Origin of the sequence: Rhizobium mesosinicum (genome assembly GCF_019511345.1) — a bacterium.
GTDB classification, from domain to species: Bacteria; Pseudomonadota; Alphaproteobacteria; order Rhizobiales; family Rhizobiaceae; genus Rhizobium; species Rhizobium mesosinicum.
On record NZ_JAEUAK010000005.1, the window covers coordinates 337,671 to 452,615 of the forward strand.

Here is a 114,945-nt window from a genome sequence, read left to right on the forward strand (position 1 = left end):
CTGGTCCAACGACAGTCTCGTCGCCAACGAGGGCCGCAACTATCAGGTCACGGAGGACGATGCCGGCCGCCTGCTGACGGCAATCGCCGGCGAGCTCGATCTGGCGCCTGATTATGTGACCCCTGCTTTCGAAGATCCCGCCGAATGGCTGGTCAAGGAAGCAAGACTTCCCGAAAATGTCGACCCATCGAATTCCAAACTCAAAGATGGCGAGGAGCGCAGCCGCATCGCCCGCGTCTTCGACCGCGGATTGACGCGGCCGACCGGCTATGTGCTGCCCGTTCAGGCGTGGAATGCACGAGCCAGCGGCCGCAGCTGGACGAGCGAGAAATGGTCGACGCGGCGCGGCCGAATCTTCCTCACACCAGGCGACAGTCCGGTTGGCTATCGCCTGCCGCTCAATTCGCTGGCCTATATCCCACCCTCGCAATATCCCTACATCAACCCGCTCGATCCCTTCGTGCAGCGGCCCGAACTGCCGGATTTCGGACAGGATAGGGGACGGGAGCTGCAGGCCGCACACTTCCAGCCCTTCACCGGCCAGCAGCCGACCACGCCGCAGTCCGTCAACGAGATCGGGGGTTACGTCCGCACGGCAATTTCCGTCGAGCCGCGTGACGGCCGTCTCTGTGTCTTTATGCCGCCGACCGAGACGCTCGAAGATTATCTCGATCTGATCGCCTCGACCGAACGCGCGGCTGCCGCTCTCGGCCTTGCCGTCCATATCGAGGGATATGCGCCACCGCAGGACGAGCGCATCAACGTCATCCGTGTCGCGCCGGACCCCGGCGTCATCGAGGTCAATATCCATCCTTCCTCGACATGGAAGGAAACCGTCGACATCACAACGGCCATCTATGAGGAGGCGCGAGAAAGCCGCCTCGGCGCCGACAAGTTCATGATCGATGGCCGCCATACGGGCACGGGCGGCGGCAACCACGTCGTCGTCGGCGGCAGCAATCCGAACAACAGCCCCTTCCTGCGCCGTCCGGATCTTCTGAAGAGCCTGGTGCTGCACTGGCAGCGTCATCCGTCTCTTTCTTACCTCTTCTCGGGCCTCTTCATCGGCCCGACCAGCCAGGCGCCGCGCATCGACGAAGCCCGCCACGACAGCCTCTATGAGCTGGAAATCGCGCTGGCGCAGATCCCGGCGCCCGGTCGCGGACTGCAGCCCCTGCCCTGGCTGGTCGACCGCCTGTTCCGCAACCTCTTGATCGATGTGACCGGCAATACGCACCGGGCCGAAATCTGCATCGACAAGCTCTTCTCGCCAGACGGGCCAACCGGTCGCCTCGGCCTCGTCGAGTTCCGCGGCTTCGAAATGCCCCCGAATGCCCGCATGTCGCTGGCCCAGCAATTGCTGGTGCGTGCGCTGATCGCCCGCTTCTGGAGAAACCCGGCCGAGGGCAAGTTCGTGCGCTGGGGCACCGCGCTGCACGACCGCTTCATGCTGCCGCACTACGTCTGGCAGGATTTCCTCGACGTGCTGGCAGACCTCAGCGAAAACGGTTTCGATCTCAGCCCCGAATGGTTCAAGGCACAGCTCGAATTCCGCTTCCCCTTCTGCGGGGAAGTCGAATATGAAGGCTCGAAACTGGAACTGCGCCAGGCGCTGGAACCTTGGCACGTCATGGGCGAGCAGGGCGCGATCGGCGGCACGGTGCGTTATGTCGATTCGTCGGTCGAGCGCCTGCAGGTCCGCCTCGAAACCGGCAATGCCTCGCGCTATACCGTCACCTGCAACGGCCGGATCGTGCCTTTGACGCCAACAGGCACATCCGGCGTTTCCATCGCCGGCGTACGCTTCAAGGCCTGGCAGCCAGCTTCCGGTTTACATCCGGTACTGCCGGTGAATACGCCTTTGACTTTTGATATTTATGATACATGGTCGAAACGTTCGATCGGTGGCTGCATCTACCACGTTGCCCATCCGGGCGGGCGGAACTATGACACCTTCCCGGTCAACGGCAACGAGGCGGAAGCGCGCCGGCTTGCCCGTTTCGAACCGTGGGGACACACGGCGGGCGGTTATATTCCGCGCGCCGAGGCGGTCTCGCCTGAATTCCCGCTCACGCTGGATCTGAGGCGACCCGCTGGAATTTGAAGAAACTGGATCTGATGGGCAAAAAGCCTGCACTGGAACTGAGGGACGAAATCGAAGAACGCGCCGGCGCGGATGCGGTCTTCGACTATGCGCCCCTGCCTGACATCGCCGACGAGATGGTCGATAATAACGGCGCCATCCGGCCGGTCTGGCAGCGCTTCCTCGCCCATCTGAACATCATGCCGGAAAAGGATCTGGCCGAGCGGTTCGCCCGCGCCGACCGTTACCTGCGCGACGCCGGCGTCTTCTACCGGGCTTACGGCGCCAAGGGCAGCGGCGAGCGTGCCTGGCCGCTCTCCCACATTCCAGTGCTGATCGACGAGCGTGAATGGCAGGCTCTTTCCGCAGGTCTCGTGCAGCGTGCCAATCTCCTCGAAGCGATGGTTGCCGATATCTACGGCGACAACAAGCTCGTCGAGGAAGGTATCGTTCCCCCCGCCCTCATTGCTGCCAATCCGGAATTCCAGCGACCCCTGGTTGGCGTAAAACCAGCAACCGGTCACTATCTGCATTTCTGCGCCTTCGAGGTTGGCCGCGGCCCCGACGGTAATTGGTGGGTACTTGCCGACCGCACGCAGGCGCCTTCGGGCGCCGGCTTTGCGCTGGAAAATCGCGTGGCGACCACCCGCGCCTTTTCCGATATTTACGCCGAAACGCCGGTTCACCGCCTGGCTTCCTTCTTCGGCGCCTTCCGAGACGCGCTGCAGACGATGAAACATTCGGGCGACGACCGCATCGCGGTTCTGACCCCGGGACCGGCAAACGAAACCTACTACGAACACGCCTATATTGCCCGCTACCTCGGCTTCATGCTGTTGGAAGGCGAGGATCTGACTGTCGTCAACGGCCGCGTCATGGTGCGCACCGTCGCCGGTCTGAAGCCGATTGGCGTGCTGTGGCGACGTCTCGATTCCGCCTATGCCGATCCGCTGGAGCTGAACCAGAACTCGCATATCGGCACCCCCGGTCTTGTAGAGTCGTTGCGCGCCGAAACCGTCACCATCGTCAACGCGCTCGGCACCGGCGTTCTGGAAACGCGCGCCCTGCTCGCCTTCATGCCCGCCGTCTGTCGTCAGCTGCTGGCCGAAGATCTGCGCCTGCCATCCATTGCCACATGGTGGTGCGGCCAGAAGGACGAGCGTGACCACGTGGCTGCCAATATCGAGAGGATGGTGATCGGCCCGGCCTATTCCCGCGCGCCCTTCTTCGATGACAGCGGCGAATCCGTCCTCGGCTCGTCGCTACGCGCCACCGCGAAGAATTCGATTGCAGACTGGCTGACAAGCGACGGTGCAAAGCTCGTCGGTCAGGAAGTCGTCACCCTCTCGACCACACCCGCCTGGGTCAACGGCAAGCTGACGCCGCGGCCGATGTCGCTGCGCGTGTTCGCCGCCCGTACGGCCAACGGCTGGCAGATCATGCCGGGCGGCTTTGCCCGCATCGGCTCGGGAGACGATGTCGCCGCCATCGCCATGCAATCCGGTGGCGCGGCCGCCGATGTCTGGATCGTCAGCGACAAACCGGTCGAGCGCCACACACTGTTGCCCGCCGAGGGCAGCTTCACCCGCAATATGCCGGGCAGCCTGCCGAGCCGCGCAGCCGACAACCTCTTCTGGCTGGGCCGCTATATCGAACGCGCCGAAGGAGCGCTGCGCATCCTGCGCGCTTGGCACGCACGCTACGCCGAGGCAGCCGACCCGAACCAGCCGCTGCTTGCCGACGTCACTAATTATCTTGCCGCCGTCGATATCGACACCGCCGAGCCGGTGCCGGAATCGCTGCTGCGCAACATCGACAGCGCCGTCTATTCGGCGAGCAATATCCGCGACCGCTTCTCGCCGGACGGATGGCTGGCTCTGAACGATCTCGCCAAGACTGCCCGCCGCTTCCACTCGACAATTACGTCAGGTGATGATGCCAGCCATGCGATGACGATCCTGCTGCGCAAGCTCGCGGGTTTTGCCGGTCTCGTGCATGAAAACATGTACCGCTTCACAGGCTGGCGCTTTCTCTCGCTTGGCCGATACATCGAGCGCGGCCTGCACATGACGCGGCTTCTCGGCCATATGTCCGGCCCGGAAGCGCCCGATGGCGCGCTCGACATGCTGCTCGAAATCGGCGACAGCGTCATGACCCACCGCCGCCGCTACAACGTCAACACCGCGCGGCTGACCGTCACCGATCTCCTGGCGCTCGATCCTCTCAATCCGCGCTCGATCCTCTTCCAGATGAACGAGATCCATCGGGAGGTCGAGCAGCTTCCGAACGCCTTCATGAACGGCCAGATGTCGCCCTTCTACCGCGAGGCGATGCGCCTGCATTCCGGTCTCGCCGTCATGACGCCCGAGGCCATGAACGGTGATGTCTATCACCGGCTGGAGCGTGAACTGGAACAGCTCTCCGACCTTCTGGCGCAGACCTATCTCGGATGATGGCCGTGCTCTACGATCTCACTTTGCATATGGGCTATGCCTACGACACGCCGGCATCTGGGGCCCGCCACATCATGCGTCTCATGCCGCTCTCGCTGCAAAACCGCCAGCGCCTTGTCGCAGGCTCGATCAGCATTTCGCCGCAGCCGGACGAGCAATCCCATTTCGTCGATTTCTTCCAGCATCCGGCAACATCTTTCCTGCTGCGATCGCCGCATGAAACGCTCGACATCCGCATGCAAGCCCGCGTGCAGGTCGAAAGCCAGGCCATGTCGGCAGATTTCTCGCCGTTGCTGGCCGACCTGGCGGAGGAAGTCGCCGGAATCTGGTCGCTCGATTCGGCCTCGCCCCACCATTTCCTTGGCGACAGTCCGCGTTTGGCGGAAACCAAGACGATCAGCGAATACGCAAAGACGTGTGCCCAACCCTCGCTGACAGTCATGCAGATAGCCTATGCGCTTTGCGCCCGCATCAACGAGGATTTCACCTACGATCCGGAAGCGACGAGCGTCGACACGACTCCGCTGGAGTCCTTCAAGCTGAAGCGCGGTGTCTGCCAGGATTTCGCCCATGTGATGATCCTGGCGCTGCGCAGCCTCGGCATCCCCGCCGGTTACGTTTCCGGCTTCCTCCGCACCATACCACCGCCCGGCAAGGAGCGGCTGGAAGGGGCTGACGCCATGCATGCTTGGGTCCGCGTCTGGTGCGGCGAGACGGTCGGCTGGATCGAACTCGATCCCACCAACAATATCCCTGCTGGAACCGACCATATCGTCGTCGCATACGGCCGCGACTACGCCGATGTCGCTCCTGTTATCGGTGTCCTCAAGAGCTACGGCAGCCAGCGTTCCGTGCAGGCAGTGGACGTGATTCCGCTCAAATAATCCCGAAACTGGAAAAAACAGCCACTTGCCTACAATTTTAGGCAACGCCTTCAGCGGCCATTAAAGTCATCTGATCCATCGATAGCGACAACATAGCGCTCCTTTTAAACCGGTGGACATGATGAACACCTTGCATTCGCTTCTTGATCGGCTGCGGCGCGACCGTGGCGGCAATTTCGGTATGATGACGGCAATATTGCTGCCGGTGCTCGTCGGTGCCGCAGGCTTCGCGATTGATACCATGAACATCATGGCTTCGCAGCGCCAGCTTCAAGAAGCAGCCGATGCCGGAGCTCTTGCAGCAGCGTCCGCACTTTCTGCCGGCAAGGTCACCACCGACGATCAGGCAAAGACCCTCGCCAAGGATTTCGTGATCGGCCAGATGGCAAACTATGTGGATGCGGCAACTATCAGTGCTTTGGAAACATCGACGGCCGTGACCATCAACACGACAACCTCGTCAGGCGGCAAAAGCTACAAGATCTCGGTCAATGCGTCCTATCCGTTGAGCCTGACACCATTCATGAACGTGCTCGGATTTAAAACGTCCAATATAGCGGCGGCAGGCACCTCAACAGGCGGCATCAGCCAGGAGCGTAGCGCGGTTTCCATGACGCTCGTTCTCGACGAATCCGGCTCGATGCTCGCAAATACCGGCACCAAGATTGTGCCGACAACGAGTTGCAAGCAATACAATACCAGCGGTCAGTCGATCGGCGAGAAGAGCCCGTGCTATATTAAGAAAATTGACGCATTGAAGACGGCTGCCAACCTCCTTCTCGATCAGTTGGACAAGGCCGACCCGCAATCCAAATACGTTCGCACCAACGCAATCGCCTGGAGCGGCACCATCCAGGACTCTAATAGCTTCAACTGGGGCACTTCCAAGACAAGGACCGAAGTCATCAATACGATGTCGGCAGGCGGCAACACGGAATCGTCAGTGCCGATGGAGAAAGCCTATAATGGCCTGAATTCGATAGGCGGAGGCTCGGAGTCGAAAATTCAGGCTGATGCCGGCAACAACAAGCTAACTAAATATATCGTCTTCATGACGGACGGTGAAAACAACAATTCTTCGTCCGACACAAAGACGCTGGCCACCTGCGCCAATGCTAAAAAGGACGGGATCAAGATCTATTCGATCGCATTCATGGCCCCCGAAGCGGGAAAAAACCTCCTGAGCACGTGCGCCAGTGGCCCCACCTACTACTTCCAGGCAGAAAGTATGAACGACCTTATTGCCGCCTTCCAGGCCATTGGGCAGAACGCGGCGGCCGACAAAACCCTGCTGACGCAGTAATCAAAGCTCCGTTCTCACAATCAAAAAGCCGCCCCGGAACAAACGGAGGCGGCTTTTCGTTTAAAGCTATTCAACCCCATCAGATCGGGAAAACCGATTGAAATCAAGTCCCTTAAGCCGCTCGAATATGAAGGTTCCGCAAATTTTTCGTTTGTCCAATTCCCTTGTTGCAAGTGCGTGATAACGGTGCATAAACTGCCCTGTCAGCTTGAGCGACAAATCGATTGAAGCAGGCGTAAGATACTGTAACCAAATCAAAATTGGCGAGACCTGACCATGAATACTGTTTCGAAGCCGATCATTCTCTCACCAGCTCCGCGCAGTTCCCGACCAGAAATCCTCGCCGAGGAAATCATCGAGCGTCTGACCTACCGCATCGGCAAAGATGCCAAGGTCGCCAAGCCGCACGACTGGCTGACGGCAACCATTCTCGTAGTGCGTGACCGCATCATCGACAAGTGGATGGAATCCACCCGCAAGGTCTACGAAACCGGCGCCAAGCGCGTCTACTATATGTCGCTCGAATTCCTGATCGGCCGCCTGATGCGCGATGCCGTCTCCAACCTCGGCCTGATGGAAGAGGTAAGGGACGCACTTGCTTCGCTCGGCGTCGATATCAACGTCATTGCCGGCCTCGAACCGGATGCTGCCCTCGGCAACGGCGGTCTCGGTCGTCTCGCCGCCTGTTTCATGGAGTCGATGGCAACTGTGGATGTCCCGGCTTACGGCTACGGCATTCGCTACGTCCACGGCCTTTTCCGTCAGCAGATGGCGGATGGCTGGCAGGTCGAGTTGCCGGAAAACTGGCTTGCGCACGGCAACCCCTGGGAATTCGAACGCCGCGAAAGCGCCTACGAAATCGGCTTCGGCGGCTCGATCGAGGTCATCGGTGGCCATGACGAGCAACCGCGTTACGTCTGGAAGCCGGCCGAGCGCGTCATTGCCGCCGCCTTCGACACACCTGTCGTCGGCTGGCGTGGCAAGCGCGTCAATACGCTGCGCCTCTGGTCGGCCCAGCCGATCGACCCGATCCTGCTCGACGCTTTCAACGCCGGCGACCATATCGGCGCGCTGCGCGAAAGCAACAGGGCCGAAAGCCTGACCCGGGTTCTCTACCCGGCCGATGCGACGCCTGCCGGCCAGGAACTGCGCCTGCGCCAGGAATATTTCTTCTCGTCCGCCTCGCTGCAGGACATCCTGCGCCGTCACCTGCAACAATATGACGACTTCACATCCCTGCCGGACAAGGTGGCGATCCAGCTCAACGATACCCACCCAGCCGTTTCCGTCGCCGAACTGACACGTCTGCTCTGCGACGTGCATGGCCTGGATTTCGATACGGCGTGGGATATCACCCGCCGCACCTTCTCCTACACCAACCACACGCTTCTTCCTGAAGCGCTGGAAAGCTGGCCGGTTCCGCTCTTCGAGCGTCTGCTGCCGCGCCACATGCAGATCATCTATGCGATCAACGCCAAGATCCTGATCGAGGCGCGCAAGACGCGCAATTTCTCCGACACGGAAATCCGTTCGATCTCGCTGATCGACGAAAGCGGCGAGCGTCGCGTGCGCATGGGCAACCTCGCCTTCGTCGGCTCGCACTCGATCAACGGCGTCTCGGCTTTGCACACCGACCTGATGAAGGTCACCGTCTTTGCGGATCTGCACAAGCTTTATCCTGACCGCATCAACAACAAGACCAACGGCATCACCCCCCGTCGCTGGCTGCAGCAGTGCAATCCCGGCCTGACCGGCCTGCTGCGCGAGGCGATCGGCGACGAATTCCTCGACGACGCCGAAAAGCTGCGCGCGCTCGACAAATTCGCCACCGACCCGAGCTTCCAGCAGAAATTCGCGGCCGTGAAGCGCGCCAACAAGGTTGCGCTCTCCAATCTCGTCGCCAGCCGCATGGGCGTGAAGCTCGATCCTTCGGCCATGTTCGACATCCAGATCAAGCGCATCCACGAATACAAGCGCCAGCTCCTGAACATCATCGAAGCCGTTGCACTCTACGATCAGATCCGCTCGCATCCGGAGCTGGATTGGGTGCCGCGTGTAAAACTCTTCGCTGGCAAGGCTGCGCCGAGCTATTACAACGCCAAACTCATCATCAAGCTCATCAACGACGTCGCCCGCACCATCAACAACGACCCATCGGTCCGCGGCCTGCTGAAGGTCGTCTTCGTGCCAAATTACAACGTTACGCTTGCCGAAGTCATGGTTCCGGCCGCCGACCTTTCCGAGCAGATCTCGACCGCCGGTATGGAGGCATCGGGTACCGGCAACATGAAGTTCGGCCTGAACGGTGCACTGACCATCGGCACGCTCGACGGCGCCAATGTCGAGATGCGCGACAATGTCGGCGAAGACAACATCGTCATCTTCGGCCTGCAGGCCGATGAAGTCGCCAAGATCCGTAGCGAGGGCCACAATCCTCGTGCGATCATCGAAGGCTCGCGTGAGCTGTCTCAGGCACTTGCCGCCATCAGCTCAGGCGTTTTCTCCCCTGACGATCGCAACCGCTACGCCGCCCTCATCGACGGCATCTATTCCCACGACTGGTTCATGGTGGCTGGCGATTTCGATGCTTATGCCGCCGCCCAGCGCGAAGTCGACCAGATCTGGACCAACCAGTCCTCCTGGTATGAGAAGACGATCAACAATACGGCGCGGATGGGCTGGTTCTCTTCCGACCGTACGATCCGGCAATATGCAGAAGAGATCTGGAGAGCTTGATGAAGTCGCCGAAAGCCGCCCCTGAAGTGAAGCTTCCCTGGGAAATTTCGGCAGACGAAATCGCGGCAATCCTCAGTGGCTCGCATGCCAATCCCTTTGCCGTCCTGGGCGTGCACCAGGCCGGCGGGACCTTCATCACCAGGTGTTTCCTTCCGGGCGCCGAGGAAGTCACGGCAATGACGCTGGATGGGACGCCGATCGGCGATCTCCACCAGCTCCACGCTGACGGTATTTTCGGCGGTGAGGTTTCCGTTACGAAACTGCAGCCGGTTCGCTATCGCGCCCGGCGCGCCGACGCCGAATGGGCGGTGACGGACGCCTATAGCTTTGGTCCCGTACTCGGCCCGATGGACGATTATTACGCCAGGCAGGGTTCTCATCTGCGGCTTTTCGACAAGATGGGCGCACACCGCATCAAGCATGAGGGCGCGACCGGCATCCATTTTGCCGTCTGGGCGCCCAATGCCCAGCGCGTTTCCGTCGTCGGCGATTTCAATAACTGGGACGGACGGCGTCATGTTATGCGCTTCCGTTCCGACAGCGGCATCTGGGAAATCTTCGCTCCCGACGTGCCGCTCGGCGTTCCCTACAAATTCGAAATCCGCGGCCATGACGGCGTTCTGCTGCCTCTGAAGGCGGATCCCTTTGCGCGCCGCAGCGAACTTCGCCCGAAAACAGCTTCTGTAACAGCCGCCGAGCTCTCACAGGAATGGCAGGACGAAGAGCATTTGAAACACTGGCGCGAAACCGACAAGCGCCGGCAGCCGATCAGCATCTACGAGGTTCATGCGGGTTCGTGGCAGCGCCGGCAGGACGGCTCCATGTTGTCTTGGGACGAACTCGCCTCGAGCCTCATCCCTTACTGCGTCGATATGGGCTTCACCCATATCGAATTCCTGCCGATCACCGAACACCCCTATGATCCCTCGTGGGGTTACCAGACGACCGGGCTCTACGCCCCGACGGCCCGCTTCGGTGAGCCGGAAGGTTTCGCCCGTTTCGTCAATGGCTGCCACAAGGTCGGCATCGGCGTCATTCTCGACTGGGTACCGGCACATTTCCCGACCGACGAACATGGTCTCGGCTGGTTTGACGGTACTGCGCTTTACGAGCACGAAGACCCGCGCAAGGGTTTCCACCCTGACTGGAATACGGCGATCTACAATTTTGGCCGCACCGAAGTCGTATCCTACCTCGTTAACAACGCGCTCTACTGGGCGGAGAAGTTCCATCTCGACGGCCTGCGCGTCGATGCGGTCGCCTCGATGCTCTATCTCGACTATTCGCGCAAGCACGGCGAATGGATTCCGAACGAATATGGCGGCAATGAAAATCTCGAAGCCGTCCGCTTCCTGCAGAACCTCAATACCCGCATTTACGGCGAACATCCCGGCGTCATGACCATCGCCGAGGAATCGACCTCCTGGCCGAAAGTTTCCCAGCCGGTCCATGAAGGCGGCCTTGGCTTCGGCTTCAAGTGGAACATGGGCTTCATGCACGACACGCTGAGCTACATGAGCCGCGAACCGGTGCATCGCAAGCATCACCACAACGAGTTGACCTTCGGGCTTCTCTACGCCTATTCGGAAAACTTTGTCCTGCCGCTGTCCCACGACGAAGTCGTGCACGGCAAAGGTTCCCTGATCGCCAAGATGCCCGGCGACGACTGGCAGAAATTCGCCAATCTGCGTGCCTACTATGCCTTCATGTGGGGCTATCCCGGCAAGAAGCTGCTCTTCATGGGCCAGGAATTTGCCCAATGGGGCGAATGGAGCGAAAACAAGTCGCTTGATTGGAACCTCCTGCAATATCGTATGCACGAAGGCATGCGCCGCCTCGTGCGCGATCTCAACTTCACCTACCGCAGCAAGGCGGCGCTCCATGCGCGCGACTGCGAAGGCGACGGTTTCGAATGGTTGATCGCCGACGATTATGAGAACTCGGTTTTCGCTTGGCTGCGCAAGGCACCCGGCCAGAAGCCGGTGGCCGTCATCAGCAACTTTACACCCGTCTATCGCGAGAACTACTCGATCCGGCTGCCTTCTGCCGGACGCTGGCGGGAAATCCTCAATACCGATGCCGATATCTATGGCGGCAGCGGAAAAGGCAACGGCGGGCGCGTGCAGGCCGTCGATGCCGGCGGCGAGATAAGCTGCTCGATAACCCTGCCGCCGCTGGCGACGATCATGCTTGAACCCGAGAATTAGTGACTGGTGGGAGGAGAAAATGGTAGAAAAACGCATTCAGCCACTTGCCCGCGATGCAATGGCCTATGTTCTCGCCGGCGGCAGGGGAAGCCGCCTCAAGGAACTGACTGATCGACGCGCCAAACCGGCCGTCTATTTCGGCGGCAAGGCACGCATCATCGACTTCGCATTGTCGAACGCTTTGAATTCCGGCATCCGCCGTATCGGCGTCGCTACCCAGTACAAGGCGCATTCCCTGATCCGCCACATGCAGCGCGGCTGGAACTTCTTCCGTCCGGAGCGAAATGAAAGCTTCGACATCCTGCCCGCCTCCCAGCGCGTTTCCGAAACGCAATGGTACGAAGGCACCGCCGACGCCGTCTATCAGAACATCGACATCATCGAGGACTACGGCGTCGAATACATGGTCATCCTTGCCGGCGACCATGTCTACAAGATGGACTACGAATACATGCTCCAGCAGCATGTCGATTCCGGCGCGGACGTGACGATCGGCTGCCTGGAAGTGCCGCGCATGGAGGCGGTCGGTTTCGGCGTTATGCATGTGAACGAGAAGGACGAGATCTTCGCCTTCATCGAAAAGCCGGCCGATCCGCCTGGTATTCCGGACAAGCCGGATTTCGCTCTTGCCTCCATGGGCATCTACGTCTTCCGCACGAAGTTCCTCATCGAGGCACTCCGCCGCGATGCCGCTGATCCGACTTCGAGCCGCGACTTCGGCAAAGACATCATCCCCTATATCGTCGAGCACGGTAAGGCGGTCGCTCACCGCTTCGCCGAGTCCTGCGTCCGCTCCGATTTCGAGCATGAGCCCTATTGGCGCGACGTCGGTACGATCGACGCCTACTGGCAGGCCAATATCGATCTGACCGCGATCGTCCCCGCCCTCGACATCTACGACAAGTCCTGGCCGATCTGGACCTATGCCGAGATCACCCCGCCGGCGAAATTTGTCCATGACGATGAGGACCGCCGCGGCTCGGCAACGTCATCCGTCGTTGCCGGCGACTGCATCATCTCGGGCGCAAGCCTCAACCGGAGCCTTCTTTTCACCGGCGTTCGGGCCAACTCCTTCTCCAAGCTGGAAGGAGCGGTCATCCTGCCCAATGTGAAGATCGGCCGGCGCGCGCAGCTCAAGGATGTTGTGATCGACCACGGTGTCGTCATTCCGGAAGGTCTGGTCGTCGGCGAGGATCCCGAACTCGACGCTCGGCGCTTCAGACGGACGGAAAGCGGGATTTGCCTGATCACGCAACCGATGATCGACAAGCTGGATATCTGACTTATGAAAGTTCTTTCGGTTTCGTCCGAAGTCTTCCCCCTGATCAAGACAGGGGGCCTTGCCGACGTGGCGGGCGCCCTGCCAATAGCCCTCAAATCCTTTGGCATCGAAACCAAGACCCTCATGCCCGGCTATCCCGGCGTCATGAAACTCTTGCAAAATCCGGCCGTCCGGCTGGAGTTTTCCGATCTTCTCGGCCAGCCTGCACGCGTGCTCGAGGCCGAGCATCAGGGTCTCGATATTCTCGTCCTCGATGCTCCTGCCTATTACGATCGTCCCGGCGGTCCCTATCTCGATACGAACGGCAAGGATCATCCCGATAATTGGCGCCGCTTCGCAGCCCTTTCGCTGGCAGGCTCCGAGATCGCTGCAGGCCTGCTGCCTGGATGGCGCCCGGATCTCGTGCATGCGCACGATTGGCAATCCGCCATGGTGCCGGTCTATATGCGCTATTATCCGACGCCAGAACTGCCGAGCATTCTGACGATCCATAACATCGCCTTCCAGGGTCAGTTCGGCGCCGATATCTTCCCACACCTTCGTCTGCCGCCCCACGCTTTCGCTACCGAAAGCATCGAATATTACGGCACGGTCGGTTTCCTTAAGGGTGGCCTGCAGACCGCTACGGCTATCACCACAGTCAGCCCCTCCTATGCTGATGAAATTCTGACGCCGGAATTCGGCATGGGCCTGGAAGGCGTCATCGCCAGTCGCCGCGACGCGCTGTATGGCATCGTCAACGGCATCGACGCCGACATCTGGAATCCGGCGACCGATCCGGTCGTCCACACCCATTACGGTCCGACGACGCTGAAGAACCGCCTGGAAAACCGCAGGTCAATCGAGGAGTTCTTCCATCTCGACCATGACGACGCGCCGATCTTCTGCGTCATCAGCCGGCTCACATGGCAAAAAGGCATGGATCTTGTCGCAAGCACTGCCGATAGGATCGTCGCCCTCGGCGGCAAGCTGGTCGTGCTTGGTTCCGGCGAAGCGGCCCTTGAAGGCGCGCTGCTGGCTGCCGCCCACCGCAACCCCGGTCGCATTGGTGTTTCCATCGGTTATAACGAGCCGATGTCGCACCTCATGCAAGCCGGCTGCGACGCCATCATCATCCCGTCGCGCTTCGAGCCCTGCGGCCTCACCCAGCTTTATGGCTTGCGTTACGGCTGTGTACCGATCGTGGCGCGCACCGGTGGTCTCAACGATACGGTGATCGATGCCAATCATGCCGCACTTGCAGCCAAGGTGGCGACAGGCATACAATTCGCACCGGTAAACGAAGAAAGCATGCTACAGGCACTGCGCCGCGCCATGCACCTTTACGCAGATCAAAAAGTCTGGACCCAATTGCAAAAGCAGGGCATGAAGTCGGATGTCTCTTGGGAGAAGAGCGCCGAACGTTATGTTGCCCTGTATTCAAGCCTCGTCTCGAAAGGCATGACCTAAAATGATCAAGTCCGTTCCAACCACGCCCTATCAGGACCAGAAGCCTGGCACCTCGGGTCTGCGCAAGAAGGTTCCCGTCTTCCAGCAGCCGAACTATGCGGAAAACTTCATCCAGTCGATCTTCGATTCGCTCGAAGGTTATCAGGGCAAGTGTTTGGTCATCGGCGGCGACGGACGCTACTACAACCGCGAAGTCATTCAGAAGGCAGTGAAGATGGCCGCCGCCAATGGCTTCGGCAAGGTCATGGTCGGCAAGGGCGGCATTCTCTCAACCCCGGCAGCTTCCCATATCATCCGCAAATACAAAGCCTTCGGTGGCATTATCTTGTCGGCCAGCCACAATCCCGGCGGCCCGACCGAAGACTTCGGCATCAAGTACAATGTCAACAATGGCGGTCCGGCGCCGGAAAAGATCACCGACGCGATCTTCGCCCGCTCCAAGGTGATCGAAAGCTACAAGATCGCCGACTTCGCCGACGTCAATATCGACCGTATCGGCAAGGAAGAGCTGCCGGGCGGCATGATCCTCTCGGTCATCGACCCGGTCGAGGACTATGCCGCACTGATGGAAGAGCTCTTCGATTTCGGCGCGATCCGCAATCTGATCAGCCTCGGCTTCCGCATCGCCTTCGACGCCATGAGCGCCGTCACTGGCCCTTATGCCAAGGAGATCTTCGAAAACCGTCTTGGTGCTCCGTCGGGTTCCGTCCGCAACTTCATGCCGCTCCCGGATTTCGGCGGCCATCATCCGGACCCGAACCTCGTTCATGCCAAGGAACTCTATGACGAGATGATGGGCGAAGACGCGCCCGATTTCGGCGCCGCATCCGATGGCGACGGCGACCGCAACCTCATCATCGGCCGCGGCATTTTCGTCACCCCGTCCGACAGCCTTGCCATCCTCGCTGCCAACGCCAACCTGGCGCCCGGCTATTCCGGCGGCCTCGCCGGTATCGCACGTTCCATGCCGACATCGGGCGCGGCAGACCGGGTGGCTGAAAAGCGCGGCATCGGCATTTACGAGACCCCGACCGGCTGGAAATTCTTCGGCAACCTGCTCGACGCCGGCATGGCGACGATCTGCGGCGAAGAAAGCGCCGGCACCGGCTCGAACCATGTCCGCGAGAAGGACGGTCTCTGGGCTGTTCTGCTTTGGCTGAACATCCTGGCCGTACGTGGTGAAAGCGTGCAGGACATCGTTACCCAGCACTGGCAGACCTATGGCCGCAACTACTATTCCCGCCATGACTATGAAGGCGTCGACAGCGATGCCGCAAACGGTCTGGTCGATAATCTGCGCAGCCAGCTCTCCACATTGCCCGGCAAGATCTTCGGTGACCTGACCGTCGAGAAGGCTGACGATTTTGCCTATCACGATCCGGTCGACAAGTCGGTCAGCGAACATCAGGGTATCCGCGTCCTTTTCCAGGGCGGCTCCCGCGTCGTCTTCCGCCTTTCCGGTACCGGCACGTCTGGCGCAACCCTGCGCGTCTATATCGAGCGCTACGAGCCGGATTCGACTCGCCATAATATCGAAACGCAGGAAGCGCTCGCCGATCTGATCGCGGCCGCCGAAAGCATCGCCAACATTCGTGAGCGCACGGGACGCAACGAGCCGACCGTGATCACCTGATCCGGGGGGCGTATGGGGGGCAACAGTTCCGCACAGGGCGGTGCCATCGTTTTCGAAACGGGCGTGGAATTTGCTGTCTGGTCGCATTATGCAGCGCAGATCGATCTCTGCCTCTTCGACGATGACGGCAAGGAATATGCGAGGCTCCCCATGGCCCGCGACAGCGACCATGTCTTCCGTCTCTTCGTCGATGGAGTCAAGGAAGGCGCGCGCTACGGCTACCGCGCTGACGGCATTTACGCTCCGGATCACGGCCTGTGGTTCGACCCCTCGAAACTGCTGATCGATCCCTATGCCAAGGCCGTCGATGGACCTTTTCATTACGACCCGCGGCTCGGCATCTTCGGAGAAGATACGCAGCACCTGATCCCGAAGTCTGTCGTCATCAAAGATACGCCCGCCAAAATCCGGAAGCCGCTCCTCAGACCGGGCGGCTTTATTTATGAGGTGGCCGTCAAGCCCTTCACCATCCTGCATCCGGACGTGCCGGAAGCTCAGCGCGGCACAGTCGCCGCTCTGACCCATCCCTCCGTCATTGCTCACTTGAAGCGCATCGGCGTCGATGCCGTCGAGCTGATGCCGATCACCGCCTGGATCGACGAGCGGCATCTGCCGCCGCTCGGCCTGACGAACGGTTGGGGCTACAATCCCGTTGCCTTCATGGCACTCGATCCGCGTATCGTGCCGGGTGGCATCGCAGAGCTCAGAGAAACAGTGGCGAAGCTGCATGAAGAAGGCATCGCCGTCATCCTCGACCTCGTTTTCAACCATACGGGCGAAAGCGATCGCTACGGCACGACGCTATCGCTGCGCGGTATCGACAATCTCAGCTACTACCGCCACGTAGCGGACCGGCCATCGGTGCTCATCAACGATACCGGCACCGGCAATACGGTTGCCTGCGACCATCCCTACGTCCAGCGGCTCATCATCGACAGCCTGCGCCATTTCGTCTGCAATGCCGGCGTCGACGGCTTCCGTTTCGATCTGGCTCCGGTTCTTGGCCGCACGGCAGACGGCTTCGACCGGAACGGCACGCTTGCCGGGATTCTCACCGACGAGTTGCTCGCCGATCGCATCATGATTGCCGAACCCTGGGATATCGGCCCAAACGGCTATCAGCTCGGCAATTTTCCTCCGCCCTTCCTCGAATGGAACGATCGTGCCCGCGATGACGTCAGATGCTATTGGCGTGGCGATGACTGGAAGACGGGCTCCCTCGCAACCGTGCTGGCCGGTTCGTCGAACATCTTCTCGGCCAACGGCGAAACAGAGACCCGCAGTGTCAATTTCCTCGCCGCCCATGACGGTTTCACGCTCATGGACCTCGTATCGTACAACGGCAAGCACAACGAGGCGAACGGCGAGAACAATCGCGACGGCCACAACGAGAACCATTCCTGGAACAACGGCGTCGAAGGCGAAACCGCCTATCCCGTCATCCGGGAACGCCGCAAGGCGGATGTCAGGGCGCTGCTCTCGACCCTCTTCGCCAGCCGCGGCAGCATTATGCTCACGGCTGGCGACGAAGGAGGGCGAACGCAACACGGCAACAATAATGCCTATTGCCAGGACAACGAGATCACCTGGGTCGACTGGAACCTGCTCGACGACGACCTGATCGCCCATACCGCTTTCGTCGCCGCACTTCGCCGCCGTTTCTCGGTCTTCTCCGACCTAGCCTTCTTCTCCGGCAACGGCGATGTGGAATGGATTTCGCTCTCAGGCGAGCCGATGACAATAGGCGAATGGGAAACGCCCTCGTTCTCCATCCTCGGCATGATCCTTGCGACCGGCAATCGTTCAAACCGCAAAGAAACCCGCCTCGCTGTGCTCTTCAACCGCTCCGGACAGCATCAACTCTTCACGCTTCCCTCAGCTGGCGAAGCAAGCTGGCGCCAGCTTTTGCCGGATGGCGAACGGAAAGTCGGCGGCCGCGCCACGGTTGAGCCGCGTTCGGTCGCCTTTTTCGTGGAAAATTGATCGACGAAACACGCCCGTGCGAATCATTATCGCAATCGTCATGAATGCGGGATAAGGCTTTGCGGCTGCGGCTTTTTACGAGGAATGCATGGTCAAGGAAATTTCGCTCTCGGAAGTCCAGGGACTGGTTGGTACGGAAACTGGGCTGTCCGACTGGATCCTTATCGATCAGAAGATGATCGATGCCTTTGCCGAGGCAACCGGCGACCATCAGTTCATTCACGTCGATCCCATTCGCGCAGCAGCCGGAAGTCCCTTCGGCGGGACCATCGCCCATGGCTTCCTGACGCTCTCGCTGCTGTCGACGATGAATTACAATTGTCTGCCCAAGGTGCGCGAGCAGACGATGGGCATCAATTACGGTTTCGATAAGATCCGCTTCATGTCGCCGGTCAGGAGCGGCACCCGCATTCGCGGCCATTTCGTGCTCTCGGACGCCCGTTTCCGCGGCGCCGGCATGCTGATGACGACCTATGATGTCTCGATCGAAATCGAGAACGAAAAGAAGCCGGCACTGACCGCCCGCTGGATCACCATCATCCAGTTCGACCCGAAAGATCGGCCGGAAGACGCTTAAGGTTCTTTGCGGCCTTAATGGCTCGCGTCCTCGGCGCCTTCGGCAAGCAGCCCGAAGACATAATCCGAAAACGATCGCCAGCATTCCACCCGGAACGTATCCTCCTCAGTGCGGAAGAGCACGATCTCGGCCTTGCCGAAGATTGTCCGCGAGCAAGCGCCCACCGGAAAAATCTCCAGAGAGAGATCCTGAGGACAACCGCCGGACAGCGTCACCTCCGCACCCGGTCCGGAAACAGTAATACCGACATTGCGGTGAGAAACATCAACCGCCGAATGAAGAGCGGCCGCGCCGGAAAGAAGCGACAGAAGATCCGAGCCGGTCTCATCAATAACGAGCCATTCGTCCGGTCCCAGCCAGAGTGCCGAACGCCCTCCGGCACTGCCGGAGGTCTTGGGTGCTGTCGGCAAGGTCACCCCCAGCGCAGAAGACAGCGCGGATACGGATTCGGCCGGAGCACGCAGCGAAATTCGGGTCGCGACCGGTGCTACCGTCAGGCGCACCGTCGCCGAACCGGCAAGGAGACCGGAGAGAGCCGGCTTGCGAATTGCGACCTCAGCCATGGATACGGCCTCCTTCCTTGTCAAAGAACACCAGATCCGTCACCTCGACCGGAATGGTCCGATCCGGCATCGGCACATAGAGCGTTTCACCCACGAGATTGCGACCACCTTCGACCAGCGCAAAAGCAATCGAACGACCGCAATTTTCAGACCAGTAGGCCGATGTTACGTGGCCGAGCATCTTCATCGGTTTCGGCTGGTTCGGGTTGGCAACAATCTGCGCACCCTCTTCGAGCACCAGCTTCGCATCCTTCGTCGCCAGACCGACGAGCTGCTTGCGGCCTTCCTTGACGAGATCAGGCCGCTTCAGGCCACGAATGCCGACGAAATCCGCCTTCTTCTTCGAGACAGCCCAGGAGAGCCCGGCGTCATCAGGCGTCACCGTACCGTCCGTATCCTGGCCGACGATGATATAGCCCTTTTCCGCGCGCAGCACATGCATGGTCTCGGTGCCGTAGACGCAGGCACCAAGTGGCTCGGCATTAGCCCAGACAGCCTCCAGCACCGATTCGCCGTAGTCGGCAGGCACATTGATTTCGAAGCCGGTCTCGCCGGTGAAGGAAACGCGGAACAGGCGCGCCGGAACACCGGCCACCCTGCACTCGGCGACACTCATATGCGGGAAAGCTTCGTTGGAAATGTCGAGACCTTCGACCAGGGGCGCCACGATCTCGCGCGCCTTCGGTCCCTGTACGGCGATGACAGCCCACTGCTCCGTCACCGAGGTCAACCATACCTTCAGATGCGGGAACTCCGTCTGCAGGTAGTCTTCCATATGGTTGAGAACGCGCGGCGCCCCGCCGGTTGTGGTCGTCACATGGAAACGGTCATCGGCGAGACGACCGACGACGCCGTCGTCATAGACGAAACCGTCTTCGCGCAGCATGATACCATAGCGGCACTTGCCGGGCTTCAGAGTGTCCCAGGCATTGGTGTACATGAGGTTCATGAATTCGGCGGCATCCGGCCCGACGACTTCGATCTTGCCGAGCGTCGAGGCATCGAAGATACCGGCAACTTCGCGCGCCGTGCGGCATTCGCGGGCAACCGCCTGATGCATAGTCTCACCGGCGCGCGGATAAAACCACGCACGCTTCCAGTTGCCGACATCCTCGAAGACTGCGCCCTTGGCTTCTTCCCAGGCATGCAGCGGCGTCTTGCGCGTCGGATCAAACAGCGGCCCCCGCGAATGCGAGATCAGTGCACCATAAGTCACCGGCGTATAGGGCGCGCGGAACGTGGTGAGGCCGACCTGCGGGATATCCTTGCCGAGCGTTTCTGCGGCAATCGCCAGACCATGCATGTTGGACAGCTTGCCCTGGTCGGAGGCCATGCCGTTCGTCGTAAAGCGCTTGATGTGCTCGATCGAATGCATGCCTTCGCGCACAGCGAGACGGATATCCTTGGCGCAGACATCATGCTGGAAGTCGATGAAAGCCTTGGCGTTCGTCTCCGGTCCGGCGCCTTCGGCAGCGCCGATCATGCCGCCCGTCCAGTCGAAGGCCTGCTCGACGGAAATGCCGATCTTGCTGCCTGCCTTTTTGCCGACGGCCTGCGCCATCAACTCGCCGGCGGCCATCGATTCCTCGACGGTCTGCTGCAGACCATCCGTGCCATTGCAGGCGCCGACGGAAAGGCAATCCTGCGCATAGGTGCCGGGCAGGAAACGCTGCGTCCCGGCATCGAAGGCAACCTTACCTCGCGACTGCGAAAAGAGATGCACCGAGGGTGTCCAGCCGGCGCAGACAAGCAGCGTATCGACGCTGATCTTGCGCGCCGAACCGCCGCCATTGCGTGCCACCGTCATCGACGATATGCGCAGCGCACCCGACGTATTGACGACCGACTGACCGGTCAAAACATCGATGCCGAGCGTACGGGCTTCGGCCAATACTGCTGCACCCGGCGCTTGCCTGACATCGACGATCGCGGCAATCGAAACACCCGCCCGCTTCAGGTCGAAAGCAGCCTCATAGGCAGAGTCGTGGGCCGTATAGATGCCGACTTTCTGGCCGACCGCAACGCCATAATGATTGAGATACATCCGCCCGGCCGAAGCGAGCATGATGCCGGGACGATCGTTGTTCGGAAACACCATGTGCCGCTCGATAGCACCCGTCGCCAGGATGACGCGCTTGGCGCGGACCTGCCACAGCCGCTCGCGCGGCAGATCGCGGTCGGGGCGGGCGATATGATCTGTGACGCGTTCGACGAGGCCGACGAAATTATGATTGTAGTAGCCGAAGGCCGTAGTGCGGGTCAGGACCTGCACGTTCTCCATGGCCTTCAGGCGTGCAAGGGTTTTCTGCACCCAGGCATAGCCATCGATCCCATCCACTTTAACGCCGGCATCGAAGCGCAACGCGCCGCCGGCTTCGGCCTGCTCGTCGCAGAGGATGATTTTTGTTCCGGCTTCTGCGGCAGCCAATGCCGCCGAAAGACCGGCAATACCGGCACCGACGACCAGCACGTCGCAATGAGCATAACGGCTGGCATAGTGGTCGGGATCGTCTTCCGTCGGAGCGACACCAAGACCGGCAGCACGCCGGATCATCGGCTCGTATATACGCTTCCACGCGGCCCGCGGCCACATGAACGTCTTGTAGTAGAAGCCTGCGGCGAAGAAGGGCGAGAACAGGTTGTTAACCGCGCCGACATCGAAAGAAAGCGACGGCCAACGGTTCTGCGACTTCACGATCATGCCGTCGAAGACTTCCTGCACGGTTGCCCGCACATTCGGCTGCTTGCGGGCGCTGTCGCGCGCGACATCGATCAGCGCGTTCGGCTCCTCGGCACCGGCCGAAAGAATGCCGCGCGGGCGATGATATTTGAACGAACGGCCGACAAGGTGCACACCGTGGGCAATCAAAGCCGAAGCAACGGTATCGCCTTCGAGCGCCGTATAGCTTTTGCCGTCGAAGGTGAAGCGCGCGGTTTTAGCGGGCGTCAGCCGGCCCTTGCCGGCGATACGGTTCGCGCCGCTCATTGCGCCTCTCCTTCCACAGCTTCGTAGGTTTCCACCGGCGCATGCGGTTCCGCCGCAGCGCCGATATCCGGCTTCGGTTCGCCGGCCTTGTAGGTCATGATGAACTTGTCGCTCACGGTATCGCGTGCCGCATTGAAGAAGCGCCCGCAGCCATGCATGTGGCGCCAGCGTTCGAAAATCAGGCCTTTCGGGTTGTCGCGCAGGAAGAAATATTCCTCGAACTCTTCATCCGAGATCGAAGCGATATTGGTCGGTCGGGCGATATGGGCGTCGCCGGCACCCCGGAATTCCAGCTCCGAGCGCTCTTCCTGACAGTAAGGGCAGTAGATCAGCAGCATGATTGTCCTCGTGTCAGTGCGCAACGGCGGCAGCGGCCGCCTCATCGATCAGCCGGCCAGAGCGGAACCGCTCCAGCGTCAGCCCGGCATTGAACTTGTGCGGTTCGTCGCGGGCGATCAGATGGGCGAAGAGATTGGCAGAACCCGGTGTCGCCTTGAAGCCGCCGGTACCCCAGCCGCAATTGACGTAGAGTCCGGGAACAGGCGTCTTCGACTGGATGGCTGAACGGTCCGGCGTGTTATCGACGATACCCCCCCACTGGCGCATCATCTTGACGCGGCGGAACATCGGGAAAAGCTCGCAAATGGCGTCGAGCGTATGCGTGATGATCTGCAGACCGCCGGTCTGCGAGTAGGAATTATATTGGTCCGTGCCCGCACCGATGACGAGCTCGCCCTTGTCGGATTGCGAGATATAGGCATGCACCGTATTCGACATGACAACGCAGGGGAAGATAGGCTTCAGTGGCTCTGACACCAGCGCCTGTAGCGGGCTCGATTGCAGCGGCACGCGCACATCCGCCATCTTCATGACTGTGGTCGTGTGGCCGGCAGCCGAGACGCCGACCTTCTTCGCGCCGATGAAGCCCCTGTTGGTCTCGACGCCGGTGACGCGACCATCAGGGCCGCGGCGAATGCCGGTAACCTCGCAATTCTGGATAATGTGAACGCCACGGTCGGACGCCGCACGCGCATAGCCCCAGGCAACCGCATCGTGACGCGCCGTACCGCCACGGCGCTGCAAGGCGGCACCGTTGATTGGATAACGCGCCGTCGCCGAAATATCGAGCGGCGGACAATAGGCCTTGGCCTGTTCCGGCGTCAGCCACTCGTTGTCGATGCCGTAGAGCCGGTTGGCATGGATATGCCGCTTGAAGCTCTGCATATCGTGCACATTATGCGACAGCATCATCACGCCACGCGGCGAATACATGACATTGTAGTTGAGCTCCTGCGACAGCCCTTCCCAGAGCTTCATCGAGTGCTCGTAAATATGCATGCTCTCTTCATAGAGATAGTTGGATCGGATGATCGTGGTGTTGCGGCCGGTGTTGCCGCCACCAAGCCAGCCCTTTTCCAAGACCGCCACATTGGTGATGCCATGCTCCTTGGCGAGGTAATAGGCTGCGCCCAGTCCGTGCCCACCACCGCCGATGATGATCACGTCATATTCGGATCTCGGCTCCGGCGAAGTCCACTGCTTTTCCCAGCCCCTGTGCCCGCGCAGAGCTTCCCGCGCTACGGCAAAAACCGAATATTTCCGCATCCGCCATCATCTCCTTCAGGCAAAGGCATTTTCGTCGTGGCCATACAAATCGCAAATCGAATTGCGGCACAACGGTTCTTTTGCGACGTGAAAGAGCGTTTGTTTTGACACGGCGGGAGGCACGCAGCCTCCATCGGCCTCTATTGCCCCTTCGCAGATGCGGCATAATCCTTTTCTCACCCAACAGGGCAGGCAGAACAGCCATACAGGAAATGCTAATATTCCCATATATGGGGTGTTAGATGTCGAGTTGGCGTAGCATATGGATCGCGAGCTGCTGCTTCGCGCTTTCAGGCGCATGGCCCGCACACGCGGCTGAGCCCGTCGGCCAGGCAACTCTCATCAGAACTGAAGTGACGGGACAAGCCGGTCCAATTATCGTCAATGACGAGGTCCACCGCGACGAGCGCATTCGCACCTCGCAATCAGGGCTCGGCCAGTTCATATTCCGTGACGGAACCAAGCTTGCCGTCGGCTGGGGCTCGTCTGTTGTCATCGACAAATATGTCTTCGATGATTCCGACTCCGTCAAGCGTCTCTCGATCAAGGCGGCGAAAGGCACGTTCCGATGGGTCAGCGGCAATTCGAAGTCCTCGGCCTACCGGATCCAGACGCCGGCCGGCACGATCGGCGTGCGCGGCACCGCCTTCGATTTCTATGTCGGCCCCGACGGCACAACCGCAGTTGTGCTGTTGAATGGCGCCGCCAGCTTCTGCGGGCCGGGCGGCTGTCGGCAATTGCAGCAGCGGTGTGATTGCGTCATCGCGCGGCCAAACGGCAACATGACAGATGCGCAACCTGTCAACACCAGCGTGCTGCAGAGACTGGGCAACCAGCGCGCCCTCCCCTTCCTCTCCGGCAATCAGAGTTTAACGGGCGGCCTCGGCCTGCTCGGCGGTTGCCGAATGGCTTCGGTTCAGCCCCAGCGGAAAGACCGACTTCGTCAGGAACTCCGGCAGCGCACTCCGGATCCCGCGCCTCCTCCGCAACCGCAGAAGCAGGAGGAACCGCAGAAGCAGCGGCCGGAAAAACCGCATCACGACAAACCGCATCATGACAGGGACGACTGGCACCACGAACATGACGAGCATGGCTGGAAGGACAGGCACGATAGAGATGACCACGATGACGATCATGGAAGACCGGGTCGGCACGAAAGATCCGATCGTGCGGACAGACATGATGCCTCTGACCGACCAAGCCGCACGGAAAGGACAGACAGCAACCCGGATATGCCGAGCAGACAGGAAAGAAGCGGCGATGAAAACCACACCGTTGATAATCAGCAGAGCGCGGGAAGAGACCGGGATCGTGATCGGAATCATGGCTGGGGCGGAAACGGAAACCGGGACTGGAACGGCGGCTGGAGCCGCAATCGGTGACTGATCATTCGACGGCCTGCTTTTCCGGCAGACCGATATCCTCCTGAAAATGGTCGTTCCTGGCCGATATCCGCTCGTAGAATTCCGTAAGGCCCGCCGGGACCTTTACCCCGGCGAGTTTTGCCGCACCGATCAGCTTGCGGCTGTTCCTCGAATGCTCGCGCAAGGCGCCCATTACCTTCTCGTGGACGAGATGCAAGGCGCCGAATTCCGGTGAGACAGCGACCCTCTCGTCGCCGACCACGGCAAAGATCCGCGTCCGGCTGCTCTTTCCTTTGAGCGGAATAGCTCCTGCCTCCAAGAGCGCCGCCCCGCTTTGCGCCCGTGCCGTGCTGTCGGAGATCAGGATATCGAAACCGACCTCCTTGCAGCAGGATTCGATGCGCGCCGCGACATTCACGGCATCGCCCACCGCCGAATAGTTGAAGCGTGTCTTCGCGCCCATATTGCCGACGCAGGCAGGGCCGGTATGGATGCCGATGCCGATCCTGACCTGCTGAGCGCTGCCGAAACCGAACGCGTCGCTTGCATTGAGCTCGGCGAGTGTCTCCCGCATGGCGAGCGCCGCTCGCAGCGCCTTTGCTGCATGATCCGAAACATCGACCGGCGCATTCCAGAATGCCATGATGGAATCGCCGATGAATTTGTCGAGCGTCCCCTCATTCCCGACAACATGACGGCTCAGCGCATCGAGCAGCGTATTGAGAAACTGGACGACGGCGGTCGGCGTCAGCCTCTCGCTGATCTCGGTGAAGTTGCGCACATCGACGAACATCATGGTGAGCTCGCGCTCGTCCCCGCCGAGCTTCAGCGCATCGGGCGTATGCTCTATGCGATGCAGCAGCGAAGGAGAGAGGTAATGGCCAAAAGCGCGCCGCACCTCCCGTCGCTCCCTGTCGATGACGAGGATGCGGAACGACGTTGCCGCGAAATGCGTGATGGAGCCGCTGACGATCGGCGCCAGCGGATCGAACAGCAGACCGGCATAAAGAAAGCTGAACCACGAAGCGGCAAGTGCCATGGCGGTGATTGCCAGGCCGCAGACCAGCGCCATGGCCGGACTGACGAAGGTCGTAATAATGACGAGAAGGATGCCGAGCACGGCGATCGCAAGAATTTCCAGTCCGTCGGCCCAGTCCGGCCGCGACAGGTAGCGGCCCGAGAGGATCTGCTCGACGGTCTGCGCCTGCAGCGAAACCCCTGGCACATTTTCTCCGAGCGCTGTCGTGCGAATGTCCTGCAGCCCGACAGCCGAGGTGCCGATGAAAATGATGCTGCCATCGATTTGGGCCACGACATCGGGGGCCACTCCGCCGGCAGCAAGAACCTTTCCGGCTGAGATATAACGCTCTGCCCGGTTCGGCGTCACATAAAGCCAAATCTCTCCGGCAGCCGTCAGCGGAATGATGAAATCGCCGATCTTCGCCGAGGTGATAATCCCTGCCCGGTCCGGCGCGCCGGCCAGCACATAGGTTGAGGCGCCCTGCGCGACCCGCAACGCTTCGATCGCAAGATTGGGATAAAACTGTCCACCATCGCTGAGGAACAGCGGCACCGCACGGACGACTGATGAAGGACTGCCGGGATTGAGACTGACATGGCCAAGCCCCGCGGCATTCGCCTCCAGTCCCGGCCGGAGCGGCGTGGAAGCGCTGAGATGCGGAGGCGCGGTCAGCGGACTTTCGCCGGTAAAGGCAAAGCCGGCCTTCACTTGCGGCTTGTAGCTGCCTTCATTGGAGAGCCCGAAGCCGAGAACGACTGGCTTTCCCTTTATCGACTGCGCGAATATCTCGTCATTGTCAGGCAATTGTGCCGCAAGCGATGGATCAACGCCCTCGACCTCCTGAATTACATTGCGCGGCGACATCCGGTCCGGCTCGGCGAAGATCACGTCGAAGGCGATGGCTGCCGCTCCCATGTCGGAGAGACGGTCGACCAGCGTCGCCAGCTTGTCGCGCGGCCATGGCCACTGACCGAACTCCCGCAGGGAAGCCTCGTCGATATCGACCACTCGGACCGGCATCGCTTCAAAGCTGCGCGGCACGAGGCGCTGATACTCATCGAAGGTAACATCGCGGATCCGCTTCAGCACAGGCGGATCGCTTGCCCGGAACAGCGTAAGCGCAGCCACAATGGTCAGGCCGATCAGCACACCGATCTGCTGCAATCGCGTCATGCGTTCCGGACCTCCCCTCGAGCCGGCTCCGGGAGCCGACCCGCCGCAAGCAGGCTACGCCTCTTTAATGCCAAAGACCATTCGCTCATGCTCACAAGCTGAAAAACAAAGCGGTCGGCAATGCAGTATCCGGCTGTCGGCATCGACTACGCATTTTCGCCGAGGTGCAGCGGCAACACAGCTGGAATTACTTCGGGATCCGTCCTCGCTTTTGGCCCGACCTTTAAGCGTTGGCCTTGCCGCGCCTGCGGCGAAATGTTTTTGTGCTTCGGGGATTTAACAATTCGATTATTGTCGAGGGGATGAGCCATGGCAGATCCGCAAGGAGAGACCACGGCAAGAACTGCGGAAAACTCGGCCTCTGCCGCCCGCAGAAGCGGCTATTGGCTGATCGCCGTCGTGCTGGCGATGCTGGCCGGGCTGCCGCTCGCCGTCTGGCTCGATATCAGCGACCTCTCCGAAAATGCGTTGCGCCGGCAGGCGCGGGACATGAGTTCGCTCGTCACCAGCATACGCTCCTATTATTCAGCCAATGTCGTCGGCAGGGTGCTCGCCGCCCATCAGGCGGGCGACGTCAGCGGCACAGTCGTCTCACACAACTACGCCAATATTCCCGGCGCCATTCCGCTGCCCGCCACGCTTTCGCTGGAACTCGGCGACGTCATCAGGGAGCAGCAGGCCAACATCACCTATCGCTTCCTCTCCGACCTGCCCTTCAAGAATCGCGCGCCGCACGATCTCGATAATTTCGAAACGACATCACTCGCATCCCTGCGCGCCAATTCCAGCCAAACGCTGACCGACCTCACCCGCGCCGGATTCACCGATACCTTGCGGCTCATCACGCCTGTGATCATGGGCCAGGCTTGCGTCGCTTGTCATAACACGCATCCTGAAAGTCCGAAGAAGGATTGGAAGGTAGGCGATGTGCGCGGCATTCAGGAAGTCATCATCCGCCAGCCCTATGCGAGCAACGTTCTCGCCTTCAAATACCTGCTCTGTTATTTCTTCTTCGTCGCCATCATCGGCATCAGTTTCATTGTTCTGCAGCGTCAGCAGGCGCGCGTCATCCACGGTGCCAACCGCGATCTTGAAGCGGCTAACGAGTTCCTCGCCAGCGTCTCCCTGAAAATTTCCCGCTACCTCCCGCCGCAGATCTACAAGAGCATCTTCAGCGGCCAGAAGGATGTCGTCGTCCACACCGAGCGAAAGCGACTGACGATCTTCTTCTCCGACATCAAGGATTTCACCGCCACGACCGAACGTCTTCAGCCGGAAGCGCTGACGGAGATGCTGAACGAATATCTGACCGAAATGTCCACGATCGCGCTCAAACACGGCGGCACGGTGGACAAGTTCATCGGCGATGCCATGCTGGTCTTCTTCGGCGATCCCGAAACCAGAGGGCCGGAAGAAGATGCCAAGGCTTGCCTGCGCATGGCAGTCGACATGCAGCGCCGACTCGGCGAACTCAAGGAGAGATGGCGACGGAACGGGACGGAAGAGCCCTTCGTGGTGCGTATGGGGATCAATAGCGGCTATTGCAACGTCGGCAATTTCGGCAGCAGTGACCGTATGGACTATACGATCATCGGTGCCGAAGCGAACCTCGCCGCGCGCCTGCAATCGATCGCCCAAGGCGGTGAAATCGTCATCAGCTACGAAACCTACGCGCTGGTGAAGGATATCGTCGATGCCCATCCTTTGCCGCCGATCACCATGAAGGGCATCCAGCGGGAGATCGTACCCTACGCCGTAGACGGGCTGATGCTCGGCACCGATCACAAGAGCCGCGTTCTCAGCGAACATCTGGCGGGACTGGACCTGCATCTGGACACGGCCCGGCTTGAGCCGGCGGACCGCGCCCGTGTTGTCGCCACGCTGAAGGAAGCGATCGCTGCTCTGGACGAAACGAAGCCGGATAAGGCACGCTCCTAGCTCCGTATAGGCACGTGCGGGATTTTTCGGCGCGATTGCATATCCCGTCTGGACTTCATTCCGTCGATCTGATATCTCGCAACACCAATCGCAAGGCCGCGGCCGCGCGAACGTTATATTTTTGCCCTAGGCGCTGCGCCGCCTTTCGGCATCAACCAACCAAAGGAACGTGATTCTCGTGCAGGTACTTGTCCGCGATAACAATGTTGACCAGGCTCTCCGCGCTCTCAAGAAGAAGATGCAGCGCGAAGGCATTTTTCGCGAAATGAAGATGCGCGACTACTACGAAAAGCCGTCGCAGAAGCGTGCTCGCGAAAAGGCCGAGGCTGTCCGTCGTGTCCGCAAGCTGGCCCGCAAGCGCGCTCAGCGCGAAGGTCTGGTCGCAGCACGCTAAGGCGGTGCCGTCGTTTTTTCGACGTTTTCAGGTGCATGTGTGGCGGGGGCGATAGGTTTCGCCGCCGCCTTTTTAATTTCTGCTGAAGATTACATATCCGCCTTGCTGGATATGCTGCATGGGGAAAGCGAGCCCGAATGGCTGTCATAACCTTCAATCCGTCCCGCTCGTTGCGTTCGCAGAAATCGGCCGTGTTCGCCTCGCTGGCGCTTGCCGCAGCGCTTGGCCTCGCCGGTTGCGAAACGACCAACACGTCGGACGCTGTGATCCGCATTGACAAGGCGCAGGGCTCGCAAGAGAACATCGCGTCGCTGACAGCCGTCATCAACGCCAATCCGCGCGATCCGGAAGGCTACAATGTCCGCGGTTCAGCTTATGGCCGCGGCGGTGAATTCCGCAAGGCGCTCGACGACTTCAACACCGCGCTTCAGATCAACCCGCGCTTCTTCCAGGCCTATGCCAACCGCGCGCTGGTCTACCGCAACATGGGCCAGCAGCAACAGGCGATCGCCGATTACAACGCCGCCCTCCAGATCAATCCGAGCTATGACGTCGCCTATATCGGTCGCGGCAATGTCTACCGCATGGCCGGCCAGGACGATCAGGCCTTCAATGATTTCTCAAGAGCGATTCAGCTCGGCACCACCGATGGTCGCGCCTATCACAATCGCGGCCTGATCTACCAGAAGCGCAACCAGCAGGATAAGGCGATCGACGACTTCTCGAAGGCGATCTCGCTGTCGCCGAACTCGCCCGAGCCCTATAACGGCCGCGGCATTTCCTACATCGCGCTGAACGACAACGACAACGCATTCGCCGACTTCAACCATGCGATCGAGCTCAACGGCAACCTCGCCGAATCCTGGGCGAACCAGGCTCTCGTCTACGAGCGCCGCGGCGAGAAGGACAAGGCCACCCGCTCCTACCGCCACGCTGTCGGCCTCGATCCCAAATACCAGCCGGCCCGGGATGGACTTGCCCGCGTCGGCGGCACTGCCGGCTGACAAATAGCCGAAGAGATGGCGACGATGACTGCGAAACCGAATGCGATCATCGTCGGCGCCGACCTGCTTGCTGCCGACGAGCTTCTGTCAGGCAAGGGTGACGAAAGCCTCTTGCCCTTCCGGTTGCAGCGCTTCACCGACGCAGGATAGTCGTTCAGAAATTGACGATTTTGCACCTGACTATTTTAGTAGGTTGCAACCAAATGTCCCGCCCCCTAACATGACCCTGCTTTGATAGCGAGCTATTGGGCGATACGGATGTGAGGGGCGTTTGCGAGTGATGCGGATTCTTGCTTTCGTTGGACTCTACGAAACCGAGTTTTCCCAGCATCCAGCCCCGGCAGTTCGGGGGCGGCATCGATGAGATTCGCTGCGCGTCTTTTTCCGAAAGCTTCCATTGGAACGTATCTCATCGCCATGGCAGTGGCGATTGCGCTGCCGATCTTCGCCTTCGTTGCCCTTCTTCTCATGCAGCTGGAAGACAACCAGCGGTCTACGCTCAAGCGAGAAACCGCGCAGGATGCGCTCGCCCTCTCACGCACCATCGACCGCCAGCTTCAGGATATGGCAACGACTTTGCGGCTGCTGTCCTCCTCACCGGAGCTGGAGAGCGGCGACTATGAGTCTTTCTACAACCGTACGGAAACGGCACTGCGGGGCGATACTCTCTACGTGATCGCCGTCGACAGGGCCGGGCAGCAATTTCTGAATACCCGTCGCCCCTTCGGTACGCCGCTCGGAAAGATAACCAACATCGCGGCTCTTGAGGCCGCGATGAAGTCCGGCCGGATCGAAGCCTCCGACGTCTTCATGGGTGCAACGAGCGGCATGTGGGTCTATAACGTCACTCTGCCGCGCGACGAAGGTCCTGTCGCCGCATTGATCATCACCCAGAATGCCAACGACCTTGCTAAACTTGTCACGACGGAGGGTCTTGCCTCCGGCTGGTCTGCGGCGGTCATCGACCAGGGTGGCCATGTCGTAGCGAGCCGCGGCCCCGCCAATCTGCAGCCCGGCGAACTCTTCGACCCACGCATCCTGCCCTCGCTCGTCGCTTCCAGCGGCGTTTTCGAAGACAGCGACATCCTCCCGCATGCCCTGTTGGGCTATGCGCAGATCCCCGGCTGGTCCTGGAAGACCGTCGTATGGGGGCCGATCGCCACCGCCCAGGCACCCATCCTCAGCACTTGGCGCTTCCTGCTGATCGGCGGCCTCGTGCTGTTGCTCGTTGCCGTGCTTGCCACCTATGCCGTTGCCCGGCAAGTCCGCTCGACGATCCGTGAAATTGCCGACATGGCGAACCGGCTCGGCGAAGGCCATATCGTCTCGCCAGTCGAGACCAGCGTCATCGAGGCCAACCAGGTGGCGATTGCGCTTTCCAATGCCTCTTTCGACCGCAGTCAGAGCGAGGACCGGCTGCATTTCGTCATGCATGAACTCGTCCATCGCACCAAAAACCTCCTGACGCTCGTTCTAGCCATGATGCGTCAGCTCTCCAAGCAGGCTGACAGCGTCGAGACATTCCGGCTGGCCGTCGCCCATCGCCTAGAAGGGCTCGTGCGCTCGATCGAGCTTCTAACAGGAGAACAGTGGTCCGGCGCTTTGCTGCATCGCGTCATCGGCATTCATCTTCAGGCTTTCCCGCAAGCCCGCGAGCAGGTGGAAATTGCGGGCACGGATTTTGTTCTCAAGCCAGATGCCGTTCAGAATCTCGGCCTCGCACTGCATGAACTCGCCACCAATTCGGTGAAATACGGAGCGCTATCGGTGCCACAGGGCCGTGTGCGTTTCGAATGGCAGTCTGTAGAGGAGGATATGTTGCGTTTCACGTGGACTGAAACTGGCGGTCCGCCGGTCAAACCGCCGGCGCGCACCGGTTTTGGCACCACCGTCATCAAGGCGCATGCCGCCTCCGCTTTCCGGGGCAAGGTCGATGTCGACTTTCGCCCGGAAGGTCTCGTCTGGACCCTCACGGCCCAGCGTGGGACGATGGCGCGCGAGTAGCGCAACCGGAACAATGATTACAACCGCCCGTTTCGAACAGGTCGTTCAAAAGGAGAAGGACTATGTTCAAGCAAATCATGATTGCCGCGGCAGCCGTCTCGGCCGCAGCCTGGGCCGGCCCGGCCGCTGCAGCTGACTATATGTCGCTTGGCCGGCTCGTCTGCGGATCGGATGGCGGTCAGGGACTGATCGTTACGTCTGAAAAGAATCTGATCTGCACCTATACGCCTGCGTCCGGTGGACCGAAGGCGGTTTATGCCGGCAAGATCGAGAAATTCGGTATCGATATCGGCCAGACCGGCAAGAGTGTGATGATCTGGCAGGTGCTTGCCAAGACCGGCACCAATATGCCCAATTTTGCACTCGCGGGCGAATATTACGGCATCGGCGCGGATGCCAGCCTCGGCGCCGGCGCAGGTGCCAAGGTCATTGCCGGCGGCACGGACAAGGCCTTTATGTTGCAACCACTGAACCTGCAGGCGCAGGAGGGCCTCAACCTTGCCGTCGGTGTCGAGAAGATGACGCTGGTGCCGGGCGAAATCTGACAATTGGCCCGTGATGGAAGAAAAGCCTGACGAAGCGGGCCTTTCGGTTAGTGAGCGATCGCCTTGTTGATCTCTTCCGTCACCTTCTTGGCGTCTCCAAGCAGCATCATCGTGCCGTCCTTGTAGAACAGAGTGTTGTCGATGCCGGCGTAGCCCGAGCCAAGCGAACGTTTGACGAACAGGCAGGTTTTGGCCTTGTCGACGTCGAGGATCGGCATGCCGTAGATCGGTGACGACTTGTCGTCACGCGCCGCCGGATTGGTGACATCGTTGGCGCCGATGACATAGGCAACATCGGCCTGGGCAAATTCCGAGTTGATATCCTCAAGCTCGAAGACTTCGTCATAGGGCACATTGGCCTCGGCAAGCAGCACGTTCATATGGCCCGGCATGCGCCCGGCGACTGGGTGGATCGCGTATTTCACTTCCACGCCATTCTTCTTGAGATTGTCGGCAAGCTCGCGCAAAGCATGTTGTGCCTGCGCCACCGCCATGCCGTAACCAGGCACGATGATAACTTTCGAGGCATTTGCCATCAAGTAGGCCGCGTCCTCGGCCGAGCCGAGCTTGACGGTCTTATCCGACGTATCGGCCGCGCTACCTGACATCTCGCCGCCGAAACCGCCGAGGATGACCGAGATGAATGAGCGATTCATGCCCTTGCACATGATGTAGGACAGGATCGCACCCGATGAGCCGACCAGCGCACCGGTAATGATGAGCGCCAGATTGCCGAGCGTGAAGCCGATGCCGGCAGCAGCCCAGCCCGAATAGGAATTCAGCATCGACACGACGACCGGCATGTCCGCGCCACCGATCGGCACGATCAGCAAAATGCCGAGCAGCAGCGACAGAGCCACGACCGCCCAGAAGCAGAAATGGCTTTCGGTAACCGCCAGCCCGATGATGAAGAGCACGATCAAGACTGCTAGGGCGATGTTGATCAGATGTCGGAAGGGCAAAAGGATCGGCTTGCCCGACATGCGTCCATTAAGCTTCAGGAAGGCAATGATCGAGCCGGTAAAGGTCAAAGCGCCGATCGCCACGCCGATGGCCATTTCAATGCGCGCTTCGGTGTGGATCTGGCCGATCTGGCCGATGCCGAAGGCATCAGGCGTATAAAGCGCCGAGGCCGCAACCAGAACCGCGGCGAGACCAACCAGCGAATGGAAGCCTGCAACGAGCTGCGGCATCGAGGTCATGGCGATGGTTCGGGCGATATAGGCGCCGGCGCTGCCGCCGATGGCGAGGCCGAGGATGATGAGCACGAAGCCGCCGAAATTGGGCGTCGCCAGCACCAGCGTCGTGAGGACGGCAATCCCCATGCCGATCATGCCGTAAAGATTGCCCCTGCGGCTGGTGGCGGGATGCGAGAGCCCCCGAAGCGCCAGGATGAAGAGGACGCCGGAGACGAGGTAGAGGAAGGCTGCGATATTGGTCATTCGTGCGGCCTCACTTGTCCTTCTTGCGGTACATCGCCAGCATGCGCTGCGTGACGAGGAAGCCGCCGAAGATATTCACCGAGACGAGCACGAGCGCCACGAAACCGAAGCCGGTCGCGAGACCGCTGGTCGAAATCCCCACCGCGAGCAGTGCACCCACGACGATGACCGACGAGATCGCGTTGGTAACAGCCATCAGAGGCGTATGCAGCGCCGGCGTTACCGACCAGACGACGTAGTAACCGACGAAGATCGACAGCATGAAGATCGCGAACTGGAAGACGAAGGGATCGATCGCCCCGCCGGTGGCGGCACTTGCCGCTTCGGGCGCCTGGGCAGCAGCGGTGATGACCGCGGTGACGGCTTGGTCGAGCTGCTCGAGCGCCTTGTCCATTGCTTCACTGGCCATCAGTTATCCCCCTTCTTGGCGCCGCCGAATGCCGGATGCACGACGTCCCCCGCATAGGTCAGCATCGTCGCCCTGATGAGCTCGTCCTCGAGGTTGAGCACGACCGATTTCGTTTCCTTGTTCACCATCGTCTCCAGGAAGGTGACGAGGTTCTTGGCGTAAAGCGCTGAGGCACTGGCGGCCACACGGCCCGCCATGTTCGCAAAGCCGACCACCTTCACGCCCTCGACATCGGCGACCTGCCCTGTTACCACACCTTCAATATTGCCGCCGCGCTCGACTGCGAGATCGACAGCAATCGCCCCCGGCTTCATCGAAGCCAGCATGGCGCGCGAGACGAGCCGCGGTGCTGGACGGCCGGGAATGAGAGCCGTTGTAATGACAATGTCCTGCTTGGCGATGTGTTCGGCCACGAGTGCGGCCTGCTTGGCCTGATAATCGGCCGACATTTCCTTGGCGTAGCCGCCTGCTGTTTCCGCCGCCTTGAATTCGTCGTCCTCTGCGGCGATGAACTTTGCCCCGAGAGATGCAACCTGTTCCTTCGCTGCTGGGCGAACATCGGTTGCCGAAACGGCGGCACCGAGACGGCGCGCCGTCGCGATTGCCTGAAGGCCGGCAACGCCGGCGCCCATGACGAAAACCTTGGCGGCAGGAATAGTACCGGCTGCCGTCATCATCATCGGCATGGCACGGTCATAGATCGCAGCTGCCTCGATGACCGCCTGGTAGCCGGCGAGATTGGCCTGCGACGAAAGCACGTCCATGGATTGGGCGCGGGTGATGCGCGGCATCAACTCCATGGCGAAGGTGGAAAGACCAGCGCGCGCCATCGCGGCGACCGCCTCGTCATTGCCGTAGGGATCCATGATGGCAATGACGACGGCACCGGTCTTATAGCCGGAAATTTCGCTCTCGCTCGGCCGGCGGACCTTGAGGATAACGTCGGCCGACGCTGCGTCTGTGAAAGCGCCGATTGCGGCGCCCACAGCCTCGAACTCACTGTCTGGAATGCGTGAAAGCGTTCCGGCGCCCGCTTCGACCACGACATCGAAGCCGAACGACTTTATCTTTTTCACGGTTTCGACGGACGCGGCAACGCGCGTCTCATCGTCTGTGATTTCCTTTGCTACGAAAACGATATTGGCCAACTGCCCCTCCTCCGGGTCAGCTGGACCGTCGCAAGCTGCCTGCCTGCGCGGGCCGAGCATCTACATCACAAAGTTCGGAAAACTTATCTTCCGCAGACCGCGCTTAGCGGAGCAGGAAGATGCCGGCCACGAGGATGATGAGGAAGACGAGAATGCCGCCGAGGAAGCCGGCGCCGCCGAAGAAACCCGCAGTCATAGCAAGCATCAGGGCGACCAGAATCATCGTGCCGTATTTCGTGCCGGCAATGAACATGTTGTAGGTCTTCTCATGTTCCTTGTAGTCCATCGGCGCGCCGGTCTCGACCGGTCCGGTATGATGTTCGGCCATGAATATCGTCTCCCTGAAATGCCTTAGCGCTGCCCGATTCCCTCGCCTTGGCGAGGCAAATCCCCACCCGCAGGGATTACACAATGACGGGCGAAAGCGCAATGCATGAGAATGCCGCAGGGACGCCCCTCTTCTGATGTGGAGAGAGCATTCCCTATGGAAGAATCAAAGCGGCAGATCCGTTCCGAGCTGGCCTTCCGGCACGAAACGAGCGGTGGGAACGATGGTGAGCGAAGGCAGCGTGCTTCCAGGGCTGCGCGCGAACATCATCCGCTGCTCGCTGGCGCTCGAAATGAAGAAGGGATAACGCGTCAGAAGCTTGCGGCCGACCTCGATGACGTTGGTCGCCATGAGCGTCATGTCGATTCCGTAATTCTTCGCCTTCCGGCCCGGCACAACGGTATCGGCGTAAAAGACGCGCTTGTAGAAGGCCGCATGCGGTGGACGGACGAACTGCAGCACCCGGTGCGCGCGGAAGTGCGCAGCAGCGACGATGCTCGGTCGCAGTGTCAGATACGGGATCCAGGTCAGATCGGCCGTCAGTTCCGGATCGGCGGCAAAACGCGCCGGGTCGATCAGGCTGAGGCCAGCGTCCAGAAGCGCGTCGATCGCTTCCGGAAAGGCGCCGGCCGATTGGCTGACGCGATGCTCCGGGGTCACGTAGTGGATGCGGATCGTGCTGACCAGCTCACCGTAATAATAGAGCCCGAAAACGTAGGCATGGCTGTCGAAATCGGTGTCGTCGAGCAGTCCCTTCGGCGCCAGCGCCAGCGTGTCGTGCGCCTTGTAAGCCTTGTAACGCAGCCGCTCGACATCCTCCATGTCCTCGCTGCTCTCGACGCGGCGATATTCGACATTATCAAGAATTTCGAGAACCTTCTTCGAAAAGTCACTGGTACTGAAAGGGACAGACGCCATGTTGAACCCCGTTGTTAACGGGTCATTAATCATATCTCGTTCGTTAAAGCGCAAGATTTGATAAGAATTTCGCGCGTATTTGAACTATTAAGGTTAACGGCCGCGCATATAGCCGTGGTCACACCGTCGGGTAGTGCCCCGATCAGGCGACCTTGCTGCGGCGCCGCGGTGCTGTGCGGCGGTTGAGAGCCTGCGAGAGAATGCCGATTTCTTTCGAGGGGACGGGCGGGGAAAAGACGTAACCCTGTATGAGATCCGTGCTGCGGTACTTGTTGAGAAGCACCAGCTGCTCGTGGGTTTCGACACCTTCGACCACGATTTTGAGGCCGAGCTCTCGGGCGAGATGAACCGTGCCGCGCAACAGTTTCAGGCGGCGCGTATCCTCGACGATATTACGCACAAAGGAGCGGTCGATCTTGACGATATCGAGCGGCAGCGTGTCGAGATAGCTGAGACTGGAGAAGCCGGTGCCGAAATCGTCGATGGCGATGGTAATGTCGCGGCTGCGCAATTCGGCGAGGATTGCACGAACGACAGCCGGCTCGTCGATGAGGCTGCTTTCGGTGATTTCCAGATGCAGGCGTGAGGCTTCGAGACCGGAATGCGCCAGCGCGTCCGAAACGACGGACAGGATATCCGCGTCGCGAAGGTCACGTGCCGACAGATTGACCGAAACGGCGATATGATCCGGCCAGTTCATACATTCTTCGCAGGCCTTGAACAGCACGAAGCGCGTGATCTGCGAAATGATGCCCATCTCTTCGGCGAGGCGAATGAAGACATCGGGCGGAATAGAACCCTTTTCCGGATGCACCCAGCGAGCCAGTGCTTCGGCGCATTCGATGCGCGTACCATCGGCCTTGAACATCGGCTGGAACATGAGGTGCAGCGCATTTGCAGCCACCGCCTCGCGAAGATCCGCCTTGAGCTTCTGCTGCTCGATATAGCGGCCGTCCATTTCATGCTCGAAACCGGTGATACCGCCTTTTAAGCGCGACTTGCTTTCGAACAGCGCAAGGTCGGCCTTGACGCTCCATTCGTCCATGGCGAAAGCGTCGCTCTCGAGCACGGCGTAACCGGCGCTGAGCGAGACGAGGAAGGTTATCTCATCGACTTCGTACTGCCCCTGGATTGCGGCGTGCAGCTTGCGGATGCTGGCATCCAGCACCTGCCGATCACGCGCATGCGGGAAGAACAAGATGAACTGATCGCCCATCAGCCGGCCGACGATGGCGCTGCCGGCCATCTCCCTGACCCGCATGGCGATGGCGCACAGCAGATGGTCGCCCGTGACATGCCCTCGCATGTCGTTGACATGCTTGAACTCGTCGATATCGAGAATCATGAAGCCGAGGGGGCCGCGCTTCTTCGATTGTCTGGCGAGATAATCCTGTACGAGATGGCCGAAATACTCGCGGTTCGGCAGCCCGGTCAGCGCGTCGAAGCGCACCATGTGCAGGATCTTCTGCTCGGCCTTCACACGGGTCGAAACGTCTTCGAAGATCAATACCGCGCCACCGTCCGCACGCCGGCTGGCAGAGAATTCCAGCGACAGTGCCTCGGGGAAATGAATGAGCGTGCGCGACAGGCTGCCTTCGGCGACCTGCGTCAGTTGGCGCAGGATCAGCTCGGGTTGCGAGGCATCCATGAAGCTGTAGCGTGCGCCATAACGCAACACCGCGCCGAGATCGCGATCCTTCAGCCGGTCCGGCGCGCCAATTTTCAAAAGTTCGCAGGCCTTGCGGTTGATGACTTGGATCCGATTTTCCTCGTCGACCATGACGAGGCCGTGCGGCATGTTGCTCAGCGCCGTATCGAAGCGATCAGCAATCGAAGCGATCTCGCGGCGCGCGATCACATTCTCGTAGAGGAACTCGCGCACGCCGGTCGCCATCGCCCGCGTCGTCAGCCAGAAAGGAATGAGGAAGACCGACAGGATGCCGCGATAGAAATCCAGCGTCATCACGCTGCAGATGATCATCGGCAGGCAACAGGAGAAGGTCTGCAAATCGACCGCCATGCGCGAGCCATAGTTGCGGCCGACGACCGAAACCATCGTCGCCATGGTCACTGCAATACAGGCGAGTTCGGCAAAGGAATCGCGCGTGAAGAAGATGGCATAGCCGCTGCCGATACCGAGGAGCGTCGTAATGCCGGCTGCTCCGACCACGAGAATTTTCTCCCACCGCTCGATCTCGGCAAATGTCAGCGCGTCCTTGTTCACCTTGTCGAACAGGCGGAAGATCGCCATGCGGGCGCAGAACACCAGGATGACGGCAACGGCCAGGAATATGTAGACCGGGGATTGGGTTTTGGCGGCTACCGCCAGAAAGGTTGCGGAATGTACAATGACGCCAGCCAAAAGCGTCATGCGGTTCCCGGAGAGAGAACTCACAAACGACAGATACACATCCTTAGGGACCCTGTCCGGGTTATGTGGCTTCATCCATACTTTCCCTGTGCGCGGGAAATGTAAACCGAACCCTTTAAAAATTGATTTCAAACAGTTCAAACATTTGGTCAATTTTTCTAAAACCAAAGGATGAGTCACTCATCCAGGGCGCGATAATACAGCTTCTTCGCGAGATCATTGAAAAATATATCCACGCATGAGTTGTTAAATTTTTGCGGGAAGATCACAGGCCCTGGACGCATAAGACTATACTCCTAGGCGGGCCATTTATCCTTTCAATTCCAAAAACCCTGGTTTACATCGATAGTAGAGGGAGAACTGCCGAAACGGCAAGATGATAAGGGGAGGCGAATGTCGGTACTTCTGGCCGTCAGTCGGCTGATCGACTCGATCAGCGAGTTCATTGGAAAACTATCCGAATACATGGTGCTGTTCTGCTGTCTGATCAGCGCCGGAAACGCCGTCGTCCGCTACGCCTTCAACTACAGTTCGAACGGCTGGCTCGAGATCCAGTGGTATCTCTTCGCCTTCGTCGTGGTGCTCGGTGCCTCGCATGCGCTGCGCAATAACGAGCATGTCCGCGTCGATCTGATCTATGGGGCGGTTTCCGACAGGGCGAAGATCTGGATCGACATCGTTGGCCTCATCCTATTCCTCATTCCCGTCTGCATCTTCCTCACCTGGGTCTCGTGGCCCTTCTTCGCGCTTTCCTACCGGCAGGGGGAAATATCGGGCAACGCCGGCGGGCTGATCCGCTGGCCCGTCAAGCTGGTTCTTGTCGCCGGTTTCGCGCTGCTCTCCCTTCAGGGCGTTTCCGAGCTGATCAAGCGGATCGCAGCCGTTACCGGCCATATCAGCATCGATACGAAATACGAAAAGCCGCTGCAGTAACGCGCCCCTGGAGGAACAGATTTGTTTGATTTCGGCATCATTCCGCCGGCCATGTTCCTGGGCATGGTCATGTTCATGCTCTATGGCTTTCCAGTCGCCTTTTCGCTGGCCGCCGTCGGCCTGTTTTTCGGCATCATCGGCATCGTCACCGGCCATTTCGACGAGGCCCTGCTTCAGGCCCTGCCGCTGCGCTTCTTTGGCATCGTCTCCAACGATCTCTTGCTCGCCATTCCCTTTTTCACGTTCATGGGCGCGGTTTTGGAGCGTTGCGGGCTGGCCGAAGACCTGCTCGAAGGCACCGGCAAGCTCTTCGGCGGCGTCCCCGGCGGCCTGGCCTATGCTGTCATCCTCGTCGGCGCAGTGCTTGGCGCTATCACCGGCACGGTGGCCGCCTCGGTCATCACCATGGGTGTGATTTCGCTGCCGATCATGCTGCGCTACGGCTACAACCCGCGCCTTGCCACCGGTGTCATCGCCGCCTCGGGCACGATCACCCAGGTGATCCCGCCCTCGCTGGTGCTCGTCGTCCTCGCCGACCAGCTCGGCAAATCGGTTGGCGACATGTATCGCGGCGCGATCGGCCCGTCGATCCTGCAGGTGGCGATCTTCGTGCTCTTCATCCTGGTCCTGTCGATCGTCCGGCCAAAATCGATGCCGCCACTGCCGAAGGAAGTGCGCGGCGACTTCAATTGGGCGCTGCTGGTGAAGGTGCTGATGGGCATGGTACCCTCGATAGTGCTGATCTTCCTCGTGCTCGGCACGATCTTCATGGGCCTTGCGACGCCGACGGAAGCCGGCGCGCTCGGCGTCGTCGGCGCCATGGCGCTCGCGGCCATGAACCGGCGCCTCACCTGGCCGCTGATCCGCGAGGCAATGACATCGACCACGCATATCACTTCCATGGTTGTGATGATCCTGATCGGCTCCACCTGTTTCAGCCTGGTCTTCCAGGGAATGGACGGCTCGCGCTGGATCGAGCACATGCTCTCGGGCATTCCCGGCGGCCCGGTCGGCTTCCTGATCTTCGTCAATATCTTCATCTTCGTGCTCGCCTTCTTCCTCGATTTCTTCGAGATCGCCTTCATCGTCATCCCGATGCTCGCACCCGTCGCCTCCAATCTCGGCATCGACCTGATCTGGTTTGGCGTGCTGATCTGCGTCAATATGCAAACGAGCTTCATGCACCCGCCCTTCGGCTTCGCGCTCTTCTACCTGCGTTCGATCGCCGGCCGCGAGGTTAAGACCTCGGATATTTACATGGGTGCGCTTCCTTGGGTCGGCATGCAGCTGATCCTGGTGGCGATCGTGATCTTCTGGCCGCAATCAGTGACCTACTGGCTGGACCATGGCCCGAAGGTCGATCCGAACTCGATCAAGATTGAAGTCCCGGGCTTTGGCAGTCAGCTCGGCCTGCCCCCGCTCGGCGGCAACAATGGTTCACCGCAGACCCCGGGCTTGACCCTGCCGCCGCTGAATGGCCTGCCGGGAGCGCCGCCGGCGCCCGCCAAATAGTCAGCAAAAAGCAAAACCCCGGATCGAAATCCGGGGTTCAGGTATCGCGTTCGTGTAAACCGCCAATGTCAGCGGCGGAGGCTCATCAAATCTTACCCGCGCGCTGCTGGATCATCATGAACGTATCGAACGTGTATTCCGAGAGCTGCATCCAGAGATAGGCATCCCGCTTGAAAGCGGTCTGGTCGTCGTAGATTTTCTTGAAATACTGGTTCGTGCCTGAGATTTCGCCGTAGATGCCCATCGCAGCCTGGAAGCAGGCTTCCATGATCTCCTGGCTGAACGGCCGTAGCGTTGCCCCCTCCGCCACAAGCTGCTTCAGCGCGCTCGGGTTTTTCGTGTCGTACTTTGCCAGCATGTTGGTGTTGGCGTAGGCGCAGGCGTCGGTGAGTGCTGCCTGATAGTGCTTCGGCAGACTGCTCCATTTATCGAGATTAAAGAACGCATGCACCGTCGGGCCGCCTTCCCACCAGCCTGGATAATAGTAGTACTTCGCCACCTTGTGGAAACCGAGCTTCAAGTCGTCGTAGGGGCCAACGAATTCTGCTGCGTCGATCGTTCCTTTTTCGAGCGCCGGGTAGATGTCGCCGCCGGCGATCTGTTGGGGGATGACGCCGACCTTCTCCATCACGCGGCCGGCAAGACCGGCAATGCGCATCTTGACGCCCTTGAGATCGTCGAGAGTATTGATTTCCTTGCGGAACCAACCGCCCATCTGCGCACCGGTATTGCCGGCCGGCAGGGCATACATTCCCTGTGTGGCATAGAACTCGTTCATCAGCGTATTGCCGTTGCCCTCGTAAAACCAGGCATTGGTCAGGCGGCTGTTCAGCCCGAACGGAATGGCCGTTCCGATAGCGTAGGTCGGGTCTTTGCCGACAAAATAATAGGAGGTGGTATGGGCTGCCTCGACAGTGCCCGCCGCCACCGCATCGACCGCCTGTAGACCGGGGATGATCTCGCCGGCTGCGAAAGGCTGGATCGTGAAATTACCGTCAGTGGCAGCGGAAACATGCTTGGCAATATCTTCGGCGCCGCCATAAATCGTATCCAGGCTTTTCGGAAACGACGAGGTCATGCGCCAGGAAATCTTGGGGTTTTCCTGCGCAATTGCAGGTGCTGCCAAAGCAGTCGCGGCAACGGCGCCGGCGCCGGCCGTTCCCGCCTTCTTCATAAATGAACGACGATCCATCAAAAACCTCCCGTATAGATGGCACTGCGCGGTCAATCCTCACCCCTACCCGCAGTAATGACAAAGCTAAGCATGGCGGAAGAAGCGTTTCAAGCTTTAGTCTATTAGTCTTTGGGATCACGCCGCTTCTGTGGCACAAGCCACACATCCATCGAAATCAGCAGCTTAGCTGCACCGTGCGAGCTACACCGCCTGAGCGCCGCAATTTGGCCACCGCTTGCAGCCAAGCGTTGACTTACCGGCCATTCTGGCCGCAGAAACGTCCGATATTGTTTCTCCGGGGCGAAAATGACGAAACCGATCGTTGCGATTCCTGCCGATATCCGTAGCCTTGATGGTGCAACCTGGCATGCCGTGCAGCATCAGTATGTGCGCGCCGCGCTAAACGCCGCCGGCGTGATGGCCTTCGTCATTCCGGCCTTCGAGGAAGGCTACGACACGGATGCGATTCTCGATCGGGTCGACGGCGTGCTGGTTTCAGGCTCGGCGAGCAATGTGCATCCTTCGCTCTACGGTATCGAAGCCACAGAAGCCGACGGCCCGTTCGATCCGGCTCGTGACGCCACTAGTCTTCCGCTGATCCGCCGGGCCATCGACCGCGCCATTCCGCTTCTTGCAATCTGCCGCGGCATTCAGGAATTGAATGTCGCGCTCGGCGGCTCGCTTGCCAGCGAAATTCAGGAGCAGCCGGGCATCTGGGACCATCGCAAGCCGGATATCGGCGACCGCGACGGCATGTACGCTATCCGCCAGAGTGTCTTCATCAAAGAAGGCTCTTGCATTGCCGGCATCGTCGGCGCCGGTGAGATTCGCGTGAACTCCCTGCACCGGCAGGCAATCGCCAAGACCGCGCCTCGCCTGCAGGTGGAGGCCACGGCAGAGGACGGGACGATCGAGGCCGTCTCAGTCATCGACGCCAAGGCCTTCGCCATCGGTGTGCAGTGGCACCCGGAATATTGGGCGGAGACTGACAGGCCTTCGAACAAACTCTTCACCGCCTTCGGCGATGCCGTCAGAGATTACGCCGCCAGCAAGCTGCCGGCCCCGCCGGCGCAGGCCATCGCCTGAAACCAAAAAGGCCGCCAAATCGCTCCGGCGGCCTTTTCCTCAAGAGATCGCTCAGCGACTGCCTTCAATCCTACGATGACGCTGGTTGGTGCCGTGGACGCCATAGGGATATTGTCCCGGCGTCGGCGCACTGATCTCATTAAGTTTCGCTGTCTCTTCCTCCGATAGCACCAGCTTCGCAGCATCGAGATTATCGGCAAGCTGTTCGGAGGTGCGTGCGCCGAGGATGACCGAGGTCACGGCCGGACGCGCTGCCACCCAGGAAAGCGCAACCTGCGCCATGCTGACGCCGTGCGCCCTGGCGATCTCTTCGACCGCGCCGATAATATCCCATGTCCGCGCTTGCGCGTTTCGGGCTGCATAGGCTTCCCCGCCGCGATTGGGGTTTTCACCCAGGCGCGTGGCACCCGTAGGCATCTCGTTGCGCTTGTACTTGCCGGTCAGCCAGCCACCACCGAGCGGCGACCAGGGCAACAGGCCCATGCCCGCATCCTGGCAGGCATCGACGATCTCGAGCTCGATGTCGCGCATCAGCAGGTTATACTGCGGCTGTAGCGTCACCGGCCGCGTATAACCCTGCGCCTTGGCGATTTCGGAGGCCTTGGCAATATGCCAGCCGACATAGTTGGAGAAGCCGTAGTAACCGATCTTGCCCGCGCGAACGGCATCGTCGAGGAATCGCAGCGTCTCCTCGATCGGTGTCAGCGCATCCCAGGCATGCATCTGGTAGAGATCGATATGTTCGACATCGAGGCGACGCAGCGAGTCGTTCAGCGCCTGATTGAGGTGGCGGCGGGAAAGGCCAACGTCGTTCGGCCCGTCACCCATCGGGAAGCGGCCCTTGGTGGCGATCACGGCCTGCTTTGCTTCTGTCGGGCGTGCCTTAAGCCAGCGGCCGATGATCTCCTCCGATGCACCAGCGCTGTAGACGTCAGCGGTGTCGATAAAATTGCCACCCCAGGCAAAATAATCGTCGAGCATCTTGAAGGAAGCCGCCTCATCGGACTCCTTCCCGAAAGTCATTGTACCCAGGCAATATGCAGTGACGACGGCCCCGCTGGGACCGAGCTTGCGATAATCCATTTCTGCCTCCTTCCAGAGGCGCCGGCTGCCCGCGCGAAAGTCGCCGGGCAGAGCAGACGCTCCCCGATCAAATCGCTATGTGTGTGCTTGAGACGGCGAGACGCCGCCGATGATAATCGCGGTCGCTGGGAATAACGCGACCGGGTCTAACCATAGCCAATCCTTCCCCGCTGACCAAGTGGGAAACTGGAAAAAGACCAAGGGCAAAATAGGAATAAGCGAAAACACTCCTCCGCCTTCACGAAAGGAGAGCGTAGAGACTTATTGTTTGACCGGTGTTTCGGCAACCGGTGTCACCGGCTTGCCCTGCTCGAACCACGAGATGAGATTTTCCGCCACCAGATCCGCCATTGCGTTGCGCGTCGGGATGGAGGCGGAACCCACATGCGGCACCAGAACTGTATTCGGTGCGGAAAGCAGACCGGCCGGCACGTTCGGCTCATCATAGAAGACATCGAGGCCGGCGCCACCGATGGTGCCTGTATTCAGCGCAGCAATCAGTGCGTCCTCATCGATCGTCCAGCCGCGGCCGACATTGACGACGATGCCGTCTGGACCGAGCGCAGAAAGAACCTCCGCGTTGATCGTTTTATGCGTCTGCGGCGTCTTCGGCACGATCGCAATTAGCGTATCGACGGCCGCGGCAAGCCCCTTCAGCGTCGGGTGATAATCATAGGGCGCATCGGCATGGCGCGAGCGCGTGTGATAGCTGATCTTCACCTTGAAGGGTTCCAGGCGCCTGGCGATCTCAAGACCGATGCGGCCAAGGCCATAGAGGCCAACATGGCGGCCTTTCAGGGAAAAGCGCGTCAGCGGGTAGGCAGAATCCGACTTCCAGTTGCCGTCTCGAAGCCAGGCCTCGGCCTTCGGCAGCTCGCGAATGGCGTTGAGAAGAAGAGCAATGGCTGTGTCGGCCACCTCGTCGTTCAGCACGTCGGGTGTGTTGGTGACGACGATACCCTTAGAACCTGCAAGCTTGGCATCGATGCCGTCGTAACCGACGCCGAAACTGGCAACGATCTCCAGCGCAGGCAATTGCTCGAACCATCCAGCCGGGAAAGCGCCGCTGACGGCAACGCCGCGAATACGTTTCCCCACCTCGGCATCGAGCGCCAGCGTCTCTGCGCGCTCGACGCCAATGACCTCGAAGCGCTCCTTCAGTCGGGCGAGAACACGATCATGCATTTTCCCTGGAACGAGAACGGCAATACGGGACATGGCTTTTCCTCTTGGCTTCGGCGGTCAGATACGCGGCCGATAGGGACTGGTGGACTGGCGGATCCGCATTTCCGGCTTGATGAGATGGATGCCATCAGGCTCATGGCTGCCAGCCAACCGATCAAGTAGGGCGCGGGCCGCAAGACGTCCAACCTCCGTCTGCCCGTTCCAGACGGTAGTCAACGCCGGTGTGGCGATCGAAGCCTCTTCCAGATCGTCATAGCCGGTCACCGAGATATCACTGCCGGGCACGAGGCCGGCACGGGCAATGCCGTTCATGAGGCCAATGGCGACCAGATCGTTCCAGCAGACGGCGGCTGTCGGCTTCTGCGGCAGGGACAGGAAATGCACGGCAGCTTCGAAACCGCCTTGCTTCGACCGGGGGCCCGGAATGCGCAGGTTCGGATCGACCTCGATGCCGGCCTTGCGCAACGCGTTGACGTAGCCTTGATAGCGGTCGCGCCCGGTCGAGGTCTGGTCGGTACCGCCGATCATCGCGATCGTCCTATGGCCGAGGCCGATCAGGTGGTTGGTGGCGAGCGAAATGCCGTAGCTGTCGTCACCGCGATAGGTCGGCACATCCTGGCTGTCCATCGAGCGGGCGACAAGGATCGCCGGCATGCCGTTTTCTTCGGCAAGCTGAATATCTTCCGGCGGCGTGCCGATGGCCGGCGACATGATCACCCCGTCCCCGCCGAGCTGCAGCAGGGTTTCAATGAAGGTGCGCTGCTTTTCGACGGAATCGTAATGGTTGGAAAGAATGAAAGTATGGCGGCTGCGATCGAGTTCGCTTTCGATCGCCTTCAGGATTTCCCCGTAGAACGGGTTCATGATGTCGTGGACGACGACGCCGATAATACCGGAGCGCGAGGTACGCAGGCTGGCGGCGCGGCGATTGTAAATGTAACCGAGCGCGCGGGCCTGTTCCTTGATCTTTTCGCGGGTATTTCCGGCAACCAGCGGACTGTCGCGTAAGGCAAGGGAAACAGTCGCCGTTGATATGCCGAGCGTTTCGGCAATCGTCGAAAGCTTGATCTTCTGCGCCACGTCTCCTCCTCCAGGCAACGCGTGAAGCTGGTCGGCGGCTGCCGCAGTGCAGCGACAGCCTTAAAAAATTTAATTAAAAGATTTAAGCGGCGCAGGCAATTCGAGTTTTGAGGAAAATTTCAATCTTCCTCATCTTCGTCGACATGTATGGCCTCCGCCTGCAGATTGGCGTCGATCGCCTTCAGCAGTCGCACCAGATTGCGTATCTCCTTTTCGGAGAAATCGAGCGTCGCGAGCTTGTCGCAGGAGGAAGCCGCAAGCTCGATTGCCTGTACGCTGCCGCGACCGAGTTCAGTGAGGTAGACCTTGGTCAGGCGAGCATCTTCGGCGTCGGGCTTGCGTTCCACAAAGCCCTGCGCCTCCATGCGGCCGATGGTTCGGGTCATGGTAGGCGCCTTGACACCGAGCTTCTGGGCGAGCCCACCAGCCGTCATGCCATCGCTTTCGGCAAGGGAAAGAATGACTCCGTCCTGGCCGGCATAGAGACCGCTTTCCAGCAAATTGCGTGACAGGACCGTACGCATGGAGCGGGCAGCCTGCGTCAGAGCCGGCGAAAGATCGACAAGCGTATACTCGGTCTGGTCCTTCTTTTTCTTGCGCTTCTTGCCGTCCTTATGCTTCTTGCCCATTGCCATCCCTTTGATCTTTAAGCACTGCCCAGGCTGCGTTATGACATTGCTCACCATCTCGTCATAAACAAGAGGCAAGGCCGATGTTGGTTCCGTCGTTCCGTTTCGAGGACAATGATCCCGCACTCGCGCCGGAGACACGCCGCCATTGGATAGCGGTCCTGCCACTCGGCGCACATGAACAGCACGGTCCGCATCTACCCTTCGAAACCGATGCGTTGATCGCGCAGGGTATCGTCAACAGGCTCAAAACCGCCCTGCCGGCCGGTTTGCCTGTCACCGTACTCCCTGTCGAATCGGTCGGCTACTCCTTAGAGCACATAGATGTTGAAGGAACGAAGACGCTCCCTTTTGATACAGCCGTAAAGCGCTGGCTCGATATCGCTGAAAACCTCTCGAAACTCGGTATCCGCAAACTCGTGATGCTGAATGCCCATGGCGGCAACTCGCCACTGATGACAATTGTCGCAACGGAAGCGCGCGTGCGCTTCAACATGCTGGCTGTCGCCACCAGCTGGACCCGCTTCGGTGTGCCTGATGGTGTGATCTCACCTGATGAAAAGGCGATCGACATTCACGGCGGCGATATCGAAACGTCAGTCATGCTGGCTCTCTGTCCGGAGAAGGTGGATATGGCGAAGGCAACCGACTTCCCTTCCCGCCAGACAGAGTTCGTCCAGCGCTTCAAGCACCTGCGTGCCTATGGTCCGCATGCCTTCGGCTGGAAGATGTCGGATCTCAATCCGCAGGGCGTGGCCGGCAATGCCGCGAAGGCGACTGCAGCAAAGGGCGATGCGCTGATTGCCCATGCTGTGAACGGATTGGTGGAGCTGCTGCAGGATGTCGATGCCTTCGACGCAGAAACGTTGCGATGAAGACGCATCTTTGCAGACAGAGCAATGTGATCTTATAACATACAAAACCCTTTGAACTGCTGCTTCCAAGGGCCTATATGAAACCGACCCATTCAGGCCCCGAACTTTGCTCTCGGGGCCAAGGCCCTATTCCTAGAGGTTCTCATGACCGACGCGATCCAGACACAGCAGAAGCCCATCCCCGTCACCGTGCTCACCGGTTATCTCGGTGCCGGCAAGACGACGCTGCTCAACCGCATCCTTTCCGAAAACCACGGCAAGAAATATGCAGTCATCGTCAACGAGTTCGGCGAGATCGGCATCGACAACGACCTGATCGTCGAATCCGACGAAGAAATCTACGAAATGAACAATGGCTGCGTGTGTTGCACGGTCCGCGGCGACCTGATCCGTGTTGTTGAAGGCCTGATGCGCCGCCCCGGCCGTTTCGACGGTATCATCGTCGAAACCACCGGCCTTGCCGATCCGGTTCCAGTTGCCCAGACCTTCTTCATGGATGACGATGTCCGTTCCAAGACCGAACTCGACGCCGTTGTTGCCCTTGTCGATGCCAAGCACCTGCCGCTGCGCCTGAAGGACAGCCGCGAGGCCGAAGACCAGATCGCCTTCGCCGACGTCGTCATTATCAACAAGACCGATCTCGTCACGCCAGAAGAATTGGCTCAGATCGAAGACATCGTCTCTGCCATCAACCCGGCTGCTCGCGTCTATAAGACGAGCCGTTCCGGCGTTGATCTCGCCCGCGTTCTGGACCAGGGCGCCTTCAATCTCGAGCGTGCGCTGGAAAACGATCCGCATTTCCTCGAGCACGGCCATGACGATCACGTCTGCGGCCCGGACTGCGATCATGATCACCATGGTCACGACCACCATCATCACGATCATGACCACGACCATCACCACCATCACCATGGTGAGATGTCGGCCATCCATGACATAACGGTGCAGTCCGTTTCGCTGCGCGGCGGCGAGATGAACCCGGAGCGCTTCTTCCCCTGGATCCAGAAGATCACCCAGACGCAAGGCCCTAGTATTCTGCGCCTCAAGGGCATCATCGCCTTCAAGGACGACGCCGAGCGTTATGTCGTCCAGGGCGTGCACATGATCATCGAAGGCGATCACCAGCGTCCGTGGAAAGAGGGCGAAAAGCACGAGAGCCGCCTGGTCTTCATCGGCCGCGATCTCGACCGCGCCAAGCTCGAAGAATCCTTCAAGGCGTGCGAGGCGACCGCCTGATGCCAACAGTTGCACCGCTTGATCTCGACGGCCACGTTCTGGCCGTCGAATTTTTAGGTGATGTCCCCTTTTTCGCGAATGCCAACGGTACTTTTCATCGGCTTGAAGGCAGCGACAAGGTCATCGAGGCCCATCAAGGCATGTTGGCGGCGATCCGCGATCCCTACAGCGAAAGCCTTATTTCAGGCGGCGAGGATGGCAAGGTGTTGCGCATTAGCGCTGACGGCAGCGTCAGCGAGATCGCGTCCGCGCCGCGCAAGTGGATCTCACAGGTCGCGGCTGGTCCGCAGGGCGCCGTGGCCTATGCCTACGGGAAGAGCACACTTGTACGTCTGTCCGACGGCACGACCAAGGAATTCCCCGAGGAGCGCACGGTCGAAGGTCTCGCCTTCGCGCCGAAGGGTCTGCGTATTGCCGCAGCCCGCTACAACGGCGTCTCGCTGCACTGGGTCGGCATGAGCGCGAAGCCTGTCGATCTCGAATGGAAGGGCGCACATACCGGCGTAACCTTCTCGCCCGACGGCAATTTCCTTGTCACTTCGATGCAGGAAAATGCGTTGCACGGCTGGAAGCTCGACGTCAAATCTGGCGCCGAAGCCCGCCATATGCGTATGACCGGATATCCGGCCAAGGTGAAGTCGCTCTCCTGGTCCGCCAAGGGCAAGTGGCTTGCCTCCTCCGGAGCGCCGGCCGCCATCGTCTGGCCCTTCCAGGGCAAAGACGGCCCGATGGGCAAGGCGCCGCTGGAGCTCGGCACGCGCGCCAACATCATGGCAACCGCAGTGAAATTCCATCCGGCCGAGGATATCCTCGCGATCGGCTTCATCGACGGCATGATCCTCGCCGTCCGTCTCGCCGACAGCAAGGAAGCTCTGCTGCGTCGCCCCGGCAAGGGTGCCATCACCAGCATGAGCTGGAGCAGGAACGGCAAGCTGCTCGCCTTCGCCTCCGAAGCCGGCGATTGCGGCGTGGTGGATATCGCGGCGGACTGATTTCTTGGCCCTCGAAGTAGCGCCACTGGATTGCGGGCATGCGTATCAAGCGGCGATGGTGCGGCGTAACGCGCTATGGCGGGCGCTGCCGCATCTTCGCAATAGGCATACAGCCGAGGAAGACGAAGCTTACTGGCGAACGCATCTTCTGGTGAAGTACGTGGTGCTCGGCGCTTTCCTTGACGGCAGGCTTGCTGGCGTTATTGCCTACGGTAATGGCTGGATCGATCAGCTCTATGTTCTGCCCGATGTCCAGGGCGCGGGGATTGGCACAAGGCTTCTCTCCTCGGCAAGGAACGACATGGACGACATCCGCCTCTGGACCTTTCAGCAAAATCGCCGCGCTCGCGCCTTCTACGAATCGCGCGGCTTCTCACCCGTCGAAGAAACAGATGGCAGCGGCAACGAGGAAAATGAGCCCGACGTGCTCTACCATTGGCGTCGCCTGCCGGAACCGGTGTATAGTGCCGACGCACGCGGTCGTTGACATTTTGGCTGCGCACAGTTGCAAGAACAGGGATCCGCGAATGCAAGCTTCGAATAATGCCGCCGCAAGGGAGTTGGGCGCCTTCGGATCCGTCTGGTCGGCAATCCGTGCGGAAGCGGCGGATCTCGCGGCGCGCGAGCCTACGCTGCGGATTTTGCTAGAAATGCAGATCATCGGCGCAGACAGCGATGCTGAGATCATTGCGCGCGTCATCTCCGCACGCCTCGCAGTGGCGAAGGTCGATCCCGAAGACCTCTTCCGGCTGTTTCACGACATATTGCTGGAGCACGCCGACATAAGCGCAGCCATTGAAGCCGATCTTCTGGCCGTGCGCGAGCGCGATCCTGCCTGCACCACCTATCTGCATGCACTGCTGAACCTCAAAGGTTTCCATGCGCTGCAGACACACCGCATTGCCCACGCGCTCTGGACCGACGGTCGCGTCGAGATTGCCAGCTGGGTTTCCAACCTCGCCTCGCTGGTCTTCGGCCCGGATATCCATCCGGCTGCGAGGATTGGTTCCTCGATCATGTTGGATCACGGCTCGGGCATCGTGATTGGCGAAACAGCGGTCATCGAAGATGAAGTCTCAATCCTGCAGAACGTTACGCTTGGCGGCACGGGCAAGGAAACTGGAGACCGCCACCCGAAAATCCGCCACGGCGTGATGATCGGCGCTGGTGCAAAGATCCTCGGCAATATCGAGATCGGCGCTTTCAGCAAGATCGCGGCCGGCAGTGTCGTGCTGAAGCCGGTCCCCGCCCATTGCACGGTTGCCGGCGTTCCGGCTGCCGTCGTGCGTATTCATCGCAATGACGAAATCCCTGCCGAAACCATGGATCAAAATATCTGAGGGAGGCGGACTGCTCAAACGGCCTGACTTGCAGTTCCGCGTAGCGGCACGACATAATGCGCAGCACAAGCTCAAACGCGCATCGGAAGGAGACCGCATGGCTCGCGTCATCGTCATCGGAGCAACGGGACATGTCGGCACCTATCTCGTACCTCGCCTCGTCGAGGCCGGCCATGAGGTGGTGGCGATCAGTCGCGGGGCGGCCACGCCCTACACGGCGAACGATGCATGGAGCCATGTTGATATCAGGCGCGTGGATCGCACGGCACTCGAAGCGGAAGGCCGCTTCGGCCACGAGATTCGCGCGCTGGGAGGCGAAATCGTCATCGACATGATCTGCTTCACGCCTGACAGCAACGAACAGCTCGTGACTGCCCTTGAAGGTCATGTCAGCCATTTTCTTCATACCGGTACGATATGGACACACGGTTTCTCCACAGTCGTACCGACACCGGAGGAGGCGCCGAAGAAGCCTTTCGGTGACTACGGCGTCAATAAAGCTGCGATTGAAACCTATCTGCTCAGGATGGCGCGGGAGAAGAATTTTCCTGTAACCCTCGTCCATCCCGGCCATATCGTCGGCCCCGGCTGGAACCCGCTGAACCCGGCCGGTCATTTCAACTCCGATGTCTTCACCACGCTGGCGCGCGGCGAGACGCTTGCCCTGCCGAATTTCGGCATGGAAACGGTGCATCACGTCCATGCCGACGATATCGCTGAGCTCTTCATGGCGGCCATCGCAAAGCCTGAGGCGGCGATCGGCGAGGCTTTCCATGCGGTGTCCGAAAAGGCAGTCACGCTGCGGGGCTATGCCGAAGCGATGGCCGCCTGGTTCGGCAAGGAAGCGAATCTGGAATTCCTTCCCTACGAAGCCTGGGCGGAAAGACAGCCCCCGGAGGATGCGCAAGCCACCTGGGAACATATCGCCCGCAGCCCCAACTGCTCGATGGAAAAAGCCCGCCGGCTGCTCGGCTTCACACCGCGGCACAGCTCGCTGCAAGCCGTGCAGGAAGCCGTCCGCTGGCTGATCGACAATGGGCGAGTCGAGGCACAGGCTCCCTAGCCACCAGCGATAGCCCCGAAACAAAAAGCCCCTCCCGGAGAATGGGAGGGGTTTGCCGGTCAGGCCGCCTTCCGGACCGGCGCGCCGGCCAGCATGCGTCCCGAAGGAACGATCATGCCGGCAGCGCCGCCAAGCCAGCCCTCGACGAGCTCGAGCGCCAGAAAGCGCGAGCGTTCGAAGGGGCCGGGCATGACGAGGTGACGAGCCTTGTCGGCGAAAAAGCCAAAACGCTCGTAATAATCCGCATCGCCGACGAGCAGGATTGCGCCGTGGCCCCGGTTCTTTGCTTCGAGGATCGCCGCACGCATCAGCGCCGAGCCGATGCCTTTTCCACCATGCCTGCCGTCGACGGCAAGCGGGCCGAGCAGCAGGGCGTCAAGCGGCGTGCCTTCGTTGTTGATACCGGCTTCAACGTTCCACAAGCGCACCGTGCCGATAACACGACCGTCACGGTCTCGCGCGACCAGCGCCAAGCCTTCGGCCGGAACACGGTTGCGGCGGATTATTTCTGACGACTTCTTGCGGCGATCCGGACCCATGACACGATCGAGCAGGGTTTCGCGAGCGACGACGTCGGAGGGATTCTCCATGTCGATGGTGAAAGTAACAGGCGCAAAGAATGCGCGGACAGAATCAAGAACAGCGGCCATCTTGGCCTCCCGTACCCAATACCGTTATCAGCGGTGATGACTGGAAATTGTGAAATTGCCGCCCCGGCTGGCTACGGGGCAGGCGGAAACAAAACCTTAGATGACGTAGGCCTTCAGCGGGTCGAAACCGTTGAAGGCGACCGCCGAATAGGTCGTCGTGTAGGCGCCGGTGCCTTCGATCAAGACCTCGTCGCCAATCGTCAGCGTGATCGGCAGCGGATAGAGGTTCTTCTCGTACAGCACGTCGGCTGAATCGCAGGTCGGGCCGGCGATCACGCAGGGCTCCATCTCGTCTCCGTCGCGCTTGGTGCGGATCGGATAGCGGATGGCCTCGTCCATGGTTTCGGCGAGACCGCCGAACTTGCCGATGTCGAGGAAGACCCAGCGCGCTTCGTCATTGTCCGACTTCTTGGAAATCAGCACGACTTCAGCCTTGATGACACCTGCATTGCCAACCATGCCGCGGCCCGGCTCGATGATCGTCTGCGGGATCTGGTTGCCGAAATGCGTACGCAGCGCCTGGTAGATCGACTTGCCGTAAGCTTCTGCCGACGGAACGTCGCGCAGGTACTTCGTTGGGAAGCCGCCGCCCATGTTGACCATCTGCAGGTGGATGCCCTGCTTGGCAAGCTGGACGAAGACGCGCTTGGCATCGGCAAGAGCCGAATCCCAGGCATCGATCTTGGTCATCTGCGAGCCGACATGGAACGAGACGCCGTAGGACTGCAGGCCGAGCTGATGAGCGTAGACGAGAACGTCGACGGCCATCTGCGGAACGCAGCCGAACTTGCGCGACAGCGGCCATTCGGCACCTTCGCCATCGGTCAGGACGCGGCAGAAAACGCGCGCGCCCGGAGCAGCACGAGAAATCTTCTCGACTTCCTCGTGGCTGTCGACGGCAAAGAGGCTGACGCCGAGCGCATGCGCGCGGGCAACGTCGCGTTCTTTCTTGATCGTGTTGCCGTAGGAAATACGGGCTGCGGTCGCACCGGCTTCGAGCGCCATTTCGATTTCAGCGACAGACGCGCAATCGAAGTTGGAGCCGAGACCTGCGAGCAGCTTCAGCACTTCCGGGGCCGGGTTGGCCTTGACGGCGTAGTAGATGGCACTGTCAGGCATGGCGTGACGGAAGGCATGGAAATTGTCGCTGACGACGTCGAGGTCAACCACGAGGCAGGGACCATCGGGACGTCGGGTTGCGAGAAAGTCGCGGATGCGCTGGGTGGTCATATCGATTCCCTCTTCCAATTCCAGAGCTCCGGCACGAACCGGAGGACAAAGGGCATGCAAAAACCGCTCAGGAACCAGCCGGTGGAGACCCCGGATCCTTGACAGCGCTTGATGCGCAGATAATGAACCAACGCCGCGGATGCGGTATGGGTTCGGCTTTGTCTGCCATGGATTGGAGGGAATATCCCTGCCGCACTTCCGGCAATGAAGGTGTGCCTCTTCAGTAACCCCCGCTGATGGAAAGCAGGGCGAGAACAAAAAGGCCCGCACCGTCGTTGCTTCAGGCGTCCTCGCATTTTCCGGTTGGCCGGAATAGCGACTGGAGGGGTTAATTCCAGGTACCTTACCGATTTCCTCACCAATTCGAGGGTTCGGCGGACACCCATGGGCACGTGCGACTTTGGGCTGAGTGGGAAATAAGAATGTTCGCCGACATAATCAAGAGAATTTTTGATGACCTCTCAAAAAAATTAATTGAACGCAACAGCGGGGTTTGTTCAACATTCCGAAACAGATAAGGGATGATTATGGACACGCTGACCCGCATACGCGCCTTCATAGATGTGGTCGAAGCAGAAGGCTTTTCCGCCGCCGCGCGGCGCACGGGACGCTCCAAGGCGCTGCTCTCCAAATATGTGCGCGAACTCGAGGACGAACTCGGCGCGCTGCTGCTCAACCGAACCACCCGGCAATTCTCTATGACCGAGGCCGGCCACACCTATTATCGCACCGCATCTGATATCTTGAAGGAGATCGACAACCTTGCGGACCTTGTGCGCGAGAACAATGCGCAACTGAAGGGCCGCTTGAAAGTCTCCGTGCCGCGCACCTTCGTCGACGCCGATGTTGGTCAGTCGCTGATCGATTTCGCCAAAGAGAACCCCAACCTGCAGTTGGAGATCGCCGCCGATGACCGTTTCGTCGATCTGATCGAGGAAGGCTTCGACGTCGCGGTCCGCGTGACCAAGCTCGAAGATTCCGGTATGATCGCCCGCAAGATTTCGGATTTCCGCGTCCATATCTGCGCCACACCGGAATTCCTGGAGCGATACCCCAATATCGAGCATCCGACCGATATCTCCAATGTGCCCTTCATCGTCGATACCAATTCCCGCAGCCAGACAAGCATCCGCTTCTACAACCCCGACAACACCTCCTTTGCGGTCGCCGTGTCCGGACCGATGGAAGTCAACAGCCCGCACGCGACGCTGCGCGCCGCGCTGTCAGGGATCGGCATTGCGCTGATTCCTGACTTTATCGCTCGCAAACCGATCGAGGATGGCAGGTTGGTGACGTTGTTCAACGACTATATTCCGACCGACCGCGGCATCTATGCCGTCTACCCGCACCGCCGCTATCTGCCGGCCAAGGTCAGGATCTTCGTGGATTACCTTCACAACTGGTTCAAGAAGCATCCCTGACGGAAAGGGATAGCGCGCCGAAGCGTCGCAGGGCCGGTCCCAATTCCGTCCCATTTTCTGGCGAGAAATCACCCAACCGAACAGGGCAACGGGTAAGCATGAAAAGATCGACACTTTTGACGGCCGGGTTTCTTTCATTGGCCCCCGCCGCCGCCTTCGCCCATCCGCATATCTTCGTGGAGGCCCGGCTGGAAATTGTCGCAGCACCTGACGGCAGCATTCAGGAGCTGCGCAATGTCTGGCGTTTCGACGAGGTCTTCTCCTCTTCGGTCGTCATGGATTTCGACAAGAACACCGATCTGAAGCTGGAGCCGAACGAACTCGCCGAGGTCGGCAAGACAGTTCGGGATTCGCTCGCTGACTACGACTATTATATGAACCTGACGATCAACGGGAAGAACATCACCGTTCAGAAGCCCGACATCATCCATGTCGACTACAAGGAAGGTCAGCTTCTGATGTTTTTTGCGGTCAAGCCGGTCGAAAAGATGCCGCTGAAGGGAAAGCTCTCCTTCGGCGTCTATGATCCGACGCTCTACACCTCGATCGACTTCCCGACCGACAACGAACTCGCGATAGTCGGCGACGGTTTCAAGGCTTGCAAGCGCGCCGTCGTGCGCCCGGATGCGGACCAGGTGATTTCGGAAAACAAGCAGTCGCTGACCGATGCTTTCTTCAACGATCCGACCGGTACCAATATGTCGAAACTCTTTGCCACACGGCTGGAGGTCACATGCTGATAAAACGCCTGCCCCTCGCCCTGCTCGCGTTCGCTGTCATGGTCGTGACCGCCCATGCGCAATCGCCGCTCGGTATCGGCACGGCGGAACCGAGCTTCCAGCCGACGGGCGGCCCGCTGGCGTCTCTGTTTCTCTATGTGAACTACGAGCAGCAGGCCTTCTATCGTGCGTTGACCGGCTCGCTGAAAGCCATGCGCGAAGACCCTTGGCGGCTGTCCTCGCTGATCGGCCTCTCCTTCGCCTATGGCGTCTTTCATGCCGCCGGTCCAGGCCACGGCAAGGCGGTCATCTCATCCTACATGATCGCCAACGAAGTCGAGCTTCGGCGTGGCGTCGTGATCTCCTTCATCTCGGCCTTCGTCCAGGGCGTCATGGCCGTCGTACTTGTCGGCGGCGCGTGGCTGGTGCTGCGCGGCACCGGTATCACGCTGACAATGGCAACACAGGCGATGGAAATCGCAAGTTTCGTGATGGTCATCCTTTTCGGCGGCTGGCTCCTCTTCCGCAAGCTGCGCTCGATGGCCGGCAAGCTGCCACGCCGTCAGCTCATGGCAACGCCCGCCGGACCCGTCAGCATGATGCTGGACTGGAAGGATAATGCCGCACAGCACCAGAACCCCAATTTCAGCTTCAACGGTAAGGCGCAGGCTGTCGAGCGTGGCCATACCTATATACCAGGCATGGTCTGCGAGACCTGCGGCAACTCACACCTGCCCGATCCCGCGCTGGTCAGCGGCGACAAGTTCAGCGTCCACGAGGCGTGGTCGGCGGTAATCGCCGTGGGCTTACGGCCCTGCTCCGGCGCACTGCTGGTCATGACCTTCTCGCTGCTGAACGGGCTTTATCTCGGCGGCATGCTCTCGGTCGTCGCCATGTCGCTCGGCACCGCGATCACCGTGGCAATCCTCGCTACACTTGCCGTCACCGCCAAGAGCACGGCAGTTCGTCTCTCCGGCCGCGGCTCGTCAGCCTCCGTCTGGATCGGCAATGCAATTGAGATACTGGGCGCAATTCTCGTGATCCTTATGGGCGTGTTGCTGCTCGGAGCCTCCCTGCAGGGATAGGCTTCAAGGCTTCCTACTGCGCTGATGGCGCGCCCGCAGCCAGAATATGCCGAAGAAACACATCAGCAGGCAGACGCCGACGATGACCGCCAATGCCGGCGAAAAGCTGCCGATCCACAAAACGATGGTCGGCAGGAAGTAGATCACCAGCCCGGCGCAAAACAGAATGATAGCGGCGGCGATCGCCTGCGAACGGCTTTCCGGGCTCATGAATAGCTCACTCCTCTTGTCCGGGAGTGGATAGGCCAGCCGCCCTGCAAAGGCAACTGGCCCTGACGTCACTTGGACCCCGACTGGCACTCCGAGATCACTGGGACAGAGTGACCTTCGCGGAGGAGACCGTCGCTTCGATGTGATCGACCAATTGATCGGGCAGACCGAGCCGGCCCGCGAGCAGATCGAGATAGCCGCGTTCGGCCCGTGAATCCGGCTCGATCGTCAGACGCGAGGCGGTGTAGAGTTCGACCTTCTGCTCCTCCGTCACGGAGGCTGCGACAAGCGCATCGATATCCGTCGGCTCCGAAAGCTCGCGCTCGATGAAGCTCGCAGCCTCGCCACTGACATCAGCGGCCTTGACCTTGTCCATGATGAGAGCGCGTTCCGCGTCGTCGATATGACCGTCAGCCTTGGCGGCAGCGATCATGGCTCGGATAAGCACAAGCACGAATTCATTGCTGGTCGCAGGTGAAGCCGACCCGAAGCCGGATTCGGCAGGCGGCGGCAGCAGGACTGGATTGTTCGCCGTCGGCGCATCGGAGGGCGCTGCGGGTGCTTGCCCAGCCTGATAGTTCTTCCAGGCTTGGTAACCGAGGCCCGCAATGGCCGCGAGACCTCCAATGGTAATGGCATTACCTGCGATGCTGCGGCCGGTCTTGGTGCCGAGAAGCACGGCGGCAAGCGCGCCGGTCTTCAGGGGATTGTCCTTGGCCATTTGCATCGCATCGCCTGCCCGGTCGCGCACGCTGCCGCCCACGCCCGGCACCTGCGAGCCCAGAAACTCGTCGAGTAGTTTCTTCGCGTCGAACATGTCCTCGTCCTCTCCCTGTGTAAGGCTGAAGGGGTACATAGGGTTGCGACTGCCGAAATACAAACGAGGGCGACGCGGCCACCCTCAGCCAAAATTCATTAGGCTTCGAGGCCTCAGCCCTTCAGCGCAAAAGCTTCGGAGGCGAGCTTGGTGATGCCCGCCCAGTCGCCCTCAGCGACCAACTCCTTCGGCGCGACCCACGAACCGCCGACGCAGATGACGTTCGGCAGTGACAGGTAGTCGTTGGCGTTCTTCAGCGAGATGCCACCCGTCGGGCAAAAGAAGGTACCTGCGAGCGGCGAAGAAAGCGCCTTGAGATAGGCCGCACCGCCAGCCTGCTCGGCCGGGAAGAATTTCAGCACCTGATAGCCTTCCTCGCGGAGTGCCATGACCTCGCTTGCGGTCGCCGCACCTGGCAGAAGCGGCACGGGAGAATTGGCTGCGGCATCGAGAAGCTCCTGCGTCGTGCCGGGGCTGACGATGAACTTGGAGCCTGCCTGTACGGCTGCCTCCCAGTGTGCGGCGTTGAGGATCGTGCCAGCGCCGACTTCGGCGCCTTCCACTTCAGCGGCGACCGCGCGCACCGCATCGAGAGCGGCCGGCGTGCGCATGGTGATCTCGATGGCCCTCAGACCGCCTGCAACGAGCGCTCTCGCGAGCAGGACGGCCGATTTCGCGTCCTCGACGATCAGGACTGGAACAACGGGCTGGAGTTTCAGGATGGAAAGGAGTCTTTCTGTCTTCTCGCCCATGGCCACGGTTCCCTTAAACGATTGAAATCGGCTTTCGAATAACGCCCTCACGAAGCCTTGTCGAGATAAAACCAGCCCATGCGACAAGACGGGTATTAAATCACTGTAAATTGGGGTAGCGTGCCACCGATCGTCACAAAAGGTTCATTTGCATGGCGAAAGAGATCGAACGGAAGTTCCTCGTGCGCGGTGAAGCATGGCGCTCTGCCGCAGAGTCCAAATCGGTCCTGAAACAAGGGTATATCGCCTCGATGGAAGACCGCTCCGTGCGGGTTCGTATCCTTGACGAGAAGACCGCGCGGTTGACGATGAAAATCGGCCGCGGCACCCTCACCCGCGATGAATTCGAGTATGAGATCCCCGTCTCCGACGCCGAGGAGCTTTTGGAAAACGCCATCGGTGTCGTCATCGAAAAGACGCGCTACCGCGTCCCCTATGAAGGTTTCGTCTGGGAGGTCGATGTCTTTGCCGGCGCCCATCGCGGCCTCGTCATCGCCGAAGTCGAGATGCAGACCGAAACTGACAATCCTCCGCTTCCCACCTGGCTCGGCCGCGAGGTCACCGGCGATTTCCGCTATTCCAATCAGGCGCTTGCCACAGAATTCGAGCACGATAGGCATGGGCTATCGCATACGGCCTGAGGCCGACTTTACGGATGAGTTCCGAAGCGCAGCCGAGGAGCAACTTTCGCGCGCCATTTCCGTTCTGGAGGAGCGGCCCGAAAACGCCCATGAGGCGATCCACGCTTTCCGCAAGAATATGAAGCGGCTGCGTTCGCTCTATCGCCTCGTGTCCCATCAAGTACCGGATTTTCAGAAGCGAGAGAATGGGCGGCTGAGGGATGCGGCAAGGTCGCTCTCGGCCATTCGCGACGCCGCAGCAATCGTTGGGACCGGCAGCTACCTGAAGGAGAATGCCCGTAACGCCGAAGAGGCAGAGGCGCTCAGCCGCGTTGTTTCCATTCTGGAAGCGCGTCGCGACTGGATGGCGGAAGCCGAAAGCGGCCTTGAGCAACGGCTGCATGATGCCGCCGGCACGCTGCGGGAAGCAATTTCGGCGCTCGACTGTGTCGGCTTCGACAAGAGCCACCGCAAGAATGCCCGTATGCTGGCAAAAAGCTGGCGCAGGACGGCATCGCGCGCCAGGAAAGCGCTCGATGCCTGCCACGAAAACCCAGCTGCCGGAGATTTTCACGAGCTGCGCAAGCGCACCTACGATTATCGCCTCTATCACGCGCTTCTGCGCGATGTCTGGCCAAGCGCCATGAAGGCCAAGCGCGACTTCGCCAAGGACCTTGTCGAACGTCTCGGCCATATCAACGATCTCGCCGTGCTTTCAGGCCTGGTGGAGGCAGAGCCGCAGCTCTTCACCCGCAGTGACGACCTCGCCCATCTGCTGGATGCTATCATCTTCCGCCAGCAGGAGGATCGGCGCGAAGCGTTGCGCAGAGCCGAAACGCTCTATGGCGATGATCCTGACGATGAGGCGCAGCGTCTGGAACTGCTCTGGGTGTCCATCCGCAATTGACGTATTTGACCTATTGACCTCAACTTTACTTGAGGTCCTAGCCTCGACCCCGGTCAATGAACCGATCGAGGAAAATATGTCTGCAGACAATGCCACGACGCCCCAGATTGAGGGCATTTACGAAACCCATCTCACCGTCGCCGATCTGAAGACCTCCATACCTTTCTACCGCGATATTCTCGGCCTGGAATTCGCCGCCGAATTTCCCGAGCGCCGCATCGCCTTCTTCTGGGCGGCAAGAAGAACGCCATGCTCGGCCTCTGGGAAACCGGCACCGGCCCCTTGAAGATGCGTCTGCACATGGCCTTCCGCATGTCGCAGGAAGAAATAATGCACGCGCCGGCGCTACTGATCCATAAGGGCCTGAAGCTGCACGGCTTTCACGGCGAACCGATAACCGAACCGATTGTCATTGGCTGGATGCCGGCGCTCTCGCTCTATTTTAACGATCCCGACGGGCATTCGATTGAATTCCTGAGCGTGCTCGACGAAACGCCGGATGCCGCTTTCGGCATGCGGTCCTACGCCGAATGGAAAGCGCGTCGGTAAGGCGAGTTTCATACGGCGCCTGACTTGCGTAATGTCATTGCGCAGGCCCAGCATATTCTGTATTTCCACGCGCATGACCGACAATGCGATCCATACAAGCCCGTACCTCGTGGCAGCACTTTACCATTTCGTTTCGCTACCGCGTTACGAAAGCTTACAACAGCCCTTGCAAGCGCTCTGCGAAGAGAATGGCGTAAAGGGTACGCTGCTCCTCGCCCATGAAGGTATCAACGGCACGATTGCAGGGCCGGATGCCGGCATCCGGAACGTGCTCGCCTTCCTGCGGACCCAGCCGGAATTCGCGGCGCTGGAACATAAGGAAAGCCGCGCATCCAAGATGCCGTTCCTGCGCATGAAGGTGAAGCTTAAGAAAGAAATCGTCACCATGGGCGTCGAGAATATCGACCCCAACAAGGTGGTCGGAACCTATGTCGATCCTGTTGACTGGAATGCGTTGATCTCCGATCCCGATACGATCGTCATCGACACGCGCAACGACTACGAGACGGCAATCGGCATCTTCCGCGGCGCGGTTGACCCCAAGACCAAGACCTTCCGCGAATTTCCGGACTGGGTGCGCAACAATCCTGGCCTGCACAACAAGCCGAAGATAGCCATGTATTGCACCGGCGGCATCCGCTGCGAGAAGGCGACAGCCTTCATGAAGGAACAGGGCTTCGATGAGGTCTATCACCTCAGGGGCGGCATCCTGAAATATCTTGAGGAAGTGCCGCAGGAGGAAAGCCTGTGGGACGGTGCCTGCTTCGTTTTCGACGAACGCGTTTCCGTCGAGCATGGCCTGAAGGAGGGCGAGCACAAGCTCTGCCACGCCTGCCGCAATCCGATCACGGCAGAAGAGGTCATCTCGCCCTATTACGAAGAAGGCGTTTCCTGCAGCAATTGCTACCATACGCGCAGCGAAGAAGATCGCCTGCGCTATCGTCAGCGCCAGCACCAGATCGCACTCGCCAAGAAGCGCGGCCAGAAGCACATAGGTACATAAGGCGATAGCCTAGCCGACGATCCGGCGCAGGACCCGGGCTTCGCGGCGCTCCTGCAATCGGTCATTGATGTGCTCGGCAGTCATCGGTTTGCCAAAGAAATAGCCTTGCAGGCTGTCGCAGCCAAAGAGGCGAAGCGCGACCGCCTGCTCTTCCGTCTCGATGCCCTCCGCAGTGACAGGGATATCCAACGCACGGGCAAGTGCGACCGTCGCCTGCAGCATTTCCCGCTGCCGGCTGTCGCCGATAATGTCGGTCACGAGCGAGCGGTCGATCTTGATGCGATCGAAGCCGAACTGCCGCAGGTAGCCGATCGAAGAAAAGCCGGAGCCGAAGTCGTCGAGCGCCACCTTGACGCCGAGCGATTTCAGTCGCTCGATCGATTGGCGCGTGCGCTGCGGATTCTGGATCATGTAGCCTTCGGTGATTTCCAGCGTGACGCGGCTCGCATCGATCTCCGTCTGCTTCAGGACGTAGCGAACATAATCGGTGAAGGCCGGATTGCGGAACTGGCCCGGTGAAACATTGACCGAGATCTTCAGCTCCGGCCACTGCTTTGCCGTTTCGCAGGCCTTGCGCAGCACGAAAAGCCCGAGAGATTCGATGAGCCCGCTGGTCTCCGCAATCGGAATGAAAACTTCAGGCGAAACCGGACCATAGCCCGGCCGGTTCCAGCGCACCAGGGCTTCCACGCCGTTCATCTCATGCGTTGAAGCATCGACGAGCGGCTGATAGGCAAGCGTGAGATCGCCGCTTTCGATCGCCATGCGCAGATCAAGTTCCAGTACATTGCGCTGCGCGCGATCGGTATCCATGGCCGGATCATAGAGCGTCATACGGGCGCGGCCGGCTTCCTTCGCCTTGTACATGGCAAGGTCGGCGCGGCGTACCAATTCCTCCCGGTCGATCGAACCGAGGGACGACATGGCGATGCCGATGCTGGCGCCGACCACGACGACGCGACGGCCGACTTCGAGCGGTTCGGCAAGGAAATCGAGAATCTGCTCGGCAAGCTGCAATGCGGCCGCATTCTCCTCATCCGAAAGGAAAGCAATTGCAAATTCATCACCGCCGATGCGCGCCAGCACGGCATCATCAGGGATCAATACGTCCAGTCCTGCCGCAACAGCGCGGATCAGTTGGTCGCCGGTGCCATGACCATAGCTGTCGTTGACCTCCTTGAAGCCGTCGAGATCGAGATAGAGCAGCAGAACGTTTCGCTTCGTCTGTCGCGCTTCCGCAACGAAGCTGTCAACGGCCAAGCTCAGACCATCGCGGTTGGAAAGACCGCTAAGACGATCACGAACCGCTTCTTCACGCGCACTGTTTTCCTCCGCCTTCAGGCGTCGTCCGGCCAGCCAGCCGATGGTGAGGAGGACGACGAAGAACAGGCCGACAAGACCGAGCGCCTGGATGACCATAGGCCTGACCTGCGCATAGCTGATATCGCCGGGCGAACGCGAAACCCAGGCAAGCTTACCGAGAACCGTCCGAGCAGGGTCTGCGATTTCAACTGAATAGGCGGTGGGAAAATCCGCGGGCACCAGCCGCAACCCGTTCAGCACGTAAGTGGTGCCGAGAGCGGAGATCTTGTCCTCGTCCAGGTGCCGGGCGAAAATCAGATAGCGATGCCGACCGGCGGGCAAATCAAGCTCACCCGACTTCTCTCGCACAAGTGCGATACCGACAGCCGCAATGCCCCTGGCGGTCTTGATGAAACCGGTGGCCTGCGGCTTCTCGCCGGGGTCAGGTGCGCGAACCTTGTCCAGAAGCAGCCAAAGCGAGGGGGAGAAGAAATCGCCTACCGGCATCTGCATTGGCAAACCGTCCTGATAGGCCATGACGGTTCTCTTCTGGTCATCAATGACGATGGCCATGTCGAAGAGAGGGCTGTTGAGGGACATCTCGCCGTAGTTGCTGATTGTCCACGCCATGCCCTCCGGCGCGTAGACATTGGCGGCCGCATCATCCCAGGCGGCATAGTCGTCAAGCGTCGCGGCAAGCTGATTTTCGAAGGTCTTAAGGGCGCCAATAGTGGTTTCGCGCGAGCGCTCGTCGTCGAGCACATTGGCATTTTCGGAGACGCGCTCCAGCGCCGTCAAAACCATGATGGTGACAACAGCAACAATGACCGCAAATGAAAAAAGCACGCCAGTAACCGTGGTATGGCGGCCTAAACCCGATCCATTGCTTTTTGACCTCAAGACCGCAGCCAACTCATACAACTCCCCGTTCAGGAAATCTTCGCAGTCAACGGTCAAGAAACGCTTAAGATCATGGGAATTATCGAGAATCCGGCTCAGGATTTACCAAATACCGCATGCTATCGCATATTGACAACTAGTTTCCAAAAATGGTAACCAGTTTCCGTTATTGGAAACGGAGAATGACGAATTTTGAAGCGCACAATCGAAGCCAAGCTGCTGACGGACATTATGCTGATGGTCTTCCGCATCAACGGACGACTGTTGGATGGCGGTGACCGGCTGGGCGCATCGCTGAACCTCACCAGTGCCCGCTGGCAGGTACTCGGAGCAATTTCGCTGTCCCCAGGTCACATCACGGTGCCTGGGATTGCAGAGATGATGGGCATGACCCGACAGGGCGCTCAAAAGCAGGTCAACAAGCTCGAGGAAGACGGCTTCATCGAAAAGCGGCCCAACCCGCGCCATCAGCGCTCGCCCTTCTATGTGCTGACAGAGCAAGGCGCCGAAAGCTACGCCCGAATAACTGCCCTTCACACCGGTTGGGCCAACGCCCTCGCCGATGGACTGGACGCATCGGAACTGAAGGCAGCGCTCCATCTCCTGAACAGGTTCGATCAACGGCTGGCGCTGGACGCCACGGAAAGCGAGGAGCAGAGATGAAAACGATCATTCATGCCGGCGCAGGCACTCTTGCCATGATCCTGATTGGGGGTTTTCTGATCGCAACGCTGATCTGCGAATTGCTTCTGGATGCGGCTGCTATTCTTGCCGTCAAGAAAGCAATCCTTGCCGGTCTCTGTCTGTTGATCCCGATGCTTGCAATCACCGGCGGCAGTGGATTTTCGCTTGCCAGGGGTCGTGATTCGCCGGCTATCAAAAGGAAACGTGGACGCATGAAAATCATTGCAGGAAACGGGCTGCTGATCCTGCTGCCCTTGGCAATCCTGCTCTACCTTCGCGCGGCTGCAGGTCTGTTTGACGCTGCTTTCTACGCCATGCAGACGCTCGAAGTGCTGGCTGGCTCCGCGCAGCTGACGTTACTTGCCCTTAATTTCCGCGACGGGCGGAAACTGACAAGAGGAAAACGTCTCGCGGCGGCAAAAACGGTGAACGCGATCTGAACCGGCAGGGCATCAATGCCCTGCCGCAAATGCCCGACCTCAGACGGCCTTGTGATTGCCCTTCGGGAACTGGCTGGCGAGCTCCCGATACCACTTGCCGCTCTTCTTGACCGTACGAACCTGCGTTCCATAATCGACATGAACGAGGCCGAAACGCATGCGATAGCCTTCCGCCCATTCGAAATTGTCCATCAGGCTCCAGGCAAAATAACCGCGCAGCGGATATCCGCCCTTGACCAGGTCGGCGACGACATTGAGATGGTCGCTGACATAGTCCAGGCGCATCACGTCATCGACCTCACCGTTGACGACGTCGGTATTGTCGCAGGCGCCGTTCTCGGTGATATAGCATTCCGGCAGGTCGTAGCGACGGTAGAGATCCTCAACGAGCAGCTTAAGGCCTGGCGAATAGACTTCCCAGCCGATATCCGTCTTCACGTCGCTTGCGGGAGGCGCTTCAACCGTCCAGGGGAAATCGCCCTTGCGGCTGGCATCATCGGCAACGCGCTCCGGCTTGTAATAATTGAGACCCCACCAATCCAGCTTCTGGCTAATGATCTTCAAATCGCCGTCCTCGATAACAGGCATACGGTCGCCGAGCGCCTCAACGAATTCCTTCGGATACTCGCCCTTGAAGACGGGATCGAAGAAAGCGCCGTTATGGAACTGATGGGCGCGTTCGCGGGCAGCAAGATCAGCCGCGCTATCAGAGCCCGGAATGATCGAGGAAGCGTTGAGCACCAGACCAACGGGCACGTTCGGCGCTTCCGAACGGATCGCTTCGACGCCGAGGCCATGCGCCAGGTTCATGTAATGCATGGCGTGAAGCGCAGCCTGCATGTTCCGCTCGCCCGGCGCATGAATGCCGTAGAGATGGCTGAGCCAGACGATGCACCAGGGCTCGTTGAAGGTGGCAACGCTGTCGAGACGATCGCCGAGACGGCTCATGACCGTCTTCGCATAGCGCTGATAGGCATAAGCAGTCGACCGCGCCGTCCAACCGCCGTCCCCGGCGAGCAATAGCGGCAGATCCCAATGATAGAGTGTGGCAAAGGTCTTGATGCCGCGCGCCTTGCAGCCGTCGACGAGACGATCGTAAAAATCGAGCCCTTTCTCATTCACCGGGCCTGTGCCATCAGGGACGATGCGCGGCCAGGCGATCGAGAAGCGATAGGCGTCGACACCCATCTCCTTGATGAGATCGAGGTCCTGTTCCAGCAGGTTATAGTGGTCGCAGGCAACATCGCCGTTGTCGCGATTATAGACGCGGCCAGGCATGTTGCAGAAGGCGTCCCAGATCGATGGCTTGCGGCCATCGGCCTTGCTGGCGCCCTCGATCTGGAAGGCTGCGGTGGCAACACCGAAGGTGAAATCACCGGGGAAGCGGTCTGCAAGCGTTTTCGGATCGATCATCTGTGAATCCCATCTCTCAGTTATAGACTGACCGTTTGCGCGAGGGTTTAGCCAAGCCCGCGCCCAAAGTACAGGCCGGCGGCATGAAAACTGTAACGTTACAGGAAGAAAGACCGCAGAACAGCAAGATTGCTACAAGTCACTCTTCCGGATCTCGTAACGCCAATGTCACCAGTCGTGATTTGCCGTCGCAACTATGATCCTTACACGGAAAAGGGCATCACAATGTGAAAGGAAACGCATGCTCTCTTCGATCCACCTGCTGCAGCCGCATCTCCTGAGCCTGCTGCGCATCGTCTCGTCCCTCGTGCTTTTCAGCTACGGAACGCAGAAGATCCTGCTTTTTCCGGCTGCGGCAAGCGTGCCGCCCGTCGGCTCGCTTTCGTGGGTTGCCGGCCTCCTCGAACTCACACTCGGCTTTCTGGTGCTCATCGGTTTCCAGACCCGTATCGCCGCCTTCGTGCTTTCCGGCCTGATGGCCTTTGCCTATTTCATCGGTCACGCATCGAAGAGCGTCTTCCCAGCACAGAATGGTGGCGCCGCGGCGATCCTGTTCTGCTTCGTCTTCCTTTATCTGGTCGCCGCCGGCGCAGGTCCGTTCAGCGTCGATAACCTGCTGAAACGCGGCCGCACCACGGTTGCCGCCTGATACCGCAGAAGGAAAAACGCCGGAGCGATATCCAACCGCCCTGGCGTTTTTTAATCACATGCGCCTTGTTGGCGAAGAAACTCAGACCTTGACCCAGGCGCCGTTGCGCTTGGACGATGCCACGCAGGCTTCGACGAAGGCGACACCCTTCACACCATCATCTACGGTCGGGTAAACCACAGCCTTATCGACCGCCTTGCCCTTCTTGTGCGCGTTGATGGCGTGGGCAGCTTCCGTATAGATCGTCGCGAAAGCTTCCAGATAACCTTCCGGATGACCGGAGGGGATGCGTGAGACGCGCGCTGCGGCAGCACCGGAGCCGGCACCATTGCGGGTGATCAGCCGCTTGGATTCACCGAACGGCGTGTACCAGAGATAGTTCGGATCGGCCTGAACCCATTCGATACCACCCTTGGTGCCGTAAACGCGCACCTTGAGGCCGTTCTCATGACCCGGCGCCACTTGGCTGCACCAGAGCATGCCCTTGGCGGGCTTTTCCGAACCCTTGGCCTTGAAGCGGAGCATCACATGGGCGTTGTCGTCAAGACGGCGGCCCGGCACGAAACTGTCGAGATCGGCAGCAAGGCTGTCAAGTTCGAGGCCGGTGATGAAGGAGGCCAGGTTATAGGCATGCGTGCCGATATCACCGGTCGAACCGCCGACACCCGACTGCGCCGGGTCGGTGCGCCATGCGGCCTGCTTCTGGCCGGACTGTTCGATCGCTTCGGTCAGCCAGTCCTGCGGATATTCGGCCTGGACGATACGGATATCGCCAAGTTCGCCGTTGGCGATCATCTCGCGCGCCTGACGAACCATGGGATAGCCGGTGTAGTTATGAGTCAGGATGAACAGCGCGCCGCTCTCGTCGGCAACCTTCTTCAGCTTCTTGGCGTCGGCAAGGTTTGATGTCAGCGGCTTATCGCAAATGACATGGATGCCGCGGCGCAGGAATTCCTTGGCGGCGTCATAATGGACGTGGTTCGGCGTCACAATCGAAACGGCTTCGATGCCATTCTTCAGCTTGGCTTCGCGGATCGCCATTTCCCGGTAGCTGGAATAAGTGCGCGACGGATCGAGACCGAGATCGCGACCCGACTGGGCAGCCTTTTCCGGCGTCGACGACAACGCGCCGGCGATCAGGTCATACTGATCGTCGATGCGCGCCGCGATACGGTGGACGGCACCGATGAAGGCCCCTGCCCCGCCGCCGACCATGCCGAGCCGGATGCGCGGCTCGCGGGTCTGTTCGGATGATGCTTCGATTGCCATGCTTTTTCTCCTCGAAATCCAGATCCGCTTACGACAGGCCCAGCATGCGCCGGTTGGCTGCCTGATCGGTGCCGCCGGCAGCGAAATCGTCAAAGGCCTTTTCGGTGACGCGGATGATATGGGCCGCAACGAATTCAGCGCCTTCACGCGCACCGTCTTCCGGATGCTTCAGCGCGCATTCCCACTCGACCACGGCCCAGCCGTCGAAATTGTTGGCGGTCATCTTCGAGAAGACGGCGCCGAAATCGACCTGGCCGTCGCCCAGCGAACGGAAGCGGCCGGCGCGCTCGACCCAGCCCTGATAACCGCCGTAAACACCTTGGCGTCCGGTCGGGTTGAACTCGGCATCCTTGACGTGGAACATCTTGATCCGGTCTTTGTAGATGTCGATGTTATCGAGGTAATCGAGGCACTGCAGAACGTAGTGCGACGGGTCATAGAGCATATTGGCGCGCGGATGGTTGCCGACCCGCTCGAGGAACATCTCGTAGGTGATGCCGTCATGCAGGTCTTCGCCCGGATGGATTTCGTAGCAGACGTCAACGCCGTTTTCGTCGGCATGATCGAGGATCGGCTTCCAGCGGCGGGCAAGTTCGTCGAAAGCGGTCTCGACCAAACCGGCAGGACGCTGCGGCCAGGGATAGATGAAGGGCCAGGCAAGCGCGCCCGAGAATGTTGCATGCGCCTTCAGGCCGAGGTTCTTGGAAGCCGTCAGCGCGTACTTGACTTGCTGGACGGCCCATTCCTGGCGCGCCTTCGGATTGCCGCGCACTTCCGGCGCCGCAAAACCATCGAAGGCTTCGTCATAGGCCGGATGAACGGCGACGAGCTGGCCCTGCAGGTGAGTGGAAAGTTCGGTTACCTCGACGCCGTTTTCACGCGCCTTGCCTGCGAATTCATCGCAGTAATCCTTTGACGTCGCCGCCTTCTGGAGGTCGATGAGCTGGCTTGCCCAGGTCGGAACCTGCACGCCCTTGTAGCCGATGTCGGCCGCCCATTTGGTGATCGCGTCCCAGGAATTGAAAGGAGCGGTATCGCCCGCGAACTGTCCGAGGAACAGGCCGGGTCCCTTGATCGTCTTCATGTCAGTTTCCTCCCTGAATATCGATCGTAAACGTTTCCGATAAATCTTAGTGCGCCGTTCGATAAAGAAAAGGCGCCTCCCCGCCAGTGCGAAAGATTTAGCGGGTGGGCCGAAATCAACGCGGACTGGACCTAATCACGCTCGCCGCGGATCGGCAAGAGGTACGTGCCGCATTTTGGCTTCGACTTGTCCGAAGGCATGAAAAATGCGCCCATCCTTCCGAATGGGCGCACGCATAAAACTATCATCAGAACGGAGAATCCGGGAAGTAGAAGTCCTTGGCGTTGTCCTTGGTGACGAGCGTTGCGTCCAGGATGTAGTTGCCGTGAACCGGAACCTGGTCGTAGAGCGCAGCAGCGGTCAATTCCATGGCCGTACCGACCATTGCCGGCGGATAGAGAACATCGACCGGGATCAGCTTGTCGCCATCCATGACCTTCTTGACCATGTCCTTGGAGCCTGCGCCGGCGACGACATACTGAATGTCGGTGCGCTTGGCCTGCTCGATGGCCTGCAGAACGCCGACGGCCATGTCGTCATCCTGGCACCATACGACGTCGATCTTCGGATATTTCGTCAGATAGTCCTGCATGACCTTGAAGGCATCGTCACGGTTCCAGTTGCCATACTGGCGGTCCAGAACCTTGACCTTGGAGCCGGCAATACCCTTGTCGAAACCGTCCTGGCGCTGCTGATCGATCGGGATCGGCAGACCGCGGATGACGACGACCTGAGCTTCCGGCGTCTTTTCGGCAATGTACTTGCCGGCGACTTCGCCGAGCGCCGGGTTGTTGCCGGCAACGTAGAGGTCACGCACGGAATTATCGTTGTTCGACGGCGCGCGATCGACGAGTGCCACGAACTTGCCCTTGCCTTTGACTTCCTTGATGGCGTTGACCAGCGGATCCGGATCCGACGGCAGGATAACGAGGGCGTCGATGCCCTGCGTATCGAGATCCTGCACGGCGTTTGCCTGCGTTGCGGCATCCGGCGAGGTCTTGACGATGACGTTCAGGCCCGGATGTTCGGCCATCAGCTTCTTGGCAATGCGCTCGGCGTGAAACACCACACCCGACGTCCAGCCGTGGTCGGCGGCCGGAATGGACACGCCGATCGTGTAATTCTTGTCCTGGGCGTAGGCTGCGCCGGCAAAAGCCACCCCCGCAACAGCCAGACCCAACATGAGCTTGCGCATGTTATTTCCTCCCAAAAATATCAGGGACTTATTCAATCCGGGCCGGGTGCCCTGGATAACCCGGCCAATCCGAGAAGCGGGCCTGTTTTACGATTTGCGTACCAGCGACCGCTGCACCAGCATGGCGATGATGATGATCGCGCCCTGGATCGCGCCGATGAGATATTCGCTGATGAAGTTCGAAAGCAGCATGATGTTGCCGACGAGCTCGAGAATGAAGGCGCCGCAGATCGTGCCCCAGACGCGGCCCGCACCACCCTTCAGGGCCGTGCCGCCGACAACGACAGCAGTGATCGCCTGCAGCTCCCACAGGATGCCCGTGGTTGCCGAGGTCGAGCCGAGACGCGGCACATAGAGCAACACGGCGATCGCCACGCAGAGCCCCTGGATGACGAAGGCGATGGTGCGTACCCGGTTGACCGCAATGCCGGAATAGCGAGCAACATCGCTGTTCGAACCGACAGCCACGACATGGCGGCCATAGCGCGTGCGGTAGAGAATGAAAGCCGCAATGGCAGTGACGACAAGGATAACGACGATCGGCACGGGAATGCCGAGGATACTGCCGAAATAGGCTGGGCGGTAAAGCGTCTGAATATCGGCCGAGCGTAGCGTGATCGCACCACCCTGCGACAGCCATGTCGTCAGACCGCGATAGATGCCCATCGTGCCGAGCGTGGCGATGAAGGGCTCGATCTTGCCGACCGTCGTGATGAGGCCGTTTGCGAGACCGCAAAGCGCACCGGCAACCACGGCGAAGGCGACGGCAGCGGTCAGCATCAACACCGGATCGGCAATGACGCCGGAATTGATAAGCAGGATCATCAGGCTCGCGACGAAGGCCACCATAGAACCCACGGAAAGGTCGAGGTCGCCTGCCGAGATCACGAAAGTTGCACCGACGGCGATGATGGCAATGAAGGCGCAGCGCGTTGCGACATTTGTAAGATTGGTGATCCCGATGAAGTTCGGATTGACCAGTGCGCCGACGATGAGGAGCAAGGCCAGTGCGGCAAAAGGGGCAACCGCGCGCAGATCGACGTCACGCCAGGATCTGCGCCGGATCTCCCTGGTCTCCTCGTTAACACTCATGTCCAAAACCAACCTCCCGTCCCATGACTGCTGGGCATCTTGTTTGTCTCGCGCGCGGTCCGCTCGCGTCGCGCCTCGCCGGCATCAGGCGGCCGCCTGACGCTTCAGCCCCGCGGCGTAACGCATGATTTCCTGTTCGGAAATTTCATCCCCTTCGAGGATGCCGACGATGCGACCTTCGCGCATCACCGCAACCCGCGTGCAGAGCCCGATGACTTCAGGCATTTCTGAGGACACGACGATGATCGACCGCCCGTCGCGTGCGAGCGCCGAGATGAAATGATAGATCTGCTGTTTGGTGCCGACATCGATGCCGCGCGTCGGCTCGTCGATGATGATGATCTGCGGCTCGGTTTCCATGACCTTGGCGAGCAGCAGCTTCTGCTGGTTACCACCAGACATGCGCCCAGCAACGATATTGCCGTCGCGCACGCGGATGTCGAAACGCCGCCTGGCCTTGGCAAGCGCTGCCGCTTCGCTGCTGGGGCTGAGATAACCGTGGCTGACATGGCGTTCGAGCGATTGCAGCGTCAGGTTGGCGATCATGCCCGAACCGAGCAGCAGCCCCTTCGACTTGCGGTCCTTGGTCATATAGGCAAGGCCGGCGCGATTAGCCGCGCGAGCATCGCCCGAAGAGACGTGTTCGCCGTGGATAACGACCTCGCCCGACAGCCGCGAGCGCAGACCGGCGATCGCTTCCATCAGCTCCGTACGGCCCGAACCGATCAGACCGGAAAATCCGATCACCTCGCCCTTGCGCACATCGAAGCTCGCATCATGCACATAGCCGGTAGACACAGAACTAACGCGAAGCACGACTTCCTCGTCGACATTGGGTTCGACTTTGGCGGGATAGAGGCTGGAAAGCTCGCGGCCGACCATGAGCTGCGCGATGGATTCGCCGTCCAGCATAGCGGTTGGCGCCGTCTTCACCCACTGGCCATCACGCAGGACGGTGACCGTGTCGGTCAGCTCCATGACCTCGTCGAGCTTATGGGAAACGAAGACGAAACTGGTGCCCTGATCGCGCAGTTTACGCACCTGCTTAAAAAGCATGTTGGTTTCCTCGCGCGACAACACCGCCGTCGGCTCGTCCATAAAGACTACGCGCGCATCGCGGCTGATCGCCTTGGCAATCTCGACCATCTGCTTATCGGCAATGGAAAGCGAGCTGATCATCGCATTTTCGTCGACATGCGAACCGAGCAAGTCGAGTACCCGGCGCGTTTCCGCCCGCATATATTTGCGGTCGAGCACACCGAAATGCGTGACCTCGCGGCCGAGAAACAGGCTCTCGGTCACTGTCAGATGTTCGGCAAGATTGAACTCCTGATGGATGATGACGATCCCGAGCGCCTCGGCCGCACCGTTCGGCGGCAGCACTACCGGCTTGCCGTCGAGCAGGATTTCACCGGAGGTCGGCTGCTCGAAGCCGGAGAGAATCTTGACGAGGGTGGATTTACCGGCGCCGTTTTCACCCATCAGCGCATGGATTTCACCGGCGCGAAGATCGAAGTTGACGCTGAAAAGAACCTGCACGCCGCTGAAAGATTTGCAAATGCGCCTGGCGGACAACACCACCGGTGCAGCCTCTGCGGTATCCACGGTCATGATTTCCTCCTGCGGCTCCCATCCGCTTATGCAGCGCATATGTAAACCTTTACATCAGCCATGTAAAGGTTTACATGATGGATTTACACAGACTTCTTGGCAGTCGCCTTTGACCTCCCGGCAAGTCTGTGTAGTGTGCGGCGAAGACAGCCCAAGGCAGAGCCCCCGTGTCGAATTCCACGCCCGCAACCATCGAAGACGTCGCCCGGATCGCCGAGGTTTCCATCGCGACGGTTTCGCGGGCAATTCACATGCCCGAAAAGGTGGCCAATTCCACGCGCCTGAAGGTCAACCAGGCGATCGCCATCACTGGCTATACGACGAATGCCATGGCGCGCAGCTTGCGGCTTGGTCGTTCCAACATGATCCTGGTCGTAGCGCCCGATATCGGCGATCCCAACTTCTCCAATATCCTGATCGGCCTGGAGAATGAGGCGCGTGCCCACGGCTACGGGGTGCTGATCGGCCATACCCAGAATGATGCGCAGCGCGGCCTGGAATATCTGAAATTCTTCAATTCGAACCAGGCTGCCGGCCTTATCCTCTTTACCGGCATACTGCCTTTCGGCCATCAGATGGTGACGGCGCAGCTGCCGCCGAGCGTCGGCGTCTTCGAACCCGTCTTCAACGGTGGCATCCCCTATGTCGGCGTCGACGATATGGAGGGCGCCAGGAAGGCCGTCGATCTGCTTCTGGCGGAGGGACACCGAAAGATCGCCTTCATCGGCGATTCCCGCACGCGCCTTGCCTACAACCGCCGCCGGCAAGGCTATGATGCCGGCCTGGACGCCGCCGGCGTGCCGAAAGACACGCGTATCGTGCTGGAAGGCGATGGCACGATCGAGAGCGGCCGCCATGCCGTGGAGCAGCTTTTCATGCGCGACACACTGCCGACCGCCTTCATGTGCGTCAACGACCAGACGGCGATCGGCGTCATGATCGGCCTCAACGCCCGCAGCTACAATATCCCGCAGGATTTCTCCGTCACCGGTTTCGATGACGTGCCGCAGGCGGTCTTCATGAGCCCCTCGCTGACGACGATCCGCCAGCCGCGCACTGCGATCGGCAAACAAGCCATGGCGCTGCTCCTGGAACTTCTTTCCGACGGCCGCCCCGCCGAAACTGAGATCCTGTTGCGGCCGGACCTCGTCGTGCGCAATTCGGTGTCGGCGCCGCCGCGCAACTGGCAGAAGCGATAGCATCGAACCCTCGACGAACCATCCGCCATTGCCTGATCTCCGCCCCGTTCTAGTTTGCCGACAGAATCCTCTGCGCAGACGGGACAACCGAGATGACACGGAACGAACTGGCCGACAGATACCGAAGCTACATCGCTTGCTTGAACGAACAGGACTGGGCAAATTTGGGAAATTTCGTCCACGACGAGGTTCGCTACAATGGCAAGCACATCGGCCTCCTCGGCTATCGGAAAATGCTGGAAGGTGATTTTCGCGCCATTCCCGATCTCTTCTTTGACATCCAGCTGCTGATCTGCGAGCCGCCGCATGTGGCAAGCCGTTTACAGTTTGATTGCACACCAAAGGGTGAACTTTTCGGTCTTCCTATCAACGGCAGGAGAGTGCAGTTCGCCGAAAACGTCTTCTACGAGTTTCTGGATAGAAAGATCGAGAGCGTCTGGTCGATCATAGACAAGGCAGCCATCGAGACCCAGCTTTGAAGCGAAGAGCTTCCTCTCCGATTATGCGATCCGCTTGAACGTACTGAACTGAAATCTCTGCACACTGCCCCATGGGGTCGCATGATCGTGCCGACGGCTGTCGAGCAGCTCGAAACCTGGCCCGAGGATCTCTGCCAGACTTTCGGAGCTATGGCGCGCAACCGGCAAGCCGCTGCACTTGTCCGGCCCATCGAGGGCAAAAGTCCCCATGATCAGATGCCCGCCCATTTTCAACGCACGTTTCAGCCGCTCGATATAGGCTGCTCGCTGAGCCGCATCGACCAGGAAATGAAAGGCTGCTCGATCGTGCCAGACATCATAGGTCTGTGGTGGCTCCCAAAGTGTGGCATCATCAACGATCCACTTGACCTCCTCACCTTTGGCGCCAAGACGCTTTCGCGCCGTCTCCAGCGCGGCTGCTGAGAGATCGAGCACCGTGAGGTCGCCGAACCCTTCGGCAAGAAGGCTGTCGACCAGCCTTGAAGCTCCGCCACCCACATCGACGATGGCGTCGGATTGTTTTGCCCTAACGAGATGGATCAGTTCGAGAGAAGGCGCCGGGCTTTCCTGAAACCAGCTGACATCGGTCTCGCTCTTGGTCGAATAGACATTTTCCCAATGCAGCTTGCGATCGTCAGTCATGAAACGCTCCAAACGTTTTCTCCACCGCTCGTGATGGCATGCCAGATTTCCGACGGCCCGACCAGCACAACTGGCCGTCCCCCGGCTCCGCACAACGAAAAAGCCGGGAGGCTTTCGCTCCCCGGCTTTCAAAAAGATCAGACCGGCAATCAAACGTAGCGGTTGACGATGTTTTCGAGCAGTTCCTGCTTGCCGGACTTCGGCTGCGGATTGATATCCTCGCTTTCGACCCACTGCGTGATTTCTTCCAGCGAATATTCGCCGCGGAAGAGCTTCTGTCCTTCAGCCGAATTCCAGCCGGCATAGCGGTCTGCGAGCGGCTGGGAGAGTGCCTTGTCCTCGATCATCTTGGCGGCAGCCTTGAGGCCGCGGGCGCAGCAATCCATGCCGCCGATATGGCCGATCAGCAGGTCTGCCGGGTCGAGCGACTGACGGCGCAGCTTCGAATCGAAGTTGGTACCGCCCGTCTTGAAGCCGCCGCCCGCCAGAACGTAGTAGTAGGCCAGAGCCATTTCCGGAACGTTGTTCGGGAACTGGTCCGTATCCCAGCCGGACTGGTAATCGTTGCGGTTCATGTCGATCGAGCCGAAGATACCGAGCGCGTTGGCAAGCGCCAGCTCGTGCTCGAAGGAGTGGCCGGCAAGGATCGCGTGGCCCTGCTCGATGTTGAGCTTCACTTCGTTTTCGAGGCCGTGCTTCTTGAGGAAGCCATAGACCGTCGCAACGTCGTAGTCGTACTGGTGCTTGGTCGGCTCCTGCGGCTTCGGCTCGATGAGGATCGTGCCCTTGTAGCCGATCTTGTGCTTGTATTCGACAACGAGGTTGAGGAAGCGGCCGAGCTGGTCGAGCTCGCGGCCGATATCGGTGTTGAGCAGGGTTTCATAGCCTTCGCGGCCACCCCACAGAACGTAGTTTTCGCCGCCGAGCTTCTGCGTGGCGTCGATGCAGGTCTTGACCGTCGCGGCAGCGAAAGCGAAGACATCCGGATCCGGGTTGGTCGCAGCACCCGACATGTAGCGACGATTCGAGAAGAGGTTCGCCGTGCCCCAGAGCAGCTTGGTGCCGGTGGCGGCCTGCTTTTCAGCGAAATAGTCGACGATCTCGTTCAGGTTCCTGGTGTTTTCGGCAAAGTTCTTGCCTTCCGGGCGCACGTCGGCGTCATGGAAGCAGTAGTAGGGCGCGCCAAGCAACGAGAAGAATTCGAAGGCGACGTCAGCCTTGAGCTTGGCAGCCTTCATCGTGTCTTCGAACCATGGACGCAGGAAGGTCTGACCGCCGAAGGGGTCGCCGCCCGGCCAGGTGAAGGTGTGCCAATAGGCAACCGCGAAGCGCAGATGGTCTTCCATGCGCTTGCCGAGAACGATCTCGTCCGGCTGGTAGTGGCGGAAGGCCAGCGGGTTGGTGCTTTCAGGCCCTTCGTACTTCACTTTCTGGATGTCGCCGAAAAATCCGGTGCTCATTTGGGTTCTCCTTGGGTTTGTCGTTCAGTTTTATCGTCAATGCCGTGCGCGCCCCTCATCCGACCCTTCGGGCCACCTTCTTCCCCGAGGGAGAAGGGCATGAGACAGCGCCACGAGTCTCTTCTCCCCAGCGGGGAGAGGTGCCGGCAGGCGGATGAGGGGCCGCCGGCTGCAGTTCTCAATGCACCAGCGACTTGATCGCCGGGTAGACAGAGCGGTAGCGCTTGTAGGCATCTTCATAGGCGCTGCTCAGCGCAGCGACAGGCTCGATCGTGCCGGCCGTTACCGGCGGCGCGCAGACGGCCACCGGATCGGCACCCGTTGCAGCAATGAGGCCAAGGCGGGCGGCACCGAAGGCAGCGCCGAAATCGCCATCCGCCGGTAAATCGACCGGAACGCCGAGCGCAGTCGCGATAGAGGCCAGCCAGTAGCGCGACCGCGAACCGCCGCCGATCGCCGTGACACGGGAAATATCCGTGCCGGCCGAACGCAATGCTTCCAGATTGTCGCGGATCGCGAAGGAGACGCCTTCAAGCACTGCCTGCGTCAGCACCGCACGGCTGCTTTCGTGCTCAAGGCCGATAAAGGCGCCGCGGATGACCGCGTCATTGTGCGGCGTGCGCTCGCCCGAGAGGTAAGGAAGGAAGGTGACACCGCTCGGCGCCTTCAGGCTTTCGCCGAGTTCGCCGGTGAGATCGGCGGCCGACTTGCCGGTGACGGAAGAATGCCAGTTGAGGGCGTCGGTGGCCGACAGGATGACGCCCATCTGATGCCAGGTATTCGGCAGCGCGTGGCAGAAGGCATGCACGGCGCTTTCCGGCTTCGGCAGGTAGGCGGCGTTGGCGGCAAAGAGAACGCCTGACGTACCGAGCGAAACGAAGGCAGCGCCATCGCTCACCGTGCCCATGCCGCAGGCCGAAGCCGCGTTGTCACCAGCACCGCCGGCAACGACGACATCGCCGGAAATGCCCCAGGCGGAGGCGAGCTCGGCGCGCAGCTTGCCGCCTTGCTCCGTGCCCTCGACAAGCGTCGGCATCTGCTTCTCATCGAGATTGGTCGCCGCCAGAAGCTCCGACGACCAGGCGCGCTTGCCGGTATCGAGCCAGGACGTGCCGGCCGAGTCGGACATTTCCGAGATGTGCTCGCCGGTCAGCCAGAGGCGCAGATAATCCTTCGGCAGCAGAACCTTGGCGACCTTGGCGAATATCTCCGGCTCGTTCTTGGCGACCCAAGCAAGCTTCGGCGCGGTGAAGCCGGGGAAAACGATATTGCCGGTCAGCTTGCGGAAGCGCGGATCGGCATCGAGGGCCGCAGCCTCGATATGGGAGCGCGTGTCGTTCCACAGGATGCAGGGACGCAGCACCTTATCGGAGGCGTCGAGCAGAGTCGCGCCGTGCATCTGACCGGAGAGGCCGATACCCTTGACGGCGGCAAGCTCCTTTGGATGTTTGGCTTTGAGACCGGTAACAGCCTCTTCGGTAGCGCGGATCCAATGGGCCGGTTCCTGCTCGGACCAGCCGGAATGCGGACGCGAGACGTCGAGCGAACCATTGGCCGAGCCGATGATCCTCTGATCACCGTCGATCAGCATTGCCTTGACGCCCGAAGTTCCGAGATCGAGACCCAGATACATATGGTATTTCTCCCTTTGCCGTTACGGCAGATTGTCTTTCAGGAATATGTCGAGACGGATGCGCTCCTGCGCGTCGATGACCGCAAGCCCGTCCGCCTTTGCCTTGAGAACACGGATCGCGCTGCGTACCTCGTGGCCGGCATCCTGATTGAGGATTGCGTCGATAGTGCCGTCGAGAAGGGCAGCCCGCGTATGGACCGTCAATTCATGGGCAATCACCGTCAGTGTCCTGTCGACAGCCTTTTCCTTTAGCGCCCGGACCAGACCACGATTACCGGCACCGAGGCTGTAAATGCCGATGATGCCGTCGTTCTTCCCAAGCGCATCGGCAATCAGCATGTGTGCGACTTCAGGATCGTCCCGGCCTTCAAGAACTGATAACAGGTGCAGCGCCGGAAACTCTTGGGCCATGACGGCTGTAAAGCCCTCCAGGCGTTCGCGATGGTCGCGTACCAGCATGGAGCCGGCCAGAATGGCAATCTCGCCCTGGGCGCCGCCGAGGAAACGTCCGAGCAGACGCGCAGCGGTGCGCCCTGCCGCAATATTGTCGACGCCGGCATAGTGGTGGCGCAGCGACCCCGTCAGATCGGAAACGAGCGTGACGACCGGAATGCCATCTTTTACCAACCGGTCGACGGCGGCGCGCACATCCGGCGCATCGGTCGCGACAAGCGCGACACCTGAAGGCTTTTCGGTAGCGACTGTTTCCAGCTCACGCACCAGTGCTTGCGGATCGAAAGCAGGCACTTCGACAATACGGATATCTGTACGCTCGGCAGCCGAGCGCGCCATCGCTGCGCGGATTTCGGCATTCAGGCCATGCATGAAGGAATTGTCGCTGGCGGGCAGGATGAAAGTCAGCGGATAAACGCGGCTTTTGGCAAGGTTTGCGGCGGCCACATCGCGCACATAGCCGAGATCGCGGATCGCAGCCTCCACCTTCTCCCGCGTTACATGGCGTACGCCCGGCCGCTGGTTCAGAACCCGGTCTACAGTAGCAAGACTGACGCCCGCCGCAGCGGCGATATCATGAACGGTTGGCCTCATCACTCCTCCTGGAAGAGACCATTAGCGCCAAATCTGATGTACGTAAATCAAAAAATAGCGTGAGGTGGCAAACACGTGTTGAAAGGGAACAGACATACATGCAGAAAGACAAAAAGGCCCTCCGAAGAGGGCCTTTCTTGCAATGACGGCCGGAGGTCAGTGGCCGCCACCGCCTCCCCCGCCGCCTTGCGGCGCGGGTTTCTTGATCATGACGACACCGAGGATCATCGCCAGGAAAAGCACCGTCAGCATCAGGAAAATGTCGCTGAAGGAAAGGATCATTGCCTGCTTTGTCGCAAGTCCGACCATCTGCTTGACCGCGACGTTAGCCCCGTCCAGACCCCAGTTGTTAAAGTTGGCGGTCATGTTGTTCATCTGGTCGATCGCTGCCGTGTTGCCCCAATGGACGCTTTCACGCAGACGCTCGTAATGCACGTCCTGGCGGCTCGTCAGCACGGTGTTGATGATGGCAAGGCCAACAGCGCCGCCGAGGTTACGTGTCAGGTTGAAGAGACCCGACGCCCCGCGGATGCGCTGCGGCGGAAGGGTGCCGAGCGCGATGTTATTGATCGGCACCATGCACATCATCAGGCCAAAGCCGCGCAGGATCTGCGGGATAAAGAGCTCGTAGAAGTCCCAGTCCTGCGTCAGATGCGTCATGATAAAGGTGCCCGCCGCGAAACTGACGAAGCCAATCGCCATCATGACGCGCAGGTCGAGTTTCGTCGACAGCCGACCGGCAATCGGCGCGGTGAAGAACATCGCAAGGCCCGAGACGAACATCGTCTCGCCGATCATCTGCGAATCGTACCCGCGGATGCGGCCGAGATAGACCGGGTAGATATAAGTGAGGCCATAAAGGCCGATGCCCATGACGAAGGAGAAGATCGACCCGAAGGAAAAATTACGGTTCGAGAAAGCCGTCAGATCGACGACAGGGAATTCCACGGTGAAGGCCCGATAGAAGAAGACGATACAGGCGACGGCCGATGCAACGGCACCCATGACGATGTAGTTGTCGTTGAACCAGTCGTTGGAATTGCCTTCTTCCAGCACATATTCCAGCGCGCCGAGAAAGATACCCATGGCAATCAGCCCGGACCAGTCGAACTTCTTGAAGAGCGACAGTTCCGGCTTGTCGAAATCGATGAAATTCCAGGTTACGAGCGTGACGATGATACCGGGAACGATATTGACCAGGAACAGCCAGTGCCACGAGAAGGCGTGGCTGAGATACCCCCCGACCGTCGGGCCGATGGTCGGCGCCAACGTGGCGATGAGGCCGATAATCGGCGAGACGATGGCGCGCTTTGACGGCGGGAAGATCGTAAAGGCGGCAGCAAAGACCGAGGGGATCATTCCGCCGCCGATGAAGCCCTGGAGGACGCGGTAGACGATCATCTGGTCGATATTCGTCGCCGTCGCTGCAAGCGCGCTCGAGATGGTGAAGCCCGCCGCCGAGATCGCAAAAAGGTAACGTGTCGAGATGATGCGCGCGAGCGTGCCCGACAGCGGGATCATGATGACTTCCGCGATCAGATAGGCTGTCTGCACCCAGCCGATCTCATCAGTACCGGCAGAAAGGCCGGCCTGGATTTCGGCAAGCGAAGCGGAGACGATCTGGATGTCGAGGATCGACATGAACATGCCGAGCACCATCGCAAAGAAGGCGATGAGCTTCTTCGGATCCATGCGATCGGCGGCATGCGCAGGTGCTGCCGGGATCGAACCTGCCGTTGCTGTCGCGCTCCCGGCCATGGGACTACCTCCGCCCTAAGGGCTTGACTTACTTCACCGGTGCCGTGCGGGTATCGACGTCGACGACAACACTGAGACCGGCGCGCAGGCGGCCGCTATCAAGCGCATCCTGCGGCAGGGCGATGCGAACCGGCACGCGCTGAATGATCTTGGTGAAGTTGCCGGTCGCATTCTCCGGAGGCAGCATCGAGAAGACCGAGCCGGAAGCCGGCGAGATCGATTCGACAGTGCCGACGACAGGATAATCGCTGTAGGCATCGACATGGACGTTCACCTTCGACCCGGCAACGAGATGCTGGATCTGCGTCTCCTTGAAGTTGGCGTCGATATAGAGCTGGCGGGTCGGCACGAGTGCCATCAGCCGCTGGCCGGGCGAAACGAGATCGCCTTCCTGAACCGAACGATTGCCGACGACGCCATCATAGGGCGCCTTCAGCACCGTGAAGGAAAGGTCGCGGGCGGCCTTGTCGCGCTGGATTTCCAGTGTGCGCACCGAACCCTCGGCTTCCTTGCGCTGGGCTTCGAGGATGGCGATATTGGCCTGGGCAGCAACGATATTGGCATCGCCGCCGGCAAGGTTTGCCTTCGCCTGATCGAGAGCCGTATTGGCATCATCGAGATCTGCAGTGGTGCCGACCGACTTCGCCTGCAGATCGCTCTGGCGCTTCTGCTTGATCTCTGCGCCGCGCACGGTGGCTTCGAGGGCAGCCTTCTGGGCTTGGGCCTGCACGAGACTTGCCTTGGCGCCTTCGATCTGCGCATCGATGCGGCTGAGCGACAGCTGCTCGGTTTCGATCTGAGCATTGGCCTGGTCGAGGGCGTTCTGGTAGTCGCCATTATCAAGGGTAGCGAGAACGTCGCCTGCCTTTACTTCCTGGTTGGCGACAACATTCACCTTCGCGACGTAGCCGGTGACCTTCGGCGAGATCGTCGCGATATCGCCCTCGATATAGGCGTCGTCGGTCGACACCAGGAAGCGGCCATTCGTCCACCATTCATAGCCGTACCAGCCGGCGCCGGCCAGAAGCGCCAGCACGACGACGGGCAGCACGAAGCTCCGGCGCTTCTTCGGAGCAGCGGCGACCGGAGCGACAGCAGGCGCCGACTGCGCAGGAGCCGTCTGCGGTGCCTCGGCCTTCAGGGCTTCAGCGGGAGCTGCAGCTTCCGCTTTTACCTCTTCCGCGCCGGCGTTTTCGCTGACGATGCGTGCGACGTTGCTTTTCTGGTTTGTCGACATGGAGAGGCTACCGATCTGGAGTAAAATAATCGAACTGAACGGTTCGGTTCAGTTGACATAAAGGGTTTTTAACTTCATATCAAGATGCATAGAACCAATCGGTTCGATTTCTTTGAACGAAGACACGAATTCGCCAAGACGGTTAAGGAGACATGACACTGAAGCCCGAGGACATCGCCGTATTCAGCCCACCCAACCCGGGAGGCCGCTTTGCTGCGGGCGAGGATCCTGCCAAGCGCCAGCAGATTCTTGATGGTGCCCGGCGCGTGTTCATGAAAATGGGCTTCGATGCGGCCAGCATGAACGATGTGACCCGGGAGGCCGGCGTTTCCAAGGGAACGCTCTATGTCTACTTCGCCAATAAGGAGGAACTCTTCCACGCCATGGTCGAGAGCGAGCGCGCCGCCTTTGTTGCGGCCGTGCGCACGGTCCTTGCCGAGCATGACGATGTCGAGGCCGGCCTGTACGAATTCGGAATAACCTTCGTCACCCACATGACTGAAGACAAGGTCATTGATGCCATGCGCACCGTGCTCGGCGTACGAGAGCGCATGCCCCTTCTCTGCCAACGCTTCTTCAAAGGGCCGCAGAACCTTCGCACCATCATGCACGACTTCCTGGAGCGGCATGTGCGGGCCGGTACTCTGAAGATCGACGATATCGATCTCGCCGCCGGACAGTTCCTCGATCTTGCGAGTGGCAGCTTCTTCAAGCTGCGCCTGTTCGGCAATATGGAAGACCCCCCGCCCCGCAACGAGATTGAACGCGTCATCCGCGGCGCGATCTATGTCTTCATGGCCGCCTATGGCGTGCACAAACACGAGCCCGCCTGATCCTCATCTCTATGCCAATTGGTTTTCTGCCGGATTTGCGCAATAGCGATCAAATCCGGCCGCCGTATTTCCGCTAGGACTGAGACGGCAACCAAGGGAGAAGAGATGAGCGCCATCGGACGGGCGATATGGTTCATCGAGAGCCATTTCGAAACCGATACAAGCCTCGACGAGATCGCGGACGCCGCCGGATTATCGCGGTATCATCTGTCGCGCGTGTTCGGTCTGGTGACCGGCCATTCGATCAGCGGTTATATCCGCGCACGGCGTCTGAGTGGCGCCGCGCTGTCTCTCATCTCAGGCTCATCCAACATTCTCGAAGTTGCCCTCGGCGCGGGCTACGGCTCGCACGAGGCTTTCACCCGGGCCTTCCGCGACCAGTTCGGCATGACACCGGAAGCGGTGCGGCGACAAGGGCACATTCGCAATCTCGCTTTAATGGAGCCTATCAGGATGAAAACCGCAAACCTTACCGATCTCGAACCGCCGCGTTTCGAAACGCTGCAGCCTATGCTTTTCGCCGGCCTCCAGGAAACCTACGCCTACGGCGGCAACGCCGCGATCCCCTCGCTCTGGCAGAAGTTCAACCAGCATTTCGGCCATATCCCCAACCAGAAGGGCAATATCGCCTACGGGATCTGCACGCATATCGACGGCGAAAACGAGAAATTCCGTTACATGGCAGCCGTCGAAGTATCCGATGCTGACGAGCTGCCGGATGGCTTTGCAACACTGAAGCTGCCGGCCCAGCGCTACGCCGTCTTCTCCCACCGCGGTCATGTCTCAGGCATCCCCGCCACAATGGATCTGATCTTCGGCAACTGGTGGCCGACCTCGGGCCTCGAACATGGCAGCGTGCCCGACATGTTCGAACGTTACGATAACCGCTTCGATCCTCATACGGGAATGGGGCTGACGGAAATCTGGCTGCCGATCAAGGAATAAAAGCCCGATCATTTTCGTATACCCCTTGCGGCGCTTGCCCGGCAGGTCCGCGACGATAGATTGTCCGCGTCCTTAGGTGACGCAAAGGGGAAATACGCCGATGCAGGATATCATGACGCTCATTCAGGACCCGGCTGCCTGGGTGGCGCTTGTCACGCTCGTGGTGATGGAAGTGGTTCTCGGGATCGACAACCTGATCTTCATCTCCATCCTCACCAACAAGCTGCCGCCCGAGCATCGGGAAAGAGCCCGCAAGACGGGTATCGCCCTTGCTCTCGTCATGCGTCTTGCCCTGCTCGGGACGGTCGCCTGGATCGTTCAGCTTACCGAACCGCTCTTTGAGCTTTTCGGCCACGGCTTCTCCTGGAAGGATCTCATCCTGATCGCCGGCGGTCTCTTCCTCGTCTGGAAGGCCACCAAGGAAATCCATCACAATGTCGATCCGGAGGATCATCAGGAGAATTTTATTGCTGGCAAGACAGGCACGAGCTTCGCCTCGGCGATCGGCCAAATCCTGCTGCTCGATCTCGTCTTCTCGGTGGACAGCATCATCACCGCCGTCGGCATGACGCCGCATCTGCCGATCATGATCATTGCCGTCATTGCCGCTGTCACGGTCATGCTCGTCGCCGCAACGCCGCTCGCCAATTTCATCGAGCGCAACCCGACGATCGTCATGCTGGCCCTCGCCTTCCTGCTGATGATCGGCACGACACTGATCGCCGACGGTATGGGCTTCCACGTGCCGAAGGGCTATGTCTACGCCGCCATGGCCTTCTCGGCCCTCGTCGAGGTGTTGAATATGTTCGCGAGAAACGCGCGCCGGCGAAAGCGCGAGGGCGGCCACTAAGGCCGTCCATCCATCTGAGACCCAATCGTCGCCTCCGCCTTACTCGGTAAGACGGAGGCAATGGCGGCCTTGCTGAAAAGCACAGACATCGCCTGCTTCATGTCGGCGGGCTTCACCTCGAAGAACAGATCATCCGAAGCGTCCGCCGGAGAGGCCGGACGAAACCCGCCAAAAGCGGTTTTTCTTGACGCGCCCTTTTGAATATGGCCTAAGCGCAGCCATCAGGATAATCGGCCGATTATGCGGGCAGACGCCTTCCTCCAGCCGATTTCCGATAGATATCTGCATTCTCCAGGCCGGACGTCGCTTTCATTGAAAAGCCGCTCGGCATTCATTGACGGGCACATAAAATGACAGCTTCCGGCGTCCGCGTCCGCATCGCTCCCTCGCCGACCGGCGAGCCGCATGTCGGCACCGCTTACATCGCTCTCTTCAACTATCTCTTTGCCAAGAAGCACGGCGGCGAGTTCATCCTGCGCATCGAGGATACCGATGCGACGCGCTCGACCCCTGAATTCGAAACGAAAGTGCTGGATGCGCTGAAGTGGTGCGGGCTGGAATGGAAGGAAGGCCCCGATATCGGCGGCCCCTACGGCCCCTATCGCCAGTCCGACCGCAAGGACATGTACCAGCCCTACGCGCAGGAATTGCTGGACAAGGGCCATGCCTTCCGCTGTTTCTGCACGCCTGAGCGTCTGGAGCAGATGCGCGAGACCCAGCGCGCCGCCGGCAAGCAGCCGAAATATGACGGTCTCTGCCTGAGCCTCACAGCTGAAGAAGTCACGGCCAAGATGACATCAGGCGAAAGCTCCGTCATCCGCATGAAGATTCCGACCGACGGCTCCTGCGATTTCACCGATGGCGTCTATGGCGACGTGTCGATCCCGTGGGATTCCGTCGATATGCAGGTGCTCATCAAGGGCGACGGCATGCCGACCTATCATATGGCAAACGTCATCGACGACCATCTGATGAGGATCACCCATGTCGCGCGTGGCGAGGAATGGCTCGCCTCCGTGCCGAAGCATATCCTGCTTTATCGGTATTTTGGCTGGGACCAGCCGGTGTTCATGCATTTGTCGTTGATGCGCAACGCCGACAAGTCGAAGCTGTCGAAGCGCAAGAACCCGACTTCGATCTCCTACTATTCCGCGCTCGGCTATATCCCGGAAGCGTTGATGAATTTCCTCGGCCTGTTCTTCATCCAGATCTCCGAGGGCGAAGAACTGCTGACCATGGACGAGCTCTCCGAAAAGTTCGACCCGGACAACCTGTCCAAGGCCGGCGCGATCTTCGATATCCAGAAGCTCGACTGGCTGAACGGCCGCTGGATCCGCGAGAAGCTGTCGGAAGAGGATTTCCGCGACCGCGTGCTGACCTGGGCGATGGAAAACGATCGCCTTATGGCTGGCCTGCGCCTGTCGCAGACGCGCATTTCCAAGCTCGGCGAACTGCCGGATCTTGCAGGCTTCTTGCTGAAGTCCGATCTCGGCCTGCAGCCGTCCGACTTCGCGAAGATCAAGTCGCCGCCGGAAGAGATCCTCGAGATCCTCAATACCGTCCAGCCGGATCTCGAAAAGATCCTGGAGTGGAACGTCGAGACGATCGAAGCCGAATTGCGTGCCGTCGCCGATCGCATGGGCAAGAAGCTGAAGGTCGTGGTAGCCCCTCTCTTCGTTGCCGTTTCCGGCTCGTCGCGCTCGCTGCCGCTCTTCGATTCCATGGCGATCCTCGGCCGTTCGGTCGTGCGCCAGCGCCTGAAGCTCGCCTCGCAGGCCGTCGCCGCCCTCGTCGGCTCGAAGTAAGAACAGTCAGAGGATTTCGACATGGCTGACAACAAGACCGAAAGCACCCTTTCCTCCGACGCAACGGAAGTGCGCGCCCAGAAGCTGAAGCTGCTGCGCGAGCAGATCGGCGACGTCTATCCGGCACATTTCCACCGGACGATGACCAATGCCGAATTGGCTGCGAAATACGAGGGCCTGGAACCCGACGTCGAGACACAGGATATCGTGACGGTCGCCGGCCGCGTCTACTCGTCGCGCAACTCCGGCATGTTCATGGACATCCACGATGCCGGCGGCAAGATCCAGATTTTCAGCCACAAGGATACGACCTCGGAAGAGGCCCGCGCGCTTCTGCCGATGATCGACATCGGCGACATTATCGGCGTCACCGGCATCGTGCGCCGCACCAAGCGCGGCGAACTGACGATCAACGCTCAGAAGATCGAGATGCTGACGAAGTCACTGCTGCCGATGCCCGAAAAGTGGCACGGCCTCTCCGACATCGAGCTGCGCTACCGCAAGCGCCACCTTGACATCATGACCAACGAGGAATCGAAGCTGCGCTTCCAGCAGCGTTCGAAGATCCTCTCCGGTATCCGCCGTTTCATGGAAGACGACGGCTTCATGGAAGTCGAAACGCCGATGCTGCACTCGGTCTACGGCGGCGCCACCGCCGAGCCCTTCAAGACGCATCACAACACGCTGAAGCTCGACATGTACCTGCGCATCGCGCCGGAACTGTTCCTGAAGCGCACGCTGGTTTCGGGCCTCACCGACAAGGTGTTCGAGATCAACCGTAACTTCCGCAACGAAGGCGTCTCCACCCGGCACAATCCGGAATTCACCATGATGGAGTGCTACTGGGCCTATGCCGATTACGAGGACATTATGGACCTCGTCGAGCGGCTGTTCGAGAGCTTAGCGCTCTCGATCCACGGCACGACGGAATTCCCCTTCGGCGACAAGACGCTGTCCTTCAAGGGACCGTTCAAGCGTGTTCCGATGCCTGATGCCGTCAAGGAAGTCACCGGCATCGATTTCCTGGCGATGAAGACCGACGAGGAAGCCCGCGCCGCCGCCAAGGCTGCCGGATTCGAGGTCGAGAAGGACTGGACCTGGGGCGAATGCCTGGCCTTCATCTTCGAAGAGAAGGTCGAGCAGACGCTGATCCAGCCCTCCCACGTCACGCATTTCCCGAAGGACATCTCTCCTTTCGCCAAGGAAGTCCCCGGCGAGCCGCGCCTCGTCGAACGCTTCGAAACCTATTGCAACGCCTGGGAACTCGGCAACGCCTTCTCCGAACTCAACGATCCGGAAGAGCAGCGCCGCCGCATGGTAGAGCAGCTCGAGCAGGCCCATGCCCGCGGCGAGAAGGCAAAACAGCTCGACGAGGAATTCCTCGATGCGATCGACCAGGGCATGCCGCCCGCCGGCGGCCTCGGCATCGGCGTCGACCGCCTGATTATGCTGCTCACCAATGCGCCGTCGATCCGCGACGTCATCCTCTTCCCGGCCCGCCGCAGCAAAGCGGACTGAGACTCGAATTTCCTGGACATGAAAGAGGGAGCGGCCGAAAGGACGCTCCCTCTGTTTATGGTGATTGATGAAATACCGTGCCGATCGTCCATGAGACCGTGGTTTGATCGATCACTTCGTGCACGGGCGAATCCGCCAACTCGCGCATGAGTCGACTGGCGGAATCCGATGCCTGCCTGGCGGTGTCCCAGATCACCATATCGGTAATGGTACCATCCTCGTGTTCAACCATAATCCTTGAACGGAAGCCCGGCTGCCGGCGCAGCCAGGGTTCGACATCAGCATTGGCTGCCAGAAAATCCTGAGCGACGAGCCCATCCTTCAAACGAAAAGAGGTTATTTCGATTGCATGTGCCATATTGCCAGTCTCAGCTCAGATCATATATCCGCCCGCGACCTCGATCGTCTGTGCGTTGATCCACGCGCCATCGTCGGATGCAAGCATGGCGATGACGCGGCCGACATCTTCCGGCTCGCCGATACGACCAAGCGCGGTCTGCGAGGCAAGCAGTGCTGCAAATTCCGGATTCTTGTCCAGCGCCGCGTCGGCAAGATTGGTGCGGATGGGACCGGGCGAAATGGCGTTGGCGCGAATCCCGCGGCCGCCGAACTCCTTCGCCTGATAGCGCGTCAGCGTCTCAAGTCCGGACTTGAGAGCCGCATAAGGCGCAACGCCAGCCGTTGCGACGCGAACGGAAGCGCTCGTCACGTTCAGGATCACGCCTCCGTCCGCCATCTGCGGCAAGAGCGCCTGCGTCAGGAAGAACGGTCCCTTCAAATGAACATTCATGAGGGCGTCGAACTGCTCCTTGGTAACCGTCTCCATGAGATTGAACATGCCGAAACCGGCATTATTGACGAGGCAATCGAAATCGCTGCGCCCCCAATAGGTGGAAAGCAGTCGTTTGACCTCTTCCACGAAGGCGGGGAAGCTGTCGGCATCGCCGACATCGAGAGCGAGAGCCACGGCCTGCCCGCCCTCCGCCTTGATCTCGGCCACCACCTCATCTGCGCCCGGCTTGTAGCTGTTATAGGTGAGGACAACGCCCATGCCACGTCTGGCGCATTCCCGCGCCGCTGACTGGCCGATGCCACGGCTTCCGCCGGTGATGATTGCAATCTTCATCTCTGTCTCCTTTGCTTCGATGGTCGGAAGCTATGGGAAACGGCCGGCAGACACGCCGCCGGAAACTGCCTCGTTCTTGCCTATTCCTGCTTTTGTCTTGCGCGTGATCACGTGCTGGTCCAGGATTTTGGTATGGAAACAATGCTCCGCGAATTGCGCCGCTTGACGGCCCATGCCGAAAACCGGCCTACGCAGACCGGCATACCAGGGATCGTGATGGTCAAGGGAGAAATCCCCCAACACAAGCTTAGCGCTGTCTATGAACCGATGATCAATCTGATCCTCGATGGCAGCAAGACGCTGACAATCGCCGGCCGCGACTATTATTATGATCCCGCCAGCTATTTTGTGATTACGGTCGATATGCCGGCGACCGGCATGGTGCGGCAGAGCGGCCCCGACAGGCCCTATATCGGCGTCAGCCTTTCGCTTGATCCGGCACGTGTCGCGGCCCTCCTCCTGGATATTCCACAGCAATCCTATCTGGCGGGGCAGAACGGTGGCTACTCCGTTTGCCGCATGACTCCGGAACTTCTGAACGCATGGCTGCGAATGCTGCAACTGATGGAGCGCCCGCAGGATATTCCTGCCCTCGCCCCAGCCTATGAGCGCGAGATCCTCTATCGCGTGCTGCAAGGACCGCAGGGCTGGATGCTGCGCGATATCGCAGCACCCGACAGTGCCCTGTCGCAGGTAAGGCTTGCCGTCCGTTGGGTTCGTGAACACTACGCTGAAGCGGTCGAGGTCGAAAAACTTGCCACCCTCGCCTCCATGAGCGTCTCGGCCTTTCACCGTCATTTCAAGGCTGTGACGGCGATGAGCCCGATCCAGTACCAGAAGCGTATCCGTCTCCTGCAGGCCCGCCAGTTGCTGATTGCCCAATCCGGAAACGCATCCTCGGTCGCCTATGCCGTGGGCTATGAGAGCGCTTCGCAATTCACCCGAGAATATGCGCGCCTCTTCGGCCAGCCGCCTGGGCGCGATATATCCTCGATAAGGGAAAACATCAGGCCGGCAGCCTAATCGTTGTCGGACCTAGTGGCCGCTCTTGACAGGCGCTTCCTCTGCAGGAGCAGCCTCCGCTGGGGTGGCTGCATCCTTGGCCGCTTGTTCTTCAGCGGACGGCTCCTCGGGTTCCTTGGCCGGCGCCCCACCTGCTGCCTTGCCTTCTCCCTTGGTGGAAGCGACGGCAACCGGATCGATGCAATCGGCAGGATCCTTGAGGCTGGCGTTCAGCGCCGCAATCTGATCCTCTGGCAGGTCGATGCGCTCTCCATAGAAGAGCCCCCGCTCGCTGGCCTTGCCGTCATAGTAGCGGGCCGTATAGGGCTTGTCGTTCAGTCCTTCGACGATTTTGTCGGGATGCGCGATATAGACCACGTCAGCGCCGATCGCCCGACCGCGAATATCCGAGCGCAGTGTCGGACCATTTTCATCGAGCACCACGACCTGTACGAGGTCGGGCTTTTGAGCCGCATACACGGCCTGCGCGACACGCAACGCCGTCTTGATGCGCGTCATGCCGTCTACGGGTTCGGTTTTGATGTATTTGCGGACCCAGACGTGGTCCTGCTTCTTGATCGTCACGAGATTGACGTCGGTGCAGGCAACGCCATCGGCTGATTCCCCGTCGCCCAGCAGCCTGTCTTTACCGACATAGACTGCAGCACCGCCGGAAACGCCCGCCAACAGGGCGCTGCCACCGATGATCAAAGCCAATTTCCGGGAAGGCCGGAACATGCGCAGTAAGGCCTTCACGCCAACTGCTCCGCCATCTAAAAACTCCAACGCAATACAAGTGGCTGTGAAACTAAGGGAAATGACGTTTCGGAATCTTTAAGTGACCCGGCAGACTTTGTCCCGAACTGGCAAAATACCAAAAAAGGTCCAGCCGCCAATGCGCTTGCCAGACCGCTGAAACGCATGCTCTAAAATGCCATGGCCTTCACGCTTCGCCAGATCCAGTACTTCATCGCCGTTGCCGAACAGGGTTCGGTCACGCGTGCCGCGCAGAACCTGTCGATCTCCCAATCCTCGATAACGGAGGCGCTGAAGGAACTCGAAAACGACCTTGGCGTCGTGCTGTTCGAGCGTCACCCACGCGGGCTCTCGATCACCCACAACGGCCATCAGTTCCTGCGGCACGCCACGAAAATCCTGGCAACGGTTTCGGATGCCCGCACCAGCTTCTCCGGCCAGCGGAACATACCCTCCGGCACGCTCAATATAGGCGTCACCTCGCTCGTCGCGGGCTATGTGCTCTCGGATCTGCTGGCCCGCTATCGCCGCGCCTGCCCAGGCGTGGAGGTCAGCGCCATCGAGGACAACGGCAGTTACCTCGAGCATTTGCTGGTCGGCGGCGAGCTGGATGTCGCTGTCATGGTGATTTCAAATCTGCGTGATCGCATGGCGCTGCAGGCCGAAATCCTTGAAACCTCTCCCTACCGCCTCTGGCTGCCGATGGGTCATCCGCTGGTTTCAGCCGATATCATCTCCGTTGCCGATATCGCCCGCGAGCCTTTGATCATGCTGACGGTGGATGAAATCGAGGAGAATACAGGCAAGCTGCTGACCGCGCTCGGCGCCCGCCCGCACGTCGCCTTCCGTACCCGTTCGGTGGAAGCGGTGCGCAGCCTGGTCGCGACAGGTGCGGGCGTAGCGCTCTTGCCCGATCTCGTCTATCGTCCGTGGTCGCTTGAAGGCGACCGCATCGAAAGCCGCGACGTTTCCGGTTCTCTGCCTGTCGTGCAGGTCGGCATGGTCTGGCGCAAGGGCTCCAGCCTGCCGCAAGCGGCACGCGATTTCGTTGCCATCGCAGAGAACATGCGATCGGGAAGATCTCGTTAGATATCGGAATTTCCGATATAGCCTTTCTGATAAATGAATTTGCGAAACCGGCCGTTCCGCGTCACCTTTTCTTCCGGGAACAAAACGCCGCAAAAGCGGCACCGAACCGGGAGACAGACGATGAAGCATCTTCTTAAATCGTGCACTGCTGCGCTCGCGAGTCTGAGCTTCGCGACGCAGGTCATTGCCGCCGAACCGCTGAAGGAATTGGGCAAGGGCGAAGGCGCCGTCAGCATCGTTGCCTGGGCCGGCTATATTGAGCGCGGAGAAACCGACAAGAATTACGACTGGGTCACCGACTTCGAGAAGGAAACCGGCTGCAAGGTCTCCGTGAAAACCGCCGCCACCTCGGATGAAATGGTGGCGCTGATGAACGAAGGCGGCTTCGACCTCGTCACTGCCTCGGGCGACGCTTCTCTGCGTCTTGTCGCAGGAAAACGCGTTCAGCCAATCAATACCGACCTTATCCCGAGCTACAAGACTGTCGACGAGCGTCTGCAGAATGCGCCTTGGAATACAGTCAACGGCGTCCATTACGGCGTACCCTATCTCTGGGGGCCGAATGTGCTGATGTACAATACCGATGCCTTCAAAGATAAGGCTCCAACGAGCTGGAACATCGTCTTTGAAGAACAGAACCTGCCTGATGGTAAGTCCAATAAGGGCCGTGTGCAGGCCTATGACGGTCCGATCTATATCGCCGACGCGGCTCTGTATCTGATGGCGCACAAACCCGACCTAGGTATCAAGGACCCTTACGAGCTCAACGAGGACCAGTACAAGGCTGCCCTCGACTTGCTGCGCGGCCAGCGCAAGATCGTCTCGCGCTATTGGCACGATGCGATGATCCAGGTCGACGACTTCAAGAACGAAGGTGTCGTCGCCTCCGGCTCCTGGCCGTTCCAGGTCAACCTGCTGCAGGCAGACAAACAGAAGATCGCCTCCACCTTCCCTGAGGAGGGCGTGACCGGCTGGGCTGATACTACCATGTTGCATGCCGACAGCGAACACCCGAACTGCGCCTATATGTGGATGGAGCACTCACTGAAGGCGAAAGTGCAGGGTGATGCTGCCGCCTGGTTCGGCGCCGTGCCATCTGTTCCGGCTGCCTGCAAGGGCAATGAACTGCTGACCGACGCCGGTTGCAGCACCAACGGCTATGATCACTTTGACAAGATCAAGTTCTGGAAGACGCCGGTCGCCAAATGCGCAACCGAAAGCGAATGCGTGCCTTATCATCGCTGGGTGTCCGACTATATCGGCGTGATTGGCGGGCGGTGACGCCAGGCCGGTTCGCGTACAAAGTCCCTCCCCAACCCCTCCTCATCAAGAGGGGCAGAGTGGTGCCGCCGCATTCCTGTCGAAACGCCTGATGGTTTAAGCGTGGGCGCGGCAGATTAAGCCCCTCCCCCTGTGGGGAGGGGTTTAGGCGGGGTCTTTTTGAAGATCAAAGCCTCTCTCAGATATTACAGATCCGGAGCCTCCATGACGTCAGCCGTCCGTTTCTTAAAGGTCTCTCGCCATTTCGGCGCCGTGCGAGCCGTCGACGGCGTCGATCTCGAGATCGCGCCGGGCGAATTCTTCGCCATGCTTGGCCCATCGGGCTCCGGCAAGACCACCAGCCTGCGGCTGATTGCAGGCTTCGAACAGCCGACATCGGGACATATCGAAATCTTCGGCGAAACAGCCGAAGGCGTCCCGCCCTATCGCCGCAACGTCAACACCGTCTTTCAGGATTACGCGCTGTTCCCGCATCTCGATATCCTCGACAACGTCGCCTACGGGCTGATGGTCAAGGGCATGGGCAAGGCGGAGCGGGTCAAAGAGGCCGAAAAGGCGCTGGAACTGGTGAAGCTCCCGGGTTACGGCAGCCGCCGTCCAGGCCAGCTTTCCGGCGGCCAGCGGCAGCGCGTGGCGCTCGCCCGTGCCCTCGTCAACAAGCCCCGAGTGCTCCTGCTCGACGAACCGCTCGGCGCTTTGGATCTGAAGCTGCGCGAGCAGATGCAGGAAGAGCTGAAGAGCCTGCAGCGCGCCCTCGGCATCACTTTCATCTTCGTCACCCACGATCAAGGGGAAGCCCTCTCCATGGCGGACCGTGTGGCTGTCTTCGACAATGGCGGCATCGTCCAGCAGGGGACGCCGCAGGATATCTACCGCCGCCCGAAGACCCGCTTCGTCGCCGATTTCGTCGGCTCGTCCAATGTCATTTCCCCTGACGTGATGACGGCCCTCGGCGGCGAGAAGCGTTGGGCGAGCCTGCGTCCCGAGGCAATCCGCCTTTCCGGCGAGGGCATTGAAGCGAAGGTCGAAAGTGCCAGCTTTCTGGGCGCCGCAACTCGCCTCACCGTAGACATCACCGGATCGCGCCTGCATGTCATGCTGCCAGCCGGCAGCGATATACCCGATATTGGCACCGCCATCCGCCTCACCTGGCAGCAGGGTGACCTACACTACATGGATGATGCGGCATGACGGCGCTGGCGATCACCAAGCCGGAAGCCTCGATCCTGCCGCAGCGCGGCGGTTTCTTCGGCCGCCTGTCGGATAGCTTATGGCGTCACCCCAAATTACTTCTGTTCCTGATGCTGACGCCGCCGCTGCTCTGGCTCGGCATCATCTATATCGGCTCGCTGATCGCGCTGCTGTTACAGAGCTTCTTCTCGATCGACGATTTCTCCGGGATGGTGAACTACGAATTCACCTTGGATACCTATGCGCAGCTTTTAAACCCCGGCAATTTTGACATCATCGTCAGAACCATCCTGATGGCGGCACTGGTGACGGTGGCATCCGCCCTGGTCGCCTTCCCGATCGCCTATTATGCGGCACGCTATGCGCAGGGAAAATGGAAGGCGCTGTTCTATCTCGGCGTCATGCTGCCGCTCTGGTCGAGCTATCTTGTCAAGATCTATGCCTGGAAGCTGATCCTCGCAAAGGAAGGCATCCTAACCTGGCTCTTCGACAAGCTCTATCTCTCCTGGCTGCTCGATGGTGTCCTCGCTTTGCCCGTGGTCGGCGGCAATTCGCTTTCCGTTAGCTATCTCGGTACCTTCATTGTCTTCGTCTATATCTGGCTGCCTTACATGATCCTGCCGACGCAGGCGGCACTCGAGCGCGTGCCCGGCAACCTGATAGAGGCTTCCGCCGATCTGGGCGCCACGCCGCACCAGACATTCCGCACCGTGCTTTTCCCGCTGGCGCTGCCAGGCATCGTCGCCGGCTCCATCTTCACTTTCTCGCTGACCTTGGGCGACTACATTATTCCGCAGATCATCGGCTCATCCCGCCTTTTCATCGGCCAGGCGGTCTATACCCAGCAGGGAACGGCCGGCAACGTGCCCCTCGCCGCCGCATTCTCCGTCGTGCCGATCGTCATCATGGCGATCTATCTCTGGCTCGCCAAACGCATGGGGGCTTTCGATGCGCTCTGATAGCGGACAGAAATCACCCCTTATTCTGAAGAGCGCGGCCGCTTGCGGCCTGCTCTTCCTGCATCTGCCGATCCTGTTGATCTTCGTCTATGCCTTCACAACCGAGGAGAAGAGCTATCAGTGGCCGCCGCCCGGCCTGACGCTGCAATGGTTCGGCATCGCCTGGAACCGCCCGGATGTCTGGTCGGCACTCGGCCTCTCCGTGCAGGTCGCCTGCATTGCGACGGCAATCGCGCTGGTCCTCGGCACGCTCTGCGCAGCCGCCGTCTGCCAGACGAAATTCTTCGGCCGCGAGGCGATTTCGCTGCTTGTCATCCTGCCGATCGCGCTGCCGGGCATCATCACCGGCATTGCACTGCGCTCCGCCTTCAGCCTGTTCGACATTCCCTTCTCGGTCTGGACGATCGTGCTCGGCCACGCCACTTTCTGCGTCGTTGTCGTCTACAACAATGCCGTCGCCCGCTTCCGCCGCACGTCGGGCTCGCTGATCGAAGCCTCGATGGATCTCGGCGCTGACGGCTTCCAGACCTTCCGGCATGTGATCCTGCCGAACATCGGCACGGCGCTTCTGGCCGGCGGCATGCTGGCTTTCGCCCTGTCCTTCGACGAAGTCATCGTCACCACCTTCACCGGTGGCCAACAATCCACCCTGCCGATCTGGATGCTCGAAGAGTTGATCCGCCCGCGCCAGCGCCCCGTCACCAACGTGGTCGCCATGGTGGTCGTGCTCGTCACCTTCCTGCCGATCCTGGCAGCCTATTATCTCACACGCGACGGCGACCAGATCGCCGGTGCCGGTAAATAATCCGGAGCAAGATACGGAAAGCGTCAAACGCTTTCCTGTCCTATCCCGCTCCACCAACGCAGAGGGAGAATGTCCATGGACACGCAAATGCTGATCGGCTCGCGTTTCGAGACCGGCACTGAAACGGAAGAACACATCCTGAACCCGAAGACCGGCGAGACGGTGCTGAACCTCCCCGAAGCTTCGCTCGGTCAGATCGATGCCGCCGTGGATGCTGCTGAAAAGGCTTTCGTTGCCTGGGCACAGACGACGCCATCCGAACGCTCCGCCTATCTCCTGAAAATTGCCGATGCCATCGAAAGGGACGCACAGGGTTTTGCCACGCTCGAAGCGTTGAATTGCGGCAAGCCGATCAATGCCGTACTGAACGACGAAATCCCTGCCATCGTCGACTGCTACCGCTTCTTTGCCGGCGCGGTGCGCAATCTGCACGGGCCTGTAGCCGGTGAATATCTCCCCGGCCACACTTCGATGATCCGCCGCGATCCGATCGGCGTCGTCGGCTCGATCGCGCCGTGGAATTACCCTTTGATGATGATGGCCTGGAAGCTGGCGCCTGCGATCGCAGGCGGCAACACGGTCGTCTTCAAGCCATCGGAACAGACACCGCTGACGGCACTGAAAATGGCAAAGCTCCTCTCCGAAATCCTTCCCGAGGGCGTGGTCAATCTCATCCTCGGCCGTGGCGAGAGCGTCGGCAATGCACTGATCAACCATCCGAAAGTCAACATGGTGTCGATTACGGGCGATATCGCGACCGGCAAGAAAGTGCTGCAGGCGGCTGCAAAGACCGTCAAGCGCACCCATCTGGAGCTTGGCGGCAAGGCGCCCGTCATCGTGTTCGACGATGCCGACATCGATGCCGTCGTCGCCGGTATCCGCACCTTCGGCTACTACAATGCCGGTCAGGACTGCACCGCCGCCTGCCGCATCTACGCCGACGCCAAGGTTTACGAGAATTTCGTCGCCGACCTGACCTCCGCCGTCTCCAGCATCCGTTTCAATCATGCCGACGACACTGAGAATGAGATCGGCCCCTTGATTTCCAAGCGGCAGCGCGACAGGGTCGAAAGCTTCGTCACTCGCGCCTCCGAACATAAGCACATGGAAATCACCACCGGCGGCAAGGTCTCCGGCGACAAGGGCTTCTTCTTCACGCCCACCGTCGTCGCGGGTGCCACACAGGAAGACGAGATCGTTCGTCGCGAAGTCTTCGGCCCCGTCGTCTCCGTCACCCGCTTTACCGATGTCGAGGATGCAGTAACCTGGGCGAATGACAGCGATTACGGTCTCGCCTCCTCTGTATGGACCAAGGATATCGGCCGCGGCATGAAAACAGCTGCGCGCCTTCAGTACGGTTGCACCTGGATCAACACGCATTTCATGCTGGTCAACGAGATGCCGCATGGCGGCCTGAAGCAATCCGGCTACGGCAAGGACCTGTCAAACTATGCCTTGGAAGACTATACCGCTGTCCGACATGTGATGATCAATCACGGATAGTTGAACCATACCGACTTGATCTTTCCGAAAAGTCACTGCCGCCATCAGTGACTTTTATCACCTTGTCATAATACAACTGAAAACACTGTTTCTTGAACGTTGAATTGCCGTTCATCCTATTCGGCAGCTCGCGATAATTGTGGTTCCTCGTCGGATAAAGAGATCAATCGGCATTACTTATGGCGACGCGCATCAATATTTCCGAGCTCGAAAAAGCCCTGGATGGCCTACTGGAATCCGCACTTGTCGCTGAGAGCTGGGAGCGCACGCTGGAGCAGATCAGCCGGGCCACCGGTTCCACCGGCACGCATATCATGCCGGTGCGCGGGAAATTCCCCTCCGGCTTCCTGAGCACGCCGAATTTGCAGGAGGCTTTCCACGTCTATTTCGACGAAGAATGGTACAAGCGCGACTTCCGCGAACGCGGCCTGGCGGTCGCAATGACCAAGGGTATCGTCATCGAGCACGACATCGCCGGCGAGGAGGAATTCAACCACCAGATCTTCTATACGGACTTCCTGGCCCGTTTCGGCTTCCGTTACTCCGCAATGGTGGGCTTCACCTCCGGTGATACGATGCTGAGCCTCAACCTGCAGCGGCGCATTCAAGACCAGCCGTTCGATCGCGATGACGAGCGCCTGCTCGTGAGGATGCAGTCGAGACTGACCGCCGCAGCCGAGATCATTCGCGCCCTGCATGTCGCCAAGATAGACAGCATGAGCGAGGCATTCGAGCTTGCCGGCACTGCCGTGGTCTTCTTCGATCGTTTTGGCCACGTCACCCGGCTGAACCAGCGGGCGGAGATGCTGCTCGATGGCGATATCCGGCTTCTCGATCAGGAACTCGTTGCTCTCAGTCAGGAGGAGACGGGGCTCCTGCGGCGCCATCTGCAGGCAGTCCTTTCAAAGGAGCCTTTCACCAATCCGGCCGTCTCCACGCCGGTACTGTTTTCCCGCCCTGGAAAGGCTCCCCTGATAATCCGTGCCCAGCGCCTGAACGGAGTACCGGCCGAACTCTTTTCGCACTCCGCCGCCGTCGCCATCATCACGGATCTCTCCGAACGGGCGGCCCCGAGCCGCGATCTGCTGCGCCGGCTCTTTTCGCTCACTCCTCAGGAAACGACGGTAGCGCGCCTGCTGATGGATGGTTCGTCGCCACGCCAGATCGCGGAGATCTCGGGTTTGACCTATGAGACGACGCGCGGCTACGTGAAGAAGGTTCTTGCCAAGACCGGCACACAACGCCAATCCCAGCTCATCTCGCTGCTGTCGAGCCTGAAGATCTAGGCCTGATGGCAAGCCAATGACACTTTCCCCGAAATGGATCGGCGCGCCCCGGAAGCCATCGCGAGCCGGAGACACCTTCAGGAACGGCATTTCAGCGATTTGGAACAAAATCCGAGTTGATGCGTCTTCCTGCGGCAATCACGGAGGAAGATATCCATGTTAAAATGGGCCCTGATATTTCTCGTAATTTCGATCATTGCCGGCTTTTTCGGCTTCTCCGGCATTTCAGCGGCGACCGCGACGATCGCGCGCGTGCTCTTCGGCATCTTCCTCGTCGTCTTCCTGATCTTCCTGATATTGGCCTTGATGGCAGGACAGGCAATCTTTTAGCCGCGGAGGCGATTTGAGGCCGCGTAACGGCGGTCTACAGCATGCCTATCAGCCAGGGATGCAGTCCCTTTGCCTGTCGCTTCAGAAGACCGTCGACCGAAATTGATCCGGCTCCCCGCACCGCAAGCACGAACATGCCGCCGGCGATTGCCAAATCCTTCTCGAAATGCAGCAACTCGTTTTGACTTGCAAAATTGGTATGGAACAGAAGGGCCGTCGCAAGGCAGAAGAGCCCTAGCGCAGTTGCGCCGAGCCGGCAGAGAAGGCCGCCGGCTACGGAAAGGCCGGCGGCGATCTGCAGAGCGATGACGGTAAACGTCACCAGCGCCGGCAGGCCAAGCTTTTCGAAGGTCGCAAGCGTCGCAGGGATATCTGTGATGAGCGATGAACCTTCATGCAGAAAAATCAGCGATAGGAGAAGCCTGCCCAGAAGAAGAATGAGATCGGCCAGCCCGGGCCGGCTTTTAGCGTTTTCCATCATATCCTCCGCTTATCAGGCCCTAAAGCAGGCTCGCCCCGACATTGATCGCAAGTGCGAGAATTGTGGTGTTGAAAAGAAACGACAGCAGCGCGTGCAGCAGGGTGAATTTGCGCATCGTCGTCGAAGTGACAGCGACATCGGCCGTCTGCGACGCGACACCGATTGTGAAAGAGAAATAGAGGAAGTCCCAATAAGCGGGCTCCTCCATTCCATCCGGGAATTTAAGCCCTTCGCACTTGTCCGGACCGCCATAGAAATAATGGGCATAGTGGATCGTGAAAAGCGTGTGGAGGAAAAACCAGGAGATCATGATCGTCAAGATCGCCGCAGCCGCCCGCCACAGCGCAACATCTGCCGGTGCATCCTTGATCGAATGGAGCTCGATCCCGATGCCGGCAATGCTGGCAAGAGCCGCTGCGATCGATAGGAAGAGCAGGAAAGTATCGGAAAAATCGAGATCTTCCGATCGCTTTTTGATGCTTTCAACGGTCGCCCGAAGCATCTTGCGCCAGCTCAGCCCGATGAAGAAGATCGCCGAGGCATTCCAGCCGAACAGGATGTTGCTGGCGCTGACCTCCCGTGAGGTCAGCAGCAGAAAGACGACGAAACCACCGAGCACAGAGAGGATGAAACTCGCATGTTTGTAGGCAGCCGAGACCAGCGAATTTCCGTCATCCTCGTCAGCCACTGCAATCCTCCTGGCCTCTATGCCCTTGATATCAACATGAAAAAGGCGCGGATGCCAGCGGCACCCGCGCCTTTCTCAAAGTCCGGCTTGCGAAACCTTACGCAGCTGCGAGCTGCAGCTCCTTGCGGACCTGGCTGCGCAGCGTGCCGAGATCCTTTGCGAATGCCCGGATGCCTTCTGCGAGCTTTTCCGTCGCCATGGCATCTTCGTTCATCATCCAGCGGAAGGTCTTTTCGTCGACCGTGACCTTCGGGGCCGGCTTGATTGTTTCCGGCGACAGCTTGCGCTCGAGCTTACCCTGGTCGTTGGACAATTCATCGAGCAGGTTCGGAGCGATCGTCAGACGGTCGCAACCGGCCAGCGCTTCGATTTCGCCGGTATTGCGGAAGGAGGCCCCCATGACGACGGTCTTGATGCCGTTGGCCTTGTAGTAATTGTAGATTTCGCGAACCGACAGAACGCCCGGATCTTCTTCGGCGGTGAAATCCTTGCCGGTCGACTTCTTGTACCAGTCGAGGATACGGCCCACGAAGGGCGAGATCAGGAACACGCCGGCGTCAGCGCAGGCGATTGCCTGGGCCTTGGAGAAGAGCAGCGTCAGATTGCAGTCGATACCTTCCTTTTGCAGGATTTCGGCGGCGCGAATGCCTTCCCAGGTGGAAGCGAGCTTGATGAGGATGCGGTCCTTCTCGATACCGCGTTCCTTGTAGGCCGCGATGATGCTGCGTGCCTTTTTGAGCGAAGCCTCGGTATCGAAGGAGAGGTCGGCATCGACTTCGGTCGAAACGCGGCCGGGAACGAGCTTTACGAGGGCAGCACCCACGGAGATGGCGAGGCGATCGGCGACGGCTGCGGCCGCTGCATCGGCGTCACCACCGAGCTTCTTGCCCCAGGCGATCGCTTCCTTCATGTCGTCGGCAAACATCTCGGTGCCGAGCGCCTTGAGAACGATGGAAGGGTTGGTCGTGCAATCAACCGGCTTCAGGCGAGCGACAGCCTGAATGTCGCCGGTGTCGGCGACGACGGTTGTGATCTCGCGGAGTTGGTCAAGCTTGGATGTCATGGTCAAATTCCTTTGTGAACTTGGGCTGCGACCGGCACGAGTTCCGCCGGCAAAGAGGTGATCTAAGGACAGATGGTTTGCATGCAGCAGGCAAATAGTCGCGCGTCCGTTACGGATGAGCCATAAACGTGAGAGACATTGGCGGCGTTCCCAACGCCGGAATACAACCGGCACACCGCAAGCGATGCTGTGTGCGGCTGAGAGGCCGGTCGAGACTTTCCACATGCCCGCACATTGTCCTCCTCGGACGGACAAGAACGATGTTGTCGACCATGACTATCGCCGCTCCCGCAACGAAAAGTCAAGGACATTTGTGCATTTCAATTGACATAAGTGTCACACCCGGCATTATCGCGGGAACAAAGCCGATGCCGCAATCTTATGTCATCGATGGCAAAGATCTAGGGCGAAATCGGCGCGGGAGGAGATGTGGTCAAGCTGAAACGCGGTACGCATACTGCCTATTCCGAAGCCTCCTCGCTCCGGCTGCGGGCCGCATGGCTCTATTACAACGAGGGCCTGACCCAGAAGGATGTCGCCGAACAGCTCGGCATCAGCCGCACGACCGTCATCCGCCTGCTCGACGAGGCGATGAAGCGCAGCGAAGTGCAGATCTGGATCAACGATTCGATCGGCGACTGCGTGGAGCTATCGGTCAAGCTGGAACGGGCCTACGGCCTCGATGAGGCGATCGTCGTGCCGGAGCCCGCCAATTGTGACGTGAATTCACTCGCAAAGAATGTCGGCCTGGCGCTCGGCCAGTTCCTCTCGGAAGCGATCCCGGACGATTATACGATCGGCGTCGGCTGGGGTCGCACCATGACGGCCTCTCTCGCGAGCTTCCGGCCGCCACGGCGCGACAATTGCAAGATCGTCTCCCTGCTCGGCGGCATCGTCGCCGTCCACCAGACAAATCCGATCGACTACACCTGGCGGCTTGCTAATCAGCTCGGCGCGGAATGCTACATGTTCCTGGCCCCGCTGCTCGTCGATTCGACCGAGACCAAGCGCAACCTCATTGAAAAATGCGGGCTCGATACGATCTACCGGCTGGCGGAAAACCTCGATCTCGCGATCGTCAGCTGCGGCGATATCGGCCCGCATTCGACCTCGCTGTCCGAGGGATGGATTTCGAAGGCCGAACTGCAGCAGCTGATCGATGCCGGCTGTGTCTGCGACACCATGTTCAACTTTCTGGACAAGGACGGCAATTCCGTCGACCACTCGATCAATCAGCGGGTGATGTCGGTGGATCTTGATACGCTGAAAGAGGCAAAACACATCGTATTGTCCTCCGGCGGCGCACATCGTGCCGTCGCGATCCGGGCGACGATCAGACGCATCGGCTGCAATACACTGATTACCGACGAGAGCGCGGCAAAGGCATTGCTGGAACTGGCCGAAACCGCCTGAGCGGCTTCGGTTGATTCCAACCGCTCAGGCGTGCGCCGATTCCCAGCCAAGCATGGCTCGCTTGCGGGTCAGACCCCAGTGGTAACCGGTCAACGCTCCGTTTTTGCCGAGCGCGCGGTGACAGGGCACGACGAAGGAAATCGGGTTGGCCCCGACTGCCGCACCGACCGCGCGCATGGCAGTCGGCCGGCCGATATCCTTGGCGATGTCGCTGTAGGTCACGGCCTTGCCGAAGGGGATTTTCAGAAGGCTCTGCCAGACGCTGACCTGGAAATCCGTGCCGATCAGCACGACCCGCAGCGGCTGGTCCGACGTCCAGCGGCCCGGCTGGAATATCCGCTCGGCATAAGGCGCCGTCGCTTGGCGGTCCTCCACATATTCCGCATTCGGCCAACGGCAGGTCATATCCTCAAGGCAGGCCTTTTCGTCACCGGAATCGCTGAAGGCGAGGCCTGCAAGACCACGGTCCGTCACCATGACGAGAGCCGTGCCGAAGGGACAGGTGTGGAACCCGTAACGGATCGTCAGCCCGCCGCCCTTCGCCTTCCATTCGCCCGGCGACATTGCCTCGTGGGTGACGAACAAGTCGTGCAGGCGGCTCGGGCCTGAGAGACCGACCTCGATGGAGGTTTCTAGCAGCGGCATTTCTTCCTGGCGCAGCAGCCGTTTGGCGTGGTCGAGCGTAACGGCCTGCAGGAACGCCTTGGGAGAAAGGCCGGCCCAGCGGGTAAAAGTCTTCTGAAGCTGCGTCGGCGACTGGTTCAGCCGTGCGGCAATCGCCTCCAGCGACGGCTGGTCGCGATATTCTTCGCTGATGAGTTCGATGACCCGGCGGACAGTCTCATAGTCCGGGCCTCCGGGGGTGACATCCGTGTCGAGCTTCGCGATCATGTTCATCGTTTTTCTCCTTTACGAAGGAGATAATCAAGGCCTGGTGACCAAACCACCCGTTTCTTGCGCGATATTTCAGATCCGCTGTTTTACCGTTGCAAGTGCGCGCTTGAAGGCCTTGGCGAAGCTTTCGCGATCGTCGGGATTGAGGAAGGAGCCGACATCCGTGCGCTTGCCCTCCCCGAAAATATGCATGGAGAGAATGCCGATCTCCTGATGCCGCCGCACAAGAAAGCGCGTCCAGAACGGATTGAAGTGGTGCTCGATCATCCGGCCGGACGGAGAGAACTTGCGTATCGAAACGTCCGTCCGCGAAACCGTCACCTCTTCCCGCACTTTGCCGGACCGGTAATTGAGCCAGAAGGCGCCGTAGAGCAGCAGGAAATCCAGCCCGAAAAAGAAGCCGATCGGCCAGGCACCGGTGAGGATGAAGAACATGCCGTACACGAAGCAGATGGCGCCGGAAATTATGAGCAGCACTTTGAAACCCTTCCGTCCGAGGGAGCGGTAGGGAAAGAGCTCAGCTGCGAAAACAGGCTGCTCGTTGCGGCCGTCGGCGTTGCTTTCCATCATGGCCGTTGAGTATAGATTTTTGATGGCCAATCCGAAACTCAAATCCGTCAGCAAACCGTCGCAAAACTCGAATGTGATCGTCCGCCGCAAGCCGGCGGCGGTGAAGACAGCCTATTCGCTTGCCGAGCGCGAGGAGATTTTCCGCCGCTTCTCGATCCAGCGACCCGAGCCGCGCGGCGAGCTGGAGCATACCAACCCCTTCACCCTCGTCGTAGCAGTGGCACTCTCCGCGCAGGCGACCGATGCCGGCGTCAACAAGGCGACACGGGCGCTCTTCAAGGTCGCCGACACGCCGCAGAAAATGCTCGATCTCGGCGAAGAGAGGCTGCGCGGCTACATCAGGACGATCGGCCTTTATCGCAACAAGGCGAAGAACGTCATTGCGCTCTCGCAGATGCTGGTCGATGAATTCGCCGGCAAGGTGCCGGAGACGCGCGAAGAGCTGGTTCGCCTGCCAGGCGTCGGCCGCAAGACCGCCAATGTCGTACTCTCAATGGCCTTCGGCCAGGCGACCATGGCCGTCGACACGCACATCTTCCGCATCGCCAACCGTATCAAGCTCGCGCCGGGCAAGACGCCCGATGAAGTGGAAGAGCACCTGATGAAGGTTGTTCCGAAGCACTACCTCTATCATGCCCATCACTGGCTGATCCTGCACGGCCGCTATACCTGCAAGGCTCGTCGCCCGGAATGCGAGCGCTGCGTGATCGCCGACATCTGCAAATCGCCCGAGAAGAGCTGCGATGTCCCGGCACCGCTGGTCGAACTACCGCCGCAAGTAATCGGCGAGGCCGTCGAGTAATCGCAATCGCCTGCGCAGCCGGCTGCAGCAGGATTTCCGGCCTTCTCCTGCCGAGCGCCGAATATGCGGCTGGGTATGAAGCGATAGGGCTGCCTGGCTAAACTCGGAAAGCGGGATCGCGCGCCGAGATCAGCTTGTGCAGATGCACCATCATGCCTGCGGCAAAGAGCGGCGTGAGAAGGTTGACAATGGGAATCGCCAGGAAAAGTGCAATTACCAGACCGCCAAGAAAGACGGTCGGACTATGCTTGGCGCGAAACAGCCGCGCCTCCGGCGGCGACCGGAACCGCATCGCCGCGAATTCGAAGAATTCCCGCCCGAGCAGATAGCCGTTCACGAGGAAGAAGGCGACGAGATTGACGCCGGGAATGAAGAGCAGGAACAGCGCGATAATATTGCCGACGACCACCACCCCCAGGAACTTGATCGAGCTTGCCATCGCCGGGCCGAGCGGCATGGCCTTGCCCGGCGCATCCTGCGGATAGTCCTTTTTTTCGATCACCTCGGCGACATCGTCGAGAAAGAGGCCGGCAATCAGCGCCGTAACCGGCGAGAGCAGTAGCGCTAGCCCGAGCGCAAGGCCGACACCGGCAGCGATCAGGAAAACGAAGCTGAGCCAGCCGGCCCAGTCAGGCATCTCGGGAAAGAACCCGGCCATCCAGGGAAAGACGAAGCTGATGAACAGGCCGCGCAGCGCGAACCACAAGCCGATCAGCACCAGCACCGTCAGTCCGAGAACTTTCCAGAAAACCGACCGGGTCTCCGGCGCAAACAGGTTGGCAAGCGAAAGGCGAGCGGCGTCAAGGATCATTCTCTGGCATCTCCGTTACGCGGCGTGATGTAGGGAGCCGGGGTCCTCCCGGCAAGTCAGTTGAAAATTACATGCTTGAATAGAAAACTTGTCGAAAATTACATGCTAATATATAGTTCTGAAAGTTGGAAATACGTGTGGGCCTAAGAAGAGCTTCCGGACAATATTAAGAAACAGGGATTCGGCTGCGCATGAATCCACGGAAGGCCTCTGAGGAAATGGGGGAGGCTGCGGCGTGGAAGACTTTGTAGAGAAGCTTAGGCAATACGCGAAATCCGGCACGCCTGCCGAACGACGCATCGCGAAATATTTCACCGAACATTTGAACGACCTGCCGTTCGAAACCGCTGCGTCGGTTGCCGACCGACTTGATCTTTCGCCGATGACGGTCGGCCGTTTCCTGCGAGCGCTCGGCTATCAGGGGCTGGACAGTGTCAAGGTGGAGATTCGAGAAACGGCTACGACCTCACCCGTCCAGTTCCAGAATTCTATGACGGAGTTGCAGACGGATGCATCGGAGGGCAAGGCACTCGCCGTTCTCGTGGCCGAACAGATACAGGCGCTGCATCACATCTATCATCTGACCGCACAGCCGCATTGGGCTGAAGCCGTCGCGCTGATCGGCGCCTCCAGAGAGGTCTTCGTCGCTACCCATGCCAGACTTGCCGGGTTTTCCAATCATTTCTGCCAGCGACTGACCCTGGCTCGCGACGGCGTACGTGCGATCGACGGCGCGGGAAGCCGCTTCGCTGAGCTTTTCGCCCGTTCCTTCGTCGAGGACGCCGTACTCGTCATCATTGATTGCCGGCGCTTCGCCAGGTCACGGCTGCTTGCGCGCACTGCCCGGCGTTACGGCTACAAGGTGATCCTGATTTCCGCTCAGCATGCGGATTGGCTGCCCGAACAGTCGAACGTCGTCCTGCCTTTGCCGTCCGCCCGCGCGCCGGACACGGACAACCTGCCACCGCTGATCGCCTTGCTCGACTGTCTGGCCGAGGCGGTCATTTTGGGTGCCGGCGAAGAGGCGAGCCAACGCCGCCGACGCATGGTGGAATTCGCAACGATCCTCGGGGAAACGGCAAACCACTGAACTATTCCATCGCCTCCAGCTCCGCCCGATGGCGATACATGGCAAGAAAGCGACGATAGTCACGGTCGTAAAGCGCCTGCTTGCCCCTGGCGGGAAGCCGCTCGGAGCCACCGGGATACATCGCCTTGCCAGCCGCCGCCAAATCCTTGTGTAAGCGACAGGAAACCGATGCGGCCATTGCAGTGCCGAGAAGGACCCCCTCGGTCATATCAGGCACGATGACCTTGCAGCCCGTCACATCCGAATAGAGCTCCATCAGAACGGGGTTCTTCACATGCCCGCCGGCCACATGCAGCGTATCCGGCACGTAGCCGTGTTCTCTCATCTTTTCGAGGATGTGACGGATGCCGAGCGCAATCCCGATCGCGGCTCGCCAATAGAGCGAGCAGAGCCCGTCGAAGGACGTATCGAGCGTCAGGCCGCTGATGACGCCGACTGCATGCGGATCGGCCAGTGGCGACCGGTTGCCGTGAAAATCCGGAAGAACGGAGATTCGGGCACCGAGCGCAGCGCCTTTTTCTGCTCTGAGTTCAGCGATGCGGGCAACGATCCTCTGATGCAGCGCCGCGCTCGGCTCCCCGCCGGCGGCGTGCATGCGCACGATATGATCGAGCAGCGCACCGGCCGCCGACTGGCCGGCTTCGACGAGCCAGAACTGCGGAAAAACCGCCTCGTAATAAGGCCCCCACATTCCCTGGCTCGGTTTTCGCTCGCGGGAAAAGGCGACAACGCAGCTCGATGTTCCCGCAATCAGCGCAAGCTGCTGCTCGAGCTTCGCAGGATCGGCAACATAGCTGCTGAGTGTACCGAGAGCGCCGGCATAGGCATCGATCATCCCGGCCGAGACGTGGCAATCGGTAGTCAGGCCCAATGCTTCGGCTGCTTGCGGCGTCAATTTACCGATGCTTTCGCCGACCGCCACCGTCTCGTCCGGCAGATGGCCGCGCGCCAGCAGATCCTCAAGACCGATCTGCTGCAGGAAATCCTCCTGCCATCCCTTTTCTTTATGAGCCAGGTAATTCCATTTGGCCGTCAGCGTGCAGCGGGACCGGGCAAGTGAACCGGTCGCCTTCCAGGTCAGGAAATCGGCAAGATCGAAGAAATAACCGGCTTTCTCCCAGGTCGCCGGCAGCCTCTTCTTCAGCCACATCAGCTTCGGCATTTCCATTTCCGGCGACATGACGTTGCCGGAATGTTCAAGCACCTCATGCCTGCTCGCCGTACAGAAATCGGCTTCCTTCAGCGCCCGATGGTCGAGCCAGACGATCGTATCGAACCGCGCCTCGCCGCCGGTGGAAACGCTGATCTGCCTGCCTTCTGTATCGCGCACCACAAGCGAGCAGGTGGCATCGAAACCGATCGCGCCGATTGCGGCAGCCCCGATGCCGGATTTGCCTATAGCCGTACGGACCGCAGTGCAAACGGCCGACCATATATCCTCGGAATCATGCTCGGCATGGTTCTCGCGCGGCCGGTTCATGACGACAGGATGTTCAGCCTTGCCAAGCAGGTGGCCATGCGCATCGAAGATACCGGCGCGTGCGCTGCTCGTGCCGATATCCACCGCAACCACATGATCACGCATCAATGCTGAGTCCCGTCCCGCTTTTGTTTGCGGACAAGGTGTATCAATTCCGGCATGGCGTCAAACACGACTTCCGGAGAAAGACGGTCGAGTTCTTCACGGTAGCCAGCAAAGTTTGCATGGGAACCGCCGGTAAAGGCAAAGACCGTCATGCCCGCCGCCTTGGCTGCGGCAATACCCGCCGGACTGTCTTCGATGACGATGCAGTCACGGGGTTCCACATGCATCTGGTCGGCAGCATAGAGAAAGAGATCGGGCGCCGGCTTGCCTCGTTTGACCATGCTGGCGCTGAAGATGTTCGGCAGCTTCGGTAAGAGTCCGGTGACAGAGAGCGACAGCTTGATCCGCTCGACCTGGCTGGACGACGCGACACAGCAGGGAAGGCCGAGCGCATCGATCGTATCGCCAATGCCGGGTATCGCCTTCAGCTCGGTGCGGAAACGGGCATAGAGACTGGTGCGGATGCCTTCCAGGAATTGCTCGTCGGCATGCACGTTGAACTCCGTCTCCAATATGGAGATGAGGGTTGCGAGGCTCTTGCCGAGGAAGCGCTCATAGGCCTCGTCCTCGGTAATCGTCACGCCGAGATCGGCCATTGCCTTGAGGAGAACGCTGATCGAAATCGGTTCGCTGTCGACGAGCACGCCGTCGCAATCGAAAATGACCAGCCGTGGTTCAGCATCAGCCATGGAAGACCCAACCTGAAATCAGTTCGGACGCAACCGTCCTGCTTCGTCCGCAAGGCCGGGATGGCAGCAATGCCGCCATCATGATTCCTTACACCGCGAGCTTGCCGTCAAGATAGAGCTGCAGAGTTTCCTTCGTGCCTTTTTCCCACAGGGTTTTGAGTGCGTGGGCGAAACGCTTGCGGAAAAGATCTGATTTCGCGACTTCGCCGAAAATATCGTCAAAGGCGAGGAAGGCTACCGGATCGTCCTTTGCCTTGACAGCCGCCTCATGCAGACGTTCGGCGCTGGCATCGTTGAAGACGATGTCCTTGCCGCTGTCGCTCTTGCCGAAGAAGTAGCGGCACCAGAGCGCGGAGACGAGCGCAAGGCCAACGACATCCCTGCCCTGGCGCAGGTTGTCGAGCGTCGAGGGCAGGATGAATTTTGGCTGACGGTTGGAGCCGTCCTGTGCAAGCCGCGGGATCGTATCGGCGATCTTCGGATTGAGGAAGCGGCGTTCGATCAGCTTGAAATAATCGGCAAGCGACGTGTCCGGCACCGGCGGCACGATCGGAATGATCTCCTCGTTTTCCAGCTTGGCGAGGAAGGCGCGGATCAGATCGTTTTCCATCGACTCATGGACGAAATGAATGTCCATCAGCGCTGCCGGATAGGCGATCGCCGCATGGCCGCCGTTCAGGATGCGGATCTTCATATGCTCATAGGGCGTGACGTCAGGTACGAAGGTGACGCCGACCTTTTCAAGCGCCGGGCGACCCATCGGGAACTTGTCTTCCAGCACCCACTGCTTGAACTCTTCGCAATAGACCGGCCAATTGTCCTCGATGCCGAAATTGTCTTTGAGGAAATCGATCTCGCGCTGGCTGGTCGCCGGCGTGATGCGGTCCACCATGCCGTTGGGGAAGGAGACATTCGCCTTGATCCAGTCGGCAAAGGCAGGATCGGAGAGCTTCGCCGTTCCGACGATGGCATTCGCAGTGACGACGCCATTATGGGGAATGTTGTCGCAAGACATGACGGTGAAGGGCTCGATGCCCTTGTCTTTACGCGCCTTCAGGCCGGCAACGATCAGACCGAAGACCGTCTTCGGCGTCGCCGGGTTCTGGCCATCGGCGACAATCGCCGGATGCGCCGGATTAAACTTGCCCGAGGCATCGATGAAGTAACCGCCTTCGGTGATCGTCATTGAGACGATCCGGATCTCGGGATCGGCGAGCTTGGCGATGATAACAGCGGGTTCGCCGACCGGCAGGATATCGATCATCGGCCCGGTCACGCGCGCCGCCGTCTTGTTGTTGTCCTGCTCGACGACAGTCGTCAGGAAATCCTGCGCCGCGAGCTTGTCGCGCATGGCCGCGTCCGAAGGCAGAACGCCGGCACCGATGATGGCCCAGTCATGGTCGCTGCCGGCGTTGAAGAGATCGTCGAGATAGATCGCCTGATGGGCACGATGGAAATTGCCGACGCCGAAGTGCACGATGCCGGCTTTCAGCGACGCCCGCTCATAGGCCGGAACGGCTGCAGTCTTTGCCGCCTCGGCGAGCGTTGCCAGCGATAGTTTGCACGTCATGTTTCAGTCCTCTTGAAGGTCTTGCGAAAAAGGGCGTTCGTCCTCCCGGTAGCGCGGGCCGGACGAGACCGCCCGGTCCGCATGTCTCCCCCAGCCGGCGGCCGCCTCACATCGCGAGGCCGCCCTCGTTGAATCTATGAATGCGCGTCTTGTCCGGCGTCAGGTAAACCGTGTCCCCGGCCTTGGAAGCAAAATCGCCATTGCTGCGCGCCGTCAGCATCCCGATTCCATCAACATCGACGTGCAGGAACGTGTCGGAGCCGAGGTGTTCGGCTACCATGACCCTGCCCTTCCAGTCGCCGCTTTCGGTCGACAGCAGCACATGTTCGGGACGAATGCCGATCGTGTGCGCATTGAGCTGTGCCGCATTCTGCCCCTTGATGAAATTCATCTTGGGCGAGCCGATGAAGCCCGCAACGAAGAGGTTTCGCGGGCTGCGGTAGAGCTCCAGGGGCGAACCGACCTGCTCGATATTGCCCCTGTTCAACACCACGATCTTGTCGGCCATGGTCATGGCTTCCACCTGATCATGGGTGACGTAGACCATCGTCGTCTTCAGCTGCTGGTGCAGCTCGCTGATTTCGATGCGCATGTTGACGCGCAGCGCCGCATCGAGATTTGACAGCGGCTCGTCAAAAAGGAAGGCCGAAGGTTGGCGCACGATAGCGCGGCCGATGGCGACGCGCTGGCGCTGGCCACCCGAGAGCTGGCGCGGTTTGCGATCGAGATAGTCCCCGAGGTTCAACACGCGCGCGGCATCGGTCACCTTGCGATCGATCTCCGCCTTGTCCATGCCCGCCATCTTCAGCGGAAAGGCGATGTTGTTGCGCACGCTCATATGCGGATAGAGCGCATAGGACTGGAAGACCATCGCCAGACCCCGTTCCGATGGCGCCTTCTCGGTTGCGTCCTTGCCGTCGATGACGATCTTGCCGCCGGAGACGTCTTCGAGGCCGGCGATC

General features: G+C 59.9%; 102 protein-coding genes and 1 pseudogene (2 of these 103 running past the window's edge). 56 read left to right on the top strand and 47 right to left on the bottom strand.

Going from position 1 to position 114,945, the window contains the following annotated elements; translation table 11 throughout:
* From JNB85_RS16155 to JNB85_RS16205, 11 genes are all read left to right on the top strand, one after another.
* Nucleotides 1-2,104, top strand: partial view of a transglutaminase family protein gene (locus JNB85_RS16155; RefSeq protein ID WP_220335343.1) — the 3' portion only. The gene continues 1,217 nt to the left of window position 1, outside the view; only the last 2,104 of its 3,321 coding nucleotides appear in the window; the start codon falls outside the window, past its left edge; it ends in the stop codon at nucleotides 2,102-2,104.
* Nucleotides 2,105-2,118: 14 nt separating this feature from the next.
* A complete protein-coding gene (locus JNB85_RS16160; protein ID WP_220335344.1) occupies nucleotides 2,119-4,536 on the top strand; it encodes a circularly permuted type 2 ATP-grasp protein in 2,418 nt (805 codons plus the stop codon).
* Nucleotides 4,533-5,420 (top strand): transglutaminase family protein, encoded by an 888-nt coding sequence (locus JNB85_RS16165; protein ID WP_220335345.1) that lies wholly within the window; start codon nucleotides 4,533-4,535, stop codon nucleotides 5,418-5,420. Before JNB85_RS16160 ends, JNB85_RS16165 begins: the two co-directional genes overlap by 4 nt.
* A 118-nt stretch (nucleotides 5,421-5,538) precedes the next feature.
* Entirely contained in the window at nucleotides 5,539-6,723 is a 1,185-nt protein-coding gene (locus JNB85_RS16170) for a vWA domain-containing protein (RefSeq protein ID WP_220335503.1), read from the top strand.
* A gap of 276 nt (nucleotides 6,724-6,999) precedes the next feature.
* Nucleotides 7,000-9,459 (top strand): glycogen/starch/alpha-glucan phosphorylase, encoded by a 2,460-nt coding sequence (locus tag JNB85_RS16175; protein WP_220335346.1) that lies wholly within the window; start codon nucleotides 7,000-7,002, stop codon nucleotides 9,457-9,459.
* Complete coding sequence (glgB, locus tag JNB85_RS16180; protein ID WP_220335347.1) at nucleotides 9,459-11,666, top strand: 1,4-alpha-glucan branching protein GlgB; 2,208 nt, start codon at nucleotides 9,459-9,461, stop codon at nucleotides 11,664-11,666. The genes JNB85_RS16175 and glgB overlap by 1 nt, the downstream gene beginning before the upstream one ends.
* Before the next feature lie 19 nt (nucleotides 11,667-11,685).
* Nucleotides 11,686-12,948, top strand: a complete 1,263-nt coding sequence (gene glgC, locus JNB85_RS16185; RefSeq protein ID WP_220335348.1) for a glucose-1-phosphate adenylyltransferase — start codon at nucleotides 11,686-11,688, stop codon at nucleotides 12,946-12,948.
* Nucleotides 12,949-12,951: 3 nt separating this feature from the next.
* Nucleotides 12,952-14,397: a glycogen synthase GlgA gene (gene glgA / locus JNB85_RS16190; protein WP_220335349.1), complete on the top strand. Its 1,446-nt coding sequence runs from the start codon at nucleotides 12,952-12,954 to the stop codon at nucleotides 14,395-14,397.
* Nucleotide 14,398: 1 nt separating this feature from the next.
* A complete protein-coding gene (locus tag JNB85_RS16195) occupies nucleotides 14,399-16,030 on the top strand; it encodes an alpha-D-glucose phosphate-specific phosphoglucomutase (RefSeq protein ID WP_220335350.1) in 1,632 nt (543 codons plus the stop codon).
* 12 nt (nucleotides 16,031-16,042) lie between these two features.
* Nucleotides 16,043-18,013 carry a glycogen debranching protein GlgX gene (gene glgX, locus JNB85_RS16200; RefSeq protein WP_220335351.1) on the top strand — a complete coding sequence of 657 codons (1,971 nt, stop codon included), beginning with the start codon at nucleotides 16,043-16,045 and terminating at the stop codon, nucleotides 18,011-18,013.
* Between the two features lie 88 nt (nucleotides 18,014-18,101).
* Nucleotides 18,102-18,590: a MaoC family dehydratase gene (locus JNB85_RS16205; protein ID WP_220335352.1), complete on the top strand. Its 489-nt coding sequence runs from the start codon at nucleotides 18,102-18,104 to the stop codon at nucleotides 18,588-18,590.
* Between the two features lie 14 nt (nucleotides 18,591-18,604).
* Here JNB85_RS16205 and JNB85_RS16210 read toward each other — a convergent pair whose 3' ends face one another.
* From JNB85_RS16210 to JNB85_RS16225, 4 genes are read right to left on the bottom strand one after another with little or no spacing between them, the layout of a single operon-like run.
* A complete protein-coding gene (locus tag JNB85_RS16210; RefSeq protein WP_220335353.1) occupies nucleotides 18,605-19,153 on the bottom strand; it encodes a sarcosine oxidase subunit gamma in 549 nt (182 codons plus the stop codon).
* Nucleotides 19,146-22,139 carry a sarcosine oxidase subunit alpha gene (locus JNB85_RS16215; protein ID WP_220335354.1) on the bottom strand — a complete coding sequence of 998 codons (2,994 nt, stop codon included), beginning with the start codon at nucleotides 22,137-22,139 and terminating at the stop codon, nucleotides 19,146-19,148. Before JNB85_RS16215 ends, JNB85_RS16210 begins: the two co-directional genes overlap by 8 nt.
* On the bottom strand, nucleotides 22,136-22,477 hold the full coding sequence (locus JNB85_RS16220; RefSeq protein ID WP_183748619.1) for a sarcosine oxidase subunit delta: 342 nt from the start codon (nucleotides 22,475-22,477) through the stop codon (nucleotides 22,136-22,138). The genes JNB85_RS16215 and JNB85_RS16220 overlap by 4 nt, the downstream gene beginning before the upstream one ends.
* Before the next feature lie 13 nt (nucleotides 22,478-22,490).
* Complete coding sequence (locus JNB85_RS16225; protein ID WP_220335355.1) at nucleotides 22,491-23,744, bottom strand: sarcosine oxidase subunit beta family protein; 1,254 nt, start codon at nucleotides 23,742-23,744, stop codon at nucleotides 22,491-22,493.
* 242 nt (nucleotides 23,745-23,986) lie between these two features.
* Between JNB85_RS16225 and JNB85_RS16230 the strand changes: the two genes are divergently transcribed.
* Entirely contained in the window at nucleotides 23,987-25,126 is a 1,140-nt protein-coding gene (locus JNB85_RS16230; RefSeq protein WP_220335356.1) for a FecR domain-containing protein, read from the top strand.
* Between the two features lie 4 nt (nucleotides 25,127-25,130).
* On the opposite strand, the gene JNB85_RS16235 is transcribed toward JNB85_RS16230, so the two are convergent.
* Nucleotides 25,131-27,302, bottom strand: a complete 2,172-nt coding sequence (locus JNB85_RS16235; protein WP_220335357.1) for a CHASE2 domain-containing protein — start codon at nucleotides 27,300-27,302, stop codon at nucleotides 25,131-25,133.
* Nucleotides 27,303-27,611: 309 nt separating this feature from the next.
* Between JNB85_RS16235 and JNB85_RS16240 the strand changes: the two genes are divergently transcribed.
* The 6 genes from JNB85_RS16240 (at nucleotide 27,612) to JNB85_RS16260 (ending at nucleotide 33,187) form a co-directional block, all read left to right on the top strand.
* Complete coding sequence (locus tag JNB85_RS16240; protein ID WP_220335358.1) at nucleotides 27,612-29,240, top strand: adenylate/guanylate cyclase domain-containing protein; 1,629 nt, start codon at nucleotides 27,612-27,614, stop codon at nucleotides 29,238-29,240.
* 178 nt (nucleotides 29,241-29,418) lie between these two features.
* Entirely contained in the window at nucleotides 29,419-29,634 is a 216-nt protein-coding gene (gene rpsU, locus JNB85_RS16245; protein WP_003542939.1) for a 30S ribosomal protein S21, read from the top strand.
* A gap of 137 nt (nucleotides 29,635-29,771) precedes the next feature.
* A complete protein-coding gene (locus JNB85_RS16250; RefSeq protein WP_220335359.1) occupies nucleotides 29,772-30,638 on the top strand; it encodes a tetratricopeptide repeat protein in 867 nt (288 codons plus the stop codon).
* 24 nt (nucleotides 30,639-30,662) lie between these two features.
* Nucleotides 30,663-30,788 carry a hypothetical protein gene (locus tag JNB85_RS30945; RefSeq protein WP_262928184.1) on the top strand — a complete coding sequence of 42 codons (126 nt, stop codon included), beginning with the start codon at nucleotides 30,663-30,665 and terminating at the stop codon, nucleotides 30,786-30,788.
* A gap of 210 nt (nucleotides 30,789-30,998) precedes the next feature.
* On the top strand, nucleotides 30,999-32,642 hold the full coding sequence (locus JNB85_RS16255) for a sensor histidine kinase (RefSeq protein ID WP_220335360.1): 1,644 nt from the start codon (nucleotides 30,999-31,001) through the stop codon (nucleotides 32,640-32,642).
* A gap of 62 nt (nucleotides 32,643-32,704) precedes the next feature.
* Nucleotides 32,705-33,187, top strand: coding sequence for a DUF992 domain-containing protein (locus JNB85_RS16260; protein ID WP_220335361.1), 483 nt, complete (start codon nucleotides 32,705-32,707; stop codon nucleotides 33,185-33,187).
* A 47-nt stretch (nucleotides 33,188-33,234) separates the two neighbouring features.
* Here the strand turns inward: JNB85_RS16260 and JNB85_RS16265 are convergent, their stop codons facing one another.
* The 6 genes from JNB85_RS16265 to JNB85_RS16290 form a co-directional block, all read right to left on the bottom strand.
* On the bottom strand, nucleotides 33,235-34,629 hold the full coding sequence (locus tag JNB85_RS16265; RefSeq protein ID WP_220335362.1) for an NAD(P)(+) transhydrogenase (Re/Si-specific) subunit beta: 1,395 nt from the start codon (nucleotides 34,627-34,629) through the stop codon (nucleotides 33,235-33,237).
* A gap of 10 nt (nucleotides 34,630-34,639) precedes the next feature.
* A complete protein-coding gene (locus JNB85_RS16270) occupies nucleotides 34,640-35,038 on the bottom strand; it encodes a proton-translocating transhydrogenase family protein (RefSeq protein ID WP_220335363.1) in 399 nt (132 codons plus the stop codon).
* Complete coding sequence (locus JNB85_RS16275) at nucleotides 35,038-36,186, bottom strand: Re/Si-specific NAD(P)(+) transhydrogenase subunit alpha (RefSeq protein WP_220335364.1); 1,149 nt, start codon at nucleotides 36,184-36,186, stop codon at nucleotides 35,038-35,040. The genes JNB85_RS16270 and JNB85_RS16275 overlap by 1 nt, the downstream gene beginning before the upstream one ends.
* Before the next feature lie 103 nt (nucleotides 36,187-36,289).
* Nucleotides 36,290-36,514, bottom strand: coding sequence for an aa3-type cytochrome c oxidase subunit IV (locus JNB85_RS16280; RefSeq protein WP_183748602.1), 225 nt, complete (start codon nucleotides 36,512-36,514; stop codon nucleotides 36,290-36,292).
* Between the two features lie 165 nt (nucleotides 36,515-36,679).
* Complete coding sequence (locus JNB85_RS16285; RefSeq protein ID WP_220335365.1) at nucleotides 36,680-37,432, bottom strand: N-acyl amino acid synthase FeeM domain-containing protein; 753 nt, start codon at nucleotides 37,430-37,432, stop codon at nucleotides 36,680-36,682.
* Between the two features lie 142 nt (nucleotides 37,433-37,574).
* Entirely contained in the window at nucleotides 37,575-39,878 is a 2,304-nt protein-coding gene (locus JNB85_RS16290) for a putative bifunctional diguanylate cyclase/phosphodiesterase (RefSeq protein WP_220335366.1), read from the bottom strand.
* A 318-nt stretch (nucleotides 39,879-40,196) separates the two neighbouring features.
* On the opposite strand from JNB85_RS16290, the gene JNB85_RS16295 reads away from it, so the two are divergent.
* Together JNB85_RS16295 and JNB85_RS16300 are read left to right on the top strand one after the other, a co-directional pair.
* The gene (locus JNB85_RS16295) at nucleotides 40,197-40,736 is read left to right on the top strand and encodes a TRAP transporter small permease subunit (RefSeq protein WP_220335367.1); all 540 of its coding nucleotides are present in this window, start codon (nucleotides 40,197-40,199) and stop codon (nucleotides 40,734-40,736) included.
* 21 nt (nucleotides 40,737-40,757) lie between these two features.
* Nucleotides 40,758-42,248, top strand: coding sequence for a TRAP transporter large permease (locus tag JNB85_RS16300; RefSeq protein WP_220335368.1), 1,491 nt, complete (start codon nucleotides 40,758-40,760; stop codon nucleotides 42,246-42,248).
* 85 nt (nucleotides 42,249-42,333) lie between these two features.
* Here JNB85_RS16300 and JNB85_RS16305 read toward each other — a convergent pair whose 3' ends face one another.
* Nucleotides 42,334-43,440, bottom strand: coding sequence for a TRAP transporter substrate-binding protein (locus JNB85_RS16305; protein ID WP_220335369.1), 1,107 nt, complete (start codon nucleotides 43,438-43,440; stop codon nucleotides 42,334-42,336).
* Between the two features lie 288 nt (nucleotides 43,441-43,728).
* Here JNB85_RS16305 and JNB85_RS16310 point away from each other — a divergent pair, with 288 nt between their 5' ends.
* Nucleotides 43,729-44,508: a gamma-glutamyl-gamma-aminobutyrate hydrolase family protein gene (locus JNB85_RS16310; RefSeq protein ID WP_220335370.1), complete on the top strand. Its 780-nt coding sequence runs from the start codon at nucleotides 43,729-43,731 to the stop codon at nucleotides 44,506-44,508.
* Nucleotides 44,509-44,559: 51 nt separating this feature from the next.
* Here JNB85_RS16310 and JNB85_RS16315 read toward each other — a convergent pair whose 3' ends face one another.
* The 4 genes from JNB85_RS16315 to JNB85_RS16330 form a co-directional block, all read right to left on the bottom strand.
* Nucleotides 44,560-45,591, bottom strand: a complete 1,032-nt coding sequence (locus tag JNB85_RS16315) for an aldo/keto reductase (protein WP_220335371.1) — start codon at nucleotides 45,589-45,591, stop codon at nucleotides 44,560-44,562.
* Between the two features lie 261 nt (nucleotides 45,592-45,852).
* Entirely contained in the window at nucleotides 45,853-46,809 is a 957-nt protein-coding gene (locus tag JNB85_RS16320; RefSeq protein ID WP_220335372.1) for a 2-hydroxyacid dehydrogenase, read from the bottom strand.
* A 24-nt stretch (nucleotides 46,810-46,833) separates the two neighbouring features.
* Complete coding sequence (locus JNB85_RS16325; protein ID WP_220335373.1) at nucleotides 46,834-47,856, bottom strand: LacI family DNA-binding transcriptional regulator; 1,023 nt, start codon at nucleotides 47,854-47,856, stop codon at nucleotides 46,834-46,836.
* Between the two features lie 119 nt (nucleotides 47,857-47,975).
* Complete coding sequence (locus JNB85_RS16330; protein ID WP_220335374.1) at nucleotides 47,976-48,485, bottom strand: MarR family winged helix-turn-helix transcriptional regulator; 510 nt, start codon at nucleotides 48,483-48,485, stop codon at nucleotides 47,976-47,978.
* Nucleotides 48,486-48,568: 83 nt separating this feature from the next.
* On the opposite strand from JNB85_RS16330, the gene JNB85_RS16335 reads away from it, so the two are divergent.
* The 6 genes from JNB85_RS16335 (at nucleotide 48,569) to JNB85_RS16360 (ending at nucleotide 53,991) form a co-directional block, all read left to right on the top strand.
* Nucleotides 48,569-49,360, top strand: a complete 792-nt coding sequence (locus JNB85_RS16335; RefSeq protein WP_220335375.1) for a creatininase family protein — start codon at nucleotides 48,569-48,571, stop codon at nucleotides 49,358-49,360.
* A gap of 144 nt (nucleotides 49,361-49,504) precedes the next feature.
* A complete protein-coding gene (locus JNB85_RS16340) occupies nucleotides 49,505-50,596 on the top strand; it encodes a CobW family GTP-binding protein (RefSeq protein WP_220335376.1) in 1,092 nt (363 codons plus the stop codon).
* On the top strand, nucleotides 50,596-51,588 hold the full coding sequence (locus tag JNB85_RS16345; protein ID WP_220335377.1) for a WD40 repeat domain-containing protein: 993 nt from the start codon (nucleotides 50,596-50,598) through the stop codon (nucleotides 51,586-51,588). The genes JNB85_RS16340 and JNB85_RS16345 overlap by 1 nt, the downstream gene beginning before the upstream one ends.
* Before the next feature lie 55 nt (nucleotides 51,589-51,643).
* Nucleotides 51,644-52,075: a GNAT family N-acetyltransferase gene (locus tag JNB85_RS16350; RefSeq protein WP_220335504.1), complete on the top strand. Its 432-nt coding sequence runs from the start codon at nucleotides 51,644-51,646 to the stop codon at nucleotides 52,073-52,075.
* Between the two features lie 40 nt (nucleotides 52,076-52,115).
* Entirely contained in the window at nucleotides 52,116-52,928 is an 813-nt protein-coding gene (gene cysE, locus JNB85_RS16355; protein WP_220335378.1) for a serine O-acetyltransferase, read from the top strand.
* Nucleotides 52,929-53,025: 97 nt separating this feature from the next.
* Nucleotides 53,026-53,991, top strand: coding sequence for an NAD-dependent epimerase/dehydratase family protein (locus JNB85_RS16360; RefSeq protein WP_220335379.1), 966 nt, complete (start codon nucleotides 53,026-53,028; stop codon nucleotides 53,989-53,991).
* A 59-nt stretch (nucleotides 53,992-54,050) separates the two neighbouring features.
* Here JNB85_RS16360 and JNB85_RS16365 read toward each other — a convergent pair whose 3' ends face one another.
* Both JNB85_RS16365 and odc2 read right to left on the bottom strand, forming a co-directional pair.
* Entirely contained in the window at nucleotides 54,051-54,641 is a 591-nt protein-coding gene (locus JNB85_RS16365) for a GNAT family N-acetyltransferase (protein WP_220335380.1), read from the bottom strand.
* 96 nt (nucleotides 54,642-54,737) lie between these two features.
* Entirely contained in the window at nucleotides 54,738-55,871 is a 1,134-nt protein-coding gene (gene odc2, locus JNB85_RS16370) for an ornithine/lysine decarboxylase (protein WP_220335381.1), read from the bottom strand.
* A gap of 527 nt (nucleotides 55,872-56,398) precedes the next feature.
* On the opposite strand from odc2, the gene JNB85_RS16375 reads away from it, so the two are divergent.
* The 3 genes from JNB85_RS16375 to JNB85_RS16385 all read left to right on the top strand — a co-directional run bounded on the left by JNB85_RS16375 (nucleotide 56,399) and on the right by JNB85_RS16385 (nucleotide 59,096).
* Nucleotides 56,399-57,292, top strand: a complete 894-nt coding sequence (locus JNB85_RS16375) for a LysR family transcriptional regulator (protein WP_220335382.1) — start codon at nucleotides 56,399-56,401, stop codon at nucleotides 57,290-57,292.
* Nucleotides 57,293-57,390: 98 nt separating this feature from the next.
* On the top strand, nucleotides 57,391-58,032 hold the full coding sequence (locus tag JNB85_RS16380; RefSeq protein WP_220335383.1) for a DUF1007 family protein: 642 nt from the start codon (nucleotides 57,391-57,393) through the stop codon (nucleotides 58,030-58,032).
* Nucleotides 58,026-59,096: a nickel/cobalt transporter gene (locus JNB85_RS16385; protein WP_220335384.1), complete on the top strand. Its 1,071-nt coding sequence runs from the start codon at nucleotides 58,026-58,028 to the stop codon at nucleotides 59,094-59,096. The genes JNB85_RS16380 and JNB85_RS16385 overlap by 7 nt, the downstream gene beginning before the upstream one ends.
* A 3-nt stretch (nucleotides 59,097-59,099) precedes the next feature.
* Here the strand turns inward: JNB85_RS16385 and JNB85_RS16390 are convergent, their stop codons facing one another.
* The 3 genes from JNB85_RS16390 to JNB85_RS16400 all read right to left on the bottom strand — a co-directional run bounded on the left by JNB85_RS16390 (nucleotide 59,100) and on the right by JNB85_RS16400 (nucleotide 60,875).
* On the bottom strand, nucleotides 59,100-59,306 hold the full coding sequence (locus JNB85_RS16390; RefSeq protein WP_220335385.1) for a hypothetical protein: 207 nt from the start codon (nucleotides 59,304-59,306) through the stop codon (nucleotides 59,100-59,102).
* A gap of 97 nt (nucleotides 59,307-59,403) precedes the next feature.
* Nucleotides 59,404-60,123 (bottom strand): tellurite resistance TerB family protein, encoded by a 720-nt coding sequence (locus JNB85_RS16395; protein WP_220335386.1) that lies wholly within the window; start codon nucleotides 60,121-60,123, stop codon nucleotides 59,404-59,406.
* Between the two features lie 113 nt (nucleotides 60,124-60,236).
* Entirely contained in the window at nucleotides 60,237-60,875 is a 639-nt protein-coding gene (locus JNB85_RS16400; RefSeq protein WP_220335387.1) for a 2-dehydro-3-deoxy-phosphogluconate aldolase, read from the bottom strand.
* A gap of 152 nt (nucleotides 60,876-61,027) precedes the next feature.
* Here JNB85_RS16400 and JNB85_RS16405 point away from each other — a divergent pair, with 152 nt between their 5' ends.
* The 4 genes and pseudogenes from JNB85_RS16405 (at nucleotide 61,028) to trhO (ending at nucleotide 63,954) form a co-directional block, all read left to right on the top strand.
* On the top strand, nucleotides 61,028-61,516 hold the full coding sequence (locus JNB85_RS16405) for a CYTH domain-containing protein (RefSeq protein ID WP_220335388.1): 489 nt from the start codon (nucleotides 61,028-61,030) through the stop codon (nucleotides 61,514-61,516).
* A complete protein-coding gene (locus tag JNB85_RS16410; protein WP_220335389.1) occupies nucleotides 61,494-62,402 on the top strand; it encodes a CHAD domain-containing protein in 909 nt (302 codons plus the stop codon). The genes JNB85_RS16405 and JNB85_RS16410 overlap by 23 nt, the downstream gene beginning before the upstream one ends.
* Before the next feature lie 76 nt (nucleotides 62,403-62,478).
* A pseudogene (locus JNB85_RS16415) lies at nucleotides 62,479-62,951 on the top strand (VOC family protein).
* A gap of 73 nt (nucleotides 62,952-63,024) precedes the next feature.
* Nucleotides 63,025-63,954, top strand: coding sequence for an oxygen-dependent tRNA uridine(34) hydroxylase TrhO (gene trhO, locus JNB85_RS16420; protein WP_220335390.1), 930 nt, complete (start codon nucleotides 63,025-63,027; stop codon nucleotides 63,952-63,954).
* Between the two features lie 9 nt (nucleotides 63,955-63,963).
* On the opposite strand, the gene JNB85_RS16425 is transcribed toward trhO, so the two are convergent.
* Entirely contained in the window at nucleotides 63,964-66,168 is a 2,205-nt protein-coding gene (locus JNB85_RS16425; protein ID WP_220335391.1) for a bifunctional diguanylate cyclase/phosphodiesterase, read from the bottom strand.
* Nucleotides 66,169-66,348: 180 nt separating this feature from the next.
* Between JNB85_RS16425 and JNB85_RS16430 the strand changes: the two genes are divergently transcribed.
* The gene (locus tag JNB85_RS16430) at nucleotides 66,349-66,819 is read left to right on the top strand and encodes a MarR family winged helix-turn-helix transcriptional regulator (RefSeq protein ID WP_220335392.1); all 471 of its coding nucleotides are present in this window, start codon (nucleotides 66,349-66,351) and stop codon (nucleotides 66,817-66,819) included.
* The gene (locus tag JNB85_RS16435; protein ID WP_220335393.1) at nucleotides 66,816-67,280 is read left to right on the top strand and encodes a hypothetical protein; all 465 of its coding nucleotides are present in this window, start codon (nucleotides 66,816-66,818) and stop codon (nucleotides 67,278-67,280) included. Before JNB85_RS16430 ends, JNB85_RS16435 begins: the two co-directional genes overlap by 4 nt.
* A 39-nt stretch (nucleotides 67,281-67,319) precedes the next feature.
* On the opposite strand, the gene JNB85_RS16440 is transcribed toward JNB85_RS16435, so the two are convergent.
* A complete protein-coding gene (locus tag JNB85_RS16440; RefSeq protein ID WP_220335394.1) occupies nucleotides 67,320-68,693 on the bottom strand; it encodes a GH1 family beta-glucosidase in 1,374 nt (457 codons plus the stop codon).
* Between the two features lie 241 nt (nucleotides 68,694-68,934).
* On the opposite strand from JNB85_RS16440, the gene JNB85_RS16445 reads away from it, so the two are divergent.
* Nucleotides 68,935-69,342 carry a DoxX family protein gene (locus JNB85_RS16445; protein WP_220335395.1) on the top strand — a complete coding sequence of 136 codons (408 nt, stop codon included), beginning with the start codon at nucleotides 68,935-68,937 and terminating at the stop codon, nucleotides 69,340-69,342.
* Nucleotides 69,343-69,423: 81 nt separating this feature from the next.
* Here JNB85_RS16445 and JNB85_RS16450 read toward each other — a convergent pair whose 3' ends face one another.
* The 5 genes from JNB85_RS16450 to JNB85_RS16470 form a co-directional block, all read right to left on the bottom strand.
* Nucleotides 69,424-70,611 (bottom strand): Gfo/Idh/MocA family protein, encoded by a 1,188-nt coding sequence (locus tag JNB85_RS16450; RefSeq protein WP_220335396.1) that lies wholly within the window; start codon nucleotides 70,609-70,611, stop codon nucleotides 69,424-69,426.
* Between the two features lie 28 nt (nucleotides 70,612-70,639).
* A complete protein-coding gene (locus tag JNB85_RS16455) occupies nucleotides 70,640-71,695 on the bottom strand; it encodes a sugar phosphate isomerase/epimerase family protein (protein WP_220335397.1) in 1,056 nt (351 codons plus the stop codon).
* Between the two features lie 247 nt (nucleotides 71,696-71,942).
* Nucleotides 71,943-72,890, bottom strand: a complete 948-nt coding sequence (locus tag JNB85_RS16460) for a substrate-binding domain-containing protein (RefSeq protein WP_220335398.1) — start codon at nucleotides 72,888-72,890, stop codon at nucleotides 71,943-71,945.
* Between the two features lie 87 nt (nucleotides 72,891-72,977).
* The gene (locus tag JNB85_RS16465) at nucleotides 72,978-73,982 is read right to left on the bottom strand and encodes an ABC transporter permease (RefSeq protein ID WP_220335399.1); all 1,005 of its coding nucleotides are present in this window, start codon (nucleotides 73,980-73,982) and stop codon (nucleotides 72,978-72,980) included.
* An 84-nt stretch (nucleotides 73,983-74,066) separates the two neighbouring features.
* On the bottom strand, nucleotides 74,067-75,593 hold the full coding sequence (locus tag JNB85_RS16470) for a sugar ABC transporter ATP-binding protein (protein ID WP_220335400.1): 1,527 nt from the start codon (nucleotides 75,591-75,593) through the stop codon (nucleotides 74,067-74,069).
* 167 nt (nucleotides 75,594-75,760) lie between these two features.
* Here JNB85_RS16470 and JNB85_RS16475 point away from each other — a divergent pair, with 167 nt between their 5' ends.
* Both JNB85_RS16475 and JNB85_RS16480 read left to right on the top strand, forming a co-directional pair.
* Nucleotides 75,761-76,792, top strand: a complete 1,032-nt coding sequence (locus tag JNB85_RS16475) for a LacI family DNA-binding transcriptional regulator (protein WP_220335401.1) — start codon at nucleotides 75,761-75,763, stop codon at nucleotides 76,790-76,792.
* A gap of 92 nt (nucleotides 76,793-76,884) precedes the next feature.
* Complete coding sequence (locus tag JNB85_RS16480; RefSeq protein ID WP_220335402.1) at nucleotides 76,885-77,271, top strand: ester cyclase; 387 nt, start codon at nucleotides 76,885-76,887, stop codon at nucleotides 77,269-77,271.
* A 21-nt stretch (nucleotides 77,272-77,292) separates the two neighbouring features.
* On the opposite strand, the gene JNB85_RS16485 is transcribed toward JNB85_RS16480, so the two are convergent.
* From JNB85_RS16485 to JNB85_RS16510, 6 genes are all read right to left on the bottom strand, one after another.
* A complete protein-coding gene (locus JNB85_RS16485) occupies nucleotides 77,293-77,913 on the bottom strand; it encodes a class I SAM-dependent methyltransferase (protein WP_220335403.1) in 621 nt (206 codons plus the stop codon).
* Nucleotides 77,914-78,062: 149 nt separating this feature from the next.
* Complete coding sequence (gene xylA / locus JNB85_RS16490; protein WP_220335404.1) at nucleotides 78,063-79,373, bottom strand: xylose isomerase; 1,311 nt, start codon at nucleotides 79,371-79,373, stop codon at nucleotides 78,063-78,065.
* 178 nt (nucleotides 79,374-79,551) lie between these two features.
* The gene (gene xylB / locus JNB85_RS16495) at nucleotides 79,552-81,006 is read right to left on the bottom strand and encodes a xylulokinase (RefSeq protein ID WP_220335405.1); all 1,455 of its coding nucleotides are present in this window, start codon (nucleotides 81,004-81,006) and stop codon (nucleotides 79,552-79,554) included.
* Between the two features lie 21 nt (nucleotides 81,007-81,027).
* Nucleotides 81,028-82,053, bottom strand: a complete 1,026-nt coding sequence (locus JNB85_RS16500) for a LacI family DNA-binding transcriptional regulator (protein ID WP_220335406.1) — start codon at nucleotides 82,051-82,053, stop codon at nucleotides 81,028-81,030.
* A gap of 156 nt (nucleotides 82,054-82,209) precedes the next feature.
* The gene (locus JNB85_RS16505) at nucleotides 82,210-83,811 is read right to left on the bottom strand and encodes a DHA2 family efflux MFS transporter permease subunit (protein WP_220335407.1); all 1,602 of its coding nucleotides are present in this window, start codon (nucleotides 83,809-83,811) and stop codon (nucleotides 82,210-82,212) included.
* A 28-nt stretch (nucleotides 83,812-83,839) separates the two neighbouring features.
* On the bottom strand, nucleotides 83,840-85,048 hold the full coding sequence (locus JNB85_RS16510) for an HlyD family secretion protein (protein ID WP_220335408.1): 1,209 nt from the start codon (nucleotides 85,046-85,048) through the stop codon (nucleotides 83,840-83,842).
* A gap of 152 nt (nucleotides 85,049-85,200) precedes the next feature.
* Between JNB85_RS16510 and JNB85_RS16515 the strand changes: the two genes are divergently transcribed.
* From JNB85_RS16515 to lysS, 5 genes are all read left to right on the top strand, one after another.
* Entirely contained in the window at nucleotides 85,201-85,881 is a 681-nt protein-coding gene (locus tag JNB85_RS16515) for a TetR/AcrR family transcriptional regulator (protein ID WP_220335409.1), read from the top strand.
* A 105-nt stretch (nucleotides 85,882-85,986) separates the two neighbouring features.
* Nucleotides 85,987-86,826 carry an AraC family transcriptional regulator gene (locus JNB85_RS16520; protein ID WP_220335410.1) on the top strand — a complete coding sequence of 280 codons (840 nt, stop codon included), beginning with the start codon at nucleotides 85,987-85,989 and terminating at the stop codon, nucleotides 86,824-86,826.
* Nucleotides 86,827-86,926: 100 nt separating this feature from the next.
* Nucleotides 86,927-87,676 carry a TerC family protein gene (locus tag JNB85_RS16525; RefSeq protein ID WP_220335411.1) on the top strand — a complete coding sequence of 250 codons (750 nt, stop codon included), beginning with the start codon at nucleotides 86,927-86,929 and terminating at the stop codon, nucleotides 87,674-87,676.
* A gap of 350 nt (nucleotides 87,677-88,026) precedes the next feature.
* Nucleotides 88,027-89,481, top strand: a complete 1,455-nt coding sequence (gene gltX / locus JNB85_RS16530; protein WP_220335412.1) for a glutamate--tRNA ligase — start codon at nucleotides 88,027-88,029, stop codon at nucleotides 89,479-89,481.
* Nucleotides 89,482-89,502: 21 nt separating this feature from the next.
* Nucleotides 89,503-90,999: a lysine--tRNA ligase gene (lysS, locus tag JNB85_RS16535; RefSeq protein ID WP_220335413.1), complete on the top strand. Its 1,497-nt coding sequence runs from the start codon at nucleotides 89,503-89,505 to the stop codon at nucleotides 90,997-90,999.
* Between the two features lie 55 nt (nucleotides 91,000-91,054).
* Here lysS and JNB85_RS16540 read toward each other — a convergent pair whose 3' ends face one another.
* Both JNB85_RS16540 and JNB85_RS16545 read right to left on the bottom strand, forming a co-directional pair.
* Entirely contained in the window at nucleotides 91,055-91,357 is a 303-nt protein-coding gene (locus JNB85_RS16540) for a hypothetical protein (RefSeq protein ID WP_220335414.1), read from the bottom strand.
* Nucleotides 91,358-91,372: 15 nt separating this feature from the next.
* A complete protein-coding gene (locus JNB85_RS16545) occupies nucleotides 91,373-92,125 on the bottom strand; it encodes an SDR family NAD(P)-dependent oxidoreductase (protein WP_220335415.1) in 753 nt (250 codons plus the stop codon).
* A gap of 132 nt (nucleotides 92,126-92,257) precedes the next feature.
* Here JNB85_RS16545 and JNB85_RS16550 point away from each other — a divergent pair, with 132 nt between their 5' ends.
* On the top strand, nucleotides 92,258-93,148 hold the full coding sequence (locus tag JNB85_RS16550; RefSeq protein WP_220335416.1) for an AraC family transcriptional regulator: 891 nt from the start codon (nucleotides 92,258-92,260) through the stop codon (nucleotides 93,146-93,148).
* Nucleotides 93,149-93,160: 12 nt separating this feature from the next.
* Here JNB85_RS16550 and JNB85_RS16555 read toward each other — a convergent pair whose 3' ends face one another.
* Nucleotides 93,161-93,883 carry a hypothetical protein gene (locus JNB85_RS16555; RefSeq protein WP_220335417.1) on the bottom strand — a complete coding sequence of 241 codons (723 nt, stop codon included), beginning with the start codon at nucleotides 93,881-93,883 and terminating at the stop codon, nucleotides 93,161-93,163.
* Nucleotides 93,884-94,063: 180 nt separating this feature from the next.
* On the opposite strand from JNB85_RS16555, the gene JNB85_RS16560 reads away from it, so the two are divergent.
* The 8 genes from JNB85_RS16560 (at nucleotide 94,064) to JNB85_RS16595 (ending at nucleotide 102,327) form a co-directional block, all read left to right on the top strand.
* Nucleotides 94,064-94,972: a LysR family transcriptional regulator gene (locus JNB85_RS16560; RefSeq protein WP_220335418.1), complete on the top strand. Its 909-nt coding sequence runs from the start codon at nucleotides 94,064-94,066 to the stop codon at nucleotides 94,970-94,972.
* Nucleotides 94,973-95,092: 120 nt separating this feature from the next.
* A complete protein-coding gene (locus JNB85_RS16565; protein ID WP_220335419.1) occupies nucleotides 95,093-96,253 on the top strand; it encodes an ABC transporter substrate-binding protein in 1,161 nt (386 codons plus the stop codon).
* 204 nt (nucleotides 96,254-96,457) lie between these two features.
* On the top strand, nucleotides 96,458-97,444 hold the full coding sequence (locus tag JNB85_RS16570) for an ABC transporter ATP-binding protein (protein WP_220335420.1): 987 nt from the start codon (nucleotides 96,458-96,460) through the stop codon (nucleotides 97,442-97,444).
* Nucleotides 97,441-98,403 (top strand): ABC transporter permease, encoded by a 963-nt coding sequence (locus JNB85_RS16575; protein ID WP_220335421.1) that lies wholly within the window; start codon nucleotides 97,441-97,443, stop codon nucleotides 98,401-98,403. The genes JNB85_RS16570 and JNB85_RS16575 overlap by 4 nt, the downstream gene beginning before the upstream one ends.
* The gene (locus JNB85_RS16580) at nucleotides 98,393-99,208 is read left to right on the top strand and encodes an ABC transporter permease (protein ID WP_220335422.1); all 816 of its coding nucleotides are present in this window, start codon (nucleotides 98,393-98,395) and stop codon (nucleotides 99,206-99,208) included. The genes JNB85_RS16575 and JNB85_RS16580 overlap by 11 nt, the downstream gene beginning before the upstream one ends.
* Nucleotides 99,209-99,283: 75 nt before the next feature.
* On the top strand, nucleotides 99,284-100,711 hold the full coding sequence (locus JNB85_RS16585) for a gamma-aminobutyraldehyde dehydrogenase (RefSeq protein ID WP_220335423.1): 1,428 nt from the start codon (nucleotides 99,284-99,286) through the stop codon (nucleotides 100,709-100,711).
* Nucleotides 100,712-100,890: 179 nt separating this feature from the next.
* Nucleotides 100,891-101,997, top strand: coding sequence for a helix-turn-helix transcriptional regulator (locus tag JNB85_RS16590; protein WP_220335424.1), 1,107 nt, complete (start codon nucleotides 100,891-100,893; stop codon nucleotides 101,995-101,997).
* A gap of 156 nt (nucleotides 101,998-102,153) precedes the next feature.
* Nucleotides 102,154-102,327 (top strand): DUF1328 domain-containing protein, encoded by a 174-nt coding sequence (locus JNB85_RS16595; RefSeq protein ID WP_113295964.1) that lies wholly within the window; start codon nucleotides 102,154-102,156, stop codon nucleotides 102,325-102,327.
* A 34-nt stretch (nucleotides 102,328-102,361) separates the two neighbouring features.
* Here JNB85_RS16595 and JNB85_RS16600 read toward each other — a convergent pair whose 3' ends face one another.
* From JNB85_RS16600 to tal, 3 genes are all read right to left on the bottom strand, one after another.
* On the bottom strand, nucleotides 102,362-102,808 hold the full coding sequence (locus JNB85_RS16600; RefSeq protein ID WP_220335425.1) for a DoxX family protein: 447 nt from the start codon (nucleotides 102,806-102,808) through the stop codon (nucleotides 102,362-102,364).
* 19 nt (nucleotides 102,809-102,827) lie between these two features.
* A complete protein-coding gene (locus tag JNB85_RS16605) occupies nucleotides 102,828-103,496 on the bottom strand; it encodes a DUF1345 domain-containing protein (protein ID WP_220335426.1) in 669 nt (222 codons plus the stop codon).
* Between the two features lie 97 nt (nucleotides 103,497-103,593).
* A complete protein-coding gene (tal, locus tag JNB85_RS16610) occupies nucleotides 103,594-104,559 on the bottom strand; it encodes a transaldolase (RefSeq protein WP_220335427.1) in 966 nt (321 codons plus the stop codon).
* A 429-nt stretch (nucleotides 104,560-104,988) separates the two neighbouring features.
* Between tal and JNB85_RS16615 the strand changes: the two genes are divergently transcribed.
* Entirely contained in the window at nucleotides 104,989-105,972 is a 984-nt protein-coding gene (locus tag JNB85_RS16615; RefSeq protein WP_220335428.1) for a sugar-binding transcriptional regulator, read from the top strand.
* 24 nt (nucleotides 105,973-105,996) lie between these two features.
* Here the strand turns inward: JNB85_RS16615 and JNB85_RS16620 are convergent, their stop codons facing one another.
* Together JNB85_RS16620 and JNB85_RS16625 are read right to left on the bottom strand one after the other, a co-directional pair.
* Nucleotides 105,997-106,869, bottom strand: coding sequence for a methylated-DNA--[protein]-cysteine S-methyltransferase (locus JNB85_RS16620; RefSeq protein WP_220335429.1), 873 nt, complete (start codon nucleotides 106,867-106,869; stop codon nucleotides 105,997-105,999).
* Between the two features lie 69 nt (nucleotides 106,870-106,938).
* Nucleotides 106,939-107,436 carry a DUF2244 domain-containing protein gene (locus JNB85_RS16625; protein ID WP_220335430.1) on the bottom strand — a complete coding sequence of 166 codons (498 nt, stop codon included), beginning with the start codon at nucleotides 107,434-107,436 and terminating at the stop codon, nucleotides 106,939-106,941.
* Between the two features lie 22 nt (nucleotides 107,437-107,458).
* Between JNB85_RS16625 and nth the strand changes: the two genes are divergently transcribed.
* Entirely contained in the window at nucleotides 107,459-108,238 is a 780-nt protein-coding gene (gene nth / locus JNB85_RS16630) for an endonuclease III (protein ID WP_223216518.1), read from the top strand.
* A 97-nt stretch (nucleotides 108,239-108,335) separates the two neighbouring features.
* Here the strand turns inward: nth and JNB85_RS16635 are convergent, their stop codons facing one another.
* Nucleotides 108,336-109,049: a sulfate transporter family protein gene (locus JNB85_RS16635; protein ID WP_220335432.1), complete on the bottom strand. Its 714-nt coding sequence runs from the start codon at nucleotides 109,047-109,049 to the stop codon at nucleotides 108,336-108,338.
* Between the two features lie 235 nt (nucleotides 109,050-109,284).
* On the opposite strand from JNB85_RS16635, the gene JNB85_RS16640 reads away from it, so the two are divergent.
* On the top strand, nucleotides 109,285-110,139 hold the full coding sequence (locus JNB85_RS16640) for a MurR/RpiR family transcriptional regulator (RefSeq protein ID WP_220335433.1): 855 nt from the start codon (nucleotides 109,285-109,287) through the stop codon (nucleotides 110,137-110,139).
* A gap of 1 nt (nucleotide 110,140) precedes the next feature.
* Here the strand turns inward: JNB85_RS16640 and JNB85_RS16645 are convergent, their stop codons facing one another.
* The 4 genes from JNB85_RS16645 to JNB85_RS16660 form a co-directional block, all read right to left on the bottom strand.
* Complete coding sequence (locus tag JNB85_RS16645) at nucleotides 110,141-111,724, bottom strand: FGGY-family carbohydrate kinase (RefSeq protein WP_220335434.1); 1,584 nt, start codon at nucleotides 111,722-111,724, stop codon at nucleotides 110,141-110,143.
* Nucleotides 111,724-112,413, bottom strand: a complete 690-nt coding sequence (locus JNB85_RS16650; RefSeq protein ID WP_220335435.1) for an HAD family hydrolase — start codon at nucleotides 112,411-112,413, stop codon at nucleotides 111,724-111,726. Before JNB85_RS16650 ends, JNB85_RS16645 begins: the two co-directional genes overlap by 1 nt.
* Nucleotides 112,414-112,501: 88 nt before the next feature.
* Complete coding sequence (locus tag JNB85_RS16655; RefSeq protein ID WP_220335436.1) at nucleotides 112,502-113,983, bottom strand: mannitol dehydrogenase family protein; 1,482 nt, start codon at nucleotides 113,981-113,983, stop codon at nucleotides 112,502-112,504.
* Between the two features lie 106 nt (nucleotides 113,984-114,089).
* On the bottom strand, nucleotides 114,090-114,945 hold the 3' portion of the coding sequence (locus JNB85_RS16660) for an ABC transporter ATP-binding protein (RefSeq protein ID WP_220335437.1). The gene runs 143 nt beyond the window's last position; 856 of the gene's 999 nt are visible here — the last part of the coding sequence; the start codon falls outside the window, past its right edge; its stop codon occupies nucleotides 114,090-114,092.

Bases quoted from the DNA above. Each gene is read 5' to 3' on its own strand.
- JNB85_RS16385 (WP_220335384.1), top strand. From the start codon at position 58,026: ATGCTGATAAAACGCCTGCCCCTCGCCCTGCTCGCGTTCGCTGTCATG.
- JNB85_RS16380 (WP_220335383.1), top strand. From the start codon at position 57,391: ATGAAAAGATCGACACTTTTGACGGCCGGGTTTCTTTCATTGGCCCCC.
- JNB85_RS16470 (WP_220335400.1), bottom strand. From the start codon at position 75,593: ATGACCGTGGATACCGCAGAGGCTGCACCGGTGGTGTTGTCCGCCAGG.
- JNB85_RS16565 (WP_220335419.1), top strand. From the start codon at position 95,093: ATGAAGCATCTTCTTAAATCGTGCACTGCTGCGCTCGCGAGTCTGAGC.
- JNB85_RS16365 (WP_220335380.1), bottom strand. From the start codon at position 54,641: ATGGCCGCTGTTCTTGATTCTGTCCGCGCATTCTTTGCGCCTGTTACT.
- JNB85_RS16590 (WP_220335424.1), top strand. From the start codon at position 100,891: ATGGCGACGCGCATCAATATTTCCGAGCTCGAAAAAGCCCTGGATGGC.
- JNB85_RS16310 (WP_220335370.1), top strand. From the start codon at position 43,729: ATGACGAAACCGATCGTTGCGATTCCTGCCGATATCCGTAGCCTTGAT.
- JNB85_RS16525 (WP_220335411.1), top strand. From the start codon at position 86,927: ATGCAGGATATCATGACGCTCATTCAGGACCCGGCTGCCTGGGTGGCG.
- JNB85_RS16305 (WP_220335369.1), bottom strand. From the start codon at position 43,440: ATGGATCGTCGTTCATTTATGAAGAAGGCGGGAACGGCCGGCGCCGGC.
- JNB85_RS16500 (WP_220335406.1), bottom strand. From the start codon at position 82,053: ATGAGGCCAACCGTTCATGATATCGCCGCTGCGGCGGGCGTCAGTCTT.
- JNB85_RS16410 (WP_220335389.1), top strand. From the start codon at position 61,494: ATGGGCTATCGCATACGGCCTGAGGCCGACTTTACGGATGAGTTCCGA.
- glgB (WP_220335347.1), top strand. From the start codon at position 9,459: ATGAAGTCGCCGAAAGCCGCCCCTGAAGTGAAGCTTCCCTGGGAAATT.
- JNB85_RS16345 (WP_220335377.1), top strand. From the start codon at position 50,596: ATGCCAACAGTTGCACCGCTTGATCTCGACGGCCACGTTCTGGCCGTC.
- JNB85_RS16165 (WP_220335345.1), top strand. From the start codon at position 4,533: ATGATGGCCGTGCTCTACGATCTCACTTTGCATATGGGCTATGCCTAC.
- JNB85_RS16175 (WP_220335346.1), top strand. From the start codon at position 7,000: ATGAATACTGTTTCGAAGCCGATCATTCTCTCACCAGCTCCGCGCAGT.
- JNB85_RS16510 (WP_220335408.1), bottom strand. From the start codon at position 85,048: ATGTCGACAAACCAGAAAAGCAACGTCGCACGCATCGTCAGCGAAAAC.
- JNB85_RS16260 (WP_220335361.1), top strand. From the start codon at position 32,705: ATGTTCAAGCAAATCATGATTGCCGCGGCAGCCGTCTCGGCCGCAGCC.
- JNB85_RS16295 (WP_220335367.1), top strand. From the start codon at position 40,197: ATGTCGGTACTTCTGGCCGTCAGTCGGCTGATCGACTCGATCAGCGAG.
- JNB85_RS16265 (WP_220335362.1), bottom strand. From the start codon at position 34,629: ATGACCAATATCGCAGCCTTCCTCTACCTCGTCTCCGGCGTCCTCTTC.
- JNB85_RS16650 (WP_220335435.1), bottom strand. From the start codon at position 112,413: ATGGCTGATGCTGAACCACGGCTGGTCATTTTCGATTGCGACGGCGTG.
- JNB85_RS16560 (WP_220335418.1), top strand. From the start codon at position 94,064: ATGGCCTTCACGCTTCGCCAGATCCAGTACTTCATCGCCGTTGCCGAA.
- JNB85_RS16635 (WP_220335432.1), bottom strand. From the start codon at position 109,049: ATGATCCTTGACGCCGCTCGCCTTTCGCTTGCCAACCTGTTTGCGCCG.
- JNB85_RS16485 (WP_220335403.1), bottom strand. From the start codon at position 77,913: ATGACTGACGATCGCAAGCTGCATTGGGAAAATGTCTATTCGACCAAG.
- xylB (WP_220335405.1), bottom strand. From the start codon at position 81,006: ATGTATCTGGGTCTCGATCTCGGAACTTCGGGCGTCAAGGCAATGCTG.
- JNB85_RS30945 (WP_262928184.1), top strand. From the start codon at position 30,663: ATGACTGCGAAACCGAATGCGATCATCGTCGGCGCCGACCTGCTTGCT.
- lysS (WP_220335413.1), top strand. From the start codon at position 89,503: ATGGCTGACAACAAGACCGAAAGCACCCTTTCCTCCGACGCAACGGAA.
- JNB85_RS16280 (WP_183748602.1), bottom strand. From the start codon at position 36,514: ATGGCCGAACATCATACCGGACCGGTCGAGACCGGCGCGCCGATGGAC.
- JNB85_RS16350 (WP_220335504.1), top strand. From the start codon at position 51,644: ATGGTGCGGCGTAACGCGCTATGGCGGGCGCTGCCGCATCTTCGCAAT.
- JNB85_RS16600 (WP_220335425.1), bottom strand. From the start codon at position 102,808: ATGATGGAAAACGCTAAAAGCCGGCCCGGGCTGGCCGATCTCATTCTT.
- JNB85_RS16375 (WP_220335382.1), top strand. From the start codon at position 56,399: ATGGACACGCTGACCCGCATACGCGCCTTCATAGATGTGGTCGAAGCA.
- JNB85_RS16390 (WP_220335385.1), bottom strand. From the start codon at position 59,306: ATGAGCCCGGAAAGCCGTTCGCAGGCGATCGCCGCCGCTATCATTCTG.
- JNB85_RS16340 (WP_220335376.1), top strand. From the start codon at position 49,505: ATGACCGACGCGATCCAGACACAGCAGAAGCCCATCCCCGTCACCGTG.
- JNB85_RS16170 (WP_220335503.1), top strand. From the start codon at position 5,539: ATGATGAACACCTTGCATTCGCTTCTTGATCGGCTGCGGCGCGACCGT.
- JNB85_RS16235 (WP_220335357.1), bottom strand. From the start codon at position 27,302: ATGACGCGATTGCAGCAGATCGGTGTGCTGATCGGCCTGACCATTGTG.
- JNB85_RS16515 (WP_220335409.1), top strand. From the start codon at position 85,201: ATGACACTGAAGCCCGAGGACATCGCCGTATTCAGCCCACCCAACCCG.
- glgA (WP_220335349.1), top strand. From the start codon at position 12,952: ATGAAAGTTCTTTCGGTTTCGTCCGAAGTCTTCCCCCTGATCAAGACA.
- JNB85_RS16580 (WP_220335422.1), top strand. From the start codon at position 98,393: ATGCGCTCTGATAGCGGACAGAAATCACCCCTTATTCTGAAGAGCGCG.
- JNB85_RS16240 (WP_220335358.1), top strand. From the start codon at position 27,612: ATGGCAGATCCGCAAGGAGAGACCACGGCAAGAACTGCGGAAAACTCG.
- JNB85_RS16405 (WP_220335388.1), top strand. From the start codon at position 61,028: ATGGCGAAAGAGATCGAACGGAAGTTCCTCGTGCGCGGTGAAGCATGG.
- JNB85_RS16315 (WP_220335371.1), bottom strand. From the start codon at position 45,591: ATGGATTATCGCAAGCTCGGTCCCAGCGGGGCCGTCGTCACTGCATAT.
- JNB85_RS16455 (WP_220335397.1), bottom strand. From the start codon at position 71,695: ATGAAGACGATCAAGGGACCCGGCCTGTTCCTCGGACAGTTCGCGGGC.
- JNB85_RS16270 (WP_220335363.1), bottom strand. From the start codon at position 35,038: ATGGCCAGTGAAGCAATGGACAAGGCGCTCGAGCAGCTCGACCAAGCC.
- trhO (WP_220335390.1), top strand. From the start codon at position 63,025: ATGACCGACAATGCGATCCATACAAGCCCGTACCTCGTGGCAGCACTT.
- JNB85_RS16360 (WP_220335379.1), top strand. From the start codon at position 53,026: ATGGCTCGCGTCATCGTCATCGGAGCAACGGGACATGTCGGCACCTAT.
- nth (WP_223216518.1), top strand. From the start codon at position 107,459: ATGGCCAATCCGAAACTCAAATCCGTCAGCAAACCGTCGCAAAACTCG.
- JNB85_RS16480 (WP_220335402.1), top strand. From the start codon at position 76,885: ATGACACGGAACGAACTGGCCGACAGATACCGAAGCTACATCGCTTGC.
- JNB85_RS16440 (WP_220335394.1), bottom strand. From the start codon at position 68,693: ATGATCGATCCGAAAACGCTTGCAGACCGCTTCCCCGGTGATTTCACC.
- JNB85_RS16215 (WP_220335354.1), bottom strand. From the start codon at position 22,139: ATGAGCGGCGCGAACCGTATCGCCGGCAAGGGCCGGCTGACGCCCGCT.
- JNB85_RS16225 (WP_220335355.1), bottom strand. From the start codon at position 23,744: ATGCGGAAATATTCGGTTTTTGCCGTAGCGCGGGAAGCTCTGCGCGGG.
- JNB85_RS16550 (WP_220335416.1), top strand. From the start codon at position 92,258: ATGGAAACAATGCTCCGCGAATTGCGCCGCTTGACGGCCCATGCCGAA.
- xylA (WP_220335404.1), bottom strand. From the start codon at position 79,373: ATGAGCACCGGATTTTTCGGCGACATCCAGAAAGTGAAGTACGAAGGG.
- JNB85_RS16285 (WP_220335365.1), bottom strand. From the start codon at position 37,432: ATGGCGTCTGTCCCTTTCAGTACCAGTGACTTTTCGAAGAAGGTTCTC.
- cysE (WP_220335378.1), top strand. From the start codon at position 52,116: ATGCAAGCTTCGAATAATGCCGCCGCAAGGGAGTTGGGCGCCTTCGGA.
- JNB85_RS16335 (WP_220335375.1), top strand. From the start codon at position 48,569: ATGTTGGTTCCGTCGTTCCGTTTCGAGGACAATGATCCCGCACTCGCG.
- JNB85_RS16210 (WP_220335353.1), bottom strand. From the start codon at position 19,153: ATGGCTGAGGTCGCAATTCGCAAGCCGGCTCTCTCCGGTCTCCTTGCC.
- JNB85_RS16520 (WP_220335410.1), top strand. From the start codon at position 85,987: ATGAGCGCCATCGGACGGGCGATATGGTTCATCGAGAGCCATTTCGAA.
- JNB85_RS16400 (WP_220335387.1), bottom strand. From the start codon at position 60,875: ATGGGCGAGAAGACAGAAAGACTCCTTTCCATCCTGAAACTCCAGCCC.
- gltX (WP_220335412.1), top strand. From the start codon at position 88,027: ATGACAGCTTCCGGCGTCCGCGTCCGCATCGCTCCCTCGCCGACCGGC.
- JNB85_RS16320 (WP_220335372.1), bottom strand. From the start codon at position 46,809: ATGTCCCGTATTGCCGTTCTCGTTCCAGGGAAAATGCATGATCGTGTT.
- JNB85_RS16250 (WP_220335359.1), top strand. From the start codon at position 29,772: ATGGCTGTCATAACCTTCAATCCGTCCCGCTCGTTGCGTTCGCAGAAA.
- JNB85_RS16445 (WP_220335395.1), top strand. From the start codon at position 68,935: ATGCTCTCTTCGATCCACCTGCTGCAGCCGCATCTCCTGAGCCTGCTG.
- JNB85_RS16575 (WP_220335421.1), top strand. From the start codon at position 97,441: ATGACGGCGCTGGCGATCACCAAGCCGGAAGCCTCGATCCTGCCGCAG.
- JNB85_RS16220 (WP_183748619.1), bottom strand. From the start codon at position 22,477: ATGCTGCTGATCTACTGCCCTTACTGTCAGGAAGAGCGCTCGGAGCTG.
- JNB85_RS16230 (WP_220335356.1), top strand. From the start codon at position 23,987: ATGTCGAGTTGGCGTAGCATATGGATCGCGAGCTGCTGCTTCGCGCTT.
- JNB85_RS16290 (WP_220335366.1), bottom strand. From the start codon at position 39,878: ATGAAGCCACATAACCCGGACAGGGTCCCTAAGGATGTGTATCTGTCG.
- JNB85_RS16330 (WP_220335374.1), bottom strand. From the start codon at position 48,485: ATGGGCAAGAAGCATAAGGACGGCAAGAAGCGCAAGAAAAAGAAGGAC.
- JNB85_RS16645 (WP_220335434.1), bottom strand. From the start codon at position 111,724: ATGCGTGATCATGTGGTTGCGGTGGATATCGGCACGAGCAGCGCACGC.
- tal (WP_220335427.1), bottom strand. From the start codon at position 104,559: ATGACATCCAAGCTTGACCAACTCCGCGAGATCACAACCGTCGTCGCC.
- odc2 (WP_220335381.1), bottom strand. From the start codon at position 55,871: ATGACCACCCAGCGCATCCGCGACTTTCTCGCAACCCGACGTCCCGAT.
- JNB85_RS16195 (WP_220335350.1), top strand. From the start codon at position 14,399: ATGATCAAGTCCGTTCCAACCACGCCCTATCAGGACCAGAAGCCTGGC.
- glgX (WP_220335351.1), top strand. From the start codon at position 16,043: ATGGGGGGCAACAGTTCCGCACAGGGCGGTGCCATCGTTTTCGAAACG.
- JNB85_RS16570 (WP_220335420.1), top strand. From the start codon at position 96,458: ATGACGTCAGCCGTCCGTTTCTTAAAGGTCTCTCGCCATTTCGGCGCC.
- JNB85_RS16160 (WP_220335344.1), top strand. From the start codon at position 2,119: ATGGGCAAAAAGCCTGCACTGGAACTGAGGGACGAAATCGAAGAACGC.
- JNB85_RS16595 (WP_113295964.1), top strand. From the start codon at position 102,154: ATGTTAAAATGGGCCCTGATATTTCTCGTAATTTCGATCATTGCCGGC.
- JNB85_RS16435 (WP_220335393.1), top strand. From the start codon at position 66,816: ATGAAAACGATCATTCATGCCGGCGCAGGCACTCTTGCCATGATCCTG.
- JNB85_RS16585 (WP_220335423.1), top strand. From the start codon at position 99,284: ATGGACACGCAAATGCTGATCGGCTCGCGTTTCGAGACCGGCACTGAA.
- JNB85_RS16620 (WP_220335429.1), bottom strand. From the start codon at position 106,869: ATGAACATGATCGCGAAGCTCGACACGGATGTCACCCCCGGAGGCCCG.
- JNB85_RS16205 (WP_220335352.1), top strand. From the start codon at position 18,102: ATGGTCAAGGAAATTTCGCTCTCGGAAGTCCAGGGACTGGTTGGTACG.
- JNB85_RS16625 (WP_220335430.1), bottom strand. From the start codon at position 107,436: ATGATGGAAAGCAACGCCGACGGCCGCAACGAGCAGCCTGTTTTCGCA.
- JNB85_RS16545 (WP_220335415.1), bottom strand. From the start codon at position 92,125: ATGAAGATTGCAATCATCACCGGCGGAAGCCGTGGCATCGGCCAGTCA.
- JNB85_RS16450 (WP_220335396.1), bottom strand. From the start codon at position 70,611: ATGGCAATCGAAGCATCATCCGAACAGACCCGCGAGCCGCGCATCCGG.
- JNB85_RS16655 (WP_220335436.1), bottom strand. From the start codon at position 113,983: ATGACGTGCAAACTATCGCTGGCAACGCTCGCCGAGGCGGCAAAGACT.
- JNB85_RS16255 (WP_220335360.1), top strand. From the start codon at position 30,999: ATGAGATTCGCTGCGCGTCTTTTTCCGAAAGCTTCCATTGGAACGTAT.
- JNB85_RS16540 (WP_220335414.1), bottom strand. From the start codon at position 91,357: ATGGCACATGCAATCGAAATAACCTCTTTTCGTTTGAAGGATGGGCTC.
- JNB85_RS16460 (WP_220335398.1), bottom strand. From the start codon at position 72,890: ATGCGCAAGCTCATGTTGGGTCTGGCTGTTGCGGGGGTGGCTTTTGCC.
- glgC (WP_220335348.1), top strand. From the start codon at position 11,686: ATGGTAGAAAAACGCATTCAGCCACTTGCCCGCGATGCAATGGCCTAT.
- JNB85_RS16505 (WP_220335407.1), bottom strand. From the start codon at position 83,811: ATGGCCGGGAGCGCGACAGCAACGGCAGGTTCGATCCCGGCAGCACCT.
- JNB85_RS16395 (WP_220335386.1), bottom strand. From the start codon at position 60,123: ATGTTCGACGCGAAGAAACTACTCGACGAGTTTCTGGGCTCGCAGGTG.
- JNB85_RS16465 (WP_220335399.1), bottom strand. From the start codon at position 73,982: ATGAGTGTTAACGAGGAGACCAGGGAGATCCGGCGCAGATCCTGGCGT.